107 protein-coding genes and 1 tRNA gene (2 of these 108 cut by a window edge) are annotated in these 113446 nt (G+C 66.9%); 55 read left to right on the top strand and 53 right to left on the bottom strand.

What is annotated here, in order from left to right; all coding sequences use genetic code 11:
• From AB2U09_RS17800 to thsA, 7 genes are all read left to right on the top strand, one after another.
• Positions 1-709, top strand: the 3' portion of a protein-coding gene (locus AB2U09_RS17800; RefSeq protein WP_459194073.1) for an AAA family ATPase. Its footprint begins 266 nt before the window's first position; the window shows 709 of its 975 coding nt (coding positions 267-975); its start codon lies beyond the left edge, outside the window; the stop codon is at positions 707-709.
• Between the two features lie 19 nt (positions 710-728).
• Complete coding sequence (locus AB2U09_RS17795; RefSeq protein WP_459194072.1) at positions 729-1451, top strand: YIP1 family protein; 723 nt, start codon at positions 729-731, stop codon at positions 1449-1451.
• Between the two features lie 38 nt (positions 1452-1489).
• The gene (locus AB2U09_RS17790; RefSeq protein ID WP_459194071.1) at positions 1490-2512 is read left to right on the top strand and encodes an ABC transporter permease; all 1023 of its coding nucleotides are present in this window, start codon (positions 1490-1492) and stop codon (positions 2510-2512) included.
• Positions 2513-2514: 2 nt separating this feature from the next.
• Positions 2515-3540: an ABC transporter permease gene (locus AB2U09_RS17785; RefSeq protein WP_459194070.1), complete on the top strand. Its 1026-nt coding sequence runs from the start codon at positions 2515-2517 to the stop codon at positions 3538-3540.
• Positions 3541-3576: 36 nt separating this feature from the next.
• Entirely contained in the window at positions 3577-4704 is a 1128-nt protein-coding gene (locus AB2U09_RS17780) for an ABC transporter ATP-binding protein (RefSeq protein WP_459194069.1), read from the top strand.
• Positions 4705-4707: 3 nt separating this feature from the next.
• The gene (locus tag AB2U09_RS17775; protein WP_459194068.1) at positions 4708-5892 is read left to right on the top strand and encodes an ABC transporter ATP-binding protein; all 1185 of its coding nucleotides are present in this window, start codon (positions 4708-4710) and stop codon (positions 5890-5892) included.
• A 155-nt stretch (positions 5893-6047) separates the two neighbouring features.
• Complete coding sequence (thsA, locus tag AB2U09_RS17770; protein WP_459194279.1) at positions 6048-7724, top strand: thermosome subunit alpha; 1677 nt, start codon at positions 6048-6050, stop codon at positions 7722-7724.
• Positions 7725-7959: 235 nt separating this feature from the next.
• Here thsA and AB2U09_RS17765 read toward each other — a convergent pair whose 3' ends face one another.
• Together AB2U09_RS17765 and AB2U09_RS17760 are read right to left on the bottom strand one after the other, a co-directional pair.
• A complete protein-coding gene (locus AB2U09_RS17765; RefSeq protein ID WP_459194067.1) occupies positions 7960-8721 on the bottom strand; it encodes an IclR family transcriptional regulator in 762 nt (253 codons plus the stop codon).
• Positions 8722-9177: 456 nt separating this feature from the next.
• The gene (locus AB2U09_RS17760; protein ID WP_459194066.1) at positions 9178-10419 is read right to left on the bottom strand and encodes a mandelate racemase/muconate lactonizing enzyme family protein; all 1242 of its coding nucleotides are present in this window, start codon (positions 10417-10419) and stop codon (positions 9178-9180) included.
• Between the two features lie 151 nt (positions 10420-10570).
• On the opposite strand from AB2U09_RS17760, the gene xacF reads away from it, so the two are divergent.
• Complete coding sequence (gene xacF / locus AB2U09_RS17755) at positions 10571-12022, top strand: 2,5-dioxovalerate dehydrogenase (RefSeq protein WP_459194065.1); 1452 nt, start codon at positions 10571-10573, stop codon at positions 12020-12022.
• 640 nt (positions 12023-12662) lie between these two features.
• On the opposite strand, the gene AB2U09_RS17750 is transcribed toward xacF, so the two are convergent.
• Positions 12663-13688 carry a tyrosine-type recombinase/integrase gene (locus AB2U09_RS17750; RefSeq protein WP_459194064.1) on the bottom strand — a complete coding sequence of 342 codons (1026 nt, stop codon included), beginning with the start codon at positions 13686-13688 and terminating at the stop codon, positions 12663-12665.
• Positions 13681-14115: a DUF5805 domain-containing protein gene (locus AB2U09_RS17745; protein ID WP_459194063.1), complete on the bottom strand. Its 435-nt coding sequence runs from the start codon at positions 14113-14115 to the stop codon at positions 13681-13683. Before AB2U09_RS17745 ends, AB2U09_RS17750 begins: the two co-directional genes overlap by 8 nt.
• A 768-nt stretch (positions 14116-14883) precedes the next feature.
• On the opposite strand from AB2U09_RS17745, the gene AB2U09_RS17740 reads away from it, so the two are divergent.
• The 3 genes from AB2U09_RS17740 (at position 14884) to AB2U09_RS17730 (ending at position 20480) form a co-directional block, all read left to right on the top strand.
• On the top strand, positions 14884-15738 hold the full coding sequence (locus AB2U09_RS17740; RefSeq protein ID WP_459194062.1) for a hypothetical protein: 855 nt from the start codon (positions 14884-14886) through the stop codon (positions 15736-15738).
• A 2545-nt stretch (positions 15739-18283) separates the two neighbouring features.
• Positions 18284-19237, top strand: coding sequence for an ABC transporter substrate-binding protein (locus AB2U09_RS17735; RefSeq protein WP_459194061.1), 954 nt, complete (start codon positions 18284-18286; stop codon positions 19235-19237).
• A gap of 1 nt (position 19238) precedes the next feature.
• Complete coding sequence (locus tag AB2U09_RS17730; RefSeq protein WP_459194060.1) at positions 19239-20480, top strand: ABC transporter substrate-binding protein; 1242 nt, start codon at positions 19239-19241, stop codon at positions 20478-20480.
• Between the two features lie 150 nt (positions 20481-20630).
• Here the strand turns inward: AB2U09_RS17730 and AB2U09_RS17725 are convergent, their stop codons facing one another.
• Positions 20631-22535, bottom strand: coding sequence for a PDC sensor domain-containing protein (locus tag AB2U09_RS17725; RefSeq protein ID WP_459194059.1), 1905 nt, complete (start codon positions 22533-22535; stop codon positions 20631-20633).
• Positions 22536-22853: 318 nt separating this feature from the next.
• Here AB2U09_RS17725 and kdgK1 point away from each other — a divergent pair, with 318 nt between their 5' ends.
• The 5 genes from kdgK1 (at position 22854) to AB2U09_RS17700 (ending at position 28283) form a co-directional block, all read left to right on the top strand.
• The gene (gene kdgK1, locus AB2U09_RS17720) at positions 22854-23810 is read left to right on the top strand and encodes a bifunctional 2-dehydro-3-deoxygluconokinase/2-dehydro-3-deoxygalactonokinase (protein ID WP_459194058.1); all 957 of its coding nucleotides are present in this window, start codon (positions 22854-22856) and stop codon (positions 23808-23810) included.
• Between the two features lie 67 nt (positions 23811-23877).
• A complete protein-coding gene (locus AB2U09_RS17715; protein ID WP_459194057.1) occupies positions 23878-24390 on the top strand; it encodes a hypothetical protein in 513 nt (170 codons plus the stop codon).
• 166 nt (positions 24391-24556) lie between these two features.
• On the top strand, positions 24557-26332 hold the full coding sequence (gene pyk / locus AB2U09_RS17710; RefSeq protein ID WP_459194056.1) for a pyruvate kinase: 1776 nt from the start codon (positions 24557-24559) through the stop codon (positions 26330-26332).
• A gap of 111 nt (positions 26333-26443) precedes the next feature.
• Positions 26444-27136, top strand: coding sequence for a rhamnogalacturonan acetylesterase (locus AB2U09_RS17705; protein ID WP_459194055.1), 693 nt, complete (start codon positions 26444-26446; stop codon positions 27134-27136).
• A 166-nt stretch (positions 27137-27302) separates the two neighbouring features.
• Positions 27303-28283 (top strand): ROK family protein, encoded by a 981-nt coding sequence (locus AB2U09_RS17700; protein WP_459194054.1) that lies wholly within the window; start codon positions 27303-27305, stop codon positions 28281-28283.
• A gap of 36 nt (positions 28284-28319) precedes the next feature.
• Here the strand turns inward: AB2U09_RS17700 and AB2U09_RS17695 are convergent, their stop codons facing one another.
• The 3 genes from AB2U09_RS17695 to glpK all read right to left on the bottom strand — a co-directional run bounded on the left by AB2U09_RS17695 (position 28320) and on the right by glpK (position 32226).
• On the bottom strand, positions 28320-29495 hold the full coding sequence (locus AB2U09_RS17695; protein ID WP_459194053.1) for a Cdc6/Cdc18 family protein: 1176 nt from the start codon (positions 29493-29495) through the stop codon (positions 28320-28322).
• 102 nt (positions 29496-29597) lie between these two features.
• Complete coding sequence (locus tag AB2U09_RS17690) at positions 29598-30692, bottom strand: DUF7973 family transport facilitator (protein ID WP_459194052.1); 1095 nt, start codon at positions 30690-30692, stop codon at positions 29598-29600.
• A gap of 1 nt (position 30693) precedes the next feature.
• Entirely contained in the window at positions 30694-32226 is a 1533-nt protein-coding gene (gene glpK, locus AB2U09_RS17685; RefSeq protein WP_459194051.1) for a glycerol kinase GlpK, read from the bottom strand.
• A gap of 320 nt (positions 32227-32546) precedes the next feature.
• Here glpK and glpA point away from each other — a divergent pair, with 320 nt between their 5' ends.
• The 3 genes from glpA to AB2U09_RS17670 are packed head-to-tail and all read left to right on the top strand — an operon-like array spanning position 32547 to position 36956.
• Positions 32547-34286, top strand: coding sequence for an anaerobic glycerol-3-phosphate dehydrogenase subunit GlpA (gene glpA / locus AB2U09_RS17680; RefSeq protein WP_459194050.1), 1740 nt, complete (start codon positions 32547-32549; stop codon positions 34284-34286).
• Positions 34276-35544 carry a glycerol-3-phosphate dehydrogenase subunit GlpB gene (glpB, locus tag AB2U09_RS17675; RefSeq protein ID WP_459194049.1) on the top strand — a complete coding sequence of 423 codons (1269 nt, stop codon included), beginning with the start codon at positions 34276-34278 and terminating at the stop codon, positions 35542-35544. Before glpA ends, glpB begins: the two co-directional genes overlap by 11 nt.
• A 32-nt stretch (positions 35545-35576) precedes the next feature.
• A complete protein-coding gene (locus AB2U09_RS17670; RefSeq protein ID WP_459194278.1) occupies positions 35577-36956 on the top strand; it encodes an anaerobic glycerol-3-phosphate dehydrogenase subunit C in 1380 nt (459 codons plus the stop codon).
• A 248-nt stretch (positions 36957-37204) separates the two neighbouring features.
• On the opposite strand, the gene AB2U09_RS17665 is transcribed toward AB2U09_RS17670, so the two are convergent.
• Positions 37205-38686, bottom strand: a complete 1482-nt coding sequence (locus tag AB2U09_RS17665; protein WP_459194048.1) for an amidohydrolase family protein — start codon at positions 38684-38686, stop codon at positions 37205-37207.
• Positions 38687-38793: 107 nt separating this feature from the next.
• Between AB2U09_RS17665 and AB2U09_RS17660 the strand changes: the two genes are divergently transcribed.
• Positions 38794-39465, top strand: a complete 672-nt coding sequence (locus tag AB2U09_RS17660; protein WP_459194047.1) for a helix-turn-helix domain-containing protein — start codon at positions 38794-38796, stop codon at positions 39463-39465.
• Between the two features lie 62 nt (positions 39466-39527).
• Here AB2U09_RS17660 and AB2U09_RS17655 read toward each other — a convergent pair whose 3' ends face one another.
• Together AB2U09_RS17655 and ppc are read right to left on the bottom strand one after the other, a co-directional pair.
• Positions 39528-39971 (bottom strand): universal stress protein, encoded by a 444-nt coding sequence (locus tag AB2U09_RS17655; protein ID WP_459194046.1) that lies wholly within the window; start codon positions 39969-39971, stop codon positions 39528-39530.
• Between the two features lie 104 nt (positions 39972-40075).
• Positions 40076-42772: a phosphoenolpyruvate carboxylase gene (gene ppc / locus AB2U09_RS17650; RefSeq protein ID WP_459194045.1), complete on the bottom strand. Its 2697-nt coding sequence runs from the start codon at positions 42770-42772 to the stop codon at positions 40076-40078.
• Positions 42773-43134: 362 nt separating this feature from the next.
• On the opposite strand from ppc, the gene AB2U09_RS17645 reads away from it, so the two are divergent.
• The 3 genes from AB2U09_RS17645 to gfo6 all read left to right on the top strand — a co-directional run bounded on the left by AB2U09_RS17645 (position 43135) and on the right by gfo6 (position 46669).
• Complete coding sequence (locus AB2U09_RS17645) at positions 43135-43866, top strand: alpha/beta fold hydrolase (RefSeq protein ID WP_459194044.1); 732 nt, start codon at positions 43135-43137, stop codon at positions 43864-43866.
• Positions 43859-45478 carry an AMP-binding protein gene (locus tag AB2U09_RS17640; RefSeq protein WP_459194043.1) on the top strand — a complete coding sequence of 540 codons (1620 nt, stop codon included), beginning with the start codon at positions 43859-43861 and terminating at the stop codon, positions 45476-45478. Before AB2U09_RS17645 ends, AB2U09_RS17640 begins: the two co-directional genes overlap by 8 nt.
• Positions 45479-45601: 123 nt before the next feature.
• The gene (gene gfo6, locus AB2U09_RS17635) at positions 45602-46669 is read left to right on the top strand and encodes a D-xylose 1-dehydrogenase Gfo6 (protein ID WP_459194042.1); all 1068 of its coding nucleotides are present in this window, start codon (positions 45602-45604) and stop codon (positions 46667-46669) included.
• A 59-nt stretch (positions 46670-46728) separates the two neighbouring features.
• Here gfo6 and AB2U09_RS17630 read toward each other — a convergent pair whose 3' ends face one another.
• Together AB2U09_RS17630 and AB2U09_RS17625 are read right to left on the bottom strand one after the other, a co-directional pair.
• The gene (locus AB2U09_RS17630) at positions 46729-48282 is read right to left on the bottom strand and encodes a polysaccharide deacetylase family protein (RefSeq protein WP_459194041.1); all 1554 of its coding nucleotides are present in this window, start codon (positions 48280-48282) and stop codon (positions 46729-46731) included.
• 777 nt (positions 48283-49059) lie between these two features.
• Positions 49060-49800: an HFX_2341 family transcriptional regulator domain-containing protein gene (locus tag AB2U09_RS17625; RefSeq protein WP_459194040.1), complete on the bottom strand. Its 741-nt coding sequence runs from the start codon at positions 49798-49800 to the stop codon at positions 49060-49062.
• A gap of 143 nt (positions 49801-49943) precedes the next feature.
• On the opposite strand from AB2U09_RS17625, the gene AB2U09_RS17620 reads away from it, so the two are divergent.
• Positions 49944-50510, top strand: a complete 567-nt coding sequence (locus AB2U09_RS17620) for an NUDIX hydrolase (RefSeq protein WP_459194039.1) — start codon at positions 49944-49946, stop codon at positions 50508-50510.
• 100 nt (positions 50511-50610) lie between these two features.
• On the top strand, positions 50611-51525 hold the full coding sequence (locus AB2U09_RS17615; RefSeq protein WP_459194038.1) for a hypothetical protein: 915 nt from the start codon (positions 50611-50613) through the stop codon (positions 51523-51525).
• Positions 51526-51599: 74 nt separating this feature from the next.
• Here AB2U09_RS17615 and AB2U09_RS17610 read toward each other — a convergent pair whose 3' ends face one another.
• From AB2U09_RS17610 to glmU, 3 genes are all read right to left on the bottom strand, one after another.
• Positions 51600-52841, bottom strand: a complete 1242-nt coding sequence (locus AB2U09_RS17610) for a mandelate racemase/muconate lactonizing enzyme family protein (RefSeq protein ID WP_459194037.1) — start codon at positions 52839-52841, stop codon at positions 51600-51602.
• A 336-nt stretch (positions 52842-53177) separates the two neighbouring features.
• A complete protein-coding gene (locus tag AB2U09_RS17605; RefSeq protein WP_459194036.1) occupies positions 53178-53360 on the bottom strand; it encodes a DUF7576 family protein in 183 nt (60 codons plus the stop codon).
• A gap of 134 nt (positions 53361-53494) precedes the next feature.
• Positions 53495-54679, bottom strand: a complete 1185-nt coding sequence (gene glmU, locus AB2U09_RS17600) for a bifunctional sugar-1-phosphate nucleotidylyltransferase/acetyltransferase (RefSeq protein ID WP_459194035.1) — start codon at positions 54677-54679, stop codon at positions 53495-53497.
• A gap of 211 nt (positions 54680-54890) precedes the next feature.
• On the opposite strand from glmU, the gene AB2U09_RS17595 reads away from it, so the two are divergent.
• The 5 genes from AB2U09_RS17595 to AB2U09_RS17575 all read left to right on the top strand — a co-directional run bounded on the left by AB2U09_RS17595 (position 54891) and on the right by AB2U09_RS17575 (position 57501).
• Positions 54891-55241: a DUF7344 domain-containing protein gene (locus AB2U09_RS17595; protein WP_459194034.1), complete on the top strand. Its 351-nt coding sequence runs from the start codon at positions 54891-54893 to the stop codon at positions 55239-55241.
• A 142-nt stretch (positions 55242-55383) separates the two neighbouring features.
• The gene (locus AB2U09_RS17590; RefSeq protein ID WP_459194033.1) at positions 55384-56172 is read left to right on the top strand and encodes a GTP cyclohydrolase III; all 789 of its coding nucleotides are present in this window, start codon (positions 55384-55386) and stop codon (positions 56170-56172) included.
• Positions 56173-56284: 112 nt separating this feature from the next.
• Positions 56285-56863: a CBS domain-containing protein gene (locus AB2U09_RS17585; protein ID WP_459194032.1), complete on the top strand. Its 579-nt coding sequence runs from the start codon at positions 56285-56287 to the stop codon at positions 56861-56863.
• A gap of 70 nt (positions 56864-56933) precedes the next feature.
• Complete coding sequence (locus AB2U09_RS17580) at positions 56934-57416, top strand: GNAT family N-acetyltransferase (RefSeq protein WP_459194031.1); 483 nt, start codon at positions 56934-56936, stop codon at positions 57414-57416.
• Positions 57417-57427: 11 nt separating this feature from the next.
• Positions 57428-57501: transfer RNA gene (locus AB2U09_RS17575), tRNA-Thr, on the top strand.
• Positions 57502-57559: 58 nt separating this feature from the next.
• On the opposite strand, the gene AB2U09_RS17570 is transcribed toward AB2U09_RS17575, so the two are convergent.
• Positions 57560-57748 carry an HEWD family protein gene (locus tag AB2U09_RS17570; protein ID WP_459194030.1) on the bottom strand — a complete coding sequence of 63 codons (189 nt, stop codon included), beginning with the start codon at positions 57746-57748 and terminating at the stop codon, positions 57560-57562.
• Between the two features lie 92 nt (positions 57749-57840).
• On the opposite strand from AB2U09_RS17570, the gene AB2U09_RS17565 reads away from it, so the two are divergent.
• Positions 57841-58506: a YbhB/YbcL family Raf kinase inhibitor-like protein gene (locus AB2U09_RS17565; protein ID WP_459194029.1), complete on the top strand. Its 666-nt coding sequence runs from the start codon at positions 57841-57843 to the stop codon at positions 58504-58506.
• Positions 58507-58634: 128 nt separating this feature from the next.
• Positions 58635-58778 carry a rubrerythrin-like domain-containing protein gene (locus AB2U09_RS17560; protein WP_459194028.1) on the top strand — a complete coding sequence of 48 codons (144 nt, stop codon included), beginning with the start codon at positions 58635-58637 and terminating at the stop codon, positions 58776-58778.
• A 23-nt stretch (positions 58779-58801) separates the two neighbouring features.
• Here AB2U09_RS17560 and AB2U09_RS17555 read toward each other — a convergent pair whose 3' ends face one another.
• Together AB2U09_RS17555 and AB2U09_RS17550 are read right to left on the bottom strand one after the other, a co-directional pair.
• Positions 58802-59260, bottom strand: coding sequence for a DUF7992 family protein (locus AB2U09_RS17555; protein ID WP_459194027.1), 459 nt, complete (start codon positions 59258-59260; stop codon positions 58802-58804).
• Between the two features lie 69 nt (positions 59261-59329).
• Complete coding sequence (locus tag AB2U09_RS17550; protein WP_459194026.1) at positions 59330-59782, bottom strand: acyl-CoA thioesterase; 453 nt, start codon at positions 59780-59782, stop codon at positions 59330-59332.
• Between the two features lie 130 nt (positions 59783-59912).
• On the opposite strand from AB2U09_RS17550, the gene AB2U09_RS17545 reads away from it, so the two are divergent.
• The gene (locus AB2U09_RS17545) at positions 59913-61274 is read left to right on the top strand and encodes an NAD(P)/FAD-dependent oxidoreductase (protein WP_459194025.1); all 1362 of its coding nucleotides are present in this window, start codon (positions 59913-59915) and stop codon (positions 61272-61274) included.
• Positions 61275-61301: 27 nt separating this feature from the next.
• On the opposite strand, the gene AB2U09_RS17540 is transcribed toward AB2U09_RS17545, so the two are convergent.
• Positions 61302-61580 carry a hypothetical protein gene (locus tag AB2U09_RS17540; RefSeq protein WP_459194024.1) on the bottom strand — a complete coding sequence of 93 codons (279 nt, stop codon included), beginning with the start codon at positions 61578-61580 and terminating at the stop codon, positions 61302-61304.
• A 77-nt stretch (positions 61581-61657) separates the two neighbouring features.
• Complete coding sequence (locus tag AB2U09_RS17535) at positions 61658-62434, bottom strand: fumarylacetoacetate hydrolase family protein (RefSeq protein WP_459194023.1); 777 nt, start codon at positions 62432-62434, stop codon at positions 61658-61660.
• Positions 62435-62559: 125 nt separating this feature from the next.
• On the opposite strand from AB2U09_RS17535, the gene AB2U09_RS17530 reads away from it, so the two are divergent.
• From AB2U09_RS17530 to AB2U09_RS17500, 7 genes are all read left to right on the top strand, one after another.
• A complete protein-coding gene (locus AB2U09_RS17530) occupies positions 62560-63363 on the top strand; it encodes a prephenate dehydrogenase/arogenate dehydrogenase family protein (RefSeq protein WP_459194022.1) in 804 nt (267 codons plus the stop codon).
• Positions 63360-64838, top strand: a complete 1479-nt coding sequence (locus AB2U09_RS17525) for a small ribosomal subunit Rsm22 family protein (RefSeq protein ID WP_459194021.1) — start codon at positions 63360-63362, stop codon at positions 64836-64838. The genes AB2U09_RS17530 and AB2U09_RS17525 overlap by 4 nt, the downstream gene beginning before the upstream one ends.
• A 517-nt stretch (positions 64839-65355) precedes the next feature.
• Entirely contained in the window at positions 65356-66147 is a 792-nt protein-coding gene (gene surE / locus AB2U09_RS17520; protein WP_459194020.1) for a 5'/3'-nucleotidase SurE, read from the top strand.
• An 88-nt stretch (positions 66148-66235) separates the two neighbouring features.
• Entirely contained in the window at positions 66236-67669 is a 1434-nt protein-coding gene (locus AB2U09_RS17515) for a hypothetical protein (RefSeq protein ID WP_459194019.1), read from the top strand.
• Positions 67670-67749: 80 nt separating this feature from the next.
• Complete coding sequence (locus AB2U09_RS17510; RefSeq protein ID WP_459194018.1) at positions 67750-68562, top strand: AAC(3) family N-acetyltransferase; 813 nt, start codon at positions 67750-67752, stop codon at positions 68560-68562.
• A gap of 89 nt (positions 68563-68651) precedes the next feature.
• The gene (locus tag AB2U09_RS17505; RefSeq protein WP_459194017.1) at positions 68652-69437 is read left to right on the top strand and encodes an NAD(P)H-hydrate dehydratase; all 786 of its coding nucleotides are present in this window, start codon (positions 68652-68654) and stop codon (positions 69435-69437) included.
• A gap of 100 nt (positions 69438-69537) precedes the next feature.
• Positions 69538-70218 carry a carbonic anhydrase gene (locus tag AB2U09_RS17500; protein ID WP_459194016.1) on the top strand — a complete coding sequence of 227 codons (681 nt, stop codon included), beginning with the start codon at positions 69538-69540 and terminating at the stop codon, positions 70216-70218.
• 27 nt (positions 70219-70245) lie between these two features.
• On the opposite strand, the gene AB2U09_RS17495 is transcribed toward AB2U09_RS17500, so the two are convergent.
• The 5 genes from AB2U09_RS17495 to AB2U09_RS17475 form a co-directional block, all read right to left on the bottom strand.
• Complete coding sequence (locus tag AB2U09_RS17495; RefSeq protein WP_459194015.1) at positions 70246-72663, bottom strand: DUF2309 domain-containing protein; 2418 nt, start codon at positions 72661-72663, stop codon at positions 70246-70248.
• Positions 72653-74140 carry a proton-conducting transporter transmembrane domain-containing protein gene (locus AB2U09_RS17490; RefSeq protein ID WP_459194014.1) on the bottom strand — a complete coding sequence of 496 codons (1488 nt, stop codon included), beginning with the start codon at positions 74138-74140 and terminating at the stop codon, positions 72653-72655. The genes AB2U09_RS17495 and AB2U09_RS17490 overlap by 11 nt, the downstream gene beginning before the upstream one ends.
• Positions 74141-74507: 367 nt before the next feature.
• Positions 74508-74984 carry an Lrp/AsnC family transcriptional regulator gene (locus AB2U09_RS17485; RefSeq protein ID WP_459194013.1) on the bottom strand — a complete coding sequence of 159 codons (477 nt, stop codon included), beginning with the start codon at positions 74982-74984 and terminating at the stop codon, positions 74508-74510.
• Between the two features lie 128 nt (positions 74985-75112).
• Positions 75113-75415, bottom strand: a complete 303-nt coding sequence (locus AB2U09_RS17480; RefSeq protein WP_459194012.1) for a chorismate mutase — start codon at positions 75413-75415, stop codon at positions 75113-75115.
• Entirely contained in the window at positions 75412-76266 is an 855-nt protein-coding gene (locus tag AB2U09_RS17475) for a shikimate kinase (RefSeq protein WP_459194011.1), read from the bottom strand. Before AB2U09_RS17475 ends, AB2U09_RS17480 begins: the two co-directional genes overlap by 4 nt.
• 132 nt (positions 76267-76398) lie before the next feature.
• Between AB2U09_RS17475 and AB2U09_RS17470 the strand changes: the two genes are divergently transcribed.
• Positions 76399-76827, top strand: a complete 429-nt coding sequence (locus tag AB2U09_RS17470) for a DUF5796 family protein (protein WP_459194010.1) — start codon at positions 76399-76401, stop codon at positions 76825-76827.
• Positions 76828-76877: 50 nt separating this feature from the next.
• Here AB2U09_RS17470 and AB2U09_RS17465 read toward each other — a convergent pair whose 3' ends face one another.
• Positions 76878-77012, bottom strand: coding sequence for a DUF7128 family protein (locus tag AB2U09_RS17465; protein ID WP_268895806.1), 135 nt, complete (start codon positions 77010-77012; stop codon positions 76878-76880).
• 421 nt (positions 77013-77433) lie between these two features.
• Here AB2U09_RS17465 and AB2U09_RS17460 point away from each other — a divergent pair, with 421 nt between their 5' ends.
• The 4 genes from AB2U09_RS17460 (at position 77434) to AB2U09_RS17445 (ending at position 82318) form a co-directional block, all read left to right on the top strand.
• Positions 77434-77742 (top strand): DUF7344 domain-containing protein, encoded by a 309-nt coding sequence (locus AB2U09_RS17460; RefSeq protein ID WP_459194009.1) that lies wholly within the window; start codon positions 77434-77436, stop codon positions 77740-77742.
• Between the two features lie 292 nt (positions 77743-78034).
• Positions 78035-78865, top strand: coding sequence for a TrmB family transcriptional regulator (locus tag AB2U09_RS17455; protein ID WP_459194008.1), 831 nt, complete (start codon positions 78035-78037; stop codon positions 78863-78865).
• A 170-nt stretch (positions 78866-79035) separates the two neighbouring features.
• The gene (locus AB2U09_RS17450; protein WP_459194007.1) at positions 79036-81219 is read left to right on the top strand and encodes an AAA family ATPase; all 2184 of its coding nucleotides are present in this window, start codon (positions 79036-79038) and stop codon (positions 81217-81219) included.
• Positions 81220-81457: 238 nt separating this feature from the next.
• Positions 81458-82318: a hypothetical protein gene (locus AB2U09_RS17445; RefSeq protein WP_459194006.1), complete on the top strand. Its 861-nt coding sequence runs from the start codon at positions 81458-81460 to the stop codon at positions 82316-82318.
• A 78-nt stretch (positions 82319-82396) separates the two neighbouring features.
• Here AB2U09_RS17445 and AB2U09_RS17440 read toward each other — a convergent pair whose 3' ends face one another.
• Positions 82397-83224: a hypothetical protein gene (locus AB2U09_RS17440; protein WP_459194005.1), complete on the bottom strand. Its 828-nt coding sequence runs from the start codon at positions 83222-83224 to the stop codon at positions 82397-82399.
• A 210-nt stretch (positions 83225-83434) separates the two neighbouring features.
• On the opposite strand from AB2U09_RS17440, the gene AB2U09_RS17435 reads away from it, so the two are divergent.
• Positions 83435-84967, top strand: a complete 1533-nt coding sequence (locus tag AB2U09_RS17435; protein WP_459194004.1) for an aldehyde dehydrogenase family protein — start codon at positions 83435-83437, stop codon at positions 84965-84967.
• A gap of 746 nt (positions 84968-85713) precedes the next feature.
• On the opposite strand, the gene AB2U09_RS17430 is transcribed toward AB2U09_RS17435, so the two are convergent.
• From AB2U09_RS17430 to AB2U09_RS17370, 13 genes are all read right to left on the bottom strand, one after another.
• Positions 85714-86895 (bottom strand): DUF4349 domain-containing protein, encoded by a 1182-nt coding sequence (locus AB2U09_RS17430; RefSeq protein WP_459194003.1) that lies wholly within the window; start codon positions 86893-86895, stop codon positions 85714-85716.
• Between the two features lie 59 nt (positions 86896-86954).
• Positions 86955-87764 carry a nitrilase-related carbon-nitrogen hydrolase gene (locus AB2U09_RS17425; protein WP_459194002.1) on the bottom strand — a complete coding sequence of 270 codons (810 nt, stop codon included), beginning with the start codon at positions 87762-87764 and terminating at the stop codon, positions 86955-86957.
• Positions 87761-88189, bottom strand: coding sequence for an SRPBCC family protein (locus tag AB2U09_RS17420; protein ID WP_459194001.1), 429 nt, complete (start codon positions 88187-88189; stop codon positions 87761-87763). Before AB2U09_RS17420 ends, AB2U09_RS17425 begins: the two co-directional genes overlap by 4 nt.
• A gap of 35 nt (positions 88190-88224) precedes the next feature.
• A complete protein-coding gene (locus AB2U09_RS17415; protein WP_274323849.1) occupies positions 88225-88449 on the bottom strand; it encodes a DUF7123 family protein in 225 nt (74 codons plus the stop codon).
• 36 nt (positions 88450-88485) lie between these two features.
• On the bottom strand, positions 88486-88683 hold the full coding sequence (locus AB2U09_RS17410) for a DUF7525 family protein (protein ID WP_459194000.1): 198 nt from the start codon (positions 88681-88683) through the stop codon (positions 88486-88488).
• A gap of 104 nt (positions 88684-88787) precedes the next feature.
• Complete coding sequence (locus AB2U09_RS17405; protein ID WP_459193999.1) at positions 88788-89840, bottom strand: PhoU domain-containing protein; 1053 nt, start codon at positions 89838-89840, stop codon at positions 88788-88790.
• Between the two features lie 178 nt (positions 89841-90018).
• Positions 90019-91116, bottom strand: a complete 1098-nt coding sequence (locus tag AB2U09_RS17400) for an ATP-NAD kinase family protein (protein ID WP_459193998.1) — start codon at positions 91114-91116, stop codon at positions 90019-90021.
• Positions 91117-91370: 254 nt separating this feature from the next.
• Positions 91371-92063 carry a competence/damage-inducible protein A gene (locus AB2U09_RS17395; RefSeq protein WP_459193997.1) on the bottom strand — a complete coding sequence of 231 codons (693 nt, stop codon included), beginning with the start codon at positions 92061-92063 and terminating at the stop codon, positions 91371-91373.
• 72 nt (positions 92064-92135) lie between these two features.
• Positions 92136-92927 (bottom strand): DUF5803 family protein, encoded by a 792-nt coding sequence (locus tag AB2U09_RS17390; protein ID WP_459193996.1) that lies wholly within the window; start codon positions 92925-92927, stop codon positions 92136-92138.
• Entirely contained in the window at positions 92924-93610 is a 687-nt protein-coding gene (locus tag AB2U09_RS17385; protein WP_459193995.1) for a DUF2110 family protein, read from the bottom strand. The genes AB2U09_RS17390 and AB2U09_RS17385 overlap by 4 nt, the downstream gene beginning before the upstream one ends.
• Positions 93610-94140 (bottom strand): transcription factor E, encoded by a 531-nt coding sequence (tfe, locus tag AB2U09_RS17380; protein ID WP_459193994.1) that lies wholly within the window; start codon positions 94138-94140, stop codon positions 93610-93612. Before tfe ends, AB2U09_RS17385 begins: the two co-directional genes overlap by 1 nt.
• A 127-nt stretch (positions 94141-94267) precedes the next feature.
• Positions 94268-94816 carry a tRNA (cytidine(56)-2'-O)-methyltransferase gene (locus tag AB2U09_RS17375; protein ID WP_459193993.1) on the bottom strand — a complete coding sequence of 183 codons (549 nt, stop codon included), beginning with the start codon at positions 94814-94816 and terminating at the stop codon, positions 94268-94270.
• Between the two features lie 55 nt (positions 94817-94871).
• The gene (locus tag AB2U09_RS17370; RefSeq protein ID WP_459193992.1) at positions 94872-95534 is read right to left on the bottom strand and encodes a DsbA family protein; all 663 of its coding nucleotides are present in this window, start codon (positions 95532-95534) and stop codon (positions 94872-94874) included.
• A 129-nt stretch (positions 95535-95663) separates the two neighbouring features.
• On the opposite strand from AB2U09_RS17370, the gene AB2U09_RS17365 reads away from it, so the two are divergent.
• Positions 95664-96587: an NAD-dependent epimerase/dehydratase family protein gene (locus AB2U09_RS17365; RefSeq protein ID WP_459193991.1), complete on the top strand. Its 924-nt coding sequence runs from the start codon at positions 95664-95666 to the stop codon at positions 96585-96587.
• A 30-nt stretch (positions 96588-96617) separates the two neighbouring features.
• On the opposite strand, the gene AB2U09_RS17360 is transcribed toward AB2U09_RS17365, so the two are convergent.
• Positions 96618-97079 (bottom strand): YbhB/YbcL family Raf kinase inhibitor-like protein, encoded by a 462-nt coding sequence (locus AB2U09_RS17360; protein WP_459193990.1) that lies wholly within the window; start codon positions 97077-97079, stop codon positions 96618-96620.
• A 155-nt stretch (positions 97080-97234) separates the two neighbouring features.
• Here AB2U09_RS17360 and AB2U09_RS17355 point away from each other — a divergent pair, with 155 nt between their 5' ends.
• The 4 genes from AB2U09_RS17355 to AB2U09_RS17340 all read left to right on the top strand — a co-directional run bounded on the left by AB2U09_RS17355 (position 97235) and on the right by AB2U09_RS17340 (position 99922).
• Positions 97235-97990 carry a DUF2797 domain-containing protein gene (locus AB2U09_RS17355; RefSeq protein ID WP_459193989.1) on the top strand — a complete coding sequence of 252 codons (756 nt, stop codon included), beginning with the start codon at positions 97235-97237 and terminating at the stop codon, positions 97988-97990.
• A 79-nt stretch (positions 97991-98069) separates the two neighbouring features.
• Positions 98070-99092: a DUF7490 domain-containing protein gene (locus AB2U09_RS17350; protein WP_459193988.1), complete on the top strand. Its 1023-nt coding sequence runs from the start codon at positions 98070-98072 to the stop codon at positions 99090-99092.
• On the top strand, positions 99085-99453 hold the full coding sequence (locus AB2U09_RS17345; protein ID WP_459193987.1) for a DUF8060 family membrane protein: 369 nt from the start codon (positions 99085-99087) through the stop codon (positions 99451-99453). The genes AB2U09_RS17350 and AB2U09_RS17345 overlap by 8 nt, the downstream gene beginning before the upstream one ends.
• A gap of 40 nt (positions 99454-99493) precedes the next feature.
• A complete protein-coding gene (locus AB2U09_RS17340) occupies positions 99494-99922 on the top strand; it encodes a hypothetical protein (RefSeq protein WP_459193986.1) in 429 nt (142 codons plus the stop codon).
• 9 nt (positions 99923-99931) lie between these two features.
• On the opposite strand, the gene AB2U09_RS17335 is transcribed toward AB2U09_RS17340, so the two are convergent.
• The 9 genes from AB2U09_RS17335 to AB2U09_RS17295 all read right to left on the bottom strand — a co-directional run bounded on the left by AB2U09_RS17335 (position 99932) and on the right by AB2U09_RS17295 (position 107601).
• Complete coding sequence (locus AB2U09_RS17335) at positions 99932-100408, bottom strand: protein-tyrosine phosphatase family protein (protein WP_459193985.1); 477 nt, start codon at positions 100406-100408, stop codon at positions 99932-99934.
• Positions 100409-100455: 47 nt separating this feature from the next.
• Positions 100456-100800 carry a helix-turn-helix transcriptional regulator gene (locus AB2U09_RS17330; RefSeq protein WP_459193984.1) on the bottom strand — a complete coding sequence of 115 codons (345 nt, stop codon included), beginning with the start codon at positions 100798-100800 and terminating at the stop codon, positions 100456-100458.
• Positions 100801-100826: 26 nt separating this feature from the next.
• Positions 100827-101570: an NRDE family protein gene (locus tag AB2U09_RS17325; protein WP_459193983.1), complete on the bottom strand. Its 744-nt coding sequence runs from the start codon at positions 101568-101570 to the stop codon at positions 100827-100829.
• A gap of 52 nt (positions 101571-101622) precedes the next feature.
• Positions 101623-103179: a class I adenylate-forming enzyme family protein gene (locus tag AB2U09_RS17320; RefSeq protein WP_459193982.1), complete on the bottom strand. Its 1557-nt coding sequence runs from the start codon at positions 103177-103179 to the stop codon at positions 101623-101625.
• Positions 103176-104240, bottom strand: a complete 1065-nt coding sequence (menC, locus tag AB2U09_RS17315; RefSeq protein WP_459193981.1) for an o-succinylbenzoate synthase — start codon at positions 104238-104240, stop codon at positions 103176-103178. The genes AB2U09_RS17320 and menC overlap by 4 nt, the downstream gene beginning before the upstream one ends.
• Positions 104237-105193, bottom strand: coding sequence for a 1,4-dihydroxy-2-naphthoate polyprenyltransferase (locus tag AB2U09_RS17310; protein WP_459193980.1), 957 nt, complete (start codon positions 105191-105193; stop codon positions 104237-104239). The genes menC and AB2U09_RS17310 overlap by 4 nt, the downstream gene beginning before the upstream one ends.
• A gap of 402 nt (positions 105194-105595) precedes the next feature.
• A complete protein-coding gene (locus tag AB2U09_RS17305) occupies positions 105596-106123 on the bottom strand; it encodes a hypothetical protein (RefSeq protein WP_459193979.1) in 528 nt (175 codons plus the stop codon).
• Positions 106124-106224: 101 nt separating this feature from the next.
• Positions 106225-107169 carry a 1,4-dihydroxy-2-naphthoyl-CoA synthase gene (locus AB2U09_RS17300; protein ID WP_459193978.1) on the bottom strand — a complete coding sequence of 315 codons (945 nt, stop codon included), beginning with the start codon at positions 107167-107169 and terminating at the stop codon, positions 106225-106227.
• 45 nt (positions 107170-107214) lie between these two features.
• Entirely contained in the window at positions 107215-107601 is a 387-nt protein-coding gene (locus AB2U09_RS17295; RefSeq protein WP_459193977.1) for a RidA family protein, read from the bottom strand.
• Between the two features lie 157 nt (positions 107602-107758).
• Between AB2U09_RS17295 and AB2U09_RS17290 the strand changes: the two genes are divergently transcribed.
• On the top strand, positions 107759-108982 hold the full coding sequence (locus tag AB2U09_RS17290) for a J domain-containing protein (RefSeq protein WP_459193976.1): 1224 nt from the start codon (positions 107759-107761) through the stop codon (positions 108980-108982).
• 28 nt (positions 108983-109010) lie between these two features.
• On the opposite strand, the gene menD is transcribed toward AB2U09_RS17290, so the two are convergent.
• Both menD and AB2U09_RS17280 read right to left on the bottom strand, forming a co-directional pair.
• A complete protein-coding gene (menD, locus tag AB2U09_RS17285) occupies positions 109011-110792 on the bottom strand; it encodes a 2-succinyl-5-enolpyruvyl-6-hydroxy-3-cyclohexene-1-carboxylic-acid synthase (RefSeq protein WP_459193975.1) in 1782 nt (593 codons plus the stop codon).
• A gap of 28 nt (positions 110793-110820) precedes the next feature.
• Positions 110821-112167 (bottom strand): isochorismate synthase, encoded by a 1347-nt coding sequence (locus AB2U09_RS17280; protein WP_459193974.1) that lies wholly within the window; start codon positions 112165-112167, stop codon positions 110821-110823.
• 241 nt (positions 112168-112408) lie between these two features.
• Here AB2U09_RS17280 and AB2U09_RS17275 point away from each other — a divergent pair, with 241 nt between their 5' ends.
• The 3 genes from AB2U09_RS17275 to AB2U09_RS17265 form a co-directional block, all read left to right on the top strand.
• Complete coding sequence (locus AB2U09_RS17275) at positions 112409-112624, top strand: ribbon-helix-helix domain-containing protein (protein ID WP_274323873.1); 216 nt, start codon at positions 112409-112411, stop codon at positions 112622-112624.
• A 71-nt stretch (positions 112625-112695) separates the two neighbouring features.
• The gene (locus tag AB2U09_RS17270) at positions 112696-112974 is read left to right on the top strand and encodes a UPF0058 family protein (RefSeq protein ID WP_459193973.1); all 279 of its coding nucleotides are present in this window, start codon (positions 112696-112698) and stop codon (positions 112972-112974) included.
• 154 nt (positions 112975-113128) lie between these two features.
• Positions 113129-113446 carry the 5' end (the start) of a cytochrome P450 gene (locus AB2U09_RS17265; RefSeq protein ID WP_459193972.1) on the top strand. 1032 nt of this gene lie beyond the right edge of the window, so 318 of the gene's 1350 nt are visible here — the first part of the coding sequence; the start codon lies at positions 113129-113131; its stop codon lies off the right edge, out of view.

Below are 113446 nucleotides of genomic sequence, written 5' to 3'. Positions count from 1 at the left end.
CATCTACAACGAACAGGAGGGTGAGTTCGAGTTCAACAAGGGTCCTATCTTCGCCAACATCGTCCTCGCCGACGAGATCAACCGCGCCCCGCCGAAGACGCAGGCGGCGCTGCTCGAAGCGATGGGCGAGGGGCAGGTCACCACCGAGGGCGACACCCGTCAGCTGCCCGAGCCGTTCTTCGTCATCGCGACGCAGAACCCCGTCGAGCAGGAGGGGACGTTCCCGCTGCCCGAGGCGCAGATCGACCGGTTCAACGTCAAGTCCTCCATCGGCTACCCCGACGTGGACGGGGAAGTCGAACTGCTGCGACGCCGCAACGACCGGACGTCGACGACGCCGACGGTCGGGCAGGTGCTGGACCACCAGCGCGTGATGGACCTGCAGGCGGTGCCGGACACGGTCACCGTCACCGAGGACATGCTGGAGTACATCGCGGCCGTCTCGCGGGCCACCCGCGACGACCACCGCGTCGAGACGGGGATGAGTCCCCGTGGTACCCAGCGCCTCTACGAGACCGCACGTGCGCAGGCGGTCATCGAGGGCCGCAACTACGTCACGCCCGACGACGTCAAGACCGTCTCCCAGCCGGTCATCGCCCACCGCCTGGGCCTGACCGCGGAGTCGCAGGTCAACGACGTCGACAAATCGGAGATCGTCGCGGACGTCCTCGAGGAGATCCCGGTCCCGACCATCGAGGCGCCGGCCTAAGTTACTCCGGAGGACTACAATGGGAGTTTCAAACGCAGTTCGGAACCCGGGCTCGTACCTCAGCCGAACGCTGGGGCTGTACCGGTCGCTGCTCACGGACCCGGAACGGTTCTACGACGAGTACATCGGGAGCCGGGGACTCAAGTCCGAGCTCGCGCTCGTCCTCGTCGTCGGCGTCGTCGGCGCGATCGGTAACTACCTCGTCCTGCAGGAGTTGATCCCCCAGTTCGACGGGAGCCAGGCGGTCGTCATCAACCAGGACGTCAGGTTCCAGCTCCAGCAGCGCATCCTCGAACCGCTGATCGGCGCCTTCCTGGTGTGGATCTGGTACGGCATGGGGACGTATCTGGTCGGCTGGCTGTACACGACCATCGGGACGACCTACCTCGCGATGAAGCGGGCCGCCTGGGCGCTGGTCCCGTTCCTGTTCGCGAATGTCATCCATACGGCCGCGATGGTGTACTACTCGGTCACCATGGACATCGACCCTGAATCCGTGGCGCCCTCCTCGCGGCTGGCCAACGACGTCGCCCGGGCCGTCTGGTCGCAGCCGGCTGGCGAGATGGTGGTCGTCGCAGCGACGCTGGCCGGGGTGCTGTTCGCGGTGTGGGCCGGGTACATCGCCGCTTACGCGATCAAGGACGTCCGCGACCTGACGGTCGACGAGGCGTACAAGGTCGCGGCGGTCCCGGCGGCGGGGTACGCGCTGTACGTCGTCTACAGCGCGGTCACCGCGCTCTGACGGAAGTATTAAGAGATTGTGAGACACCAACACACAGTATGAACTATTACATACGTCGGTTCGCGCAAGCGATCGTGACGTTCCTTCTGGGGATGTTCATCACGTTCGCGTTGTATCGACTCGTCCCGGGTGGGCCGGTGCAGGCCCTGATGGCCGATCGCATCCAGGAGATGCAACAGCGGGACGACCAGGTCGACCAGCAGGAAATCGCGCAGATGGCCGAGCAGCTGACGGGGATCAACCCCGACAAGCCGATCCCGGTCGCGTTCTACGAGTGGCTGCGCGACATCGTCCTGCACCAGGACTTCGGCGAGTCCATCATGTTCCAGGACCCCGTCTTCGACATCCTCTTTCGCGGGATGCCGTGGTCGATCTTCCTGAGCGTCTACGGGCTGCTGTTCGGGTTCACCGCGACCATCGCGGTCGGGGTGTTCATGGCCTGGCACGAGGGGACGAAGATCGACTCCGGACTGACCGTGTTCGTGATCGTCATGCGGTCGATCCCCTACTACGTGGCGGCGATCGTGATGCTCTCCGTACTGGCCTTCCAGTGGGGTATCTTCCCGACCGGCGGGCGCGCGCCCCCGGCGGCCGATCCCGGATTCAACCTCGAGTTCATGATCGGGGTCACCCAGCACGCCGCGTTGCCGATCCTGTCGAACTTCGTGGTCGGCTTCGCCGGCGGAGCGATCGGGATGCGAGCGCTGTCGGTCCGCGTCATCGGCGCGGACTACCTGCGGTCGGCACGCCTGCGCGGACTGAGCACGAACCGCATCCTCAGCCGCTATCTGACCCGTAACTCGATCCTCCCCATCTACACCGGCTTCATGCTCGGCATCTCCGGCATGTTCAGCTCGAGCGTCATCACCGAGCGCATCTTCCAGTACCACGGGGTGGGCTGGTTCATGCTCGAAGCAGTGACCAACCAGGACTATCCGCTCGTGATGGCCGCGTTCGTGTTCTTCTCGGGGATCACGGTCACGGCCATCCTGATCGCTGACCTGACCTACGGGCTCATCGACCCGCGGGCGGGGACCGGCGCCTCGAGGGAGAGTTACTAACGATGTCCGAGAAAACACCGAAAAGCGACGGCGGCGTGACTCAGGAGAGCATCTTCGGTACCGACGAGGAAGCCGAGCGGCGGCGGACGCCGCCGGCCGAGCGCGCCCGACGCGCGTTCGACTTCTACGTCGCGACGCCGTTCCGAGTCGCCTGGAGCGACTGGCGCACTCGCATCGGCGGCGTGGGCGTCGTCTTCTACCTGCTACTCGGGACGGTCGGCGTCTGGCTCACGCCCCAGCCCCAACTCAACGAGGGGCCGTATTACCTCAAGCCGTTCGTCGACTGGACGATGCCCCTCGGGACGGACGGCCTCGGGAAAGGCATCTTCAAGTCCATCGTCCACTCGACGCCGGCGATGATGCAGATGGCGCTCGCGGGCGTCGTCTTCTCCGTCGGCGTGGCGGTGCTGGTCGGCATGATCGCCGGCTACAAGGGCGGCGTCATCGACACGATGCTGATGACGATGGCCGACGTGTTCATCACGCTCCCCGGTCTGCCGCTCATCATCGTCCTCTCGGCCATCTTCTCGCCAGAGAACCCGTTCATCGTCGGGACGATCATCGCGATCGACCAGTGGCCGGGACTGGCGAGGCAGTTGCGGTCGCAGGTGCTCGCCCTGCGCGACGAGGACTTCGTCGAGGCGGCGCGGTCGATCGGGCTGTCGACGCCGACCATCGTCGGCCAGGAACTGGTCCCCAAGGTCGCGCCGTTCGTGCTCATCTCGGCGGCGGGCGCGGCGGTGGCGGTCATCTTCCAGTCCGTCGCGCTGTATTTCATCGGCGTCCTCCCCTTCAGCTCGCTGAACTGGGGCGTCATGATGCAGCAGGCCTACGAGCAGGGCAACGCCGTGGCCGCGCCCGGGCGGGCGGGCCACTGGCTGTTCTTCCCGCTGGTGGCGATCTCGGGAATGAGCTTCTCGCTCATCCTCTTCTCGCAGGGGCTGGACCGCGTGTTCAACCCCCGCCTGCTGGCCCGCCACTCGGAGACGGTGCCGGAAGACGAACAGGAAGACGCGGGTGGTCTCTAATGGCCGGACCCGCTCGACGGACGGAGGTGAACTGACATGGCTATCGGACAACAGAACCAGACGGCAGACGACGAGGCCGACGATGCCGACGAAGACATCGTCATGGAAGTACGGAACGCGCGAGTGCAGTTCGGTATGTCCCGCGGGCAGGCGTGGGTGCTCAACGACGTCGACATGGACGTCCGCCGGGAGGAGATCCTCGCCATCGTCGGCGAGTCCGGGTCGGGCAAGTCGATGTTCGCCGCGGCCCTGATGGACGCGGTCGAGGACCCCGGCCATCTCTCGGGCGACGTGACCTACTACCCTCGCGAGGACGACACCGACGGCACGCCGAGCACCGATCAGATCGGCGACTACGACGCCGTCGGCGACGACTCCATCGACGTGCTGGAGATGGACAGCAGCGAACTCCAGTCGTTCCGCTGGGAGGAGGTCTCGATGGTGTTCCAGGGCGCGATGAACTCGTTCAACCCCACGATGAAGATCAAGGGGCACTTCCACGAGACCATCCAGGCCCACAACGCGGTCCTCGAGGAGCGCATGGAGCACGTCTACGACCTCTTCGAGGCGCTGCACCTCGACCCCGACCGCGTGATGAACTCCTACCCCCACGAGCTGTCGGGCGGGATGAAACAGCGGGCGCTCATCGCGCTCGCGCTCGTCCTCGAACCGGAAGTGCTCGTGATGGACGAGCCGACCGCCGCGCTCGACCTGCTCATGCAGCGATCGATCATCTCGATGCTGCGCGAGCTGCGCGACGAGTTCGAGCTGACCATCGTGTTCATCACGCACGACCTGCCGCTGGTCGCCGGGCTCTCGGACCGCATCGGCGTCATGTACGCCTTCGAGTTCATCGAGGTCGGCGAGACCCGCTCGCTGCTGAAAGACGCTGCACACCCGTACACGCGCGCCTTGCTCCGGTCGGTGCCGAGCATCGACTCGGACATCGACGACATGCGACCGATCGAGGGGGCGCGGCCGGACCCGGTGAACATCCCGACCGGCTGTTCGTTCCACCCGCGGTGTCCGATCGCCGACGACCGGTGTGAGATCGAGGACCCGGGGCTCGTCTCGGTCGACGAGGACCACCAGGCGGCGTGTTTCTACACGGACCAGGCCCGGGACGAACTATCGTACACGCTCGACCACGGGACGGAGGAGTAACCTATGAGCACAGACGAACCCACGGCGGACGACATCACGCCCGACGAAGTCACGGGCGAGGACGGGACCGACGAACAGCGCGACGAACCGATCCTGTCGGTCGAGGACGTGAAGGTCCACTACAAGCCCGGCGGCGTCGTCAAGCGCGCGCTCACCGACAAGAAGGTCCGCGCGGTCGACGGCGTCAGCTTCGACCTCTACGAGAACGACATCGTCGTCCTCGTCGGCGAGTCGGGCTGCGGGAAGACGACGCTCGGCAAGACCGCGGTCGGGCTGGAAAAGCCCACCGAGGGGACCGTCTCCTACCGCGGCCAGGACATCTGGGACGCCAAGGAGAACCCCCGCGACGCGGAGGTGGAGTTCAACGAGATCCGCCGGGCGATGCAGATCATCCACCAGGACCCGGCCAACGCGCTGAACTCCTCGCGGCGGGTCAAGGCGATCCTCTCGGACCCGCTGAAGAAGTGGCGCACCGAACTCGGCCCCAAAGAGCGCGAGGACACCATCCACCGCTATCTGGAGTACGTGGACATGATGCCGCCCGAGGACTACGCCGAGCGCTACCCGCACCAGCTCTCCGGCGGCGAGCAACAGCGGGTCGCGCTCGGCCGGGCCCTGCTGATGAACCCGGACGTCATCCTCGCCGACGAGGCCATCTCCGCGCTCGACGTGAGCCTGCGGGTCGGCATGATGGACCTCATCCTCGACCTGCAGGACACCTTCGACACGTCCTACATCTTCATCAGCCACGACCTGGCGAACGCCCGCTATCTCGCCAAGCGCGCCGGCGGCCGTATCGCCATCATGTACCTCGGTGAGATCGTCGAGATCGGACCGCCCGAAGAGATCCTGAACAACCCGACCCACCCGTACACGAAGGTCCTCAAGTGGTCGACGCCGACCGTCGACCCGGATCTGGCGCGCGAGCGCATCCAGGAGGACCCGCCGATCCGCGAGGTGGACGTGCCCGACCCCGAGGACCCGCCCTCGGGCTGTAAGTTCCATACGCGCTGTCCGGAGGCCCGCGAGGTCTGCACGCGCGAGGAGCCGGGACTGTACGACACGGCCGGCGAGTCCGACGCGGCCTGCTTCCGCGCGCTCGAAACCCACGAGTACTGGAACAGCGAGGAACTGGCCGGGCCCGACGACGAGTACGGCACCGAGTCCGAATCGAGCTTCGGCGACTGACCGCGACACGTCCTTTTTGTCGACGTTCGAATCGCTCTCGGTGACCATACGGCCGCCTGTCGCTCGTGAGTCGCGCTCTGAGCGCGGCGAGGGTGCGTTCGGAAAGCAAATCTTATTTCCGCCAGACGCGGTTGTGAGCACACATGGCACGACAGATGGCCGACGGACCGATGGTGGTCCTGTCCGACGAATCGCAGCGCACGTCGGGCGAGGACGCCCGGTCGATGAACCTCGAGGCGGGCCGAGCGGTCGCGGAGACGATCCGCACGACGCTCGGGCCGCGCGGGATGGACAAGATGCTCGTCGACCAGGGCGGTAACGTCGTCGTGACGAACAACGGCGTGACGCTCCTCGAAGAGATGGACGTCGACCACCCCGCCGCCGACATGGTGATCGACGTCGCGACGACCCAGGAGGCCGAGGTCGGCGACGGAACGACCTCCGCCGTGATCCTCGCCGGTGCGCTTCTCTCGAACGCCGAGGACCTGCTCGAACAGGACATCCACCCGACCTCGATCGTCGCGGGCTACCGCCACGCGGCCGAGGCGGTCGTCGACGTGTTCGAAGACATGGCGACCGAGGTCGACCCCGACGACGAGGACGTCCTCGAACAGGTCGCCGGCACCGCGATGACGGGCAAGGGCGCCGAGTCCGCGAAGGACCTGCTCTCCTCGATGGTCGTCTCCGCGGTCCGGGCCGCGGTCCGCGACGACGGGACCGTCGACCAGGACTCGGTCGTCGTCCGCCAGTTCTACGGCGGCTCCATCGAGGACTCGGAGTTCGTCGACGGCATCCTCTTCGACATCGAGCCGGTCAGCCAGAACATGTCCCGCGAGCACGAGGACGCGAACGTCCTCGTCTACGAGGGCGCCATCGAGGTCTCGGAGACGGAGGTTGGCGCCGAGGCCAGCGTCGGCAACATGGACGAACTGCAGGGCTTCGTCGAGCGCGAGCAGTCCGAGCTGGCCGACATGGTCGACCGCATCGTCGAAGCCGGCGCGGACATCGTCGTCGCCGACGGCGGCATCGACGAGTTCGCCGCCGAGCGCCTCGCGAAGGAAGGCATCACGGCCTACCGTCGCGTCGACGACGACAAGCGCGCGCGACTCGCCGAGGCCACGGGCGCCGAGCAGGTCGGCGACCTCGACCTGCTCTCCGAGGAGCACCTCGGCTTCGCCGGCAGCGTCAGCGAGCGGGTCATCCGCGACAAGACCGTCCGCCGGCAGGCCGACCACGAGAGCACGACGGTCTTCAGCGACCTCCCCACCGAGGGCGTCGGGACCATCGTGCTCCGCGCCGGGACCGAGCACGTCCTCGACGAGGTCGAGCGCGCGGTCATCGACAGCGTCGGCGTCGTCTCGGCGGCCATCGAGGACGGCGCGGTCCTGCCCGGCGGCGGCGCACCGGAGATCGAGGCGTCGCTCGCGCTACGCGAGGAGGCCGACTCCGTCGAGGGGCGCGAGCAGCTGGCCGTCGAGGCCTTCGCCGAGGCCTTCGAGGACGGCCCGCGGACGCTCGCGGAGAACGCCGGTCACGACGCTATCGACGCGCTGGTCGACATGACCGCGCGTCACGACGGCGGCGACGTGAACGTCGGCATCGACGCGGACACGGGCGAACTCGTCGAGATGTTCGAGGACGGCGTCGTCGAACCGCTTCGCGTGAAGACGACGGCCGTCGACTCCGCCGTCGACGCGGCGACGATGATCGTCCGCATCGACGACGTCATCTCCGCCGGTGACCTCTCCGTCGGCGACGACGAGGAAGACGGCGCAGGCGGCCCGCCCGGCGGCGCCGGCGGCATGGGCGGCGGTATGGGCGGCATGATGTAAGGCCAAAAAGCCGGTCGCGTCGCGGCTCTGCGGCCGGTGAATCGCTCACCTCGGCCGATTTCTCTATTTCAGTGTCGGCGTATCTAAACCAGCAGTCAGCGGTTCGCAGTTCCAGCATCCGGCGCCACAGGCGCCGGTTCACCGAATTCGCGCCCCGCGCGAATTCGGCCTTTTTGCCCCATCTTTTTGGCGGAGGGGTGGGCGCGGTTTGCCCACCCCTCCGCCAAAAAGGTGGCTAGGAGTAATTGTGTTCGAGTTCGACGACGTTCGCAGCGCCGAGGACGGCCTGTCTGAGGTCCTCGTAGAAGCGGTCGTCGTCCACGCGGTGGACGGGACAGGAGACGCTGATAGCGGCGATAGCGCGGTCGTCGTCGTCGGTGATAGGGGCCGCGACGCAGCGCAGTCCGTTGAGTCGCTCCTCCTCGTCGACGGCGTAGCCCTGATCGTTGATATCCGCGAGTTCGTCGAAGAACGCGCCACGGTCGGTGATCGTGTGTTCCGTCTCGGCGGGCATTCCGCGCTCGTCGAGGATGTCGGTGACTTCGTCTTCCGGGCGGAAGCCGAGGATGGCTTTCCCGAGGCCGGTGCAGTGGAGGCGGACGCGCTTGCCCTCGTAGGTGTCCAGGTCGACGGCGTTCTCTCCTTGCGACTGGTAGAGGTAGATGCCCATCCCGTTTTTCTCCACGAGTAGGTTGACCAGCTCGCCCGTCTCGTCGGCGAGGTTGTCGACTTCCTTGTGCGCGGCGTCGAAGATCTCGTTGCGCTGGCGGGCGTACGCGCCGAGCCCGAGGAATGCGAGGCCGATGTGGTACTCCTCGCCCTCCTTCACGACGTACTCGCGGTTCGCGAGCGTGTTGAGGTGGTTGTGGACCGCGCTCTTGCCCACGTCGACCCGCTCGGCGATCTCCGAGACGCCCGCCCCGTCGAGTTCCTGTATTATCTCGACGATCTGCAACGTCCTGTCGACAGTCGTTACTGGGTGCTTCGGCTGTTCCATACCCGTGTATCCACAGCGGGTCACTTACCTGTTCTGTTCGATAGAACCGCCGTTCTCAATCCGGGAATCGATACCGGACTCCTCACACTGGGACGAAACCAGAATCGAGTGCCCGCCCTGTATAAGTGGAATCGGGCGCGACATCGTTTCAGATTCTGAAACGATCAGGGTCGACGCGGTTAGTTATGTAGGCCCCCGTCGTCGCGGACCGAGCGGGAATACGGACGACCGGAGATCGGTGTCGAGAGTGGCTCTGAGAGCGACACAAATTCGGACCGATTCGAAACGCTGTTCCGGGGGAGAGAATGTGGAACGGACGGCGCGACAACGCGAGAGAATCAGCAGCGCAACCACACTGGGCCTGTTCCCCGGTACGGTCGAGTGGAAAAACCGCTTCGAGTGCGGATTACGCCTCGTCGAACGAGTCGGACCGAAGGTCCGCCGGTTCGACGCGGTTCAGGGAGACGCGTCGAACAGCGTCTCGCCTTCGACCATGTTCTCTTCGACGGCGTCGAGGTCGAGGGTCAGGCCGAGGCCGGGCTCCTCGGGGATCTCCATGTACCCCTCTTCGATGAGGTCGTCCTCTTCGACCAGGTCCTCCCACCAGCCGAGTTCGTAGGAGTGGTACTCGACGGCCAGCGAGTTGGGGATGGTCGCCGCGAGCTGCGCGGACGCCATCGTCCCGATGGGCGAGGAGACGTTGTGCATTGCGACGGGGATGTAGTACATGTCCGCCATGTTGGCGATCTTCTGTCCCTCGCGCAGACCGCCGACGCGCGGGATGTCGGGGGCGATGATGTCGATGGCCTCGTTCTCGATGAGGTCGCGGTTGCCGTGGGTCCGGTAGACGTTCTCGCCGGTCGCCAGCGGCGTGGCGGTCGACTGCGTGACCTCGCGCTGGGCGTCGTGGTTCTCCGGCGGGACGACGTCTTCGAGCCACCAGACGTCGTACTCTTCGAGGCGCTTGGCGAGCCGTTTCGCGCTGCCGGTGGTGTACGACCAGTGACAGTCGAAGGCCACGTCGGCTCGGTCGCCGACGGCTTCGGTGGTCGCCTCGACGATCTCGGCCTTGTGTTCGATCTCCGGGGCGCGCATGTGGCGGTTGGCGCGGTCCTTCTCGTGACCCGAGGGGACGTCGAGGTCGAACTTGATGGCGTCGTAGCCCAGTTCCGAGACGACGCGGTCGGCTTCCTCGGCGCAGGCCTGCGGGTCGGCCTCGTCCTCGGTGTGGAGGTCGCAGTAGACGCGAACGTCGTCGCGGTACTTGCCCCCCAGCAACTGGTAGGCCGGGAGGTCGACGAGTTTGCCCGCGACGTCGTGCAGGGCGATCTCGATGCCGGAGATGGCGGAGATGACCTTCCCGGAGATGGAGCCCTCGCCGGACATCTTCTGGATCATGTGCTCGTAGAGGCGGTCGATGTCGAGGGGGTTCTCGCCGACGATGAACGGCTTCATCCGCTCGATGATGGCGGTGTCGCCGCCGCCCCAGTAGGACTCGCCGGTGCCGACGACGCCGGCGTCCGTGTAGACGCGGACGAGGATCCACGGGTAGTTGCCGTCGACCATCGTCGTCTGGACGTCGGTGATCTCGGCATCGCGGACGCCGCCACGTTCCTTCGAAACGCCCATCGTCTCCGCTGAGAGGTCCCGCATCGTATACTCAGCGTTCGGGTCGCTAATCGAGTCGAAATCGACCATGGCTACATCTCCCAACGTAACCTCTATAAAGTTTCCCACATCCTTCAGGTCGGTTCCGACGAAACGTGAACCCGGAACCGAGTCAACGAAAACGGCCCAACATCGCCTGTATGAAAACTCGTAAGTGCTCACCAGACAACCGTCTATGTGCATGACAGAGACCACGAACCTGTACATCGACGGCGAGTGGGTGTCCGCCGAAAGCGGGGACACCTTCGCAGTCGAGAATCCCGCGGATACGACAGAGACGGTCGCCGAGTACGCCAAGGGCTCCACCGCGGACGCCCAGAAGGCGATCGACGCCGCGAACGAGGCCCAGGCCGACTGGGAGGCGATGCCCGCTCCTGACCGCGGCTCGATCCTTCGCGAGACGGGGAAGCTGCTGGAGGAACAGAAAGACGAACTGACCGAACAGCTCACCCGCGAGGAAGGTAAGCCGCTTTCCTCGGCCGCGGGCGAGGTCCAGCGCGCCATCGACATCTTCTACTACTACGCCGAGAAGGCCGCGGACAACGCCGGCAAGCGCAAGGGTCCGAGCGGCGGTCGCACGTCGGTCTACACGAAGCGCGAGCCGCTCGGCGTCGCCGGGCTCGTCACGCCGTGGAACTACCCCATCGCCATCCCCGCGTGGAAGATCGCGCCCGCGCTGGCGACGGGTAACTCGATCGTCATCAAGCCCGCCTCGGCAGCCCCCGGTCCGGCCGCTAGCCTCGTCGAGGCCCTCGAAGAGGCCGGCCTTCCGGACGGCGTCATCAACTTCGTCCCCGGCTCCGGCAGCGACGTCGGCGCCGAACTGACCTCGAACGACGGTATCGACGCCGTCTCGTTCACCGGCAGCTCCGAGGTCGGCCACCACGTCTACGACGCTGCGACGGACAACATGGCCCGCGCGCAGGCCGAGATGGGCGGCAAGAACCCGGCCATCATCACGGACAGCGCGGACGTCGACGAGGCGGTCGACATCGTCGGCGCCGGCGCGTTCGGCGTGACCGGGCAGGCCTGTACCGCCTGTTCCCGCGCCATCGTCCACACGGACGTCTACGACGAGTTCGTCGAGGGCATCGTCGAGTACGCCGAGTCCCTGGACATCGGCCCCGGTCTGGAGGACCCCGGCATGGCCCCCCACGTCACCCAGAGCGAACTCGAGTCCACGCTCGAATACGTCGACGTCGCCGCGAACGAGGGCGCTACCCACAAGACGGGCGGCGAGCGCCCCGAAGGTGACGAGTACGAGAACGGCTACTACGTCACGCCCGCCGTCTTCACGGACGTCGAGCGTGACATGCGCATCTTCCAGGAGGAGGTCTTCGGTCCGGTCCTTGCCGTGACCGAAGTCGAGGACTTCGACGAGGCCATCGAGGCCGCCAACGACAGCCAGTTCGGTCTCTCCTCGTCGGTCGTGACGACCGACCTCGAAGAGGCACACGAGTTCATCGAGCAGACCGAAGCCGGCGTCGCGAAGGTCAACGAGAAGACCACCGGGCTCGAACTCCACGTGCCCTTCGGCGGCAAGAAAGACTCCTCGACCAACACCTACCGCGAGCAGGGCGACGCCGGTCTCGACTTCTTCACCGAGATCAAGACCGTCTACCTGAACACGTAACGCCCTCACCGCGAACCCCGGGAGCCCCGCTCCCGAATTGACGTCTCGTCGCGGGATTTTGTCTTTCGAACGGCTTCGTCATCTGTCCAGTATTATCGGACACTCTCGAATAGCTGTTCTCTATCGATTACTATCGACAGGCTCTCAGAGAGCCAATTTCTCGAAACCGACCCGGCCGAAAGACGGTACACCGTCCCGAATAAACAAACAATTGTTCCGAATTTTCAGGACGCCGTACGAAAGTGATCTCGCGCTGCGGCGGTTTAGCCAGTGATTTTCGCAATGATGTCCGTGTACGGGCGTCTCAATATACCCAACTATCATTCAGACATGCCGAACACAGATCTCTCGAGGGTCCATAGCGACCGGCCATGACAGTACTACTGCTGTAATCTATCAGCGAGCATCGACCCGGAGATCGGGCTGACGGCTTGACTTCACCAGGCCACTTGCGGTGCAAGCGCCGGTAGAGGGCCACAGAGCGCCGTAATGCCTCGATTCCGTCGCCAAGAGAAACGACTGCTAAACCACTAATTCTGTATAGCGGTATGTAGTTTATCAGTTCGAAGTATGACGCCCGTCACAGATCGATCGTTGACAATACTGGGAAGTCCGAGCCGAGATCCGGGCAGAACGAGGGTCAGAGAAGGCGGTAGATGTTCGCTTCGTAGACTTCGCGGACGCGGTCTCCCCAGTCGTGCGTGTACGTATCGATGACGTCCTGTGCGACATCCCCTCGCAGGTACTTGACGATCCCCCGATCGCCGGTGCGATCCCGGAGGTGTGTGGTGAAAAAGTGCCGGAAGTAATGCGGCGTGACGTTCTCCTCGGCGCCGCCGCCGTCTCGGTACCACCCCTGCTCGCGGGCATGGGTCTCAACGATGTGATGGACCATGTCCGGAGTGAGTCGCTTGCCCCACTCGTCGGTCGTACTCACGAACAGGGGGTCCGCATCGGATCGCGGATCCGGCCTGATCGCCAACCACTCGACGAGCACGGCCGTCAACTCCTCGTCGATCGGTATCGTCGTTGCGCGTTTACGCTTGTTCGATGCCGTTCGAAGCTCGTCGTTGTATACGTCGCCAGCCCTCGGTTCGTCGTCGACGTAGATCGAGTCCGGCTTCCCGTCCAGTTGCGGTCGGTGTGACGACTCGAACGGCGACTCCGCGATCGAGATGTCCCGTCGGTCGAGATTGCAGAGTTCGCCTGCTCGCATCCCGGTCTTGAGGAGCGTTACGACGACTGCCCGTTCCATCGGGTGGGTGACGTTGGAGACGAACGAACGCATCGCGGGAACGGTGATGTCACGCCGCTCCGGGTCGGTGTTGATGGACTCGTCGATCTCTTCGAGGACGAGCGCCATCGGGTTGTCGTCGAAGGCCCCAACTTCGGTCATGTAACCGTAGAACCGATGGAGATAGGAAGCGTAGGTCGCGACCGTGCTCTCCCCGACGGATCCCCGCAACCGGTGGATCCAGGCCATGCAGTCCCGGTGGTTCGCCGCCGCGAGCTCCAGACCGCGTTCCGAGAGATACGCCTCGAACTCCCGGAGTACGCGCTCGTACGCATCGCGGGTCCGCTGGCTTTTGCCCTGAAACGTAATGTCTTCGAGGAAGTAGGTCACTGGGTCTTCGGACCCGTCGCTTTCGTGGTCGGCTCTACTCATCGATCGTGTAGCCTCCATTGCGACCGCTGTAGGTAACCATCCCATCGGACTGCAGTTCCTGGAGCGCCGACTCTAGCTCCGCCTCGATGTCGTCGGCGACTTCGTCCAGCAACTCGTCCCATGAGAGATACTCGGCGGAACGGAGGACCTCTATAACCCGATCTTCCATCTCCGTCCCCTGGGGGTCGGCGTCCGAAGACGGGGTCGAAGCGGATTTCTCGGAATCGGACTGAGGACCCCCGGGTACAGTCGTCGAGCCGCCCGATTCGTCGCCGAAACCCCGACGGCCCGCTTGGACCATCGTTCGTACGAACTCACTGCGGCTCATCCCGAGTTCCTCGGCGTGTTCATCCCACTCTTCACGCTGATACGTCGGGACGTACGTCCGCACAGAAACCCGCGACGTGTCGACATCGGACTCTCCCATCGTTCACAACCACACAGTGTGGGACAATTAACCTACCGCTACATTCCCTGATCAATATTCCTCGTTCTCAGAAACACCGGTATATATCTTCTACTGGAGGATTTAGAACCCGCAGGATAGGGCTTTGAACACAAATAAGACCATTTAGTTGTGAATATGGGATATAGAGGTACGACCGACCGTTGTGGGTCTCGACTATCCAACGTGAGGGGACCCGCTGCCTACACTGATAGCTATCAATCGGAACTCACTTCGATTACTCAATTAATCCATCAGTTCGATGTCGCAGTTGTGAGTGAATCATTACGAATCGGGTAGCTCAATAATCGATGAGTGAGTGCCAGTTTGTCGGTTCGGGCCAGGGCCCAAGCTTATCGACTACGTGAAACAAAGAACGCGTACGTTGGAGAGACGCACCGCCCAGTTGCTCGTGCTCCAGTGCTTGTAGTGTCTGTTCGGAACCTTTGATTGACGGGCAAACGAAGGTACGCAATTACAGCGTATTCGCCCTCAAACCCCCATTGAGGAAGCCCTCGGCGTCGCATACCCGGGACTGGTTTTTGAGATGTCCCCCCACCAGTGCTACCAGTGAGTCAGTGGGTCGACCAAAACGAGCCGGGACAGGGGCGTGATGATCGCCAGCTGCGAAAGAGGGCCGGAGATCTACTCGACTGACCTCGGTAATAAAAAACATCTCATGTCTCACCCGTCATAATCTGAAGCCCAGAATTAACCACTAATAAGTACTATAATGCTCGTTGGCAAGTAATGGACTCTAATCCGGATATTAAGCGACGAAAGTTCATCGGTTCAGTATCGCTCCTTGGCGCAACACTTCTCTCGGGTTGTTCGAGTTCAGGAGACGACGAGGGAGACATTCAAGATTCGGACGGCGACGGTGTGATTGACAGTGAAGATTATGCCCCGAATGACCCAGATGTTCAAGAAAAAAGCGATCTCGAAGGAACTCCCACGCCGCCTGAAATTGACGGTGTAGGAACTCTCGGGGAGATAGATATAGAAGAATCGGATACCGCTACGCCCACACCGTCGAAGGATAATGGAATTGATGGGCTGGAAGAGGTCGAATTCGAGACAAAGACGCCCCGAGAAAGCCCCGTCATTGTGACGGATATTCGGAATCCGAAGCCGGAGGCAGTCTCAATCGATAACACGCATCTACAGGGGAACACGTACGATTTTACAGCAACTGTAGAGAATACCGGGACTGCAGGCGACATTGGAATGACGTTAGTTCTCCTTGAAGACCCTGCAGATGACCTCTACTCTGTAGGATCGAAGAAAGTTCGGTCTCAGAAGCGCTTCTTCTCTTCTGGAGAGCGAAGAAGTACGACAATGACAGCCGAGCTCGAAGACGGATACGAGGGGTACGGGTTCCGACTTTGGGCGGGTGAAGTCGAAGCAGATGTCAAAAATCGGAGCGACTCTAGTCAAATTTCAGTACAATTGATGAACGACAAAATGGTAGGTGATACTGGCGTGGTCATTGAAGAGAAAACCGTAGATATCAGTCGAGGTACGACGAAGACAGTACTGTTCGAGGGCGAATATGATGGATTTCTGTTTGAGGATGTGACGGTCGAAGCGCAGCCCGTTGAGTGAAGATACCGTTCTACTCTGTTGGTCCGCACTGTATGAGCATTTCTAAGAGCACATCTCAATTTAAATAGCGGGCAGACAGACCGGCCTCGAAATCCCATGGCAAGGCGTCGAGTCATCCACGAATCCATCTCGGAAAACGATTCACCGAGGGGATCCTCTGGTAAGCGACCTCGTCAAGTTCGTTCGAAGACCGAAGTACGCTGAGACCTCACCGACGAATCGAAACTTGGGGGCGCTTTAGTGCCCCAGGAAAGCGCGGACAAGTTCGCGAGCAGGAGTCAAACTCGCAGTTGTCAGCGAACACTCCGTGTTCGAGATGATTTGGGGCTCCTCGAAGGCCTACGGCCGCAGTTTCGCCAGCATAGTACCTGAGTCGTCTTGATGATTGTTCCGGTCTGGAATCCTCAACACACCGGCGGCGTCTTTCGTCATCGGCCGGATCCGGGCTGTCGAACGCACTGTCGCATTGTAAGAAGAAGCCCCAGCATTGAAGATCCGTGCTGCACTATCTACTGGTAGTCACAGTGGGCGTTGGTCGGAACCTTCCCTATATCGACATACGATTTACGAGCTACAGGCCGAGTACTGTATGCCCAACCGCGAAGACGAAAAATCCATTCGAAGAGTGCCTCAGAGAGCAGTTTCGATATTTTGGTGGTCTTCTGTCCCGAGAACTCAGGATCCGATCTGACACCGGGATCTTGATGGGATTCCTCTGTCCCAGTCAATGACCCCAAAACCCGTTGGCGTGTGGACCGAATCTAATCTAGGGGAGGATCTCTCGATAGAGAGCGAACCCGTTCACGCCCGATCGGCGACAGGCCAGGTAGGCCAGTCGCGAAGTAGTTGGGGTTCATACATTTTGGCCACGATCTTGGAGCGTCTCGTGTCGACGCAACCCCTGGGGTTAGACGATGAAAGATGGACCTCAAGAATACCCACTGCTGGGAAATATCTCGTAGAGTAGCTGCCGAAAACACGTCAACTTTGATCGGCCCCGTTCCCGAGGCTGCCAATCTCCGGGGACGGAACTCAGCTCGGTTCCTGAGTCGCTGTATCGCTGGGTCGTGTGTCCGATCTGGTGGAGCGTTACTCCTCCGTGGGCCAGATACACGGATAAAGACCCTTATTTGTGTATTGGACACTGATTTAGCGCAGTTGGTTGGAAGATTATCTGTATTTATGCATCCAGGGCCCGTCATTTCAACCATATTCACATCTAAAATCTCGAGTGGTGACTGGTTCAGCTGCAGTTGGGTCGCAGGTCCGAGTTTCCGCCTGTCTGCCCACTGCCATCAGGTCCATTCCGTCGCTACGATTATTTTGCTTCTGTCGGGGGTTGTATCTGAACGACTCGCGAATTCCGGTTGGTGATTTCGTCTGGTCAACGCGGCCGCGGAATCAGTGGCAGCACAACTTTGCTTCGAGGAGACAAACTCAAAGACCCGAGTGAACGACGAGAGACGAATTATTGCCGGACCCCCGTGGAGATCGTACTCTGCGTCGTATTATCCCTGTTATCCCGAAATTTGGGAGAGATTGTCCGTGTGTAGACTGAACAACCGCTGAACTCGCTATAGAAGGCCTCAAAGAGGGTGTGTGACTCGAATGGGCGCCATCCGCGGACAGGCCAAATACGCCATGATCGGCGATGTGAGCGGCTACTTTGTTGATCGGGCCGAACCGTACCTCGAGGCGTATTTCCGCCCCACACCAACCACGACGGTAGAAAGAGCGATCCGGTCCATTTGGACTCTGGATTGAAGGAAAGCACCCCTATCCGGCCTGAAGAAAGCGCGGGTATGTCACCGAGTATATCCCGGTCTAACGCCTCTGTCCCTCATCTCCGACCAGCACCAGCAGTCACGTACCGAGGAGACGCACTTGCTGGCGTTGTCGATCGTCCAGTTCCAGTCAGTGATCTGGTCGTCCGGGTGCTCGTATTCACCATAATGACAGATACCCATCACCACTGCCGTCCTGCTTCGTGTAGATAAATCATATACCGCTATACGAAATTCGACGCATTTCATCCGGCTTGGCGAATTCTGAACCGCGAATATATCGGCGGGCTCGACCCTCACGAGAGGAGATCGCGATACCAATGACGCATCGGCGACACTGGGTTTGAGATCCAGTCCCCCAGCCAACGGGACCAGTAATTGTTTTGGCTCGCCTAAATTCCGGAAACGATTTATGTGTTTTAGGATAGCCTAAAATAAGGTGCCGAACAGTGAGTGAGAATCCGACGCGCAGAGAATACCTGAAGTACAGTGGGATGGTCGTCGGTGGAACGGCGGCCGCCGGATGTTCGAATGCCAACGGTACTTCGACACCGTCCAGCGAAACGAGTCCCAGAACGACCGAAGCCAGTGCCCGCAGTTCGTCGAGTAGCTCACCGACGGACACCGAAATGGCGGCTCCCGATAGTACCGGCACGTCTACCCAGACAGACGGGTACTCGGTCGAGATGGCGCCGATGGGCGAAGTGGTCTTCGAGTCAGTGCCCGAGAGCGTTTATACGGGGCTTCCCCACACCGCCGACATGGCGATCGCATCGGGGCAGGCTGACGCCATCAGCGCCGTGTACTATCCCCAGTACCACGGCACGTTGATGAACCACTTCTACGATCGGCTGGAAGGCGTCTCCTTCGAGTACGAAGACCTCGCCGACTCGTGGAACCTCGGCGTGGAGGGATTCTACGAGCTTGATTGCGACGTCCACCTCACTGACCCCGCGTACGCGTCGACACTCGAGAACCTCGACGCCGACGACGTCGCCGAGATCCGCGAGCAGGTAGCCCCGTGGTTCGGAAACTACTACAGCGACCAGCGGCGCGACCCGCCCGAGCAGTGGGCGGACGAGTACCGCTACTACTCGCTATGGGAGATATACCGACGAGTCGCAGAGGTGTTTCGCGCGGGTGAGCGAGCGAGCGCGCTCGTAGAAGTCAATACGTCGATGCGCTCGACCATCGAATCCGAGCTACCGCCGGAGTCCGAACGCCCCACCGTCGCGCTCGCGTTCGAAGGCGACGGAGAGACGTTCTGGGTGTACCGGCTCAACGCCGACGGGTTCCTGACGGAGCACACGCGGCCCCTCGGTGCTCACGATGCGTTCGCCGACACCGAGTTCGACGGGCCACAGACGCAGGTCGACTACGAGGCGATGGCCGAAGCGGACCCGGACGTAATCCTCGTCCTGTTCACGATGGCCTCCAGTTACAGCATCGCCGACATCCGCTCGGGTCTGGAGGACGACCCCGTCGCCGCACAGATCACTGCTGTCGAGGACGACAACGTGTACGCACAGGGCGCGCGCTATCAGGGCCCGATCATGAACCTGTTCCAACTGGAGATGACTGCCAAGCAGTTGTACCCCGACGCCTTCGGCGAGTGGCCGGGGTACATCGACGGCGAACCCTACCCCGAAATCCCCGAGGACGAACAGCTCTTCGACCGCCAGCGAGTCGCCGACGTCGTCAACGGAGAACTCTGAGATGAGCGAGGATACCGATGAGACGGCCCGACGGGACGCATCGACGCGAAGAGACTACCTGCGCTACGGCGGCGCCGCTCTCGGCGGCGGCCTGCTCGCGGGCTGTACCGGCGACGACGGGAAGACACCGGCCACAACCGGTACCGACGGGGCGGAGACGGCCACCGAGACACCGGCGGATACGCCGACGGCAACGAGTGTCCCCTCTGACACGGAGTCGCCGACTGCGAGCGATCCGACCGGGACCGACGCTGGGTACTCGGTGACGATGGAACCGGTCGGAACCGTCGAGTTCGACGAACCACCCGAGACGTGGTTCCCGTACACAGGTGATTACGCCGATATGGGCGTCGCGCTCGGCGAGGGTAACGGGCTCTCGGCGATCGGCGTGCGCGCCCGGTTCGGCACCCACTACTACGAGGAACTGCCGGGCGTCTCCGTCGACAAGAGCGAACTCACGCAGCTCTGGCAGGACGGCACCGGCAAGGAGATCTTCTACGAACTCGACGCCGACCTCCACGTCATCGACCCGAACTTCGCGGTGAATCGGCTCCAGTGGAACCGGGAGGACGTCGCCGAGATCCGGGAAAACGTCGCGCCGTTCCTCGGGAACACTATCTTCTCGCGCGCCTACGACTGGCACGACTACGCGGAGTACTCGCTGTACGAGGCCTTCGAGAAGCTCGCGCGAGTCTTCCAGAAGCAGGACCGCTACGAGGCCTTCGAGCAGTACCACGACGAGGTTATCGCGGACGTACAGGGGCGTCTCCCGGACGAGACGCCCGACATCGCGGTGCTGTACCCGGCAGACGTGCCGCCGGAGTCGTTCTACCCGTACCTCGTCGGGTCCGGAACCCAGTCCAAACACTGGCACGACCTCCGGGTCGGCGATGCGCTCGCAGCCAACGGGATCACCGATGCGCAAGCGGGCGGGAGTACTATCGACTACGAGACGCTACTGGAGATCGACCCCGATGCCCTCGCCGTTCGGCTTCAGGGCGAGATCACCGAGGAGTACTTCCGGAGCGAGATCGTCTCACACCTGGAGGATCACGACCTGGCCAGCCAGCTTACCGCGGTCCAGAACGGCCGAGTCATCTACGGCGGACTGACCTACCAGGGGCCGATCATCCACCTGTTCCAGCTCGAGCGAGCGGCCCAGGGGCTGTACCCCGACGCGTTCGGTGACGAGCGACTGTTCGACCGCCAGCGCGTCGCCGACATCGTCAACGGCGAGTTCTGATCGGTACGGGGCGGACAGCCTGTCGAGCGATTTTACGTCGACCTGCAGTCGTCCCGAAGCGACCGCTCCGTAGCTGTGACCTACGCTGAAAAAAGCGTGAAAATCGAACCGTCGTCTCGGTGAGCGACGGGTCGTCGTCGATACGGCGAGTTACTCGGCGTCCTCGCCGTCCGGGCCGGTGGCCTCCGGGCCGCCGGCGCCGGTCTGGAAGACGAACTCGTGTTCGGCGTCCGTCTCGAAGTTGTTCAGGCCGTCACCGAGGTACTGCGCGTAGCGGACGAGTTCCTCGGCGCGCGAGGACACCTCGTTGAGTTCGGCCGCCTGCTCCTCGGCGGCGCCCGCGACGTTCTCGCTCTCGGACATGGTGTCCTCGGCGAGATCCGCGGCGTCCTCGATCAGGTCGGCCACCTCGCGGATGTTCTCGAGCGAGTCGCCGAAGTCGACGCCGGGGTTGGCGTCGGCGAACTCGTCGAGCTGTCCGGCGACGCTGTCGATGTCCTCGGAGATGCGTTCCAGGCGCTCCTTCTGGTCGTAGGCGTCGTCGGAGATGCGCTGGATGGAGTCGGCGACCTGCTCGCTGGCGTCGCGGACCGTCTCCGCGCTCTGCTGGACGGACTCCCCGCTGTCCTCGACTTCGACGGCGAAGGTCTTCAGCTGGCCGGTCGTCATCTCCAGTTCGGTCAGCATCTCGTTGAAGTCCTTGGCGATCTGGTCCATCGCCTCGTTCTCGCCTTCCGGTTCCATGCGCCGGGTGAGGTCACCGCGCGCCCCGGCCTGCATGATCTCGGAGTACTCCTCGGCTTTCTCCTGGAGGTAGTTACTCATCTCCATCGCTTCGGCCCGCGAGACTTCCGCTTCCTTGCGGGCGCGCTCGGCCTCGGAGATCTGCTCGCGGAGCGCGTCGCGCATCTCGGCGAAGCCGTCGTAGAGCTGACCGATGCTGTCGATACGGCCCGACTCGATCTCGACGTCGAGATTCCCTTCCTCCATCTCCTGAGCCTTGCCCCGGAGACGGTCGATCGACGACGAGGTGTTGTAGCCGAGCACGGCGCCGATGACCAGCATCAGCAGGACGGCGCCGGCGGTGGCGATCAGCCCGGTCTGGGACACCTGTTCGACGTCGCCGAAGAGGACGTCGCTCGGGGCGTGGACGACCACGGCCCAGTTTTCGGCGTTCCCCGGCAGGATGACCTGCGAGTACCCGACGGCGTACTCCTCGTTCATGACCTGCTGGTTCGTCTTGCTCGATTTGACGCCGCTCGGGTCGTCGGACAGCGAGAGCGCGGCGTTGACGACGCCGGCGTCGCCGTAAGTCCCGAGCGTCTCGTCGGTGTCGAAGTCGGTTTTGGCGCCCTTCTCGTCCATCTGGATCACGCCGGTCTTGTTGACCACCATCGTGAACCCGCCCTCGGCGCGCTCGGATCCCTGGAGGTCACTGGCGATGTTGGAGATCCCAACTTCGGTCAGCAGGTAGCGATTCTCGGTCCCGTTGACGGGACTGAGAAGTCCCATCACCGGGCTCCCGCTGCCGGTCGGCCGGTAGATGTTCGAGACGAACACCTCACCGGTTTCGCTGAAACTGGCCCTGGTGACCCACTGCCGGTCCGTCCCGGAGAGGGACTGGCCTTCGACGGATCCCGTGCTCGCGACGACCTTGTAGTCGCCTCCGACCTGCTGGACGAGATGCATCGAACTCACGTCGCTCGGCATCTCCTCGTTCATGCGCTCGCTGAGTTTGTCGGACATCCGCGAGCGGTCCGAGCCGGCGAAGGCGGGCGTGCTCGACGCCAGCCGCGTCGACAGCCGGTTGGTCTCGATCCACTGGCTGATCAGGTTCCCCTCCTGAGTCGCGAGTCCGCGATACTCGCTTTCGATCTGATCGTGGGTGTGGGCGCTGAACTGCTGGGTTCCGACGAACCCGACCGCGCCGATCGCGACTCCCATCACCAGCAACACGATGAGGAACTTCAGCGCGAAGCGCTTCCGGATGAAGTCCGGAACCACCGTCCGGACGATCCCCATCAGGCCACCGCCGTTGCCGCCGTCACCGCTCATCGTTCCACGCTCCGACGACTCGTCGGCCGTCGCTCTGCACTGTGATCGTCGTCCGGGAAGTCTCCCCGCGATCCCGATTCGGTCCGTTCGCGTAACCCCTGTTGCCCATAGGATTTCATGTCCGACTATCTCATATATAGCTTTGGAGAATCTTGGGCGTTCTCGCAGCCTGACAATACCGATTCGGCAACCAGTTGGTAACATCAAGAATCCAACTTTTTTCCGCAGGCCGGCGCCTCTCCCCGGTCGTCAGGCGGGGCGGGGGTGAGACGGAGCGATACCTGCGGATTTAAGCACGGTCCAGTCCCATCGAGGGACATGACTGACCTCGTCTCCTTCGGCGAGTCGATGCTCCGACTCTCGCCGCCGGGCCAGCAGCGCCTCGAAGCGATCGACAGCCTCGACGTCCACGTCGCGGGCGCGGAGAGCAACGTCGCCGTCGCCGCCGAGCGCCTCGGCCTCGACACGGTCTGGCTCTCGAAACTCCCCGACTCACCGCTCGGTCGCCGCGTGACGAGCGCGCTCGGCAACCACGGCGTCGACGCCGAAATCGTCTGGGACGACGACGCGCGCATGGGGACGTACTACGTGGAGATGGCCGGCAAACCCCGCGGGACGAACGTCATCTACGACCGCTCGGACTCGGCGGTCACGACGGCGACGACCGACGAACTCGATACCGACCGCATCGCCGAGGCCGACGCCTACTACACGTCGGGCATCACCCCGGCGCTCTCGGAGACGCTGCTGGAGACCAGCCGCGAACTGCTCGCGCTCGCGGGCGAACACGACACGACGACGGTCTTCGACGTGAACTACCGCTCGAAGCTCTGGTCGCCCGCGGAAGCGCGAGAGACGCTGGAGGGGCTGTTCGACGACATCGACGTGCTGGTCGTCGCCGAGCGCGACGCCCGGGCGGTCCTCGACCGCGAGGGCGACGCCGAAGCGATCGCCCGGAACCTCGCCGACGAGTTCGACTTCGAGTTGACCCTGATCACCCGCGGCGGCGAGGGGTCGCTCGCGCTGGAGGACGGCGAGGTGTTCGAGCAGGGCGTCTTCGAGGCCGACGAGTACGACACCGTCGGCACCGGCGACGCGTTCGTCGGTGGCTTCCTCGCCTCGTGGCTCCCGGGCGGATCCGTCCCGGACTCGCTCGAGTACGGTGCCGCGACCGCCTCCCTCAAGCGGACGATGCCCGGCGACGTCGCGCTCGTCACCCCGGACGAGGTCGAACGCGTGGTCGAACAGGGCGAACAGGGCGGCATCTCCCGCTAACGGGACCGAGAGGCGAAGTGGCGTCCTCGCCCCGAGAGTTATCTTCTCCGGTGGTGGATCACCCCCTGTGCCCTTCACGCCGTTTCACCTCGGCCCCGCGCTGCTGATCGCCCTGATCGGTCTCCGCTGGCTCGACCTCCCGACGTTCCTCGCCGCGAGCGTGCTCGTCGATGTCCGGACGACGCTGGTGTTTTTCGGCGTCCTCGACGGACCGCTGCACGGTCCGCTGCACACGCTACTGGGTGCGACAGCGCTTGCCGTCGTCCTGACGGTCGCGGCGATCCCGCTTCGTCCAGTGCTCGATCCGGTTCTCGACAGCATCGGGGTCCCACAACCGACCTCACCTGCTCGTATCGCGGCCGCGGCGGTCGTCGGTTGCTGGTCGCACGTCGCTCTCGACGCGACACTGTACACCGACGCGCGCCCGTTTGCACCGGTCTCCGCAGTGAATCCCGCTCTCGGGGCGGTCGCTCCCTCGACCGTGTACGTCGGCTGTACCGCGGCCGGAGTTGTCGGAGTCGGACTATACGCCGCATCGGTGCTCGGCGGCCGCTCGTTCTTCGATTCGAAGTGGATCTGATGAGACTCACCGACCGGGACGTCGCGGCGGCCGGTCGCGCCTAACCGGTCGCGGGCGGCGGGGTCGTGGCGTGCAGGAGCGCTGTGGAGACAAAGTCATTTATCCCTGCCGGGGGAAGCCGTTCACATGAACCGAACGCACGCTCGCGCGGAGGGAGCGATCTGAGATGCGCAGCGCGAAGATCGTCTGCACGCTCGGGCCGGCCAGCGAGTCGGAGGAGACCGTCGAGGGGCTCGCCCGGGCGGGGATGTCGGTCGCGCGGATGAACGCCAGTCACGGGACGCCCGAACACCGCCGGGAGCTGATCGACCGGATCCGGGCGGTCGACCGTCGCATCGACAGCCCGGTGGCGGCGATGCTCGACCTGCCCGGCCCGGAAGTCAGGACGGCGCCGGTCCGCGAGGAGATCACGCTCGAAGGCGGATCGTCGGTCCGCTTCGTCGAAGGCGACGAGGCGACGCCCGAGGAGATCGGCGTCTCCCACGACATCTCCGCGGTGGAACCCGGTGACACGGTCCTGCTGGACGACGGCCGCATCGAGACGACCGTCGAGTCGGTCGCCGACGGGGTCGTCACCGCGACCGTCGAGAACGGCGGGAAACTGGGCGCGCGGAAGGGCGTCAACGTCCCCGGCGTGGAACTGGGCCTGCCCGTCATCACCGAACAGGACCGGAAGGAACTGGAAGTCGCTGCGGAGAAGGAAGTCGACTTCGTCGCGGCGAGTTTCGTCCGGAACGGCGAGGACGTCTACGAGATCACGGACGCGCTGGACGAACTCGGCGCCGACATCCCGGTCATCGCGAAGATCGAGCGGGAGGTGGCGGTCGAGAACCTCGGCGGCATCATCGACGCCGCCTACGGCGTGATGGTCGCCCGCGGCGACCTCGGCGTCGAGTGCCCGCTCGAGGACGTGCCGATGATCCAGAAGCGGATCATCCGTCGGTGCCACGAGGAGGGCGTGCCCGTCATCACCGCGACGGAGATGCTCGACTCGATGGTCCACGCGCGCCGGCCCACGCGCGCGGAGGCGTCGGACGTGGCCAACGCCGTCCTCGACGGCACGGACGCGGTCATGCTCTCGGGCGAGACGGCTATCGGCGACCACCCGGTCCGGGTCGTCGAGACGATGGACCGGATCGTCCGCGACGTCGAGGAGTCGCCGGAGTACGCCGAGAACCGCGAGCAGCGCGTCCCCGCTGCCGACGAGACCCGCACGGACGCGCTCGCCCGCTCGGCGCGGTTCCTCGCCCGGGACATCGACGCCAGCGCCGTCGTCGCGGCGAGCGAGTCCGGCTACACCGCGCTCAAGGCCGCGAAGTTCCGCCCGCCGATCCCCATCGTCGCCTCGACGCCCAGCGAGGACGTCCGGCGGCGCCTCGCGCTCTCGTGGGGCATCATCCCGAAGAGCTCGCCGTACACGGCCGACGGCGCGGACGCGGTCATCAACAACGCCGTCCAGTCGGCGCTTGACACCGGCGCGGCCGAGAGCGGCGACACGGTCGTCGTCCTCTCGGGGATGATGACCGAGCTAGAGGGCGTCAACACGGCGAACATGCTGAAGGTCCACGTCGCCTCCGAGACCATCGGCTCGGGACGGTCGGTCGTCGAAGGGCTGGTCTCGGGCGAACTCCACTGGACCGAGGACGGCGACCTCTCGGAGGTGTCCGAAGACGCGATCCTCGCGGTCCCCGAGGACTTCGACGGCGAGTTCACCGGCGACGTCGAGAAGCTCGCGGGCATCATCGACCGCCACGGCGGCATGACGAGCTACGCGGCCATCGTCGCCCGCGAACTCGATCTGCCGATGATCTCGAACGCGTCGCTCCCCCGCGACGTCGACTCGGGGACGGTCGTGACGCTCGACGCCGAGCGCGGCATCGTCTACGACGAGGCGATCCAGAGCCGGGCGCGCGAGCGCACCGCGAAACGCGATTCGCTGTAACTGCCGGCGGCCCGCTCGCGACGCTGGGGTTCCTCCCGCCCCCGCCGTCGTTTTCGACCCGCTCGTGCGGTATCGACGCACATATGTCTCGGCACGTCAACTCCTCGGGAAATGCCGAGCGAGTCGATCACCGTCCACCTGATCGGTGACTCCACGATGGCCGAGAAGGACCCCGAGGAACGCCCCGAGACGGGCTGGGGAATGCCGTTTCCCGAGTACGTCGACGAGTCCGTCACGGTGCGGAACTACGCCCGTAACGGGCGCAGCACCCGCACCTTTCTGGAAGAGGACCGCTGGGAGCCGGTCGTAGAGAACCTCTCCGAGCACGATTACGTGTTCGTCCAGTTCGGGCACAACGACGAGGTTCCCTCGAAGGAACAGTACACGCCCCCGGAGGAGTTCGTCGCGAACCTCGAGAAGTTCGTCGGCGAGACGCGCGAGCACGAGGCGAACCCGGTCCTGCTCACGCCCATCGCGCGCCGGCACTTCGACGAGGACGATCAACTGGAGGACACCCACGAGGAGTACGCGGCCCTGACCCGGGACGTCGCGCGCGAGCGCGACGTTCCGCTGATCGACGCCGACGAGCGGAGCCGAGCGCTCCTGCGTGAACTCGGGCCGGAGGCGTCGAAGTCGCTGTACCTCCACCTCTCGCCGGGCGAGCACGACAACTACCCCGACGGCATCGCCGACGACACCCACTTCAGCAGGGAAGGGGCGCGCCGCATGGCCGAACTGGTCCTCGACGGGATCGGGGACCTCGGCCTCGAACTGGCCGCCCGGGTGGTGCGGGACGACGAATAGGCGGTCCGCTGCGCCGGCCCAGTTCGATTTTCGGATTCCGTGTAGTGACAGCACTTCGGCGTCGCCGATCCGCCGGTGGGCGATCGAGGCGGTCGCGACGAAACGGGTACTCGGGTGCGGGTGAATATGTGCAGTTAAGTAGCGATGGGACGACTCATCGAGTACAATGGCCACCTACGCAGGAGTCGACCTCGGCGCGACGAACATCCGCGCCGTCGTCGGCGACGAGTCGGGGGGAGTCCTCGCCTCGCGTCGGACCGAGACCCCGCAGGGACCGAACGGCATCGCGGTCACCGAGGCGGTCCTCGACGCACTCCGGGGGGCGTGCGACGAAGCCGGCGTCGAGCCGACCGCGATCGTCGCCGTCGGCGTCGGGTCCATCGGTCCGCTCGACCTCGCCGAAGGGGTGATCGACAACCCGGCGAACCTCCCCGACTCCATCGACCGGATCCCGCTGACCGGCCCGATCGGCGAACTCGTCGACAGCGACGAAGTCTACCTCCACAACGACACCACCGCCGGCGTCATCGGCGAGCGCTTCTACTCCGACCGCAACCCCGACGACATGATCTACCTGACCATCTCCAGCGGTATCGGGGCCGGCGTCTGCGTCGACGGCGAAGTCATCCAGGGGTGGGACGGCAACGCCGGCGAGGTCGGCCACATGACCGTCGACCCCAACGGCTTCATGACCTGCGGCTGCGGCGTCGACGGCCACTGGGAGGCGTACTGCTCGGGCAACAACATCTTCCGCTACGCCCAGCGCCTCCACGACGAGGACCCCGTCGAGACGTCGCTGCCGCTCGAGAGCGCCGAGTTCTCCTCGGCGGACGTCTTCGCCCACGCCAACGAGGGTGACGAGTTCGCCGAGTACGTCCTCGACCAGGTGACCCGCTGGAACGTCATCGCCATGGCCAACATGATCGACTCCTACGCGCCGCTGGTCATCTACGTCGGCGGCGCGGTGACGCTCAACAACCCCGAGCGGACGCTCGACCCGATCCGCGAGCGGCTCCCCGACGTCGTGTTCGGGAACGTCCCCGACCTGCAGCTGACGACGCTCGGCGACGACGTGGTCGTAAAAGGCGCGCTCGCCAGCGCGATGACCGGCGGCACGGGCGACCGGACGCGGCTCCGGTCGAACTGAATCCGGGTCGGACGACGCTGCCTGTCCGTTCTCTGATTACTGACGAAGGTCGTACAGCCGACGGAAGGCCGTCGGGGGGAATCGCAGTTCGACGCGACTCGGTGGCCGTCCCTTGCCGTTCGCCGCGTCCGAGCGGACGCGCTCGACGACGCCGAACTCGGCCATCTCGTAGAGGTAGCGCTTGACCGTCCCGGAGGAGAGATCGACCGACGGGTCGGCGCTGATCGCTTCGGTCGTGGCCGTGACCGACGCCCGCTCGTCTGGGTCCAGATCGACGAGTTCGCGGAGGACGAGCTGTTTGTTCGCCGGGAGCGCGAGCACGCGGGCGAGCGAGACCGACGACGGCGGGATCTCCTCGATGGCCGCCTCAACGTCGGCTTCCGAGATGCGACTACGCCCATCGCGGGTCGCCAGATCGGCGGCGACGAACAGCGCCGCGAGCGCGTCGTGGGCGTTCCCGTCGGCCCACTCGGCGATCTGCCGCGCGTGGCCGTGATCGAGCGCCTGCTGGGCCAGCCCGAGCGACGCCCTGGTCATCAGCACGTCGACCAGCGTCTCCCGGCGGTAGGGGCCGACGCGGACCGTGGTCGCGGTGTACTCGGTCAGCGCCACCTCCTCGGGCGGGTTCCTGCCGATCGCGAGCCAGCTCACGTTGCTCGGCAGGCCGGCGAAGAGGTCGACGAGCGCGTCGACGCCGAAGTCGTCTGGCTCGCAGACGTGGTCGACGGCGACGACGACGCCGGTCCGCGAGCGCCCGAGCAGGTCGTGGAGTCGCTCGCGCAGTTCCGCGGTGCTGATCCCGTGGTCGGGCACCGACTCCTCGACGAGCGCGTCGAGGACGCCGTGATAGAAGGCGAACTCGCTGCCGGTCTCGCGCATGTCGACGTAGACGAACCCCGGCGAGGTCGGCGAGTCGGCGCGCGTGCTGGTGTAGATGATCGACTGAGTCTCCGTCGACAGCTGGCTCAGGTGGGTAAACAGCGCCGTCACGACCGCCGACTTCCCCGAGCCGAACGGCCCGGAGACGTAGGCGTTCGGCGGTAGCTGGCCGTCGAAGACCGGGTCGAGGTGGTCGAGCAGGCGTTCGAGGACGGGCCCGCGGTCCGACGGCTCGTCGACGTGGGAGACCGGCGAGAGCGACTCGTAGTCCTCGACGAGTCGCGGGCCCTCCGAGCGGCGCTGTCGTCGTTTGATCCGCGCGTCGATGTCCATGTGAGATCTGGCAGTCCGTTGTGAGGGGTTCTTGCTACAGTACAAAAGAGCTACGGTGATTCGTCGGGGAAGCGGGGCCGACGCCCGCGAGTCGGGGGGCGATTAGATGTACCCCGCGTTCGGCAGGACGCCGAGGATCGCCAGGATACCCACGATGAACATGGCGACTGCGATCGCCATCGCCGGCGGGTCGACGTGCGTCCCCGAGTGGGCGTAGAACAGCCGCTGGGTGAGCTCCCCGAGGAGGCCGCTGACGGCGCCGAAGACGCCGGCCGCGAGTAGCGCGACGACGCTCCCGGCGACGGGGTCGACGACGACCGCGCCGACGGCGCCGACGAGCGTGATGTGGTGGGTCACCGGGATCTTCTCGACGCCGAGGTTGAGGAACAGCAGGCTCATCGCGGAGATGGCGTAGCCGAGGAAGACGCTCCCGGTCTGGATCCAGATGTAGCCGCCGAGGATCCCGCCGACGAGGCCGATGACCGTGACGCCGCTCCACTTGTACTGGTGGGGCAGCCACGGTTCGGTCGCGAGCCGACCCTGGTGTTCCTCGGGCACTTCGCCTCCGTCCGCGGCCATCCGCGGCTCCTCGCGCTCGAAGGGAGACATGTCGAGCAGGCTGCCGCCCGCCGATCGCCCCACGATCGGGTAGCCGAAGACGGCGCGGGCGATGAAGGCGGTCGCGACGACCGACAGCGCGATGGTGTCGGTGAGGTTGGTTCCCCCGACCGCGAGGACGGCCGCGCCGAACTGGTTGATGAGCATCCCGAGGACGCCGAAGACGGCGCCGACCGCGAGGATGTCGGGTTTCGTGCCGAAGGCGTAGAGGATGTTCTTCCCGAAGTGGTAGTCCCAGCCCTCGGGCTCCATCTCCGGGTACTTCTTGCCGGCGTAGGCCGTCGCGGCCACGCCACCGGCGAAGGCGATGTGCGGACCGGTGACCGCGCCGAACCCGATGGCACCGGTGACGCCCGCGGCGAGTTCCCCCTGTTCGATGCCAGGGATCGCTCCCCCGATCTCGCGCTGGAGGATCTTGATGCCCTCGCCGAGGAAGACGACGAAGCCGGTGAAGACGAACGACGGGAGCGCGCCGAGGGCGGCGCCGAACGCACCGCCGGCCGTGGCCGCGATCAGCAAGAGGAGGAACTGCTCGACCTCCATCTCGATGATCGGGACCTGAAGGACTGGCTCGATCATCTCACTCCTCCCGCGCCCAGTCGAGCGAGCGCTCGACGGCGTCGTCCCACCGGCCGTACATCCTGTCGGCCTCGGAAGCGTCCATCTCGGGTTCGAACTCCCGGTCGACCTGCCAGTTCGAGCGGAGTTCGTCGACGGTGTCCCAGTAGCCGACGGCGAGGCCGGCCGCGTAGGCCGACCCGAGCGCCGTGGTCTCGTCGACCTGCGGGCGGACGATCTCCGTCTGGATGATGTCGGCCTGGAGCTGACAGAGGAAGTTGTTCTTGACGGCGCCGCCGTCGACGCGGAGGTTCGTCGTCTCGATGCCGGAGTCGGCCTCCATCGCCTCTGCCACGTCGCGGGTCTGGTAGGCGATCGACTCCAGGGTGGCCCGGACGATGTGCTCCTTGCGAGTGCCGCGGGTCATCCCCACGATCGTCCCGCGTGCGCGGCCGTCCCAGTGGGGGGCGCCGAGGCCGGTGAACGCCGGGACCATGTACACGCCGTCGGTCGAGTCGACCGAGCGGGCCAGTTCCGCGGTCTGGGCGGCGTTGTTGATCAGGTCGACGTCTTCGAGCCACTCGATGGCCGCCCCGGTGATGAAGATCGACCCCTCCAGCGCGTACTGGACGGGCTCGCCGGAGAGCTGGAAGCCGATAGTCGTCAGCAGGCCGTGCTCGGAGTCGACGGCCTCCTCGCCGGTGTTCATGAGGTAGAACGAGCCGGTGCCGTAGGTGTTCTTGGCGTCGCCCTCGTCGAAGCAGGTCTGGCCGAACAGCGCGGCCTGCTGGTCGCCGAGCGCGCCCGCGACCGGGACTTCGGCGCCGAGGAACCCGTCGGGGTCGGTCGTCCCGTAGGTCCGCTCGTCCGAGGACGGGCGGACTTCCGGGAGCATCGCCTCGGGCACGTCGAACTCCTCGAGGAGTTCGGGGTCCCAGTTCATGCCCTCGATGTCGTAGAGCATCGTCCGCGAGGCGTTGGTGACGTCGGTGATGTGCTCGCCGGTCAGGTTGTAGATCAGCCACGTGTCGACCGTCCCCATCAGGAGTTCACCGTTGCGGGCCCGGTCGCGGAGGTTCTCCGACCGGGAACTCGACAGCTTCAGCGGTTCGGCGTTGTCGAGGATCCACTCGGTCTTGGTGGCCGAGAAGTAGGCGTCGGCCTCCAGCCCCGTCTTCTCGCGGATCCACCCGACCTTGTCCTCGCGTTCGAGCTCCTCGACGCGGTCGGTGGTCCGGCGGTCCTGCCAGACCAGCGCGTTGTGGATGGGTTTGCCCGTCTCACGGTCCCAGACCAGCGTCGTCTCGCGCTGGTTCGTGATGCCGAGCGCTTCGAGCTGCGTCGCGTCGAGCCCGCCCTCGGAGAGTGCGCGCGTGACGACTTCCTTCGTATTCTCCCAGATCTCGACGGGGTCGTGTTCCACCCACCCCGGCTCCGGGTAGATCTGTTCGTGCTGTTCGTAGGCGTTGGCGACGACCTGCCCGTCGTGGTCGAACACCATGAAGCGGGTCCCGGTCGTTCCCTGGTCGATCGCGCCGATGTAGGTCTCTGTCATCGTTGATCTGTGTGGCTGGAAGTTTACCCTAACTTCCGCCTTGAACGTAAACAATATAGTGAATCATTATAAATGTTATCGATGGTTGGGGCGGTTCCGGTAAACTACCCGTGAGTAATCCAGTGCTGTTCGACACGGATACGCGAATTCCGTCGCCGAAAGGTCGGAAATACAGCGGATAGGCCGCGGTTACGGGTCGGCCTGCTCATCGGCGAGTATCCGATCCGGTACCGGTGTACTACATGGACAAACATTGTATTTATCATGGGTGTGCGGGCGTCGGTGAAGTAAAGTGGGTGGCCCGCAAACCATGGGAACAGATGGCATCGACACCCCACGTCGCGGTGATCGGGGGCGGTTCGACGGGCGCGGGCGTCGCGCGCGACCTCGCGATGCGCGGGTTCGACGTGACCCTCGTCGAGCAGGGCAACCTCACCCACGGGACGACCGGTCGAATGCACGGCCTGCTCCACAGCGGGGGCCGCTACGCGGTCTCCGATCAGGCCAGCGCGACCGAGTGCATCGAGGAAAACCGGGTCCTCCGGGACGTCGCGAGCCACTGCGTCGAGCTGACCGGCGGCATGTTCGTCAAGCGCCCCGAGGACTCCGAGGAGTACTTCCAGGAGAAACTCGCGGGCTGCGAGGCCTGCGGCATCCCCGCCGAGGTGATCTCCGGGCGGGAAGCCCGCGCCCGGGAACCCCACCTCGCGGCGGACGTCGAGAAGGCGATCACCGTCCCGGACGGCGCCGTCGACCCGTTCCGGCTGGTCGTCGCCAACGCCGCCAGCGCGATGAACCACGGGGCGCGCATCGAGACCCACTCGAGAGTGACCGACCTGCTCGTCGAGGACGGCGAGATCGTCGGCCTCGAAGTCGAACACGACTCAGGCCCCGGCGTCCGCGTCCACGGCACCGAGGGCGGCCGCGAGGAGATCTACGCCGACCACGTCGTCAACGCCACCGGCGCGTGGGCCGGCCGCATCGGCGACATGGCCGGGCTGGACATCGAGGTCCGCCCCTCGAAGGGCGTGATGACGATCATGAACGTCCGGCAAGTCGACACCGTGATCAACCGCTGTCGACCGAAGGGTGACGCCGACATCGTGGTCCCCCACGAGACGACGGCGATCCTCGGGACGACCGACGAGGAGGTCGAGGACCCCGAGGACTACCCCGAGGAGCAGTGGGAGGTCGACCTGATGATCGAGACGCTCTCGGAGCTGATCCCCATGCTCGAAGACGCCCGCACCATCCGCTCGTTCTGGGGCGTCCGCCCGCTGTACGAACCCCCGGACGTGGGCAGCGAGGACCCGACGGACATCACGCGCGATTTCTTCCTGCTCGACCACGAGGTGCGCGACGACCTGCCGGGGATGACCAGCATCGTCGGCGGCAAGTTCACGACTTACCGGATGATGGCCGAGGACATCGCCGATCACGTCTGCGGCCTGTTCGGCGTGGACGCCGTCTCCCGCACCGACGTCGTCCCGCTGCCCGGCAGCGAGGACTTCTCGGTGCTGCGGGACTACATGGACGAGTTCGGCCTCACGTCGCCGGTCGGCCGCCGGAGCGTCGAGCGCCTCGGCTCCCGAGCCGAGGAAGTCCTCGACACCGACGGCCCGAACCCGACGATCTGCGGCTGCGAGGCGGTCACGCGCGCGGAGGTACAGGACGCGATCGACAAGTCCGGGTCGGACCTCAACGCCGTCCGTATCAGGACCCGCGCCTCGATGGGCAACTGCCAGGGCGGCTTCTGCGTCCACCGCCTCGCTGGCGAACTGGAAGACAGCTACGACGAACCCACCGTCCGCGAGGCGTGGGACGAACTCCTGCAGGAGCGCTGGAAGGGCCAGCGCCACGCCCTCTGGGGCGAACAGCTCTCGCAGGCGATGCTCAACTACGCGCTGCAGGCGACCACGCAGAACCGCGACCGCGACCCGGCCGACCGCGAGGAGCCCGTCGACTTCGACGCGTTCGACGACGGCCGGACGACCGACGAAGGGTACGGCGGCGGGGGCGACTCCGGCGTGGCCGCCGACGGAGGGCGCGATGGCGATTGAGTCGGAGGTCGCCGTCGTGGGCGGCGGCATGGCGGGGGTCTTCTCCGCGCTCGCGGCCGCCCGCGAGGGCGCCGACGTCCGCCTCCTCTCGTACAAGCAGAGCACGTTCGCACAGGCATCCGGCCTCGTCGACCTGCTGGGGTACGTTCCCGGGGAAGACGAGCCCGTCGCCGACCCGTACGAGGCCATCCCGGCGCTCCCCGACGAACACCCATACCGCACCGTCGGCGCGGACGGCGTCCGCGAGGCGATGGCCCTGTTCGACGAGGTGACCGACCGCTACCGCGGCGCCCACACCGACCGCAACGCCCTGCTGGCGACCCACGGTGGCACCGTCAAGCCGACCGCCCGATACCCCGCGGGCGCCGCCGCCGGCCTCGCCAGCGACGACCGCGATGCGCTGCTGGTCGGCTTCGAGACGCTCGTCGACTTCGACGCGCCGCACGCGGCCGCGCACCTGCGCAACGCCGGCGTCCCATACGACGTGCGCGGCGTCACCGTCCAGTTCCCCGGCGAGTTGAACCCCGACGCGAAGGTGACCCGCTACGCGAAACTGCTCGATGGCGACGGCGACGTGGGCGAACGCACCCGGCGCGCCCGCGCCGCGCTGGCCGACACCGTCGACCGTCACCTCGACGGTGCCGAGCGCGTCGGCTTTCCGGCGGTGCTGGGCGACGACACGCCCGGGGCCGTCCGCGAATCGCTCGAAGCCGCGCTCGGCGTTCCGGTCTTCGAGGTGCCGATGGGGCCGCCCTCGCTGCCGGGCCTCCGGCTGGAAGACGACCTCTACGCGGCGCTCGACGCGGCCGGGGTCAGCATGGAGACCGGCAACCCCGTCGTCGACTACGACGGCGAGGGGCGGATCGAGGAGGTCGTCGTCGAGCGCAACGGCGCGCGGATCCCCTTCGCCGCCGACGAGTTCGTCCTCGCGACGGGCGGGCTCGTCGGGAAGGGCATCGGCTCGGACCGCGACGGCGTCGAGGAGCCGATCTTCGGCTGTCACGTCCCCCACGCCGAGGACCGCTACGAGTGGTTCGACGGGGACGCGTTCGGCGACCACCCGTTCCCCCGCTTCGGCGTCGGGACTGACGGCGACCTCCGGCCGGTCGACGCGGACGGCGCGGCCGAGTTCGAGAACCTGCGCGCCGCGGGCTCGGTGCTGGGCGGGTACGACTTCGCCGCGGAGAAGTCCGGCAGCGGCGTCTCGATCGCGACGGGACACGCCGCGGGAACCGCGGCCGCGGAGGCGGTGCGATGAGCGACGCGGACAGGACGACCGATACGGACACGATGAGCGATACACACCACACCACGGGCGATGCGGACCAGACCAGCGAGTTCGAACCGGCGGAACCGAACGAGGAGGCGGTCGACGTCTTCGGCGAGGCCGAGGAGTTCGACCTGCGGCCCGGCGCCGACTCCTGTTACAAGTGCTCCTCCTGCGACACCAGTTGTCCGGTCGCGGAGGTCGACGACGACTTCCCCGGGCCGAAGTTCCAGGGCCCCGAGCAGTGGCGGCTCACCCAGACCGACGAGGACTTCGAGGTCGACGAGTCGGTCATGTCCTGCTCGAACTGCATGCGCTGCGACGACGCCTGCCCGTCGGGCGTCCCGCTCAGCCAGATGCACAACACGACGCGCGGGCGCTACGTCGACGAACAGATGGACAAATTCTCGGTGGAGTACTGGCGCAACCGCATCCTCGCGAACTACCGCACCTCGGCCTTTTTCGCGAGCAAGGTCCCCCGCCTCGCCAACTTCGCGATGAACTTCGGGCCGGCCCGCTGGGTCATGGAGAAGACGATGGGCATCACCAGCGAGCGCGAGTTCCCCGCGTTCGCGAAAGAGACGTTCCGCGAGTGGTGGGCCACCGAGGGAGCGGCGGCGGGGTCCCGCGAACGCGCTCGAAAGCACCGCGAACGCCGCGGCGAGGACCCGACCGCGGACAAGAAGGTCGCGTACTTCCACGGCTGCTACGCCAACTACAACACCCCGGAGGTCGGCAAGGCGATGATTCGCCTGTTCGAGCACTTCGGCTACGAGATCGTGGTCCCCGAGCAGGGGTGTTCGGGGACGCCGATGTTCGCCAACGGGATGCTCGACGACGCCCGCCGCGACGCGGAGGTCAACGTCTCCTCCCTCTCGGATCTCGTCGACCAGGGCTACGACGCCATCTGCTCGTGCACGTCGTGTTCGATGTCGCTCCGGCAGGAGTACCCCGAGCTGTTCGACTTCGAGGGGACCGCCGACGTGGCCGCTCACACCTACGAGGCCGTCGAGTACCTGCGCATCCACGAGGATCTGTCCGGCGCGGTCGCCGAGGCGGACGTGGCCGGCGAACTCGCCGCGGAGTTCGCCTACCACGCGCCGTGTCACGCCCGCAATCAGGGCCTCGACCGGCAGGCCGTCGAGCTGTTCCGCGAACTGGACGGCGTGGACGTCGAGGACGTCGGCGACTCCTGTTCGGGGATCTCCGGTACCTACGGCTGGAAGGAAGAGAAGTACGACACGTCGATGGCTATCGGCGAGGAGATGTTCGAACACATGGAGGGCGCGGAGGGCGAGACAGGGATGACCGAGTGTCCGACCTGCGCGATGCAGATGGAACACGGCACCGGCTACGAGATCCGCCACCCGCTGGAAGTGCTGGAAGCCGCGCTGGTCGAGTGAGTCCTACCGTGGGCGCTCCTCCTCGGCGGCTGGGGCCGGCGCGTCTGCCCTCGCGGGCTGTACCGTGACGCTGTCCGAGGACAAGATATCGTTCGCCCGGCCGCCGACAGGGGTTCGGTCACCGGTGGGACGGTGACGTACAAGGACGGCGGCAGCCACGTCCGACTCACGTTCGACGTGACCACGCTGGACTGACGAGCGACGCGGCCGGCCGCTGCGGTTCTGAATCGCGCCGGAGACCACGCGACTCACACGCGCAGTTTCTCCCTGGCCGCCTGCATCGCGATCCGGGCAAACATACCGAGCGGGCCGCGCTTCGGGACATCCCGGAGTACGGAGAGTGTGCTCGGGGGTTCGACACCGCCGGGTGCGAACGTCCAGCCGGTGTCTTCCTCGAACCGGTTCAATGCGGTTTCGACGCGCTCGATCACCGCTCGAGGATCCATCGTCTCGACCACACCGTCGCGCATCAGGACGGCACCGTCCACGATAACGGTCTCCACGTCAGCGGGGCCGGCCTGGTTCACCACGTGCGCGTAGACGTCGTTCACCGGCGCGAACTTCGGAGTATCCAGGTCGACCACGATCAGGTCCGCTCGCTTTCCCGGTTCGAGGCTGCCGATCTCGTCGTCGACATTGAGCGCTCTGGCCCCCTCGCGCGTGAGCATCCGAACCAGCTCCTCGGACGTGAACTGCCCCGCGCCCCGTTCGAGATTGGCCGCGAGCCGTGCCTGTCTCGCCTCGCCGAACAGGTCGTGCGAGTCGTGCCAGTAGTGATCGTCGATCCCCAGCCCGACGTCGACGCCGGCCGAACGGAGCTTCTGAACCGGCGTCCACTGCCCTCCGGGGTCCGGATTCCAGTAGCAAAACACCGACGGACAGTGGGCTACTGTGGCGTCAGCGTTCGACGCACGCCGGACGTCGTCGTCACTCGCGACGCGGAAGTGCCCGGCGACCAGGCGCTCGTCGAGCAGACCGACGTCGTCGAGCAGGTCGAGCGAGTCTCCGGCGCCGTTCGCCCGCGCCATGGTGTTGCTCTCCTCGAATTCGAGCAGGTGCGTGTGGACGAGCAAGTCGGGGTACTCCGCCGCGAAGTCAGCGGTCCGCTCCCACAGCGTTCGGGTACACGACCAGTCGTCGTGCGGACAGATCGTCGCCCGTATCCGGCCGTCGTAGGCCCCGTGATACTCCGCTACGAAGTCCCGGGCGCGTTCGAACTGTTTGTCGACCGAAACGTCCCAGAACAGATCCGAGAGGGGCGTGCCGAAGAACGCACGGAGACCGGCCCGTCCGAACGTTTCGGCGCCGAAACTCGGCCGCATGTCCATCGAATTGAGCGTGGTGACACCACCGTCGAGAAAATTCAGTGCAGCGAGTTCGTAGCCGGCTTCGATGAGGTACTCGAAGTCCCCGTCGCCGATGCGGCTGTAGATTGCCGACATGTAGCTCCAGAGTTCGAGGAATCCGAGGTCGCTGACGCCGCCGATGAGCGGCGTTAGTTCGAGGTGGGTGTGAGCGTTAACGAGCCCCGGCATGACCACCGTTCCCGCACCGTCGACGACGACGTCGGCGTCGCTGTCACCGTCGCCTGGTTCCGCCGGGCGAACCTCAGTGAGCCGCCCGTCGTCGACGACGACCGTCCCGCGGTCGATCAGACCGACATCGTCGTCAACCGTCATGACGATAGCGTCGTGGATGACGATGTCCGGGTCCGCGCATGAAACCGTCATACCTCGAGAGAGGGTCGGGGAGGTGGAGTCGCTGTCGCGGGTGATCGCCGGGGGATTTATGCCTGGCTACCGAAGTGGGACGGGGGGTAATCGGAGATGGTGAAGCGATGAAATACGTCCGAATCGCGGCCACGCTCGATCCTGACCAGATTCCGCCAGCGTACGCCGTCGCCTCCGAGTCCGGACCGGTGACCGAGTTGAGAGTCGTGGACTGGAACATGGCGGCAGAGGACGTCAGCACGCTGCTGTACGAGATCGACGGCGACGCCGACGAATTTGGGGAGGCCGCACGCGACACGCCGGGGATTGATTCCGTCGTGCTCTCGAACGTCGACGTCGATCCCGCCTACGCACTCGTCGAGGCTCGGCCGAACGCGATCGAGTTTTTCGAGACCACGATCACCGCAGTGTCCCGTGCAGGCATGATCGTTCAGCGGCCGCTCGTCTACCGAGACGGTCGTTCACGGGGCCACGTCGTGGGTGAGCCGGCGCCGTTGCAGGCGATGCTCGACGAAGTATCGGACGACATCGATTTCGAAGTGACGGAAATCGGCCGGTTCCCGTCTCCGGCGGACGATCGGTCGACTCGACTCACGGACCGTCAGCGGGAGGTCGTCGAAACGGCTCTCGCCATGGGGTATTACGAGCAACCGCGGAAGGCGACACAGCAGGGAATCGCTGCCGAACTCGAGTGCGGGCTGAGTACCGTCACCGAACACCTGCAGAAGGCGGAAGACAAGCTTGTACGGGCCGGAATCCGCGACGAAACCAGACGGTGAGGCCGCGTCCCTGCTCGCGAAACTTCGGTTCGCGGAGGAACGCGAGACGGTCCGCCTCCCGCTCACCCGCTCCGGACGAACGTCACCGGACAGGGCGCTTCGAGCAGGACGGTCTGGGCAGTCGAGCCGAACACCGCTTTCCCCGTCGGGCGTCGCTTGCGCCCGCCGACGAACACCATGTCGGCGCCTACTTCCTCGGCCAGGTCGACGATCGTCTCGCCGTGTGAACCCACGGCGCCGCGGACCTGCAGGTCGATGCCCGAACCGTCGAGCAGATCGCGGAGTTCTTTGACCGTGCGATGGCGGCGGGCGATGCTGTCGGGGTCGCCCGCGTCGTCGAAGTCCATCCGGTCGGTGTAGTTGTCGAACTCCTCACGAGTGAACACGTGCCCGAGGACGACGGTCGCGCCGGCGGGCCCGGCGACGTCCCGGACCGCGTCGGCCAGCGCCTCGATGCGGTCGTCCGCCTCCGGACCGACCGCGAGCAGGACAGTTTCGAGTGCCATGCGCTGTCGTTCGGCCGCATCCACCAAGCCGGTTTCGACGATCTATCCGGCGGCTGTGCCGCGAGGGGGGTAGGGCCGGGCTACCACGCGGCGTCGTCCCGGCGCTATCCGGTGTTTTTCATCCCGGCGGCGATTCCCTGCACCGTCAGGCGGAGCGTGCGGGTCTCCGCCTCGGTGAGATGCGACTGGGAGAGCAGTCGCACCTGCAGGAGGTTCAGCGGGTCGACGTAGGGGTTGCGCCGCGCGAGGTTCTCTTCGAGCCACTCGCGGCGCAGCAGGCTGTCGCGACCGGTGATCTCCGTGATCGCCTCGACGGCGTCCTCGTACTCCTCGCGGATGCGCGGGAAGAGGTCGTCGCGCAGGTCCCCAGGCGCGAGGTCGGCGTACTGCTCGGCGATCTCCATGTCCGAGCGCGCGAGGGCGAGCGCCGCGTTATCGAGCGTCGTCTGGAAGAACAGCCACTCGTCGTACATCTCCTGCAGGGTCTCCACGTCCCCGCCGTCGTCGAGGTACGCCTCGATCCCCGTCGCCAGCGAGTACCAGCCGGGGACGATACAGCGGGCCTGCGTCCACGAGAACACCCACGGGATGGCGCGCAGGTCGTCGACGCTGCGGTCCTCCGACCGGGAGGCCGGCCGCGACCCGAGGTTGAGGTTCTCGATGACGGTGATCGGCGTCGCCGTCTCGAAAAAGTCGACGAAGCCGTCGGTCTCAAGCAGGTCGAGGTACTCCTCGCGGGCGGCCTCGGCGGCCGTCTCCATCGCCTCGGTCCACTCCTCGGGGACCTCCTCGACCGGCTGCTCCATCGCGTTGTGCCGCGCCCGGATCTGGGCGTTGAGCATCTGTTCGAGGTTCCGCTCGGCAATCGCCCGGTTCGCGTACTTCTCGGAGATGGTCTCGCCCTGCTCGGTGAACTTGATCTGCCCGGAGACCGTCTCGTTCGGCAGTGCGAGCATCGCGTCGTTCATCGGGCCGCCGCCGCGGGAGATAGAGCCGCCGCGGCCGTGGAACAGCCGCATCTCCACGTCGTAGTCGTCGGTGATGGCTGCGAGGCGGCGCTGGTTGCGGAAGAGGCTCCAGTTCGCCGCGAGGAAGCCGTTCTCCTTGTTGGAGTCGGAGTACCCGAGCATGATCTCCTGGACGCCGCCGCGGGCTTCGAGGGCCTGCTGGTAGGCCTCGTTCTCGAAGAGCGTGCCCATGATGCGGCGGGCGCCGTCGAGGGCGTACTTCGACTCCAGCAGCGGGACGACGTCCAGCCCGCAGTAACCCGGCAGGTCGACGATGCCCGCCTGGTCGGCGAGGAAGAGGACTTCGAGGACGTGACTCGGCTCCTCGCACCAGCTAATGGCGTAGGTGTCGATGGCGTCGACGCCGTAGTCGCGCTGCCACTCGGCGGTCTTGGCGAACAGGCGGAGCACGCGCTCGGCCTCGTCGGAGTATCCCTCGCGGTCCTCGACGTCGACCACGGGCTGGTCCTGCAGGATGGCCTCTGTGAGAAAGTCGACCCGCTCGTCCTCGGACATGGCCTCGTAGTCGACGCCCTCGCGGTCGACGGCCTCGGCGATGGCGTTGGTGTGGTTCTCGCGGTGGTCGCGCAGGTCGAGGCTGGCGAGGTTGAACCCGAAGGTGTCGACGGTCCGGGCGAGCGGGTCGACGTGGGACTCGGCGACCACCTCGGCGCCGTTCGCCCGAAGGCTCTCGGCGATCGTCTCGATGTCGGCGAGGAACTCGCTCTCGTCTTCGTAGCCGCCCGAGCGCACGTCGTTGACCCGCAGGACGCTCTCGCGCATCAGCTTGAGCTTCTGGCGGTAGGGCTCGTTGGGGTAGCGCTCCTCGGTCTCGCTCGCGACGCCGGGCAGGCGCTCGCGGTGGGCCTCCAGACGCTCGTCGAAGCGCTCGCCGGTGTCGATCTGGCGGGCGTCCTGACTGAGTACCCCCGAGAGTTCCTTCAGACGGTCGCGGTACAGCGGGAGCGCCACGGACTGCTGGCGGTCGAGAGTCTCCTCGGTGACCTCGGGGGTGACGAAGGGGTTGCCGTCGCGGTCGCTGCCGGCCCACGAGCGGAACTCGTAGAGCTTCGGCACGTCGACCTCGCCGTCGAACTCCTCGTCGACCGCGCGTTCGAGCGCGTCGTAGACCTCGCTGATGACGACGAACAGGACGTTCTCGAGGTACCACTGGACGTTCAGCGCCTCGTCGGTCACCTCCGGCCGGCGGTCGCGGACCTGCGGCGTCTGCCAGAGGCTGGTCACCTCGGCCTCCAGGTCCCGTTTCACGTCGCGCTCCTCGTCAGCGGTGAGCCGGACCTCGTCGAGCGTCTCCAGCTGCTGGGAGACCGTCCGGAGCTTCGCCTTGACCGTCTTTCGCCGCGCCTCGGTCGGGTGTGCGGTGAACGTCGGCTGGATGAGTACGTCGTCCAGCACCTGCTCGACCGTCTCGGCGCTCAGGTCGCGCTCGGCGAGTTCCTGAACGGCGGCGCGCACGCTGTCTTCGAGGGTCCCCTCGTTGCTGCCCTCGCGGATCTCGCGGACCCGCTGGCGTTCCTCGGCGAGGTTGATGAGTTCGAAGTACGTCGTGAACGCACGCGCGACGACGTCCTGCTTCTCCGGGGACAGGCCGTCGAGCGTCTCGTGGATGGCCGAGCGATCGTCGGCGTCCCCGCGCCGGTAGTCGACGGCCGCCGCGCGGATACGTTCGACTATCTCGAACGACTCTTCGGAACTCTGCTCCTTGATGAGATCGCCGAGAAGTTCACCCAGCTCCCTGACGTCCTGATTCACTTCTCTGGCATGTAAATCCATACCAGTCCGTGTACGGGGCCTTCGTAAAAAATTAGCGGAATATGGAATGTATCAGGAACGAGTGTGGACGTTATCTCGCGTGTGTGGCGGCCCGCTATCGCGTCGACCCGGTCGGAGAATCGACGGAAGACGAGTTCGGTTATGACGAATGTGGTATAGCGTCCAGCTAGCGGACATTATCCGCGCGTTACGGATACATTCGTCGTGTAAATACCCCAATTCGTCGTTCGGAATATCCCGACGCGCGGTGGACGGCGGTTCAGGTTGAAGGCGGCCGGGACCGAACCCCGTCACATGGCCTACGCGACGAACGACGGGGTGCGCCTGGCCTACGAGCTGAGCGGGCCGAGGGCGCGCCCGTCGTGACCTTCGTCGAGGGGCTGAGCTACGGGACGTGGATGTGGGACCGCCAGCGGGGGGGACTGGACGACTACCGGACGCTCGTCTGGGACAACCGGGGGACGGGCGCGTCCGACGAGCCCGAGGGACCGTACACCGTCGCCGAGATGGCCGGCGACCTCCGGGCCGTGCTCGCCGACGCGGACGTCGACGGCACGCACCTCGTCGGCGCCAGTCTCGGCGGGATGATCGCCCAGGAGTACGCGCTCGAATTCGACTGCGCCGATTCGCTCGCGCTGTTCAGTACCACGTCGGGCGGCGACGAGGCCGTCCCGGTGCCCGAGGAGACGCAGGCGCGGATGCAGTCGGTCCCCGAGGGGTACGGTCCCGCCGAGACCATCCGTCACAGGATGAAACCGGCGTTCACCGACGACTTCTGGGAGCGCGAACCGGAGGTGATCGACCGCATCGTCGACCGGCGACTCGACACGGACCCCTCCGACCGTGCCTACGAGTGGCAGCTCGCGGCCGCGGCGGCCTTCGACGCGAGCGACCGACTGGGCGACCTCGATCTGCCCGCGCTGGTCGTCCACGGGGACGACGACCGCGTCCTCCCGGTCGAGAACGGCCGTCTCCTCGCGGACCTGATCCCCGGGGCGCGGCTCGTCGAGATCGATGGCGGCTCGCACCTCGTGTTCATCGAACAGCCCGAACGCGTGAACGACGAACTCCGGGAGTTCCTCGCCGATGCCTGACCGCCCGCAGGCGTGGGTCGGCGCGTGGAGTCGCAAGCGGGCCGCGCTCACACCGGACAGGATCGGGCTCGTCGACGCCGCCACCGGGCGGGAGTACGCCTATGCCGAACTCGACCGGAGAGCGAACCGCTGCGCCCGATTTCTCGCCGACCACGGCGTCTCGCTCGACGGCGCCGAGAGCGGAGAGCGCGGGGAAAGCGGGAGAAACGGCGACGGGGCCGGTGGCCGGGTCGCCGTCGTGTCCCGGAACAGACCGGCGTACGTCGATCTCTTCTTCGCGACGGCGAAGACCGGCGGCGTCCTCGCGCCGCTCTCCCACCGGCTCGCGCCGCCCGAACTGGCCGAGCTGCTCGCCACTATCGACCCCGCGCTGGTGGTCGTCGAGGAGCCGTTCGCCGAACGCATCGAAGACGCCGCCACAGCGGGCGAGTGGGAGGGGGACTGTCCGATCCTGTCGCTGCCGGTCGAGGGCGAATCGACGTGGATGTCCTACGCGTCGGCGCTCCCGGCCGACGACGGCGCGTTCGAGGGGCCGACGGTCGCGCCCGGGGACCCGCACCTGTTCCTGCACACCGGCGGGTCCACGGGGACGCCGAAGGAGACCGTCGTCTCTCACGAGGCGGTCGTTTGGAACTCCGTGAACACGATCACGGCGTGGGGACTGCGCGACGACGACGTGACGCCGATGGTGTTCCCGATGTTCCACACCGGCGGGTGGAACGTCCTCACCGTCCCCCTGTTCCACATGGGCGGGCAGGTGGTGATCGACCGCGAGTTCGACCCCGGCCAGATCCTCGGCGTCGTCGATGACCGGTCCGCGACGGTCCTCGTCGCCGTGCCCGCTGTGCTCCGAGCGATGGTCGACCACGACCGCTGGGAGCGGACCGACCTCTCCTCGCTCCGGTTCGTCAAGTCCGGCGGCGGTCCCTGCCGGCAGTCCGTCATGGAGGCGTGGTGGAACCGCGGCGTCGACCTCTCGCAGGGGTACGGACTCACGGAGTGCGGCCCCAACAACTTCGCCATGCCGGAGGGGTGGCCGCGCGAGAAGGCCCACACCGTCGGCATCGCCGCGCCCCACGTCGACACCCGCGTCGTCGATGACGACGGCCGGGAACTCTCCCACGGCGAGATCGGCGAACTGCAACTGCGCTCGCCCCACGCTGCCGATCGATACTGGCATGCCCCCGAGGAGTCTGCCGAGACGTTCGGCGAGTGGGTGTCGACTGGCGACCTCGCTCGCGTCGACGAGGACGGCTACGTCTCGATCGAGGGTCGCAAGAAGCACCTGTTCGTCAGCGGCGGCGAGAACGTCTACCCCGTCGAAGTCGAGGACGCCCTCGCCGACCATCCGGCCGTCGCCGACGCCGTCGTCGTCCCCGTCCCGGACGAGCAGTGGGGCCAGGTCGGCAAGGCCGTGATCGAAATCGCTCGCGATGCGACCGGCGGAGGTGCGACCCGGGACGCGCCGACGCTAGCGGCCCTCCGCGAGTTCCTCGACGGCCGGCTCGCCGGGTTCAAACACCCGCGACAGGTCGCCGTCGTCGACGAACTCCCCCGGAGCGGACCGTCGAAGATCGACCGCGACGCCGTCGCGGAGACGTTCGGTGAATGACGACCGAACCGGGTGTCCGAACGCGTCTCCTGATCGTCCGAATGTACCGAACGTGAGCGCATCTGGCGGTGAATTTCGCGACCGGTCGCATCACTTATGCCGGTCGCGTTCGCGCACACGCTCATGGATCTGCGCGAGTACTTCGACGAGTTCGCGGCGCGCGACTGGCCGCAGGCCGAGGAGGGGACCGTCCGGTTCGCGATGGTCGGGCTCGGCTGGTGGACCCTCGACCACGCCATCCCGGCGACGAACGAACTCGACCACCTGGAGACGACGACGGTCGTCAGTTCCTCGACGGAGAAGGCACAGGACGTGGCCGACGACCACCAGACGATCGACCACGCACTCACCTACGACGAGTTCCAGGACGGCGCGGCCACCGACGCCTACGACGCCGTCTACGTGGGGACGCCCAACGCGCTGCACCTGCCGTACGTCGAGTCGGCCGCCGAGTTCGGCAAGGACGTCCTCTGCGAGAAGCCACTTGAGGCCAACGCCGAACGCGCCGAACAACTCGTCGAGGCCGCTCAGGACATCACGCTCGGCGTCGAGTACCGGATGCACGTCCAGCCCGCGGTCCGGGCGATGCGGGAACTCGTCGCCGACGGGTTCATCGGCGACGTGACGCTCGTCCACGGGAACATGTCCCAGCCGCTGCTTGCGATGAACGACGACCCCGACCAGTGGCGGCTGAACCCCGACATGGCCGGCGGGGGCGCTTCGGTGACCGATCTGGGCGTCTACTCGATCAACACGACGCGGTTCGTGATCGACAGCGACCCCGTCGCCGTCTCCGGAGCGACGTGGTCGGGCCACGAGGCCTTCGACGACGTGCCCGACGAGCGCGCCTCGTTCACCGTCGAGTTCCCCGACGGCGTCCTCGCCTCCTGTACCGCGAGCCAGAACGCTCAGGAAGCGAGCAACCTCCGCGTGATCGGTACCGAAGGCGAACTCCTCCTCGAAGACGCCTTTCTCGGCGGCGAGCGGAAACTCACTATCACGCGCGGCGAGACGACGATCACCACGGAGTTCGACCAGATCGAGGAGACGCGGCGCTCGCTGGAGTACTTCGCCGACCACGTCCTCACCGACACGCCGATCCTCGGCGACGGCGAACACGGACTGGTCGACCAGCACGCCATCGACGCCGTGTACGAGGCGGCCGAGAGCGGCCAGCGCGTCGAGCTGTAGAACGGGCACTGCGACGGCGCCCGAATACACGTGACGGTGGAGGATCGGACCGGCTGGCGTCAGCAGGGGTAGATTTTGACGTTCTTCACGTGGACTTCGTCGGCGCTCGTCCAGATGTCGAGTTCCCACTTGGTCTTGATGTCGACTCGCCCGGTGTCGCCCCGCGGAACGCCGACGGGGCAGTACACCGTGTTCCAGTTGTGATCCACGGAGAAGCTCCGCTCGGCTCGGGGGAAGTTCTCGAAAGAGTCCGCGCGGACGGACACGGCGGCCGACCCGAGCGGGGCGCGCGCGTCGAACTGGACCATCATCGTCGTGAACTGCGGGTTTAGCTGTACGTCTCGGGCGCGCAACCCCCCGGACGGCTTCTCGCCGTGCAGTGCGCCGATACTCCAGTAGGGGTCGTCGCCGAAGTTCTCCACGGTCGCCTCGTTTCCGAAGGGATGCCAGAAACTGTCCTCGAACGACTCGAACTTCGGCGAGGACTCCTGAACGATGTCTCCCTCCGGCAGGGTCCACGGGATGAGCATCCCACCCGTCGAGGAGGCGACGTGCAGGTTGCCCGCATCTCGCTGCTCGACGATGTAGTCGAATATCTCGTCGAGGCGGGGCCAGTCCTCCACCTTGTGGCTGTGGAAGAACAGTCGCAGGCGGCCTTTCGGCCGTTTGATGAGTCGGTCGATCATCTCTTTGGCCTCCGCCGCGGTCGCCTGGTCGCTGCGCTCGATGATGGCCGAGCTCTGGCCGTGTTTGGCGATCGACGCGGTCGCCGAGTGTTTGAGTTCGTGCGTCGCCCAGCCGTGGCCCGACGCGGCGAACAGCGACCGGACCGCGTAGAACTGCGCCTCGTCGAATTCGCCGATGTTCAATCCCTGCCCCTGTCTCGGCTGGAGATGAGCTACCGGAAACCCCTTCGCCTCGAGGTCGCGCTTCTGTTCGCGGACGATTCGCAACAGGTCGTCCATCGTCTCGACCCCGTCGCTGTTGGAATTCGGTCCGATCAACCGACCGCCGTCGTCGATGTTGCCGCTCCCCGTGTAGAGGGAGACCTCACAGCCGTGTAACAGCATCTCCTTGAGCTGGTCGGTGTCGATGAGCTGCCTCACGTCTTTCTCGAGACGCGCCGGCGTCGCGCCCATCATCCAGGGGAGCCCTCGTTCGCGCATCCGCGGGTACAGCTCCTCGTACTCCTCGATGTGACTCCCCTCGCTGTGGATCATGACGACCGGCGTCTCGCGCATCGGATACGTGGCGACGTGGTTCGGCATCGCTTTCGGCCAGCTCGGCGGCGCCGGATCCATGATGCGTCCGGCCGCACGGTCGTCGAGCGCGCAACCGTGAATGAACCCGTTGCTCGAGTGAACCTGGTCGGCGTTGACCCTGTCGACACCCCTCGTCGCAGACGTCCACGAGTCCCCGTCGCCGTCGTATACGGCGCCCGTATCGGTCGCGATGAAGGTCGCGGCCTCGTGCGGCGTGTACCGGTCGCGGTTCGCTTCCTCGTCTCTCACGACCAGTCGCTCCTCGATCGTCTGCATGTCGGGCGAATGCGTCCAGTCGGTCTCGCCGGGCTCGTACTTCCGTAGGTCGTGGTTCGGTGTGCGTTCGACCATCTCGGTCACTCCTGGGGAGTCCCGTAAGCTGGCGCCCCGTATCCGGTGGCGCCGCCGGTTCGGCCGTCCGATCCGGCCGCCCCGTCGTCGGTCGCCGATTCGGTGCTACCGGCGACAGCGGTCGGCGGGGGAGCCGAACGAGCGTCTCTCGGTGAGATGCCTCCGTACCCGATCGGCCCGACACGGCTTTCGAGCCGCGCTTCAGTACTCTCGGGAACTCGACGGTGCGCCACTCCGATCGGGATCCCGGCTGCGATCTTGATCAGGGAACGTCGTTTGACACCCATTGTCCGTACCCACCGGTGATCCACCGGTTGGAGTGTTAGTTATCCGGTACATTAATCGCGTAATACGCGCTATTATGCGCACCACGACGGATTTCAGAGACGGCCGTGACGACACTCACCCGGCCTGCGCGTGGGCCGACCGATCCATCGGTTCCGCGAGACGCGGGACTACGCTCGAGGTCGTCGCGAGACGCGAACTGCGGCTCGAAATAACGGCGACCGCCGACGGGGCGGTCGCCGGATCGCGTCAGAGGCAGTGCGCTTGTCTGCTCGATACACCAGCGGCGCAGTCCGGCAACGGACGGGGGGAGGGCCGAAGCGTCGGAGGGACGGAACAGGGCTGCCACGACACCGTCCGGCTCACCGCACTGCGCGCACTAGAGCGTAGCAGTGGATAGTTTGTAACTTCTATCGAGGTACCATCTATAGTATCGATACTACTCATACTATACGTACCAGATTAACCGACGGCAGTGGTGAACACGATCCCTCAGAGTTTGTGCCGGAACGCGTGGAGGACGTTCTCGCCGGTCTCGGTCAGGCGGATCTGCTTCTGGCGGCCGACCTGCTCGACGGCGATGTACCCGTCCTCGGCGAGCGGGTCGACGACGTTGGCGTTGAGCAGGGCGAACTTCGCCTTGTCGTTTGCCGGGTCGGCGTCCGCGATGAACGAGAGGCGCTCGGACTCGGCGTACTCGATGAGGTCGGATTTCTTGGCGGTGTAGGTCTCGTCGTTGGTCGTCTCCAGATAGTCGAGGATCGCCACCTGGTCCCGCGAGACGGCCTCGATCGGGTAGGATGGAAGTACGATGTCGTCGTTCATCCCGCGCGTACGCGGGTTCGATTCGAGATTGGGGACGTGTTCGTCGACGCGGACGTAGTAGGCGGTCGCGTCGGTCGCCATGCAGGCGATGGCGCTGCCGATGGCCGCAAGCTTCCCGCCGCTGGAGACGTTGACGCGGACGACGTCGTTTTCGTGGTCGGCCGCGACCGTCGTCACGACCGCGAGCACGTCGTAGAGGTCGTCCAGATCCGTCTGCCGGTAGCGGATCGTTCGGCCGTCGCCCTCGAGTTCCTCGACGAGCGCCTGCTGGTAGGGGGTCAGCGGGGTGTGTTCGCCGTCGGGCGCGAGGAGGTAGACCACGTCCGCATCGTGCTTGCGGACCGGGCGGAGGATCCGGTCGTGCTCGTAGCCGAGCGGCACGACGTGGACTTCGTCGATGGTTCGCATGCGAGACAGCGCGGCGGCGACGGCCCTGAGCGTTTCGATGCCGGGCACGGGCGCCCGACGAAGACTATCCACCGACAGCGGACCGACCGACGGAAGCCGCGTACCCGACAGGATTTATGTACCGCACCTGCCACTGTCAGACCATGACAGGCATCAGGGACCCGGAGGCGCTCCGGGACGTCCCCGGCGTCGAGTTCCGCGAGCAGGAGCGCGTCGTCGACCGGGCCGAGTACGAGGCGGTAGCGGAAGGCGCCGAGGACCAGAGCGGCCTCGTCGTCGTCGGCGTGCGGGATCGCGACGGCAGAGTGCTGCTCGTCGACTCCGAACACGTCGACGGCTGGACGCTCCCGAACGGCCCCGTCGGCGTCGACGAGGACTGGGCCATCGCCGCCGACCGCTGGAGCGAGCAGGCGCTCGGTACGCCCATCGACGTGGGCGCGCCCGAACTCGTCATCCGAACCGTAACTCGACCGGAGTCCGGCGACGGCGAACTCGTCGGCTACTCGGTCGCGTTCGGCGCCTCGCCGCTCCGGGGCATGGAAGGCAACGAGATGGGACCGGACAACCAGAGCAGACCATCGTCCGAAGGCGGCGAGGGCGCTGCCGGTCCCGGGAACTTCGCTGAACGGTCGGACGTCGAGTGGTTCGACAAGGCCCCCGACGACGCCGCGCCCGGCTACGAGGCGCTGATACGGTTCTTCCTCGACTGAGTGGGTCTCCCCCGACCGTAGTGTCAGGCGATGCAGGCAACGGACGGGGTCCATTCGGCCCCACCCGAAAACACTTGCAGGTCTCTCCGGTACTGCCTCCATGCGGATAGAGACCTCCGGCGCCGAGCGGTTTCTCTCGTGGGTCGACGGAGACGCCTCCTTCGGGAACGTCTGGGACCACCCGGCGTACGAGGTGGTACGGGAGCACGCCGAGTTACTCGGTCGCGATCTGACTCCGGAGGCGGTTCGCCGTGCGGTCGACGGAGCGGAGACGGTGTTCTCCGGTGTCGAGAGCCTCGACGAGAACCGCGAGCGGATCCGCAAGTTGCTCGATCACGTCGAGGCGAACGAGCGGGCGTGGGTCGAGCGAGTCGGGGGAGCCCTCGAACGGGTGACTCCCGGCGAAGCCCACGACGACGTGACGGTCCACCTCGGGATCGGCTACGACTACGGAGTCGGCGGGGAAACCGGAGCCTACCTCAATTTGAACGCGCCGCTGTTCCACGACGCGCCGCGAGAGTTACTCTATACGTCGGCCCACGAGTGTTCCCACGTCCTCTACGAGCGGGTCCACCACTCGAAACGAGAGGTCGGCCCCGAGGCGTTCGAGACCCGGGACGGGCAGCGGACCGTCTTCAACACGGTCGTCCACAGCGAGGCGTTCGCGACGTACACGCCGCTCCCGCTCCGGCGGGCGGACGGGACCATCGGCGAGCGCGACCACGTCGTCGCTGCGGATTATCGGGTGATCGAGGACGACGAGCGCCTGTCCGAACTCGTGGCACGCTACGATTCGTTCCGCGACCGGCTCGGCGACGAGGCGGTGCCGCGAGATCGCCTGTTCACGATGTTGTTCGGCGGGCAGCGTCTCCCCTATCGGGTCGGAACCGCGCTCCTCGCGGGTGTCGAGCAACACTGCGGGTTGGAGGCGGTCCAGGACGCGTTCTACGCGTCCCCGACCGAGTTCACTGCCGAGTACGACTGGGTGCTCGACGAATACCGGACCGATGGGTGAGAATCCGAAGTCGAGATTTGATCGGTGTGAGATCCGTCGAATGTTGAAAATCCGGCTCCGACGAATCGATGCGGTTACGCCTCGTCGAAGAGCGTTTCGCCCTTCACCATGTGCTCCTCGACGGTGTCGAGATCGAGGGTCACGCCGAGGCCGGGTTCCTCGGGGACCGTCATGTAGCCGTCCTCGATGAGGTTGTCTTCCTGAACGAGGTCTTCCCACCAGTCGAGTTCGTAGGAGTGGTACTCGACGGCCAGCGAGTTCGGGATGGCGGCGCCGACGTGGGCGCTCGCGACGGTGCCGACCGGCGAGGAGACGTTGTGCATCGCGACGGGCACGTAGTACTGGTTGGCGACGTCGGCGATCTTCTTCGTCTCGCGCATGCCGCCGATCTTGGGCATGTCGGGCGCGATGATGTCGACGGCCTGGTCCTCGATGAGTCGGCGGTGCTCGGTGACGCGGTAGCGGTTCTCGCCGACGGTGATCGGCGTCGTCGTGTCGTCGGTGACCTTCTTCTGGACTTCGAGGTTCTCCGGCGGAACGGGGTCTTCGAGCCACCAGACGTCGTAGTCCTCGATGGCTTCGGCGAGGCGCTCGGCGGAGTTGGCCGAGAACGTCCAGTGGCAGTCGAAGGCCACGTCGGCGCGGTCCTTGACCCGCTCGGTGACCTTCTCGACGATCTCTGCCTTGTGGCGGATCTCGCCCGGGCGGAGGTGGCGGTTGGCGCGGTCCTTCTCGAAGCCGGAGGGGACGTCGAGGTCGAACTTCAGGGCGTCGTAGCCCAGTTCCTCGACGACGCGCTCGGCCTCGTCGGCGCAAGCGTCGGGGTCGGCCTCCTCCTCGGTGTGGCAGTCGCAGTAGACGCGCATCTGGTCGCGGTACTTGCCGCCCAGCAGCTGGTAGGCGGGGACCTCGATGATCTTGCCCGCAAGGTCGTGCAGCGCGACGTCGATGCCGGAGATGGCCGAGACCGTGACGCCCTCGACGGAGCCCTCGCCGGACATCTTCTGGACCAGATGCTCGTACAGCCGGTCGATGTCCAGTGGGTTTTCACCGATGAGGAACGGCGTCATCCGCTCGATGAGTTCCGGGATGCCCGCGCCCCAGTAGGCCTCGCCGGTGCCGACGATGCCGGCGTCCGTGTAGATGCGCACGAGCGTCCACGGGAAGTTGCCGTCGACCATGGTGCACTGGACGTCGGTGATCTCGACGTCGCGACCGCCGCCGCGCTTGGCCGTGGCGCCCATCGTCTCCGCGGACAGTTCGCGCATCGTGTACTCCGCGTTCGGATCGTGCAGATCCCGATAATCGCGTCCCATGCCGCCGGCTACTGCTGGCCTGTACTAAAGTGTGGAGGAAACGGAGCGACGCCGTTCGGCTCTTCGAAACGTATCCGAGATCCGTCTGGTAACGAACCGATCGACGATTTCAGCGGTATATCGACTGATAGGTTCTGAGAGTTCGAATCTCCAGTCATCGACAGCCGTCGAACGTGGCGACGATAGTGGACGAACAGTCAGATAGGAGGAACCCCAGTTCACGTTGGCCCTCGTCTCAATCCAGTCGATATCGATCGAGATCGCGATTACAAGAGTGTTTCTCCGGCGGGCGCGGTGCGTCGAGAGGAGTCCGCGAGCGGGGGAGTCGGTCGCCGGTCAGTTCGTCCACTCGTCGCGGTGAGCGTCGCTGCAGAAGTGCGTCGTTTCGACTTCGCCGTCGGCGACACGCGTGGTCACTCGGTGGTCGGGGTCCTGTACCAGCGTCTCACCGCAGACGGCGCACGTCGGCGCCTCGTCCTCGTCCACGTCCTCGTTGAGGTCGGAGGTCGGATCCACCATCGTGTCACAGTCGTAGACACGGACCTACTTAATCGCATACATCGACCGTCGTGTCGCCGCGGACGCTGGCCGGGGAGTATCGATTCGACGGACCGGAAAGACGTTCGGACGACGGTAGCGTCGGCAGGGACGGCTCAGCGGTCCCGCGTGACCGACTCGCCGGGCTCGGTGGTCGCGCCGGCGGACAGGCGCACGCCGGGGTTGAAACTGGTGTTGATGCCGGTCTTGACGCCGTCGCCGGCGACGACGCCGAACTTCCGGCGGCCCGTCGAGACGCGGTCGCCCTTGACCGTGAAGCGGACGTCCTCGCCGTCGTGGCGGAGGTTCGCGACGTTCGTGCCGGCGCCGAAGTTCACGTCGCGGCCGAGGACGCTGTCGCCGACGTACGAGAGGTGCGGGACGTGCGACCCCGCCATCACCACGCTGTTTTTGATCTCGACGCTGTTTCCGACATGGGTGTCCTCCGCGAGGAGCGTCGCGCCGCGAACGTAGGCGTTCGGGCCGACTTCGGCGCCCTCGCGGATCAGCGCCGGTCCCTCGACGACGACGCCGGCGTCGACCGTCGCGCCCTCCTCGACGACGACCGGGCCGCGGAGGTCGGCGTCCTCGTGAACGTCGCCGCGGACGTCGCGGTCGAGTTCGCCGAGTTTCCACTCGTTGGCCTCCAGCAGCTCCCACGGTCGACCGCAGCCGAGCCACCGTTCGACCTCGACGGTGGTGACCGAGCGCTCGGCGATGACTTTCGAGAGGACATCGGTGATCTCGTGTTCGCCACGCTCGCTGAGGGGGACGTCGAGCCACTCGCTGGCCTCGGCCGGGAAGCGGTAGAGGCCGACGTTGACCAGGTCGGTCGGCGGGTCGGTCGGCTTCTCGACGATACCGGTCACGACGTCGTCCTCGACCTCGAAGACGCCGTAGCTCGTGGGGTCGTCGACCCGGTAGGTACCGACTGCGGGGCCGTCGGCCGACAGCAGCGCGTCGACGCTCGCACGGTCGTAGAGGTCGTCGCCGTTGAGGACGACGAACGGGCCGTCGAGGTGCTCGCTCGCGCACTCGACGGCGTGGGCGGTGCCGAGTTGCTCCTCCTGGACGGCGTACTCGACCGGGACGCCGCGGTACTCCTCGCCGAAGTACTCCCTGACCGCCTCGGCCTCGTAGCCGACGACGAGGATCAGTTCGGAGGCGCCGGCGTCGACGGCGGCGTCGGCGCCGTGGGCGACGAGCGGTCGGTCGGCGACCGGCAGCATCGGCTTGGGCAGCGACTCCGTCAGCGGCCGCATCCGGGTCCCCTCCCCGGCGGTCAGCAGGACGACTTGCATACTGCCCGCGTCTCCCGGATAACCCAAAGAGGTACCGCAGCGGGTATTGGTGCCATACCACATATCACGGCGAGTCGTCCGGCTGTCGCCACCCAATCAGCCGAGTTCGTGTGGTATCACGACACATACTAATGCGGTTGGCCCGTAGATCGATCTCCAACGATCATGTTCGAAATCGACTGCCAGCGAGGGGCCGAGGGAGGGGTCGCTCGTGACACCTGAGGGTGAGACCGGAGCGAGCGACGGGACGGCGCTGCCGGATTCGGTGATCGCCGACCTGCGGGCGGACGACCGGCGGTGTCTCGTCCTGTCCCGGCTGGCAGAGAGCGATCGGGCGCTCCCCGTCTCCGATCTGGCGCGACACGTCGCGGCGACCGAGCGGGACGAACCGGTCGAGGAGGCACCGGACGACGCCGCAGACGCAGTCCGCCGCGAGATATTCCAGGACCACCTGCCAAAGCTCACGGCGACCGGGGTCGTCCGCTACGACTCGCTGGTCGGAACTGTCGAACTCGCCGTCGACGACGAACGGGTCGTTGGGGACGACGAACAAGGGTCGTAAGCGACGCCGAACGCCGACGGGTGAAGGCAACGCGAGCGGTTCGATCGGGTTGTCGTCGCTTGGCGTCTCGGACTCGGCAGGGGATCCGGGCAGATCCGGAACGGAAAGACCAATACAGGCAGGTGTCTAACGGGCCGGTACTGTGACGAACACGCAGGTAACGCACGTCCAGATCGACAACTACGGCCCCTGGACGGTCACGCCCGAGCCGCGGCGGGAAGTCGACCTCCAGACGCTCCAGTCTCGCCTCTACGCGGATCTGTCGCAACTTGTCGGCAACCGCGGCGGCTACGTGTTTTTCTCCCGGTTCGACAACATGGTCGCGGTGACCAACGGGCTGACTGTCGACGACCACGCCCTGATCCAGGAATCGGTGGGCAACCGCTACCCGGTGACGATGAGCCTCAGCGTCGCGACCGGCACGACCCCCGCGGAAGCGCTCGGTACCGCCACCGAACAGCTCCAGGAAGCCGGCAGCGCCCAGGACAAGTCCCGTCGAGAGATCCTCCGCGGTCGCGCCATCGAGGAGGAGTACCGGACGGACGACGACCTGCAGATCGCCCACTTCGACGTCGTCGACGCGACCGGCAAGTACACAGACGAACTCAACGAGTTCGACACCTTCATCCAGATCGAACAGGGCTACGCCGAGCTGATGCGCTACATGCGCGAGGCGTACGACTCTCTTTCCTTTTTCGTCGGCGGCGACAACATCATCGCCGTCTGCTCGGAGATGGACCCCACTGACTACCGGGACGCCGTCGCGCACGTCCGTGAGGCCGTCGACGTCGAACTGAAGGTCGGCGTCGGCCGCGGCGCAGTCGCCCAGGAGGCCGGCATGGCCGCCAAACACGCGCTCGAAGAGTGCCGCGCAACGGGCGAGGAGGTCCACGTCGACTGGTCGACGACCGACGCCGAATCGACCGTCTGATCGGCGATGGTTTCGGGTTCGGACGGCCGCGCTGAGGCCCCAGATCTACGCCGTCCGGCGCCTTAAGGGTGGTGCAGGTAGCTTTTAGACGCAGTGTGTGAAACGTCCCCACATGGAACGAGACGTGAGCGTCCAGGAGGTGATGGACCGGGAGTTCGTCGGGGTCAGCGAGTCGGACGACCTCCGGGAGACGGCCGCATTGTTGCTGGAAGAGGAAGTCGACAGCGCCGTCGTCCTGCGCGGGTCCGAGCCGATCGGGGTCGTCACCGAACGGGACGCGCTGGAAGCGTTCGTCGGCGCCGAGGGGGAGCGGCCCGACGTGTCCGATGCGATGACCGACGCCGTGCCGACAGTGGCTCCGGGGATGACCATCGGGGAGGCGGCCGACGAGATGTCCGCGCTCGCGACCCAGCACGTGCTCGTCTCCGACGGGTCGGACCTCCTCGGCGTCCTCTCGGAGCACGACCTGATGTCTGCCTCGCCGTTCGCACCGACCGCCAACGGCCCGACCGCAGACACCCGCGATCGCGCCGTCGCGGGCGTCTCTGCCGGGCGGGGGGAAGCAGCCACTGAGGCCGGCGGCGAGGGACGGTTCACCGATCAGTCGCTCTGTGAGGCCTGCGGCGCGCTCTCCCGCGACCTATCGCCGTTCAACGGGCAACTGCTCTGTTCGGACTGTCGGGACATCTGAACGGCTCCGGTTCCAACTGGCGTCCGCCCGGCCGAAGAGATTTGGTCGTCGGCGGTGTTCGACTTCCCAGATGGAGATCCAGTTCGCGACGGTGGAGCAGGCGGAGGCCGTCACCGACCTGTGGGCCGAACTCGCCGACGAGCAGACCCAGTACGACTCGCACGTCCTCGCCGAGCGAAACCGGAGCGCCGTCGCCGACGAACTGGCGCGCCACGCGGTGACCGAGCGGCTTCTCGTCGCCGTCGAAGACGGCGAGACCGTCGGCTTCGTCATGTTCACGCTCGACCGCGGCAGCTACGAGATGGAAGTGACCCAGGGCGTCGTCGAGAACCTCTACGTCCGCCCCGGCCACCGGGGCGAGGGCGTCGGCAGCGAGCTACTGACCACGGCGGAGCGGCGACTCGACGAACTCGGCGCCGATACGGTCGCGCTCGAAGCGATGGCGACCAACCGCGACGCCCGGCGATTCTACCGTCGGCACGGCTACGACGTCCACCGAGTGCAACTGGAAAAATCGCTGGAAACCGATACCCACTCAAAGGAGGGGGAGTAAGGAGCAACTGCGCCAGGGGAGCTTGGGCGGTTCAAGCACTCGACTTGTAATCGAGACTCCCGGGGTTCAAATCCCTGCCCTGGCTCTCACCGTTCTGCGACGACTCGCCGACGGACCGCGGAGAATTCTCGAGAGATTCGGATTCAGGCGCCTTTTTCGAGCGGATTGTACGTCCCGTTGATGTCCCACTCGTGGAGACAGAAGGGGTCGCCGGCGAGGCGGTCGCCGTCGTCGTCGGTCACGACGCGCCAGGTGCCGGCATCGTCGTCCCAGACGTCCGTTCGGCCGCAGCGTTCGCACTCTCGTTCTCGCGGGGGGACGATGGTTGTCATACTGCACCATCTGTGACCGGGGGTAATTAATTTCGCGCACTCGCCGTCGGCGGACCCGCAGGCTGAAAGGACGACCGGTCGTACCGTCGAGCATGCTCTCCAGACGACGACTGCTGTGTGTGACCGGAACGCTCGCCCTCGCCGGCTGTTCGTCCGACCCCGGCGAATCGACGGCCACCGACGACGATTCCGCGTCCCCGACTGACGGCGATTCCGAGTCCCCCGCCGAGACGGACGGCGGGACATCCGACGACTCGGAAACGGCCGGTACTGACGCCGGGACCGTTGGCTCTGATCCGCTGGTCGTCTCGCCCGCGGCCTTCGAGGCGGGCGGAGCCATCCCGGAGAAGTACACCGGCGTCGGCGAGGACGTGTCGCCGCCGCTGACCGTCGAATCGGTACCGTCGAGCGCGGAGACTTTGGCGCTCGTCCTCGACGACCCGGACGCGAACGAGTACGACCACTGGATTGTCTGGAACATTCCGGCTGACACGACGGAAATTCCCGAGGGAATCCCGCAGGAGGAGACCGTCGACGCGCTCGACGGCGCGCGACAGGGGACCAACAACTTCGGCGAGATCGGCTACCGCGGCCCGCTACCGCCGACCGACGACGGCGCCCACACCTACCGGTTCACGACCTACGCCGTCGACACGACCCTCGACGTCGAGGCGGGCGCCGGTCGCGGGAAACTCGAATCCGCGCTGGACGGTCACGTTCTCGACCGCCACCGGTTCACGGGCGAGTTCGAACGCTGACCGGGGTTCGAGTCTGGATTCGCAACCGGGACCGAGACAAGGTGGACGTTTGGTGTGGTTTATCGGAGTTATACACCTAGTATTGCCTTGAAGGAACGCTTTTGCTGACGCATGTCAATATTTATCGCATGCTCAGCGAAGATCCGTACACGGCGAAGAAATCGCGTTACGAATGCAGGGACTGCCTGAACAGGGTGACGACCGACGGGACGATCAGTTCCTGTCCGGATTGCGGCGGACGGATGCGTAACGTGGCCGTTCCGCGGGAGTAAGCGTCGCTTCGGAACCGGGTCGCTCAGTCGAAATCAGGGAGATCGTCGGGGGCTTCGTACTCGGTCTCCCACTCGATGTACTCGTCTTTGAGCACGTCGCACACTTCCTGCCCGAGTTCTGTCAGCCCGGCGTTGATGGCGGAGACGGTGCCCCACGAGTCGAGGTCGGGGTGGATGTCCCGGTGTTTCCAGTCCTCGGGGAGTCCCGGGGCGTGGTAGCCGACCCGTTCGGCGTAGGAGTCCCAGAAGAAGTCGAATCGCTCGATCAGGTCGAGGTCGGCCACGATGGCGAAGGTGGTCTCGTCCATGTCGGTGCCGTCGGCCCACCGCTGGAACGCCCGGTCCCACGCGCCGTCGCGGAGGTACTCCTCTAGCTCCTCGCGGCGGTAGTCCGTGTCGTCGACGACCTGCGCGTCGTCGTACTCGTTCGGGTCGATCGTCTCCAGTTCCGGTGGGTCCGGCGGGTCGACGTCCAGCGTCATGCGTCGGGCTACGCCGGGTCGGGGGAAAAGTCCACGCACACGCGAGACATCGTCTCCGGGCTGGTACCGCTACGCCGTGCTCTCCTTGTTGTCCCCGTTGAGGGCTTCCTCGCGCAGCCGCTCACCCTCCTCGGTGTCGACGGTGAGTTCCGGGACCGGGACGGGATCGCGGTCGTCGTCGATGGCGACGTAGACGCAGTACGATTCGGTGGTGAGTTCGCGCTCGCCGGAGCGGGGGTTCTCGCGGAAGACGCGCAGGCGGACGCGGACGCTGGTGCGGCCGGTCTCGTAGACGTAGGCCTCGACGAGGGCGGTCTCGCCGACGGGGATGGGCTGGAGGAAGTCGACCTGGTCCATCCGGGCGGTGACGCAGTCGCGGCCGGCGAAGCGCATCGCGGACATCGCGCCCACCTCGTCCATCCACTTGAGCACGTTCCCGCCGTGGGTGGTTCCGAGGGAGTTGGCGTGGTTGGGCTGGACCATCCAGCGGTTCTTCAGAAACGTCTCCATCAGGTCTGGCATCGCCGGCGATTGGACGAGGGGAGTGATAGGGCTGACCGTTCGGCCGCTCGACGGTGCGAGCGGCCCCCTCGACCGGGAGCGCGGAGGAATGAGATGGGGATTTATACTCCGCCGAAGCAGGGGTAGGGGTATGGACCGCGTAGACGTAGCGATCGTGGGCGGGGGCCCCGCCGGCACCTCCGCGGCGTGGGCGGCCGCCCGGGAGGGCGCCGACGCCCTCGTCGTGGAGAAGGGCGTCCCCCGCGCCGACCGCGACCGGATCGGCCCCGACTCGACGGACGCCGCCGGCATGCTCGACTACTGGGTCGACATCATGGGGATCCCCGTCGAGGAGATCCCCGACGACGTCATCCTGAGCGTTCTCGACGGCGCCGAGTTCATCGGCCCGACGGAATCGGTCACGCTCGAAGAGACAGGCATCGACTCCTCGTACGACCACTTCGGGTTCGCCTTCCACCGCGCGAAGTTCGACGACTGGCTCCGCGACCGCGCCGAGGAGGCAGGCGGCACCTACCGCGTCGGCGCGAGCGTCACCGACGTCGAGACCGATCTGTCCGGCGACCCCCGACACACGCTCTCGCTCGCGGACGGCGAGGAGATCGGCGCCGAGTACCTGATCCTCGCCGACGGGCCCCAGCGAACGGTCACGACCGGCGTGCTCGACCAGTTCCTGCCGGGCAGGCGGAGCGTCTCGGAGTACCTCGGGCCGAAGGAAGCCAACCACATCGCCTACCAGGAACACCGCCGCATCCCCGAGGAGCTGTTCGACCCCGCCCACATCAAGTTCTGGTGGGGCCTCATCCCCGGCCACACCGCGTATCCGTGGATCTTCCCGAACGACGACAACGTCGCCCGCGTCGGGTTGACGATGCCGATGGACCTGGAACTGGCCGACGTGGCGAACCCCGAGGACTACGCCCTCCTCGACCCCGAGGACGAGCAGATCCCCGCCGGCGCCGTCTACCTCCGCCGCCTGCTCGAACGCGAGTATCCCGGCTACGATCTGGACGACTTCCCGCTGGTCGAGGACCGGGGCAAATCGGGCGGGACGGAAGCCTATCCCATCTCCTCGACGCAGCCGATCGACTCGCCCACCGCGGCGGGTATCGCAGTCGTCGGCGGCGCGATGGGCACCACGTCGGCGTTCCACGAGGGGGGCGACCACGTCGCCGTCCGGACGGGCAAGATCGCCGGCGAACTCGCCGCCAACGACCGGCTCATGGCCTACAACGGCCGCTGGAAGAAGGCGATCGGCGACGAGATCGTCCGGAACGTCACGTTCGCGGAGGTCGTCCGCGGCTGGGAGCCCGACGACTGGGACCGCGTGTTCGCGGCGACACGGGCGATGAAAAACCGGGGCGGCTACGACTGGTTCGGTGCCGTCCGGTCCGGGCGGACTGCGCTGCAGATCCTCGCCGACTACAGGTGGACCAAGCGGGGCTTCCGCGACGGGAAGTACGTGCAGATCCGGCAGGACGAGTACGTCGTCTGAGCGCCTGCACCGCCGGCCCGACCCAGTTCAGCAGGGCGTTATTTCGTCGCCGCTCACTCGCGTCTCGTTCTCGGCGGTGACGCGGTAGACGGCCTCCGAGGCGTCGTCGGCCTCGTCGGTTTCGGTCCCGTAGGAGTACGGATGTTTGACTTCCACGTAGGTCCCGTCGCCGGTCCGATTGATGATCGAAGTCTCTTCCTCGACGACCGGACTGTACGTGTCCCAGCTCTCGACGCACGAGGCGTTCTCGAACTGCGCGGTGAGGTACGCCTCCTCGGCGTCGAGCGCCCGCTTTTCGGCGTTCATATTCGACAGACAACCGGCTGTCGAGGCGAGCAGCAGACAAGCGCAGAGAAGTATCACCGACCTGTGCCGACCGGTCATTACTCGGGGACTCGGACCGAGTGTCGCAGCGTCCCGACGTCTTCGATCTCGATCTCTACTTCGTCGCCGTCGGAGAGCGGGCCGACCCCTTCAGGCGTCCCGGTGGCGATGACGTCGCCCGGTTCGAGGGTCATGTAGCTCGTGATCTCCTCGATGAGTTCCGGGATGGAGAAGATCATCCGGTCGATGGTCGACGACTGGCGGGTCTCGCCGTTGACGCGGGCCTCGATAGTCGCGTCGTCGGCGAGGTGCTCGGGCGTGGCGATGACGGGGCCGATCGGCGCGGCGCTGTCGAAGGCTTTGCCGCGGACCCAGTTCTGCTCGACGTCCTGATCGTCGCGGTTCGAGAGGTCGTTGAAGCAGGTGTAGCCGGCGATGACGTCCTCGGCGGTGACGGCGGGGACGTTCCGGCACTGCTCGCCGATGACGACGCCGAGTTCGGCCTCGTACTCGACGCGCTCCTTGCCCGCCGGGAGCGTGACGGTGCTGCCGTGGGTCGCGACGGTGTTGGGCGTCTTGATGAACAGCAGGGGGCGGTCGGGGACCTCCTCGTCGCGTTCGTCGGCGTGGTCGGCGTAGTTGCGGCCCACGCAGATGATCTTCGTCGGTTCGCAGGGCGCGAGGATGTCGACCTCCTCGGGGTCGAACGTTTCGTCGCCGAACGCGATGCGCCCGTACGGACCCGCGGCTGCGGTCACGACGTCCTCCCCGTCTCTGGTCGTCCACCGACCCCCGCGTACGTTGCCGGCGGAATCGCGAAAGCGGACGCGTCTCATGGGTCGGACATCTCGGGGCCGACTGATAAGCGTTTTCAGACTGCGAAGGATTGGCACACCGCCGGACCCGGCGGGGACAGCGGTGACCGAACGGCTTTTGGAAGGCGGCACAGTAGCCTCGCCGCATGAACCTGCTCGTGGTCGGCGCCGGTGAGATGGGGCGCTGGTTCGCCCGCACGCTCGCCGCTGGAACGCCCGACCCGCCGTCGATCGCCTTCACCGACGCCGACCCGAGCGTCGCCCGCGAGGCGGCTGACTCCGTCGAGGATTTCTCGGCCCGGGCAGTCCCGACGGACACCGACGAGACGTTCGACGCGGTCGCCATCGCCGTGCCGATCCCCGCCGTCGAGTCGGCGGTCGAGAGCTACGCCGACCGGGCCGACCGCGCGCTGGTGGACGTGACCGGTGTCATGCGGCAAGCCGTCGACGCGATGGAAGCGGCCGGGCCCGACCTCGAACGGGTGAGTTTCCACCCGCTGTTCGCCGCCGCGAACGCTCCCGGGAACGTCGCGGTCGTCGCCGACGCACCGGGGCCGATCACCGACGAGATCCGGGCGGCGCTGGCCGAGGCCGGGAACGACTGCTTCGAGACGACGGCGCGCGAGCACGACCGCGCGATGGAGACCGTACAGGCCCGCGCCCACGCGGCCGTGCTGGCGTTCGGCCTCGCTGCCGAGCCGGTCGCCGACGAGTTCCAGACGCCGGTCTCCGCGGCGCTGTTCGACGTGCTGGAGACGGTGACCGGCAACGACGCCGGCGTCTACGCCGACGTGCAGGCCGCCTTCGACGGTGCCGAGAGCGTCGCCGCGGCGGCGCGGGAGATCGCCGACGCCGACAGCGAGCGCTTCGCGGAACTGTATCGAGACGCCGACGTGGAAGCTCCGCCGGCGATGGACGACGCGCCCGACTCGCCAGAGGAGTCCCAATGAACGGCGACCAGCGCGAACAGGTGCGCTCGAACGCGAAGTACCTCCGGGAAGTCCGGCCGATCGACCCCGACGAGATCCACGAGTACGTCGACGGCCAGCCCCATCCCGCGGCAGTCAAGCAGGTGCTCCGGGAGTCCGCCGTCGGCCTCGGCCTCGTCGAGCGCGAGGACGGTACCTTCGAACCCGTCGACGAGGAGCCGCTCTCGACGGTGTTCCACGGCGTCGAGTCGTTCCCGACCGAGTACGGCCGCGTGCTCGAAGACCTCCTCGTCGAGCGCTACGGTGCGGGCTGGCCCGACGGCGACTCCGGTGACCGCCTGCGCGAGCGGATCCGCGCGATCAAGGACGACTACTACCACCAGCGCGACGTCGAGTACGACGGCGAGACGGCGCTCGCCTACGGGGTCTACCACCTGCCGGACTACTACGCCGTCGCCCAGTACGTCCTCGCGGAGTTGATCGCCGACGGGCTCGTCCCGAAGCGACTCCGCGTGCTCGACGTGGGTGCCGGCGTCGGCGGCCCGGCGCTCGGGCTGTCCGACCTCGTCCCCGAGGACGCGCTGGTGGACTACCACGCCGTCGAGCCGAGCGACGCCGCCCACGTGCTGGAGGCGATGCTCGACGGGAGCGGCCGGAACTTCCACACGACGACCCACCGTGAGACCGCCGAGTCGTTCGACCCCACAGCGTGGATTGCGGGGGAAGGGGAAGCCGGCAGCAACGAAGATGAGCGGGCGGGCTTCGACCTGATCCTCTTCTCGAACGTGCTGAGCGAACTCGGCGACCCCGAGGCAGTCGTCAGGCGATACGCCGACGCGCTCGCTCCCGAGGGGACCATCGTCGGGCTGGCGCCGGCGGACCGAAACACCGCCATCGGCCTCCGCGAGGTCGAACGGGCGGTCGCCGACCGCGGACCGCTCACTATCTACGGACCCACCGTCCGGCTCTGGCCGGGCGTGACGCCCGACGACGACTGCTGGTCGTTCGACGTGAAGCCCGACGTCGAGGTCCCCCCCTTCCAGCGTCGCCTCGATGAGGGCGACCCCGGCGAATCGGGGCTCGACGGCCCCGAGCGCCGGGACGGCGAGTTCGTCAACGTCGACGTGCAGTACGCCTACACGTTCCTCCGGCGCGACGGTCGCAGACGGGTGGACTTCACACCGGACGACTCTCGCGTCGCCCGCCTCGCCGACAGCGACGACCACGTTACTGACCGGATGAACTACTACGCCGCGAAGCTCAGCCACGACCTCTCCGAGGGGGGCAACGACCTGTTCCGGATCGGCGACGGCAGCCAGCAGGTCGACCACTTCGCGGTGCTGACCGAGGAGTCGATGCTCAACGCCGACCTGCGCACCGCCGACTACGGCGACGTACTCTCCTTCGAGAACGTCCTCGTCCTCTGGAACGACGACGAGCAAGCCTACAACCTCGTCGTCGACGGCGAGACCGTGGTCGACCGCGTCCCGTTCTGAGACTGGTCGACTAACCGAGATGGCGCGCTGTCGCGAGTCTTGTCTTCCTCGTGAGCGACGCGAACGAGGGTCAGCGAGAGCTTCGCTTTCGCCAGACGCGACGGCATCGTGCGAGGGATGACTGAGCGAGCACTGCGAGCGAAGGAATCGGCTGGGGAGGCGTGTGGCCGTCTGCGGTGGCTGTTCGGGGTGGTCGCTGTTACGGTCGTAGTTCCTGGCGGACTGGAAGGGCGAGGCGGGCTCGCGCCGGTAGTCGCCTGAGCGGGCACTATCCGCGCGGGCGGTGCCGAGAGCGCGGATATCCCGCCTCAGCGACCGCGAGCCCGCCGAGGGCTTTCATCGCCTGCTGGTCCCTGCGGTCGCGGTCTCAGTTACTGCTAGCGAGTGTGCCGAGAACGTTCTACCCTCAGCGGACACTGCAGTAGCGATTCCGAATACTACTAGCAAGGAGACTCCAACAGAAACATCTACTTTCGAGGGTCGGTGCGCTTTTGCCCGTACCGGCGACAGGAGGGGTATGGACGAGCCGTCGATCCTCCTGACGAACGACGACGGGATCGAGAGCGCGGGCTTGCGCGCGCTCTACGACACGCTCACGGACCTCGGCGACGTGACGGTGGTCGCCCCTGCTGAGGACCAGAGCGCCGTCGGGCGGTCGCTCTCGCACGACGTGACCGTCCGCGAGCACGACCTCGGGTACGCCATCGAGGGGACGCCCGCGGACTGCACCGTCGCCGGGCTGGGGACGCTCGCGCCCGACACGGACATCGTGGTCGCCGGGTGCAACCAGGGAGCTAATCTCGGGTCGTACGTCCTCGGCCGGTCGGGGACCGTCTCCGCCGCCGTCGAGGCGACGTTCTTCGACGTGCCCGCTATCTCGGTCTCGATGTACATTCCGGTCCGCGACGACGCGGCCTACGAGGACGTGCAGGTCGACCCCGACAGCTACGCGGAGGCGGCGCGCGCGACGGAGTTCCTCGTCGAGCACACACCGGAGACGGGCGTCTTCGACGAGGCGGACTACCTCAACGTCAACGCGCCGGTCGCCGAGTGGGGGCCGGCGGGGATGCAGGTCACCGTCCCGTCCGACGTCTACCAGATGACCGCGACCCGCGACGAGAGCGCGATCCAGTTGCACGACCGCATCTGGGAGCAGATGGCGGAGGGCGACATCCCCGACCCCGAGGGCAGCGACCGCCGGGCGGTCGTCGACGGCGACGTGAGCGTCTCGCCGCTGACCGCGCCGCACACCACCGAACACCACGAGGAACTCGACGCGCTGGCCGAGGCGTTCGAGGACGGCGCCTGAGGCCGTCGGCGGCCGTCTCGATCGACCGTAACGCCTACCTTCCGTGCAGGAGACACCCGAGACGAACCGCCCTCCAGCGGTCTCCACGATGAAACGGACAGTAGCCACCGTCGGCGTCGCCGCCCTCCTCCTGCTGGCCGGCTGCGGAAGCCTCCTCGGCGGGCAGGACACGGCGACGCCGGCACAGACCGACGTATCAACCGACGAACCGACAGCGACGAGCGACGAAGCGACCGACGCGGGCGAGACTGCTACCGACTCGCCCACGCCGACGGCGACCCCCACCGAGACGGCGTCGCCGACCGCGAGTCCGACGCCGACCGAGACACCGACAGACACGGCGACGGCGACTGACACGGCAACCAGCACGCCGACCGAAACGCCGACGGCGACCGCGACGCAGACGCCGACGGCGAGCCCCAACGACTCCGAGGCGCCGGACGTGGCCCTCCGCGGTGGGAACCTCTCCGTCGACGAGGACGCCGTCTACGCGAACGTGCAGGAGTTGCTCGGCACGGACGTCGAGCCGCCGACGGTGTACGTCCGCGAGGAGATGCCGGGCCTCGAACGCTACAACGACCAGCTCGCCGCCCAGCCGTTCTACCAGACGTTCGGGTACGGCTCGGAGTTCGTGAACACGAGCGTCTACCACGGGAAGACCAGCCGGAACGGGGTCGTTGTGATGCCGAAGAACGCGAGCGAGCGCCAGCTCGAGACGATGCTGGCCCACGAGTACGTCCACTGGATGCAGTTCCACAGCGACGTGGCCGACACCACCGGCTTCGACGAGTTCGTCGACGACACCGACTCCAATCAGGTCGCCGCCGGCCTCGTCGAGGGCGCCTCCGTCTACGTCACCGACGAGTACGTCGACCAGTACATGAACACCTCGTGGAACCAGACCCAGGAGCTGCGCGAGCAGTACAAGGAGGGGCCGGCCGGTCGCCGGCTGTTCCGCGCGCGATACCTCTACGGCTCCCAGTACATCCACTCGCAGGTCGACAGCCCGCGGAACGTCTCCTGGCTCTACGACGAGTCGACGCCGACGCCGGTCACGTCCGAACAGCTGATCCACGGGTACACGCCCAGCGAGGAACCGGAACGGAACCTCACGCTCGCGGTCAACACGAGCGAGACGTGGACTGACATCTCGAACCACTACGACACGCAAGGCGAGGTCGTCGTCCGGACGATGCTGCGCGCGGAGCTGAACCGCTCGATGGCGTCGACCGCCGCGCAAGGCTGGGGCAGCGACCACATCGCGCGCCTGCAACACGCCGACAACCAGAGCAAACGCGGCTTCGCGTGGGCACTTCGATGGGACAACTCCAGCGAAGCCGACGAGTTCGCGGCCGCCTTCGAAGACTGGCAGGCCGAGCAACCGACGAGCGGCGAGACGGCCTACCGGCTCGTCCGCGTCGACTCCCAGACCGTCGCGGTCTTCGCCGGGGACGAGGCATTCGTCGGGAACGCGACCGCGTCGGGATCGAACACAGCGGTGCAGGTCGCGACCGCCGGCTGACCGGCGAGTTTCGACGTTTCTCCGCGTTCTCGTCACCGTCGTCGCGCAACACTCAACTTCGCGCTGCCCGAAGGCGGGCCATGGGCGAACACGCAGCCGTCGACAGCGTCGACGAGCCGGTGACGGTGTCGTCGATGGTCGACGACCTCCGCGACCTGGGCGTCGAGGCCGGCGACACGCTGCTGGTCCACTCCTCGCTGAGCGCCCTCGGGTGGGTCTGCGGCGACGCGCAGGCGGTCGTCGACGCGCTCCGCGAGGCCGTGACCGAGCGCGGAACCCTCGTCGTCCCGACGCACACCGGCCAGTACACCGACCCGCGGCTGTGGTCGAACCCCCCGGTCCCCGAGGGCTGGATAGAGACGATCCACGAGGAGCGGCCGCCGTACCGACCGGAGAGCACCCCTTCGCGGGCAGTGGGCGTGATCCCCGAGTGCTTCCGCGGCTATCCGGACACGGTCAGGAGCCGCCACCCGACGTTCTCGTTCGCGGCGTGGGGCGCCGACGCCGAGGCGATCGTCGCCGACCACCACTACGACTACGGGCTGGGCGAGCGCTCGCCGCTCGCGCGCATCTACGAGCGCGACGGTGACGTGTTGATGCTCGGGACGGGGTACGGCACGAACACCTCGTTGCACCTCGCCGAGTACCGCGGCGAGTTCCCGAAAGACACCGTCAGGAACGACGCGCCGGTGGTCGAGAACGGTGAGACCGTCCGCATCGAATACGAGGACTTCGCGACCGACACTTCCGACTTCGAGGACGTCGGCGCCGCCTTCGAGACCGAACGCGAGGACGCCGTCGAGCGCGGGACCGTCGGCGCCGCCGACTCGCGGCTGGTCAGCCAGCCGGCGCTCGTGGACTTCGCCGTCGAGTGGTTCGACGCCAACCGCTGAGGGCGAGAGCGCCACTGAGGCGGGAGATTTCTCGGGCCGCGCTCGTCTGCCGGCCGTGCACTGTTGAGTGCGCGGATCCAACCGGGTGCATGGATCAGCTCCTGGCGAAGCTCGACAGCGGTCCGGACGCCGACAAGGGAGACAGCGGGCGCCTCGGCATCGTCGGGGGGAGCATCGAGTTCGCCGGCCCGCCGGCGCTCGCCGGGCTGGCGTCGCTCAGGACCGGGACGGACGTGACGAAGGTCCTCACCTCCGAGGCCGCTATCGAGGTCGTCGCGGGCTTCTCGCCGAACGTGCTCACGAACCGGTTCACCGGCGACGTGCTCACCGCCGACTCCGTCAGCAAGGTGCTGACGCTCGCCGAGTGGAGCGACGCGCTCGTGGTCGGCCCCGGACTGGAGTCGCCCCACCCGGACGCGATCCGGGAGATTGTCGATCAGACCGACGTGCCGACCGTGGTCGACGCGACGGCGATCGAGCAGGCGCTGGGCGCGGACTTCGATGGGACGGTCCTCACGCCCGACTCCGCGGAAGTCGACCGCATCGAGGACGAACACGGCTCGCTCGACGAGTTCGTCCAGTCGACGGGGGCCGTCGTCGTCTCGAAGGGCGCCGAGGACGTCATCTACGACGGCGAGGACCGCTTCGTCAACGACGAGGGGACGCCCGCGATGACCGTCGCCGGGACCGGCGACACGCTGGCCGGCGTCGTGGGCTCGCTGCTCGGACAGGGCCTCGGTCTGGTCGAGGCCGCGCGGCTCGCCCCGTGGATCGTCGGCCGTGCCGGCGAGCTCGCGGCCGACGAGTACGGGACGGGCATCGTCGCGACCGACCTGATCGAGCGGATCCCCGCGGCCGTCGACAGCGGTCGGTGACGGCGACAGGGACAGCCACAGGGCTCTATCGGTACCCCGTCTCCGAGCGGATACCGGGCCCAGCGAAGAAGTGAACAGTGCCGGCTGTGACCACACGAGTATGAACGAGACGGTCGTCGAACTCCTCGACGGGAACGCCGCCCACGCGGAGGCGTTCGCGGACCGCTTCGACGACGTCCAGGAGACCCAGCGGCCGGCGGCGGTCACGGTGTGCTGTTCGGACTCGCGGGTGCTCCAGGACCAGATGTGGGGAAACGAACAGCCGGGGCACCTGTTCACCGTCGGCAACATCGGCAATCGCGTCGTCCAGCGGGCCGCGGCCGGCGAACAGGTCTCCGACGACGTGCTCTATCCGATCGCCCACGCCGGCACCGAGACGGCCGTCGTCGTCGGCCACACCGGCTGCGGCGCCGTGACTGGGACGTATCAGGCGCTGAGCGACGAGCGCTCGGAACCCCCGGGGATCGAACACTCCCTGAGCCTGCTGAAACCGCACCTCGGCCCGGGCGTCGACGCGCTTCCCGACGGGATCGACGACGAAGAGGCCGTCAACCGCCTCGTCGAGTACAACGTCGACCGGCAGATCGAACTGCTGGTCGAGAGCGAACGCGTCCCCGAATCGGTCGATCTGGTCGGTGCGATCTACGACTTTCAGGACGTCTACGACGGCAAGCGCGGCGAGATCCACGTGGTCAACGTCGACGGGGAGCGGCGCGTCGACACGCTCCGCGAGGCCCACCCCGAGGTCGCCTCGCGGATCGACCGCCTGTGGGAGTATTGACTTCGGTCGGGAAATTTCGCGGCCCGGTCAGTGAGTGACAGGCGCCGCGAGTCGCGGCTCCCACTCCAGGTCGCCCTGGTAGTGGAATACCTCGTTGTCCCGATCCGGAGCCACCACGGCGAGCGACAGCCAGCCGTTGTCGAACAGTTTCCGGACCTCCTCGTGCTCGCTGAGGATTTCGGTGACCCGCTCGACCGGCGCGTGGATCACCGCCGTGAGCCGGAGCGGCTGGTGGTACGGCCGTTCGCTGTCTACCTTGAGGGACTGGAGCGGGAGCCCGGTCATCAGGTCGCCGCCGTTGCCCTGGACGACGCCGACGTTCCCGCGGGGATTCTGCGTGACCTTCGAGCCGCTGCCGTAGACGGCGTTGTCGACGGTCGCGAAGTAGTACTGGCTGTTGATCCACTGGGTGACCACGAGCGGACCGGTCATGATCGCCTCTAAGGCCTCCCCGTCGGAGTCGGCCGTCCAGTCGTATGAGTGCAGGAACGCCCGCCCGTCCAGATCCTGCTCCGCCGTCAACTCGCGGGGACCGATGACGAACGAGGCGTTGCCCGCCAGCCCCCACTCCGGCCGGGTCTCGGCCCAGTCGGCCGTCCGGCGCTCGGTCTCGCGGACGCCGTCGGCGGGGTCGCTGCCGGGCAGTGACTCGGCGCGTTCAGACGCGGCGCGCTCGCGAGCCTCGGCGAGGTCCTCGCGGAGGCGTTCGAGGTCGTCCCGGGGGCTCTCCGGGACGTGACCGTCGAACAGCGTGATCTCGTCGGTGGTCGTGTTGTGCTCCCCGGCGAGGAATACGGTGTCTTCGGGGACGTCGAACCCGCGGTCACGGAGGACCGCTCGGACGTCCTCGTCGTTGCAGATAGTCGCGAGCACGCGGGCGTTCGGGCCGCCGGGGTTGCCGGCGCAGGCGCCGCAGTCGAGGCTCGAATCGAACGGGTTGTTCGCCGTCTCGCTCGCGTGGCCGGTGAAGACGACCAACCGGGCGAACTCCTCCCAGCCCATGAGTTCGAAGGCCGTCTCGGCGTACTCGACCTTCGCTTCGAGGGTCATCCCCTGCGGGAGGTCGCCGTCGGCGTCGGCCGCGTCGCGGCGGTCGACGGTGGGCGTGCAGAACGCCCCGGGCGAGGGGACGCGGTCGTCGACGGCGTTCGAGAGGTCGGAGACGGCCGACGGGGCCAGCGTCCGCGCCGCCATCGCCGCGCCGTAGGCGCTCCCGCCGCCCTCGACGAACGTGAACGCCGCGGCGACGTTGGTCTTCAGTTCCTTGAGGTGTTTGCGGCCAGCGGAGACCAGCGTCCGCCAGCTATCGTGGGTCTCCCTGTGGTCGTGACAGTCAGACTGGGGGCGATCGGCGACGCGGTGTTGCGGGTCGACGATCGGGGGGCAGGCGTCGACGGCGACGTCGCTGTCGTACGTCTGGTAGCGCACGGGGACGCCGAAGAAGCCCGCGTAGCCGTGGGTTTCGTACGGGCCGACGGCCTCGACGTGCCGGCGGATGACCTCCGAGCGGGTGTCGATGCAGAAGACGAGCTGTGCGGCCGGCCGCTCGTCGTCGCCCGCTTCGGCGGGATCCGTGACGGTCCGGTCGATATCGTCGAGGAGGCGAGCGCGGTAGCTCTTCTCCCACGCGGTCAGCCAGATCTCGGGCAGCGGGACGTCGTCGATCGCGCCGGACTGCTGGTTGCCCCCGGTGTCGACGTCCTCATCGGGTTCGACGGGCGCGTCGAACAGGTCGGCCAGCGTCAGGCGCACGGCGAGGAACTCCAGCAGCGTGATCGGGTACTCGTCCTGCCACGGGTCGGCGTCGGCGCCCGCCCGCTGCTTGACGAAGCCGGTCCATCCGGGGAGGGCGGCGAGGTGGTGCTCGAAGATGTCCTCCCAGCGCCCCTGCGGGTACTCCGAGAGGGCCGCTTCGATCGCCGCGACCGGCTTCTCCGGCAGGTCGGACGGGTCCTCGCAGCCGGGAATCTCGTCGTCGTAGGGCGCGAGGTCGCGCCAGGCGGCGTAGAAGCCCTGATCGCGGCCGGGCATCGACCACTCGGACTGTCCCTGGTCGAGGAACGCGGCGAGCCACTTCGAGAGGACGCGGTCGACGGTCTCCGCGGCGTCGTCGGTCTCCGTGTCGTCCTCGCGCGCCGCCTCGGCCGCCTCCATCTCGTCGAGGAGGGTCTCGGGGTCGTCGGAGACGCCGTGGGCGTCGAGTTCGGCGGCCAGCACGTCGGGGTCGATCTGGCCGCGCTCCCAGGCGCGGCGGAAGACCGACGGGTGCGGGTAGCCGCGGCCGTCGAACAGTCGCTCGGCGTCCTCCACGGCGCGGTGGAACGGTTCGTCCTCGAACCCCGCGAGGGGGTTGGCCGTGACGAACGAGTGCAGCGGCCAGACCGAACCGACGGTCTCGGCCGCGCGGTCGATGCTGTCGGCGATGGTGTCCCGTTCAAGCGTCATCGTAGTCCTCCGTGCTGGTGAGGATCGTGTCCGGATGCGGCTGCGAGGCGTTCAGCAGCGCGACGTAGAGCCGCTTGCTGGCGCGGTGCCAGCCGAACTCCGTCGCGGCGTACGCGAGGACGAACAGGGCGACGACCCCGAGGTGGACGACGGTCAGGTCGGTCGGCGCCGCGGTCATCGGAACGTCCGCCAGCGCCGCGGAGATCGCCTCGAACACCGCGGCGTAGGTCCCGATCGCGGTCAGGGCGACGAGCGGAAGGCCGAGCAGTCTGAGCGGGGCCGAGAGGGACGAGCGGCGGACGACGTCGCGGGTCGCGTGCATCGTCGTCAGGACGACGACGGCGGTGAGGACGAGTCCGCTGTCGGGTTTCGTCCCCTTCCCGGTGAGGACGGCGAACAGAACGCCCCCGGCGAGTGCGGTGAGCAGGCCGACGGCGATGCCCGCGGGGGTCGGCGACGAGTGCTTCGAACTATCGGGTGCCGTCTGTTCGACGGCGCTGCCGGACGAGAGGAACAGGTAGGCCTTGTAGAAGCCGTGCAGGACGAGGTGCGTGACGGCCGCGGCGAAGAAGCCGAGCCCGCACTGGAGGATCATAAAGCCCATCTGGGCGACCGTCGAGGCGCCGAGTTCCCGCTTGACGTCGGTCTGAATGAGTATGAGCGCCTGTCCGAACAGGGCGCTCACCGCGCCGACGACGACGATTCCCAGCATGACGGCCGTCTCGCTGGTGACCAGCGGCGCGAAGCGGGTCAGCAGGATGCCGCCCGCGTTGACGAAGCCGGCGTGCATCAGCGCCGAGGCCGGCGTCGGCGCCGTCATCGACGACAGCAGCCAGCGATGGAAGGGGACGAGCGCCGACTGGATCACCGCCGCAAGGACGAGACAACTGACGGCGGCGAGTGCCGTCGTCTGCGGGACGGTCTCGACCTGGTCGAGGATTCCCGAGATGGACGTCGACCCGGTACTCCAGACGAGGACGGCGAGGCCGACGGTGAGCAGGGTAGCGCTCGCGAGGAAGTACCGACGAGCGCATCTGGCGGCGGCCTGGGCCTGATCCCAGCCGCGGACGTGGCCGACGAGCGAGGCCATGACGAGCCCCATCGCCAGCCACGCCGCGGCCAACAGCGCGACGTGGTCTGCCGCGGTCATCGCCATGACGGCGAGGGTGAATCCGAAGATACGGACGAAGAAGCCGTCGAGATGGCTATCGCCGGCCATGTAGCGCCGGGAGTAGCTGTGGATGATACCGCTGAAGAAGGTGACCACGACCCAGGCGACCGCGGTCAGTCCGTCGACGACGAACACTCCGGCGACTCCCCGCTCTCCGCCGCCCGCTACTGAGAGCCCGAGGACCCCCACTGCGAGGAGAAAGAGAGCCCAGACCGTCGCTGTCGACGCTCGCGGAATGGTCGAGTCGGAGGACGTCGCGATATCCGAGAGCTGTACGCCGTCGTTCGGTCTGGTGTGGTCAGTCATCGTCGTTCCTGCGACCGGATTGTTCGTCGCCCCCGCGTCGACGTCCGCGACGGGCGACGCACGTATCGGTCGCCTTCACGCCACTTTAGAACGAAGTGATTATTATATCCTTTGGATTGAACAAAGCGTTCGATTAACTCGTATGAAAGAACATTATGGTTATGGCCAGTGCGGGAGAGTGACGATCGCACTTTGACGAGCCGGTTTCCGCCAGTGACCGGTCGAGAACACCTGTCGCCCGTTATCTGCCTGAGATAGTCCGCCGCAGAACCCTATCTCGGCCACAACGATGACCGCCGGCGCCTACTACATGGCATCCCCTTCGCGAACAGTTCGGTATCAAACGCGCCGATAGGGAACAGAACGGTTATTTCTCGTCCGAGTGAGCGGTGAAGTCGTCGAACGTCGTCGACTCGTGGCTGCGGACGAGTACCTCGTCGGCGACGGTCAGTCCCATGTCGAGCAGTTCCTGTGCGACCGGCGTGATGTCGTCGTCCGCCTCGCCGACGGCCGTCACGAGGAGGTTCTGTTCACCGGTGACTAGCTCCTGAACGGAGACGACGCCGGAGATCTCCAGAATCTCGTCGATGAGGTTCCCCCGTTCCGGGATCGGGGCCGTACAGAACAGCAGCATCCGGAGCGGATAGCCGGACTTCTGGTAGTCGACCTCGGCGCTGTATCCCTTGATGATCCCCTCCGATTCCAGTCGCTGAATGCGCTTGCGCACCGTGCTCGACGAGGCGTCCGTCCGGTCGGCGATCTCGCCGGATGAGAGGTTGCGCGCGTCCTCCTGGAGGGCCGCGAGGATCTCCCGGTCGACGTCGTCGAGTTCGTACTCCACCATACCCCCCGATCCCCCCGGAGAACATAAGGAACTTCGGCCATTCGACGCGGACCACCACCGCGTCGTACGTAGTTGACGGGGCGGCGCCGACGAGCGGGATCGTCGGCTCAGCGTCTCGGCGCGATCGATTATCTGTTCTCCCGCTGCTCAACCTTGTTCAACTCGATGAGCAGGCGGAAGATCGCTTTGACGAGGTTGGAATCGACGTCGAACTGCTCGGCGTTCTCGCCGGCGCGGTCCATCACGGCCTGTTCCTGCTCCTCGTCGGTCGTGGGGAGGCCGCGTTCGTCTTTGACTTGCGCGATGGTGTCGGCGACGTAGGTGCGCTGGGCGATCAACTCGACGATCTCGCGGTCGATCGACCGGATCTCGTCGCGCAGTTCGTCGAGGCTCATCTCTTCGGCGTACTCTGTGGATTCGTCGTCGCTCATAGGATTCGTGTGCCCTCCGTTTGAGTCGTCGTCAGCCAGGTCCGTCCCTCCCGCTCGCCCCACTGCTCGCGGAGCGCCTCCAGCGCGTCGCGCTCGCCCACCGCCGTGAAGCTCGGACCGGTCCCCGACAGCGAGACGCCGTGGACGGTCGGCATCGCCTCGACGATGGGGTCGGTCGGGAACTCGAGCGCGGCGCAGAAGGCGAGCCCGTTGACGGTCATCGCGCGGCCGAACTCGCCGTCGAGGGCGAGGTCGGCGACCAGATCGGCCATCTGCCCGACGCGACGGCAACGCTCGACGTCGGCGTCAGCGGAAAAGGAACGCTCGGGCGGCGTCCAGACGAGGACCGCCCAGTCGCGCTCCTCGCGGGCGAGCAGTTCGTCTGCGTCGTTGTCGGTGACGGTGACGCCGCCGAGCATGCTCGCGCTGGCGTCGTCGAACGCACCGGTCACCGTGACGCCGGCGTCGCGGGCGGCCTGCACGCCGATGCGACAGGCGTCCTCGCGCGATATCTCGTCGGCGGCGTCGAGCGCGTCGAGCGTCGCAAGCACGGTCGCGTTGGCGGCGGCGCTCGAACTCTTCAGGCCCGAGGCCATCGGCACGTCGCTTTCGGTGCGGACGCGGCCGCCCTCACCGTCGCCGAAGCGGTCGGTGACGGCGGCGACGCACTGCTCGATCAGCGTCGTGTCGGCGTCGTCGGCTTCCGCGACACGGCCGGTAACCTCGTCGGCGTCGGCGTCGAGTTCCACCGTCGCGGTCGTGTACTCGTCGATGGCGAACGCCGACCCGGTGCCCGTCGCGAGCGCGTTCAACACCGTCCCCGCCGCGGGGGCGACAGCCTGTCCTTCCATCGTGCGTCTGTCTTCCCGGGCGGTATTTACCTCTGTGGGATTTCCGTCGGAGACCACTGAAGCGGACGATCACGGGTACCGTCGCGGGAGGGGAACGCGACGCTTTTGGGGCGCTGGCCGGAACCCACGGGTATGAGCGCACGCAACGACGTGCCGCCGGACACGCTGGGGGTCGAGTTGACCGAGGACGGCATCGTCGTCGAGTACCACGACGGTCGGGAGGCCTTCTACCGCGGCGTGCCGACAGCCGTCGAGGAGAGCGTCCGCACCGGTCCGGGCAAGGAGGTCCACGTGCTGGTCACCGACGAGACTGGAACCCAGGGCATCATGCTCTACATCAACGACCTGAACACCCACGACGACATCCTCGAGGAGACCGGCGTCGGCCGCGTCATGATCGCGGACGGCGAGGAGGAGACGCTGTTCGCGGGCGTGACCGCCCGGGCCGATGCCCACCGGGTCGAGGTCGAGGCGGACCTGTCGGTCGCCGACGGGCGTGTGTTCGTCTTCGCCGAGGACGAGCTGAGCGAGCGCAGTTACGAAATCGTCGAGAAGGCATAGCAGGCACGCCTGGTGGTCACTCCGTCGTCACGGATCTGCCCCCTTTGGACTCACTGGATGTACGACGGCTCTTCGGCGTCGCAGTTCTCCTCGTGCTGTCGCGCGTCGGACTGGTCGTCGAACATCAACCCGCAAGCTTCGCACTTGTACCAGGTCATCTCGTCGCGCTCGGTAGTCACGACCATGGTAGAGTGTGTGTCGGCAACCGGTAAAGGCGTTTCTCCGAGCTCACGGGGATATTCGGTCAGTGTGCGGACGAAAGAATGACTCCGCCCGATCAGTTGACGATGCCGACACCGACACCGGCCGCCCTCGCTCACGAGCGGACAACTCTTGCACCAGCGAACGCGTCGACACTCGAACTAGTGGCACCTGTCAGCAACTATCGGTGAAAATGTCCAGGGACTGGTAGCTGGATCCCAACAGGTACCGACCTTCCATTCGTCATCTGGATCCCATCCGGCAGATGCCTTTGTGGCCTCAGAAGGGCCCACTGCTACGACCACCCGTTACGCATCGTCTGTTCACTCAGATCCTCAAACGTCGTCTAAACTGGAAAGACTCTGGAAGTTATCTGTCGCCACACAAATATACTGTATGAGAAATATGGGCGAGACGTTCTCGTTCGATGACGCAGCAGACGTATTGGCTGCGGCTCCACGCCGCGGCCTACTGCTCGACCTATTGAAGCGCGATCCACAGACTCAGCCGTCGATCGACAGCACCGACCCAGAGAACGATACCGAACGAGCTGTCGCTCTATACCACGTCCACCTGCCGAAACTGGCCAGCTACGGCCTCATCGACTGGGACAGGGAGAGCGGATCAGTTAAACAGGGTGAGAATTTTTCCGAGATCAGGCCGCTGCTGGAGGAGTTAGACGACGACGTAAATGGCCTTCCCGCTGACTGGTGAGTGACACCTCTGTGGCGGCAGTAGCTGTGGGGACGTAGTAGTGCAACGGGCTGGACAAGTTCGAAACTCCTCTCTCGTGATGTCACTCGCGAAGCTGTGCTGAAAGGGCGCGCAGCCACAGAGAGGTTGGGACCCATTCTGACGCTGCGCGCCGCTACCTCGTAGTTGTCCATCCCCCATAATTCTATTGTGATTATCTGAGTGAACGGTGTTCAAGGAGTAACAACACCTTTCCCGGGCGATACTCTATTTAACTGCAGGCTGTCGATTGGCAGCAGAACGGTTGGGACCCATGGATGACCTTGCAAATCAGGACCGGGCAGTAGAATTGCTCCAGCAACTCGGGCTCAAAGAGTACGAGGCGAAATCGTTCGTGGCGCTTTCGCGACTACCGGCGGGAACGGCGAAAGACATCAGCGACGTTTCGGAAGTCCCTCGCACGCGCGTCTACGACGCGGCCCGGGTGTTAGAAACGAAAGGGCTCGTCGAGGTGCAGCACTCGAACCCCCAGCGATTCCGCGCCGTGTCCGTCGACGAGGCGGTGATGATCCTCCAGAACGAGTACGAAGACCGGACTGAATCGCTCCGGGAAACACTGCAGGACCTCGATCAGGCGGTGGGGACCGAAGAGACGGAGGTTACTCACGACGTCTGGGCGCTAACAGGTGACACGGCGATCACGAGTCGTACTCAGCAGCTGATCGACGAGGCCGACGAAGAGATCATCCTCGTAATCGGCCACGAAAGCGTCTTCACCGAAGAGCTCGCCGAGCGACTCGAAGCGGCTCAGCAGCGCGGGCTCAGCGTTATCATCGGGACGGTTACCGAGACGCTCCGCGAACGGATTCAGGATGCCCTTCCCGACACCGAAGTGTTCGTCTCGGAGTTGTCGTGGCTGAGTCAGTCGACACTAGCGGACGACACCACGGAGATCAGCCGATTACTACTGGTCGATCGGGAAGCGATCTTGGTGAGCACGTACCACGAAACGAATCGAGGTGGCCAGGAACACGAGCAAGCCGTGTTCGGCCGAGGCTTCCACAACGGTATCGTGGCGATTACGCGACGGATGCTGGCGACCGGACTGATTGCATCGGTCGACCCACGCGCCGAAGACCAGTAACAGGCTCCCGGCGCGGCGGACTGGAGATGGCTTTTTCTGCCCACCGTCTGTATCAGGCCGCCGTCACAGACGGCATCCTCCATTGAACGAGCGGATTCCCTGTATCGAACAACCGCTGAGCGAAAAAGGCGGTGGGGAACGGTAAAGAACGTCGGGGGGCAAGCCGGCGTATGGGAAGCGGCGACGCCATCGAAGTCTCCGTCGAGGGTGCGAACAAACGGGATGCCGGCCGCGGGATCGCGAGAGTGCCCGAGGCCGTCCGGTCCCGGCTGGGGGTACTGAGCGGCGACCCGCTCGTCATCGAGGGCGAGCGCGCGACGGTCGCAAAGGCCTGGCCCGAGAGCGGCGACGGCGCGTACATCCGCATCGACGCCGACACGCGGGCCAACGCCGGCGTGAACATCGGCGACACAGTCACTGTCCAGCAAACCTCGGTCCGTGAGGCCGACAGTCTCACCGTCCGACTCGCACAGACGGTGGGCCTCGACGACAGACAGCAGGAGGCGGCGGTCCGTCGGGCGCTGCTCGACCGGCCGCTCCGCGAGGGCGAGCAGGTCCACATCGACGGCGTCGGCGCGTTCGCCGTCTCGGGAACCGACCCCGCCGGCGCGGTGCGAGTCACCGACGAGACGGACATCACCGTGTTGCCGCCGATAAGCGGCGGGACCACGGGATCCGGCACGACGGCCGACACCGGAAGCACTACCGGAACGGGCAAACCCGGAACAAGCGGCGGGTCCGCCGGATCTGCGGGAGAGAGCGGGTCCGGGTCGACTCCCGACGAGTCGGCCTCCCGGACCGGCGTCTCCTACGAGGACATCGGCGGACTCGACGACGAACTCGATCAGGTCCGGGAGATGATCGAACTCCCCCTCTCGGAGCCCGAACTGTTTACCCGGCTCGGCATCTCGCCGCCGCGCGGCGTCCTCCTGCACGGGCCGCCCGGGACGGGGAAGACGCTCATCGCACGCGCAGTCGCCAACGAGGTCGACGCCTACTTCGACGTGATCTCCGGGCCGGAGGTCGTCTCGAAGTACAAGGGCGAGAGCGAGGAACGGCTGCGCGAGGCGTTCGCCCGCGCCGAGGAGAACGCCCCAGCCATCGTCTTCATCGACGAGATCGACGCCATCGCCGGCGAACGCGACGACGACTCGGACATGGAAAATCGCGTGGTCGCGCAACTGCTCACGCTGCTCGACGGCCTCGAAGAGCGCGGGCAGGTCATCGTCATCGGCGCGACCAACCGCGTCGACAGCATCGACCCCGCCCTCCGCAGGGGCGGCCGCTTCGACCGCGAGATCGAGATCGGCGTCCCCGACGAGACGGGGCGCCGGGAGATTCTGGACGTTCACACCCGCGGGATGCCGCTGGGCGACGACGTGGAACTCGACCGCGTGGCCGGGCGGACGCACGGGTTCGTCGGCGCCGACCTCCACACCCTGACGACCGAGGCCGCGATGCACGCGCTACGGCGGACTCGCGACGAGCCGCAGGTCACCCGGGAGGACTTCGAGGCGGCGATGCGGGCGGTCGAGCCCTCGGCGATGCGCGAGTACGTCGCCGAATCGCCGACGGTCACCTTCGAGGACGTCGGCGGCCTGGCGGAGGCGAAGTCGGCGCTCGAACAGGCCGTCGAGTGGCCGCTGGCGTACGGGCCGCTGTTCGCCGCGACCAACACCGACCCGCCCTCCGGCGTGTTGCTCCACGGCCCGCCGGGGACGGGGAAGACGCTGCTCGCCCGCGCGGCGGCGGGCGAGAGCGGCGTCAACTTCATCCGCGTCGCGGGACCGGAACTGATGGACCGCTACGTCGGCGAGAGCGAGAAGGCGGTCCGCGAGGTGTTCGACCGCGCCCGCCAGACCGCGCCGGCCATCGTCTTCTTCGACGAGATCGACGGCATCGCCGGCGGCCGGATGGACGGCAACGAGGTGACCGAGCGCGTCGTCTCGCAACTGCTGACCGAGATGGACAGCGCCGCCGAGAACCCCAACATCGTCGTCCTCGCGGCGACGAATCGACGCGACGTGCTCGACGACGCGCTCCTGCGGCCGGGCCGACTCGAACAGCACGTCGAGGTGCCGAACCCGGACGAGCACGGCCGACGCGAGATCCTCGACGTTCACGTGGAGGGCAAGCCGCTCGGCGACGACGTCGACCTCGACGAACTCGCCGCCGAGACCGCGGAACTGTCGGGCGCGCAGATCGAGTCGCTCGTCCGCGCGGCGTCGATGCGGGCCATCAGTGAGGTGGCCGCCGGCGTCGACCCCGAGGAAGCCAACGAGCGGGCGGACGACGTCGTCATCGGCGCGGACGACTTCGAGGCCGCGCTCGAACGGATCGAGTCCGCGTCGTAGCGACGAGGTGAGTCGGCCGACTTACCGACGGCGAGCGACACGATGTCGTAGAGACCAGCCGTTCTTCGTCGGCACTGGTCCGCTTCTTCAATGCTAAAGAGTCGAGTGTCGCGCTTCGAGATGGTGAGTCTCGTCTGTCCCCGCAACCAACCTCGTCGAGAAGGACGACGGGCGGGAAGATCGACCGAAATCGAATCCGGAACGGTTTCCAGTCAACTGTTTTACAAACTTATCACGAATGTCCCTCCAGAGCCGGATCAGAGCGGAACTCACGCGGCTGCCGGTAGCGGCTTTCGCCGTCGTTTCGACGGTGTATATCCTCGTGATCTCGCAGACTCGGAGCTCGTCCGTTCCGGACCGAGTGGTCGGGCTTATCGGTCCAGATATCGCCGTGCTGTACGCGGTGCGGGATCTCGCGCTGGTGATCCTCATCGGCGGGTTCCTGGTCGGTTGGTGGCGGACGACCACAACCCGGCGAGACGCCGCGTCACAGACTCCCTGGCAGACGTACGCCGACGTCGCACTCGCGGGAATCGTCGTCTCGGAATGGCTCGTCTTCCTCGCAGTTGTCCCACAGGTCCCCGAATACGCCGTTCCATCGCTGCTCCCTTCAGTCGCGTTCCTGCTGGTGGTGCCGGTCTACGCGGCGACGTGTGTCGGGGTCGGTGTCGCCACGGGGATCGTCACCTCTCGGTCGATCCGGGGGCGAGTCGCGACGCTACTCGTTCTGTTTGCGGTACTGTTCTTCCAGGCGATCGTGAACGTAGGGTACGATATCGTCACCGAAACGCCGGTGAGCACGTTCCAACCGCCGGCCGCCCCGCTGTACTTTCTGTTGCATCGCCTGAGCCCGTTTCGACTGTTGATCGCCGGGACGAACTGGATCTACGGGGTCGGTAGTTCGAGCAGTGGAGTGGCCATCACGACTCAGCAGCTCCAGCCCGACCCGGAACTGAACGAGTTTATCACGAACGCGTTCGTCGCCGAGCACACCTTCGAGACCGTCCCCTGGTTCCTCACCGGCTGGGCCGCACTGGTCGCTCTGTGTCTGTGGCTCGGTGTCTCCGTGGCCGTGATCGCGTCAGAAGCTGACGGATGATCCAGATCTAGCGGCAGCAGCCACTGGACATCGAAGACCGGTACAGCAACGGCTGCGAGGGCAACGACACAGCACGGTTCACCGGCGGCGGGCGACCTGCTGGTTCGCCGGATCGGACATCTCGAAGAGAGTTCCGCAGTCGGTACACTCCCAGACGAACGCGCCGAGCCGACGGTACCCTGCCGGGGAGCCGTCAGCGGCGACGTTCCAGTCACGACCGCAGGAACGACAGCTGTCGGGCCGGTACTTGCCGCTGGTCGGCGGTTCCCGCTCGGCTTCCCGGCGCTCGTACTCCGGCGGTGCAATGTCGTGGAGGACCGACCGCACTTCGTCGGCGGTGAGTCGCTTCTGGAGGGTCTTGATACCCGCCGCGAGGTCCGAGAGTCGCGCCTCGATCCGCTCGTCGTCGGCCGACGGAGGCTCCGACGACCGCCTGTACTCCCGGGACGCCAGACGGAGTGAGAGTTCGTAGTACTCGGTGAGCAGCCGACCGTAGGACGCCATGCTGAGTTGCCGGCTGACGACCGTTCGAAGCGACTCGCGGTCGACGGGCTCGCAGAGACAGGCGTCTTCGTCGAGGACCGGATCGGACACCGGGGAGTGGTCGGCCGTTGTCACGACGACCCTGACCTGGCCGGACACACCGTCGATCATCGTCGCGATGGCCGCGCGCTTCGATTCGGGCAACTCGTGGCGGACCAGCGCCACCCCGGTCGACTCGTCGACGGCGCGCCCGGCCTCTTCGAGCGACCGAACTGACTCGACCCGGATGGCGTCGGGGAGCCACCGTCGATACAGCGCCGAGCGCGTCGAGTCGTCGAACACGAGCACTGCCGGGAACGAACCGCCGTCGTCACCGTCAGTGTCGGGTACGTCGACTGCCGGACTGTCGGTTGATGCGGCCATCGTCTGTCACAATATCGGATTTATACCGATCTATTATTAATTTACTCGGCCGAGTATCACGGTTGATAACATATTACAAGTAGCGTGAAACCGGGACGGTTATCAGTCGAAACGGAGCGACTGAGAGACAGTCGAGGGGGATCGGACGGTCTGACCACCGACAGCGAACCGCGGGGGGAATTTTTCACCGTCGGTGACGTTTGTTCGGGCATGAGTCAGGACCGATCCGACCCGTACCGGCACTACGTCGACGGCGAGTGGACGGCGGGCGAGAGCGAGGAGACCTTCGAGAGCGAAAACCCGGCGACGGGCGAGACGCTCGGCGAGTTCTATCGCGGGACCCCTGCGGACGTCGAACGCGCGGTGGCGGCCGCCGAGGACGCATTCGAGGAGTGGCGCGCCCTCTCGTACATAGACCGCGCGGAGGTGCTGTGGGACGTCTACCACGAACTCCGCGACCGCACGGACGAACTCGGCGAGATCGTCACCCGGGAGTGCGGCAAGGAGATCAGCGAGGGCCGGGCTGACGTGGTCGAGGCCGCCCACATGGTCGAGTGGGCCGCCGGCAACGCGCGCCACCCACACGGCGACGTAGTCCCCTCGGAAATCGCCGCGAAGGACGCCTACATGCGCCGCAAGCCCCGCGGCGTCGTCGGCTGTATCACCCCGTGGAACTTCCCGGTCGCCATCCCGTTCTGGCACATGGCCGTCGCGCTGGTCGAGGGCAACACCGTCGTCTGGAAACCCGCCGAGCAGACGCCCTGGTGCGGCCAGATCGTCGCCGAGATGATGGTCGACGCGGGCGTCCCCGACGGCGTGTTCAACGTCGTCCAGGGCTTCGGCGACACCGGCAACGCCATCGTCGAAGACGAGCGCGTCAGCACCGTCCTCTTCACCGGCTCCGCCGAGGTCGGCCACAAGATCGACGAGAAACTCGGCGGCGTTCCCGGCCGCGACGCGGCCCTGGAGATGGGCGGCAAGAACGGCATCGTGATCACCGAGAACGCCGATCTGGACATCGCGCTGCACTCCGCGGTCATGTCCTCGTTCAAGACGACGGGCCAGCGCTGCGTCTCCAGCGAGCGCCTCATCGTCCACGAGGAGGTCTACGACGAGTTCAAGGAGCGCTTCGTCGACCTCGCCGAGGACGTGGCCGTCGGCGACCCGCTCGACGAAGACACGTTCATGGGCCCGGTCGTCAGCGACGCGCAGGTCGAGAAGTTCCACCAGTACAACGACCTCGCCCGCGAGGAGGGCGCCACCGTCCTCGTCGACCGCGCCGACCTCGACGACGAGGAGATCCCCGAGGGTCACGAAGACGGCTACTGGGTCGGCCCGTTCGTCTACGAGGTCGACTACGACCCCGACCTGCGCTGTATCCACGAGGAGGTCTTCGGCCCTCACGTCGCGCTCGTGGAGTACTCCGGCGACATCGAGCGTGCCGTCGAGATCCACAACGACACCCAGTACGGCCTCGCTGGCGCCGTCATCTCCGAGGACTACCGCGAGATCAACTACTACCGCGACCACGCCGAGGTCGGCCTCGCCTACGGGAACCTCCCCTCTATCGGCGCCGAAGTCCAGCTCCCCTTCGGCGGCGTGAAGAAATCCGGGAAGGGGTCCCCGAGCGCCCGCGAGGTCATCGAGGCCGTCACCGAGCGAACGGCCTGGACGCTCAACAACTCAAAGGACATCCAGATGGCGCAGGGCCTCTCCGCCGACATCAAGACCGAAGAGGACTGAGCACCCCGTTTCGGCCTCCGGACATTCGTTCTGGCGCGCGCTGTCGCGAGTCTCGTCTCGCGACAGAGTCGTGCGAGGGATGAGTAGCGCAGGAGCGTTGCGACGAGCAGCGAGGGACCGAAGGTCCCTCGGGCCGTGCGGGCGACGCTCGGGTCGCCCGCAGACAACGCAATCGGCTGGGGAGGCGTGTGGCTGTCTACGGTGCTGGGCGGTACGGTTGCGGTGCTGTTTCCTGGCGGACTGAAAGGGCGAGGCGCGCTCGCGTTCACTTTAGTCGCCCGAGCGGGCTCTATCCGCGCGGGCGGTGCGGAGAGCGCGGATATCCCGCGCAGCGACCGCGAGCGTGCCGAGGGCTTTCACCGCCTGCTGTCTCCTGCGGTAGCGGTTCCAAGTACTGCTACCGAGCGCGCCGAGGGCTTTCACCGCCTGCTGATTCTCGTGGTCGACCCGACAGCTAGGTACGGCTGACCCAGTAGAACGGTTCTCCGAACGAGACAGAGAACTCTCGGTCACAACCACACCGTCAGAATGGCGAAAGGCGAGAGGAGGCGGGCCGTGGACGAGGAGGCGGGCCGCGGATGACCTGTCCGGACAGGTGCCGCGGCCGGTCGACGTGGCCTGGCCGAGCGCGGTTGTAGTGCCGGGTACGACGTGAAAAGCGTCTCACCGGCACCTATCTGTAGCGAGGCCACAGGTATAAACTTCGTGTCTCGGCGGGGTCGGAGCCCACGCGGAGGCCCTGTCCATCAGGCGTCTGAGGAATCGCCGACGGACGCCTCGTCGTCGGATCCCGACTCGCTGAGTTCGTCGTCGCTCTGGCCCGCCGAATCCGAGTCGTCCTCCGCGGACTCTGGCTCCACGGCATCGGACTCGGCCTCTGTGGTATCTGATTCGGACGGCGACCGGCTGACCCCGGCATCCTCGGGAGCCGGGAACTCAGGAGACCGTTCCCGACCGCCGACGATCGGGAGTCTCGAGTTGCGACCGAAGCGCCGACCGGCCTGAACAGCGAGGACCGCCGGCACGCCGAGTCCGACGACCCACGGGAGCGCGGCGACCCCGGCGATGAACGCGGTGCGGGCGAAGCGGACCAGCCCGGCGACCGAACTGAGGAACACGGCGACGGGCGACTGCTCGTGGAACGGCGTTCGCTCGCCCGTCGGCGGCGACTCGGGTTCGGGCTCAGGCTCGTCCAACTCGACCGTGAGCGTCGAGAACGCCACCCGGTCTTCGAGCGAGCGCTTCTGGGCTTCGAGGCGCTCGATCTCTTGCTGGACCGAGGAGAGCTGCTCCTGGACGTGCAAGAGGTCCTCGGTCGTGTTCGCCGACTCGTACAGCGAGCGGAGGCGGTCGCGCTGGGATCGCAAGTTCTCCAGTCGAGCGTTCAGGTCGACGAGCTTGTCGGTCACGTCCTTCGTGTTCGAGTCGGCCGACAGCACGGTCCCCTGCCCGCGGGAGGCGTCGAACATCGCCGTGAAGTTCGACGAGGGGACGCGCACCTCGACGTAACCCGTCCGCCAGGTTTCGTTGTCGGTGCGGTGGAGCGTCGACTCCGACGCGGAGACGTACCCGCCGAGTTCGGCCGCCCGGGACTCCACCGCGGACTCGGCGACGGAGTAATTGTCAACCTCGACCTCGACGGTGCCCGTCTTGATGAGCGCGCGGTCGACGCTGGCGGCCGCGTCGCCGCCGTTGCCGCTGTCGTCGGCGCTGAATTCCTTCTTCGCCTCACTGCTGTCGCCGCCTGGGCCGCCGTCACCGGCGCTCCCGTCGCCGCCTCCGGCGGCCCCGTTTGCGCCCCCGGCACCGTCGCCGCCGTCCTTCGCTACCTCCAAGTCGGCGTTTTCGCCGCCGTCGCCTCCCCCCATTCCGGAGCAGCCCGCCAGAACGACGAGGACGACGACCAGTACCGCTGATTTCCGAACCATACGGGGGAGATCCGTCGCTGCTTGTAAAGGAATACCGTGCCATCAAAGAGCCGCTTGAGCTATCGGCGCCGGTCGTCCAGCGCGGGAAAATCGCCCCTGACTTCCTCGACCCGGTCGCGGTCGACCTCGGCGGTGACGACGGCCTCCTCGTCGCCCGAGCCGGCGAGGGTCGTCCCCCACGGGTCGTAGACCGCCGAGCGGCCGAGTAGCGTCGACCCGTCGGAGTCCCCGACGCCGTTGACCGCGCCGACGTAACAGAGGTTCTCGACGGCGCGCGTCCGCGGGAAGAGCTGCCAGTGCTCGACGCGGGGGTAGGGCCACGCGCTCGGGACGAGCACGAGCGTCGTCCCGGCGTCGACGAGATCCCGGTACAGCGACGGAAATCGCAGGTCGTAGCAGGTCGTCATCCCGACGACGTGGTCCTCGAACTCGACGGTGGGCAGGGACTCGCCGGGGACCAGCAGTTCCTGCTCGGCCGAGCCGTAGCCGAAAAGGTGGTGTTTCCGGTAGACGGCGCGCCGTTCACCGTCGCGATCCAGGAAGACCGAGGCGTTCGCGAGGCCCTCAGGCGCGGGCGTCTCGACGCCGGCCTCGCGCGAAGCCGAAAGATCCTCGACGATGCTGCCGGCGAGGATACCGATGCCGTGCTCGCGGGCGCTCTCGGCGAGCGCGGAGACGGTCGGACCGGTGACGCTCTCGGCGCGGCGCTCGTAGAGGTCGAACGCGAAGTAGCCGACGTTGAATATCTCCGGGAGCGCAACGAGGTCCGCGCCCGCCGCGGCGGCGTCTGCGACCGCCTCGCGCGCCCTGTCGACGTTGGCCGACACCGCGCCGGGTTCGACCCGGATCTGCGCCAGTGCGAGTCTCACACTTCGACCCCGAGGTCCTCGGCGAGGGCGGCTTCGAGGTTGTCGAGTTCGTCGTCGAGATTGCGCTTGAAGAAGCGCTCGACGCCAGGCAGCGACCCGTCGACGACGAACCGGTTCGTCAGTTTCGTCCCCGTCTCGGTCTCGGCGAGTTCGTGTTCGCCGACGACGTTCATCACCTTCGAGCGACCGACGAAGCGGACGTAGTCGGGGTCGCGGCGCTCCTCGTCCTCGGTCTCGATGGCGATGGTCCTGTCGATCACGGGGATCGGCAGCCGGATGTGCCACGTCGCGCTGCCGTCGTCGTGGACCGTGTAGTCTTTGACGACGCTGATAGCGCTGGCGCGTTTCCCGGGATCGGCGATGAACTCCCAGACACGGCGGCGGTCGACGGGTAACTCGAACGACCGCTCCACCCGGACAGTCATGCCCTCACTTCGGACTGCGAGACGTAAAAAGCCCGTTAACTGAGCGTGACGCGCCAGGTCGTCGAGCGCGCGCGCCCCCACTTCTCGATCTCGACTTCGTCCGACTCCTCGTCGAGTTTCGGCAGTCGCGCCCCGACCTGCTTGGAGGAGAGGCCGATGTGGTCCGCGATGTTCTTGGCTCTGAAATAGCTCTGCCCGCGCGAGACGCTATCGCGCAGGTAGTCCAGAATCTCTCTGTCCTCCTCGCCGAGTTCGCTCATGGCTGTTCGTAGGTCTCGAACGCCCTTAACAATTCCTTACGCGTCCCGATGCCCGTAGAGATGGATGCCCGCGATCGAGAGCACGCCGGCGATCATCGCCAGCGCGAAACTCCCGCCCGCGACGAGATGATCGTGGTACCCGACGAGCATCCCCAGGGCGCCGATGACCGCGAGGACTGCGAACGCCAGGCCCAGCCCGATGCTCATGTCAGATCCGGTAGCTGCCTCTGCCATACCCTGTAGTTCCGTCACTCAGTACTTAATTCACCGGGATCCGGACGAACGCCGAAACGGCGAAAAATTGGTCGGCGATGCGCAGGCCGATTAGCGGCGCGGAGTCACTCGGCGGTCGAATCCGACTGGATGGTCGTGTGCTCGGACTCCTCGTTGAGCGCGAGGTTCGTCGCGATTTCGGCGTTTCGGACCGCGTACTGTGCGGTCTGCTGGAGGCTCACGAGCACCTCGCGGACCTGGAGGACGTCCTCGTTGGTCATCTCGTCCAGATCCGAGAGGATCTCCGCCTCGCGGTCGCCGATCTGGGCGAACATCTCCTTGACCTCGATGGCGATGTCGTAGTCGCGCTCGACGGCCGCCTCGACGGCCAGTTCGGTGAGGTCGTTGACCTGGTCGGTGAACTCCCGGATGCGCCGCATCGTCGCGGAGTCGACGTTCAGCGAGTGGCCCTCGGTCTCCAGCGCGATCTCGGCGATGTCTTCGGCGTTGTCGGCGGTCAGCTCCAGGTTCTTCGCGATCGAGCGGTAGCCGATGAGCGGGAAGCCGTCGTTCAGTCCGACCGCCCGCGCGAGGTTCGGGTTCTGGTAGGAGGTGAAGATCAGCCGCAGCAGCAGGACGAAGATCTTGTTGGCCTGGCGCTCCCGGTTCAGCGCCCGCTGGGCGAGGTCGGGGTTGCCGTGTGCGAGCGCCTTGACGGCCTCGTTCCGCATCGTCGAGCCCGTGCTCTCCAGGCGTTCGAGCAAGTTGTTGAGGGTGAAGTCCTCGGGGTCGACCGAACAGCGGATGGCGATCCGCTCGGGCGTCTCCTCGACGACGCCGAGGCCCATGAGCTGGGTCTCCGCGTTGTAGACCGCGTTGATGTGCGAACTCTCCAGCGTCCCGTTCTCGCCGGCGTCGACGTGGATGATGCGCCGCCCCAGTACGTACTGCGAGAGGATGGCCCGTTCGAGGGCGTCAGCGTTGAGATCCTCGGAGTGGATGATCGCCTCCGACTCCTCGCCCTGGACCGACTCGGGCATGACGGTGAGCGTCCCCTTGCCGCCCATCCGCAGCGATACCTCGTCGCCCTTCTCCACGTTGTGCTCCTTGGCCCACTTCGCAGGCAAGGTCATCGCCAGCGTCGACGGACCCAGCCGCTGAACTTTCCGTGTTTCCATACCCTTACTTATCTTCTCGTGACCTTAATTGTATCCATACACGGTATAATATACCTCCGAATACTATTACGCTTGGTGGACGATCGGTCAGAAATCGGTGAAGCCGCGCTGAAGGAATAACATACTAGCGCCTCCCCATCGACTCGAAGCGGATCAGAACCGATTCGCGCCCACGCCGTCACTCGACTTTCACGAGGCGGCGCTCGTAGCGTCCGACCCTGACCCGGTGCCAGCCGCGGAGGTCGGCATCGAGGTCCGGGTCACCGGTGTCGACGCGGAGCACGTCGAGGCCGTCGAGCTTGGCGCGGGTCGCGACGACCTCGATCTCCGAGCGGCGGATCACCGCGGGCGAGATCTGCTGGTTGCCTCGACCGAAGACGAACCCCTGCCCCCCGATCGGCGAGACGACGATTACGTTGCGGTCGCCGAGTGCCGACTCGATTTCTGCGGCGCCCACGTCGCGGACGACCACCTCGCCATCGCGGTAGACGTCGACGCCCAGCGGCGTCCCCTCGAATCCCAGCTTCGACTTGATGGCGCCCACCGTCCCGCCGGGGCCGAGCACGTAGGTCACGCCGGCGTCGACCTCCTCGGCGACGCCCTCGGCGAGCGTCTCGACCGTCCCGCCGCCGGTCTGCTTGCTGGCCTGTCGCTCGTCGGCCACCGGCGTCTTCGCGATGGCGCGCAGTTCCGTCGAGACCTCCTGTGCGCGGTACTCGTCCTCGTCCACGTCGTTGACTTCGCCCGTCTCCACGTCGGTGAACGACCCCGCGACGATGCCCGCCTCTCGCGGCCGCACCGCGAACACCGAGGAATAGATCTTGACACCAGCGGGGACACCGAGAATCGGAATCTCGCTGCCGAGTTCGTCCAGCGTCTCGGCCACGTCGACCGCCGTGCCGTCGCCGCCGACGAACAGGATCAGGTCCACGTCGTTCTCGACGAACGCCCGGACGGCCGCGCGGGTGTCGGCCGCGGTGGTCACCGGCGGGTCGGCTTCGTCGCCGCTCGCCGCTCCGGCTTCCGCCTCACCGACGACGACGGGGTCGAAGCCCGCGTCGCGGGCGGCGTCCGCGCCCATGACTCCGGCGAACGCGAAAACTTCGACCTCAGAGTTGGTCTCAGCCAGCGCGTCCAGTGCGGCCCGCGCTCGCTCGGGGGCGCGCGGCTCGGCGCCGCGCTCGCGCGCCTCGTCGACTTTCCCGTCGGTGCCCTTCAGCCCGACGCGCCCGCCCATGCCGGCGATCGGGTTGACGACCACGCCGATCCGTCGCATTGCCAGTGCTAGACGAGGACCGGACAAAAGCAGTCCGCATCGGTCCTCGCCGCTGCGGGCGGCGGAAATCGGGCGGTTTTACATCGCAGCGTGCGAACGTGGCAGGTATGTACATCCCACTGCAGGAAGGCGTGCAGGGCGGGCTGATCAACCTCGCCGGATCCGTGATGCTGCTCGGCGGACTCCTCCTGACGGCGATCTGGTGGAAGGTCCTCTACCGCTAGAATCGACCGGACTCACGCCCACGGCGCGACTCACTCCATCTCTGCCAACTTGACCCGGTCGCGCAGCCACGCTTCGGCCTCCGCAACTTCGTCCTCGGCCCCCTGTATCTTGATCCGGACGGAGTCGCCGGGGTAGCTCCCGACGGTCACGTCGAACGCCTCGCGCAGGCCCTCGATGCGGTCGAGCAGCGCGCTCTCCGGTTCGTCGGCGACGACCGTCGCGACGTGCTGGATCTCGCCCGCGAAGTCGTCGGCGACCGTCTCGAACATCGCTTTCATCTCCGCGGGGACGCCCGGGAACACGTAGACGCTGTCGAGTACGCACCCGGGTGCGACGCCCTCGGGATTTTCGAGCAGTCTGGCGCCGCGCGGGAGGTCGGCGGTTCCCTCGGCGAGGTCGGACGCCGCGTACCCGCCCGCGGCTTCCAGCCAGTCGAGTACCTCCTGGCTCTCGACGACTTCGCGGCCGAACGCGGCGGCGACGCCGTCCATCGTCAGGTCGTCGTGGGTCGGCCCGACGCCGCCGGTGACGATCACCGCGTCGTACTCGGCGCGGTACTCGTTGACGACGCGGGCGATGTCGGCGACGCGGTCGGGCAGCGTCGTCACCCGTTCGACGTCGACGCCGCGCTCGTGCAGTCGCTCCCCCAGCCAGGCGGCGTTGGTGTTCACGGTGTCGCCGACGAGCAACTCGTCGCCCACCGTGACGATGGCCACGCGCATACCCGGCGTAAGTGTCCTGTCCCTAAAAGGTCGCCCGCTTCCGGTCGCCCCGTGGCCGACGGAACCCGCCGGTCAGCGCATCCCCGGCGGCGGGTCGTCGTCGTCGAACTCGTCGGTCTCGGTCTCTACGTCCAGCCCGATCTCCTCGCGCCTGCGTTCGAGGACGCGGATCTGCCGCAGGTAGTAGAGCGCGCCGCCGATGCCGACCAGCGTCAGGACGCCGCCGACACCGCCGAACAGCAGCAGGTCGCGCGCGAGGTAGTACCGCACGAGTATCGGGCCGCGCTCGATCTCGCTCCACCGGACGGTCATCCGGTCGGACCCCTTCGGGACGTCTGTCGTCGTCCCTCCCGGCGACACCTTCGAGAGCAGCGGCACGCCGACCCGGGCCTGCGGCGGGAGCGTCACCTCGACCGAATGCGGCGACTCGAGGAACATCGGGACCGAGAACCGCTTGGCGTTCGGCCGCTCGGCGGTGAACGCCACCTGCCCGCCCGCCTGCGGGAGCGTCACGTTGGCGCGCGACTGGCCGTGTTCCACGCCGAGGTTCGACCGATTCGCCGGCGCGACGACGGTCCCGTTCGGGAAGCGGAACCGCAGCGAAGCGATGTCCAGCGGCTCCTCGGTCCCGAGTTCGTCGCGCTGGTAGAGTTCGATGTGCGACTCGTTCTCGACGGTGATGATACCGGCGAACTGCCCCTTGGAGACGTTGTACGTGGTCGTCGCGTTCGTGTTCCAGTCGTAGCTGGCGTTCCGGTTGAGTTCGGTCTGGTCCGGTCCGCCGCCGCCGAACGGGGAGGCACAGCCGGCGAGGGCGACCAGCAGCACGAGCAACGCGAGGGCGGGAACCAGTCGACGCCTCATGGCACGACGCAGAGCAGTTCGGAGGGCATATACTGGCCGATGCTCGCGAGGAGCCCCGGCGGGTCGGTCTCCTCGCCGCAGACGATGCTCTGTTCGAGCAGCCCCAGGCGCTCGACGGTGACGATGTCCTGAGCGTGGCCCGCGCGGTTGACCGTCGCGCGCGCCTCGGCCCGCGTCGCCGAGTTGACGTTCACGCGACCGGCCCCGCGGGTCCACTCGTAGAGGCGGTCGCGCTCGGCGTCGGCGAGCCGGGCCGGCTCACCCTCGTCGGGGTCGGCGGCGACGAACCGCATCGGGAGGTGCTGGACGAGGCCGAACCGCGTCCGGATCTGCTGAGGGGTCCCCTGCCCCAGACCGATCTCGTCGGCGGGGATCCGGACGTCGTTGCCGAAGCCGACGTCGAGGACGAACCCCTCGTCGTCCCAGGATTCGAGCGTCCCGACGTACTCCTCGCCGGGCTCGAACTCCGGCGTCAGTTCGCCCCACTCCTCGGCGAGGGCGTTGCGGGCGACCGTCGCGTCCTCGCCCTCGACGGTGACGCTCGGGAAGTCGTCATCGCGGAGGCCGATCTCGACCGACACGTCGAGGTCGCCGACGGTGTTGCCCACCAGCGAGCGCAGCGAGTCCAGCGACCGCTCGCGGGCGTCGCCCTCGACGTAGACTTTGGTTGCGAGTACGACCATCAGGCCTCGGTCTCGCGGTCGACGTTCAGTTCGTCCCGCAGTTCCTCGATGCGCTCCTCCATCGCGTCGACGAGCCGGGTGTTCTCCATCGCCTCGACGGGGTTGCCACACTCGGGGCACTCGAAGCCGAACTCCATGGCCTCGCCGAACTCGAATCGGATGCCGCAGGTCTCACAGAGGTAGAACTCGTTGTCCTTCTCGTAGTCCTCGCGTTCCTCGAGGGCATCGAGCAGCCGGTACATCTCCGATTCGAGCTGCTCGGGGATCTTCTCGTACTCGAAGGTCCAGAGGTAGGTGAGCCACCCCGAGTCCTCGTCTCGCAGGCGGCGATAGCTCGCCAGATCGTTCTCGTAGAGGATGAACAGGGCGCGGCGCACGTCGTTGAGCTCCAGGCCCAGTTCCTCGGCGAGTTCCTCGTCGGTCACCTCGCCGTCCGGCGGCGCCGCCGCCACCGGCATCCCTTTCGGACCGACCAGCTCGTGCAGATACTTCTGAATAACGGGGTCCTCCAGAAGGTCGTCAAACGCCATTGCGGTGATCTCAGTGCGTGAGGCGTTTAAAAGCACCGGACCGGTGGGACGAGGGGGCCGAGCGTGCGTTCAACGGTCTGTTCGGCTCGTCGGACCACTGCGCCACCGACCACGAAGACCGACCCGCTCACCGCTCGTCGCTCGTGTCCTCGACTTTCTTCCCGGTCTCCTTCGGAATGACCGTCCGGTCGGCATCGGTCCACTCGCGGTCGAGTTCACGCCCGTCGAACAGCCGGTCGAGCGTGACGGCGAGCGACGCCACCTCGGAGTGGGGCTGGTTCGTGACGGCGACGTTGTAGTCGGCGCGCTCGTACACGTCGAAGGAGACCTTCTCGGCGCCGACGACGAACAGGACCGCCGTGCGGTCGTCGAGCGCCTCCCGCAGGTCGCCCTCTACGTCCTGGACCGGCAGCCCGTACATCGTGAGGTGGACGACCACGCCCTCAAACTCGCGGATGACCGCCTTCGGCGAGTCCGTGACCTCGATGTCGAAGGGGCCGCCGAAGCGGTCGGTGATGTCCCGCACCGTGTCGGCCGACCCGGACGCTTTCGGGCCGAAGACAACGCGGTCGGCACCCAACGCCCGCGCCGTCAGTCCGACGTGGGTCGTCATCCGGTCGTCGCGGCCCGGCCGGTGGCCCAGCCGCAACACGGCGACTTCGGGTTCGTCGTTCATGCTCCGCGGCTACGCGAGCCCCGTTTAGGAGCCTTCCGAAGGCGTGCCGTCGGGATCAGCCGCCGTCCGGGCGCGCGCTCTCGATCGCCGACCGGACGCGCTCCCAGCCGAACCCGTCGAGCATCGTCCCGTCGACGAAGACGGTCGGAGTGCCGGGGATATCCGCGTCGGCCCCCTGCTGTTTGTCCTCTTGGATCACGTTTCTGAAGGTCCGCCCCTCGGCCGCCGTCCGGACCGACTCGCCGTCGACGCCCTCGTCGTTGGCCAGATCCGCGTACGTCGCCGACCCCAGATCGGACTGGTTCTCGAACAGCCGGTCGGCGTACGAGAAGAAGGTGTCCTCGTCGGCGGCGTGCTGGACCGCCCGCGCGGCATTCGCCGCCGTGTACGACTCCGGTTTGTGCATGTCGAGCGGGAAATCGTAGTGTTCGAACTGGATCACGCCCGTTTCGACGTACTCGCTGACGAGGTTCGGCTTGATCTGTGCGTTGAACTCACGGCAGACGGGACATGCGAAGTCCTTGTAGACGCCGACGGTCACGGGCGCGTCGTCGCTGCCCAGCGTCGGCGTCGGGAGCGATACGTCCCGCGCAGTCGCCGTCTCGGCTCCCGGCTGCGAGACGAGACCGCTACAGCCTGCCAAACCCGCGACGACGCCCGTCGCCGCGCCGGCGAGAAACCGCCGTCTGCTCTCCGTTCCATTCCCCAGATCTTGCATACGCCCCCGTACTCTCGCTCGTTTGTTACGGCTATCGGTTACACGTTCGGGTGGCTCGTGTTCCGGGATGGGAGTGCGAGTTACCCCGATGACCGGAACGCACATGTCGGCGGTGGACGATGTCGGCGTATGGACCTCTCCGGCAAGCGACTTGTCGTGACCGGCGGGGCGGGCTTCGTCGGCTCGCACCTCTGTGAGCGACTCGTCGCGGACAACGAGGTAGTGGCGGTCGACGACTTCTCGAACGGCGAGCGCGAGTGGCTCCCCGACGGCGTCGAGGTCGTCGAGGGCGACCTGACAGACCCCGACATCGCCGCCGAGGCGATCACCGAAGACGTCGACGGTGTCTTCCACTTCGCGGCGAACAAGAACGCCGCCGCCGACGACGTCGACCAGTACCGCTTCAACAACCGCCTCACCGAGACGGTCATCGAGCGCATGGACGAGGTCGGCGTCGACAACATCGCCTTCACCTCCTCCTCGACGGTCTACGGCGAGGCGCCGCGGCCGACCCCCGAGGACTACGCGCCGCTCGAGCCGATCAGCATCTACGGCGCGAGCAAACTCGGCGAGGAGAGCCTGCTGTCGGTGTACGCCCACAGCCACGACTTCACCGTCTGGGTGTACCGCTTCGCGAACATCGTCGGCCCGCGCCTGCAACTCGGTGCCGTCATCCCCGACTTTATCGACAAGCTCGAAGACGACCCCGAGTCACTGACTATCCTCGGCGACGGCCGACAGGAGAAATCCTACATGCACGTCGACGAGTGCGTCGGCGCGATGTGCCACGTCGTCGAGCACGCGACCGACGACTTCAACGTCTACAACCTCGGGACGCGGACGACCACCTCGGTGACCACCATCGCCGACATCGTCAGCGACGAGATGGGCCTCGATCCGGACTACGAGTACACCGGCGGCGACCGCGGGTGGGTCGGCGACGTGCCGCGGATGCGACTGTCCATCGAGAAGCTCTCGGCGCTCGGCTGGGAGCCCGAACAGTCCAGCGACGACGCCGTGCGGCGGGCGACGCGCGAACTTCTTGCCGACTGAGACGGAAGCCCCGCTACAGAACAATCCCGCTCAGGGCGCGTACGTGCCTTCTATCCGCGCTTTGTCGACGACGTTGCCCTCCGCGGCGTCGTAGACGTCGTCTTTCGACGCATTGTTCGGCAGGTCGAGTTCGTCGTCCAGCGCGTACAGCAGGAACCGGTAGGTGTGCTCGCGGTCCGGCGGGTTCGGCCCGCCCCAGCCGGTCTCGCCGTAGTCGTTCTCGCCCGCGGTGGCGCCGTCGGTCTCGGGGTCCCAGCCCTCGGGGATGGACTCCGTGTCACCGTCGACGTTCCAGACGACCCAGTGGTCCCAGATCTGGCCCGCGGGCTCGCGCGCGTCGGGGTCGTCGACGACGATCAGAAACGACACGGTGCTGGATGGGGCGTTCTCGATTTCGAGCGGCGGATTCACGTTGTCCTCGGTGTACCCGTACTTCTCGGGGATCCGGGCGCCGTCCTCGAACGCCGGGCTGGTGAGCTGTAGGTCCGCCATGGTGTCCTCTATCACGGGACGTGGAGGGCCCGACTCATAAAGCCGCCCCACTGTTCGTCCCGTTCACAGGATCCACAACCGGGGGACCGGACGGGGATTTCCGGCCGCGAGCGGCGAGCGCCACGCCTATATCCGGGCACCGCCAACCCGCGAGCGTGCAAGTCGTGGGGTACGAGGCGGGCGTCGACGGCCCGCCGGCGCTTCTGGTCGCGCGCGACGGTGCCGTCACTGCCGAGTCGCTGGCTCCCGGGACCGAACTGGCCTACTCCCTCGCCGACCGCCACTGCGCCGGCGTGATCGACGACGGGTCGCACACGCCGTGTGCGAACCCGGACGCGCCGTACTGTGACGAACACACTTACCGGTGGCCCTGCGCTCGCTGCACCGGCGAGTGCTCGCTCCCGCTGGAGTCCTGCCGCGAGGAACACGCCATCTACCTCGCCGCCTTCGCCCCCGATACGTTCAAAGTGGGCGTCACGCGCTCGTGGCGCCTCGACACCCGCCTGCGCGAGCAGGGCGCAGATCGGGCCGCTCACCTCCGCACGGTCGCCGACGGCCGCGTCGCCCGGCAGATCGAGGCCGAGATCGCGGCCGACGTGGGTGATCGGGTGCGCGTCCCGACGAAGGTCCGCGGCATCCACGAACGCGTCGACGAGGACGCCTGGGGGGCGCTGCTCGCCGACTTCGATCCGATCGAGACGTTCGACTTCGACTACGGGTTCGACCTCGCGGACCGGCCCGTCTCCGAGACGCTCGCTTCGGGGACTGTCAGGGGCGCGCAAGGTAGGGTCCTGTTACTCGACAACGGGGGAAGCACCTACGCCGTCGACATGCGCGACCTCGTGGGGTACGACCTCGAACCGGGCGAGAGCGACCGGAACCTCCAGTCGAGTCTCGGCGCGTTCGGCTGACCCCCCGGCGTCCAGTCCCCGCGCCGCGGCAGTGGTGTCGGGCACAAGACATTTACCGGATCGGTGAGCCCGGACGAACGTGAATCGAGAAGCGTGGCTCGGCGCGCTCGCCCTCCTCCTCGTCGCGGCCGCAGCGGCGGTCGTCGTCTTCGCTCCCGGCGCGGTCGCGGAGCGGACCGACGAGGACGTCCGCCCGAGCAGACTGGCCCTCCAGGAGCCGCGAGTCGCGGCCGGCGACGTCGGGGGCGAGCACGCGGAGTTGTCGCTCGACGTGCGGCTGGACCACCGCGGCGGCGACGCCGAGAACGTCACCGTCGAGGTTCAGGCGATCGATACGGACACTGGCCTCGTGGCAACGACGGTCCGGAGGGATCTGGGCACCGTCAGCGGGGAGCGGGAAATCCGGACTCGGATGAACGTCACCGTCGAACGCCAGGGTGGCTACCGCCTCGACATCCGGGTGTACGAGGACGGCCGGCGCGTCGAGACCGGGAGCACGCGCGTCTCCGGCGTCGATTCGCTGACGCCGGACTACGCCGAGACCAGCGTCGGCTTCGAGCGGTACGGCGGCCAACCGACGAGCCCGCCAGTCATCTCGGCGCAGGTCCTCGCCGAGCGGAACAACCTGACGACGCTGCGGACCGCGACGGCGCTGACGAACCGGGGGAGCGAACCCGCCGGCGGGCTGAAACTCGTCGTCGTCGCTCGACAGGTCGAGTCGAACGTCGTCGCCGACCGCGCGTCGGTCCAGGTCGGCGACATCGGCCCCGGCCGGACGGTCAACGAGACCGTCGACCTGAGGGTCCCGTCGAACTACAACTACTATCTCGACGGGTTCCTCTACCGCAACGGGGTCCTCGTCGAGACGGTGACCGACTCGGCCATGCTCGACCCGTCCCGGCCCGTCCCGGAGAACACGACCCGCGAAGAGGTCGACTTCCAGGCCGGCGACTTCGCCGGGACGCCCGAGCCCGGCCCGGGGATGGAAGAAGACACGCCGGAGCCGACCCCCAGTAGCAGCGGTCCCGGTTTCGGCGCCGTCGGCGCCCTCGCTGCGCTGCTCGCTACCGCCGCGCTCGCGGCACGGAGGAACCATGACTGACGACACCGACGACGCGACCGGACAGCGGACCGAGCCGACGACCGACCGGCCGCGGGGCGAACCGGTGGACGACTCGGCCGACCCCGCTGACGGGACGGCCGACCGCTCGACGGGCGACGGGGCGGCGACCGCCTCGACCGAGGGAGGGCGCGACCTCGTGGCCTACGTCGAGTGGGCGGCGTTCGCGATCCTCTGCCTGCTCGCGCTCGTAGCGACGTTCAGGTTCTACTTCGCCGCCTCGGAGGCGATCCGCGTGTGGTTCAGCGCCGATTTCGTGCCGGTGTTCCAGGCGCTTTTCAACCTGCTCGTGCTCGTCGCGTCGGCGGCCGGCATCTCGGTGTTGGTCCGTCGTATCGCCTGAGTACGACAACCCTTTAGGGACGCCGCGGCCAAGCGAGACCATGGCAGACGATACTCCCGAAGACAGCGAATCGGCGGCCGAGGAGTCGGCCGACGGCGAAGCGGAAAGCGACGACGGAGAGTCGAAGTCCTTCCGCGAGCGCGTCGAGGAGATCCGCCAGCAGCGCGCCGAAGAAGGCGAAGAAGGCGAGGGCAAGAGCCGCGAGGAGCGCATGGAAGAGATGATGGGCGGCGGCGGCCCGCCGGGCATGGGCGGTGGCGGCGGCGGCAACCCGTTCGCGCAGATGATGGGCGGCATGATGGGCGGTGGCGGCGGCCCCGGCGGCCCGCCGGGCATGGGCGGCGGCCGCGGCCGCGAGGAGGAGTCCGGCGGCGACGAGGAACTCACCCGAGAGGTCCGGAAGCTCCGCGACGAGGTCCACGACTGCCGGCGCGAACTCGAACGGATCGCCGACGCGCTCGAAGACTGAACTCACGGTTCAGTCGCTCTTCTCCGCGATATAGACAACGCTCAACTCGTGTAGCGCCGGGTGCGGTTGTGCAGGGGGTCGCGCCGACTGGACGGCTGCCAGCGCCTCCCTGAAGGTCCGCTCCTCGGAAACCGCCAGCGCGACGGCCGCCAGTGCGGCGCTCCGCGAGATGCCGTGCGAGCAGTGTATCAGTAGTGACCCGTCATCGACGAGCCGGCAGGCGACGTCGGCCGCGGCCTCGAACGCTCGCCAGTCGGTCTCCGGGCCGTCGGCGAGCGGTCGGTGATGAGTCGTCAGCGGTTGCGGTTCGCGCGTCGCCGACAGCACGGCGTCGAACGCCCGATCGTGTCGCCCGGGGTCGGCCGCGTGGACGTTCCCGAGGAACAGGTCGCGCTCGCCCACGCGGGCGAGGATCGGTTCGTCGTGACGGTAATTGAAGGGACGAACGACGGCAGTCCCGTCTCGCCACCAGTCGGGTCCATGCATCGCTGTTCGGCGACGGGTTCGAACGGGTAACGGATCGGGGCGGGACGTTACTCCTCGTAGGCGAGGTTCATCACGAACTGCGAGAAGGTGTCGCTGTGGGCGTTGACCTCGTCGTCGCCGACGAACGGCGATAGCATGTCGCCGGCCATCAGCAGCGAGAACTCCAGGTCGCGGGCCGCCGGCTCCAGATAGTAGGTGTTGTGGCCGTTATAGACGGTCTCCTCGCGCTGGATGAGGTCCTGCTCGGCCAGCGAGTCCGCGATGCGGCTGCCCTTGCGGGACCCCACGTCCAGTTCCTTCCAGAAGTCGCTCTGGTGGATACCTCCCGTCTCCCGGATGAGTTCCAGTCCCGCTCGCTCGTCCTCGTTGAGGTCGGCTTCGGCAGCGGCCATACCAGTACCGTCCGTGCCTGCGCCGTTTAAATTTGGCTGTCGACGCCTCGATACGCGGTCTCGCACGGCGGCCCGTCGGCATAGCGGTAGCGAGACCCCTCGCGACCGATCTCGACCAGCGACGACGACCGCGTACCGAAGCGGTCCTGGTGGACGCAGACGCCGTATTCGTGGTCGGAAACCACGTCGGCCGCGCGGTCGAGCCACCCGGTGGACCGCTCGCCCGGTTCGACCTGCAGCGCCGTCGCTACCTTCCCGGCGTTGTTCGCCTGCGCCTCGCCGGCCTCCGCGCGCGATTCGGGGATCGCGTAGTCGCCGTCGGCGCCGACGTTGACGACGACGTGGACGCCCGGGTCGAAGTTCCGAACCCGACGGCTGTCCCCGTCCCACTCGACGAGCAGCGCCGCGTTGGCGTCGGCGAGGACGAGGTTGAACCCGTCGTAGGCGCGCTCGTCGAGTTCTCGCTCGACCAGTCGAGCGGCGTCCTCGGCCGAGGGCTGCCGGAGCGCGTCCCGGACGAGCAAGCCGCGCGAGCGTTCAGCCGCTATCGTTTCCCCGGTCCATCGATTCGTGATCGCGACGAAGACGCCGCGTTCGTTGTAGCCGATCCACGTGCCGCCGGCCTCCTCGTCCCGTGGCGCGAGGACGCGCGGCGACTCCTCGATGATCGCGGGGGGAGTCGAGGGGCGACCGAGTGCTTCGTCGCGGTTAGCCGCCGCGACGACCGGCGCGTCGGTGAAGACCTGCCAGGCGAAGACGAGCGTGCACACGACTCGGCGTACGCGCGGAACGCGATTAAACGTCGCGGCAGGCCGCGACGATTCAGTCGGTCCCTTCGGCAATCAACCGCTCCCGAACGGCGTCGCGGTCGACGGTCCCCGAGTGAGTCCGGGGAAGCGCGTCGGCGAAGGCGACGGTCTTCGGGACGGCGAACGACGCGAGTCGATCGCGGGCGGCGTCGCGGACTCGGTCCGCGGTGAGCCCGTTCGGTCCGGCCGCGTCGCCCTCGGGGACGACCAGCGCCGTGACGCGCTCGCCCCACTCCTCGTCGGGGAGACCGACGACCGCTGCGTCGGCGACGCCGTCGGCTTCCCGGAGCGCGTCGGCGACGCGCGCGGGATGGACGTTCTCGCCACCGGTGACGATGGCGTCGTCGACGCGCCCGACAATCCAGAGGCGCCCGTCCTCGTCGGCGTAGCCCAGGTCGCCAGTGTGGAAGCCGCGGTCGTCGAACGCCGCGGCGGTCTGCTCGTCGTCGAGATAGCCGGGCGTGACCGTCGGGCCGTCGACCACAAGTTCGCCGGTTTCACCGGCATCCACCTCGTCGCCCTGTCCGAGTACGGTGACGGTCGTCCCGCGGAGAGGCCGGCCCACGGTTCCTGGGTGCTCGCGGAATTCGGCGGGCGTCGCGGTCGCCACCTGCGAGGCGGTCTCGGTCATCCCGTAGGTCGGATACGCGGGGACGCCGCGCTCCGCACAGCGCTCGATCAGCTCGCGCGAGGCGGGCGCGCCGCCGAGGAGGACGAACCGCAGGGAGTCGCTCGGGGTCCAGCCGGCGTCGAGGAGCCTCGTGAGCATCGTCGGGACGAGCGAGACGCCCGTGATGTCGTACTCGTCGAGCACACGCGCCGTCGCGTCGGCGTCGAACTCGCGCTGGAGGACCGTCGTCGTGCCGTAGAGCGTCGACCGGACCAGCGGGGCGAGTCCACCCATGTGGTACATCGGGAGACAGACCAGCCAGCGGTCGCCCAGATAGACACCGAGGCGGTGGGCCGACCCGACGGCGCTCGCGACGAGGTTGCCGCGCGTGAGTCGCACGCCCTTCGGATCGCCCGAGGTGCCCGAGGTGAACATGACGACCCGTTCCGCGTCGAGCGGCGTTTCCACGGGCTCCCGCCGGACTGCTTCGTCGTGTTTGAGGGACGCGACAGCGTCCGATTCAGGCGCGTCTACCGAAGCCACTGGCACGTCACCCGGGGCTATCTCCCCCGCCAGCGACTCCGTGGAGTGGGCGCAGACGATCAGATCGATATCCGCCCGCGTAGCCTGCGACCGGAGGCGATCCGGGGGGAGTTCGACGTTGAGCGGGACGGCACTCACGCCGAGCCGACCGATCGCGAAGTACAGTTCGGCGAACGCGACGCGCGTCCCGAACAGGACCCCGACGCGGCCGCCCTCGATATCGAACCGGTCAGCGAGGTGGCCGGCGAGCGCAGTCGCCCGGTCGTCGAACTCACGATAGGTCCACGCCGTCCCGGTGTCGGTGTCGAGAATTGCGGTCCGCTCGGGCGTCGACGCGGCGCGTTCGTGGAGGAGGTCAGCGGACGGGTCCGCGACGGGATCGGCGACCGGCCAGTCCGGAGGCAGCGGGAGGGTCACGGTTCCACCTCCGAATGAGCGATACCGAGACCCGAGTCCTGCGGAACGGAAATCCCGCCCTCGGAGACGGGAGCGGGATCCGACGCGAGGTCGTCGGCGAGCAACTCCCCCGTCGCGAGGCCGCAGTGTGCCACGTCCGGGATCGCCGCGGCGACGTGGACCGCTGCGGTCCGCGCGACGACGCCGTCGACGGTAGTCGTCACGACGGGCTCGACTCCCTCGTCGCGGGCACGCATCGCGAGTGTATGGGCATTTCCGGGGCCGCCGAGGACCATCGGTTTGAGTATCACCACGTCGGCCGCGTCGGCGTCGAACACGTCGGCCATCGAGCGCTCCGCGAGCGTCTCGTCGGCGGCGATGCCGACGCCGTCGCTCCGCTTCCGGAGCGCCGCGAGTCCGGACAGATCGTCCGCCGGGAGCGGCTGTTCGACGTAGGCCACGTCGTACTCCGCAACGCGCTCGATGGCCCGCTCGGCTTCCTCGCGGGACCAGACACCGTTGGCGTCGAGTCGGAGGATCACGTCGTCACCGACCGCCTCGCGCACGGTCCGGACGCGCGCCACGTCGGCGTTCACGGAGCGCGAACCGACCTTGAGTTTGAGACAGTCGAAGCCGCGCTCGACAGCCGCTTCGGCGCGCTCGACGGTCGGCTTCCGGTCGGCGTCGCCGACGGTCGCGTTCACGGGGACGCTGTCGACGCGCCGCGAGTCGTCGAACCAGCGATAGAGCGGGACGCCGTCGGCCTTCGCGTCCGCGTCGAGCAGCGCCGTCGCGAACCCGTGGCGTGCGGCGGGAACTTCGTCGGCGTCGAGTTCCAGCAGCGCCGCGCTGTGGTCGCCGTCGCTGCCAGCGCCGAGTGCTCGGTCGAGTCCGCGTTCACAGTCCTCCAGCGATTCGGTCCACCCCGGCAGCGGCGTCGCCTCGCCGAGGCCCGTCTCGCCGCCGTGGTCGTACCGGACGACGAAGCCGGAGCGCTCGTCGATGTCGCCCGCGGCCGTCGAGAGCGGTGAGTCCAGCGGTAGCGAGAACCGTTGGACGGAGGATGATCCGTCGCCGCTCATAGCAGTGCGGGCGCGGCGAGTCCGACCGCGAAGAGAATCGAGTGGACGAACAGCGTCTGTCCGACCCGTTCGAGCGCCGGATTGAGCGCCTCGCCGTCGGTGCGTTCGAGGACCGTCTTCGATACCATCGCCGCGAGCGGAAGCGAGAGGAGCGGGGCGAGCGCCGGGAGGCCATAAGCCGGGTCGAGCGCGAACACCACCGGCACGACGTAGGCCATCCCGACGAGCGCCAGGAACTCGACGCGGCTCCAGCGGTAACCGAACTTCACGGCGAGGGTCCGTTTGCCCGCGGCGGCGTCGCTCTCCTTGTCACGGATGTTGTTCACGACGAGGATCGCCGTCGAGAGCGCGGCGGCGGGGAGACTGGCGACGACGGCCGCTACCGGGACCGTCTCCGGGGGGATCCCGGTCGGGAACAGACCGACCGGCGCGTACGTGACCGCCTGGACGTAGTAGGTGCCCGTGACGGCGACGACGCCGAAGTAGATGAACACGAAGAAGTCGCCGAGCCCGCGGTAGCCGTAGGGGAACGGGCCGCCGGTGTAGAGGACGCCCGCAGCGATGCCAGAGAGACCCACGACGACGATGGGGACGCCGCCGATGGCGACGAGCGGGATCCCGACGACGACGGCCAGCGCGTAGGTTGCGACCATCGCCCACTTGACCCGGCCCGCCGGGATGAGTCCGCCGGCGGTGACGCGGGTGAACCCCTCGCGATCGTCGGTGTCGGCGCCGTTGACGGCGTCGTAGTAGTCGTTGGCGAAGTTGGTGCCAACCTGGATGAGCAGGGCGCCAACGAGCGCCGCGAGCCAGGTCTCTGGGGTGAACACCCCATCGTGGAAAGCCAGCCCCGCGCCGACGACGACCGGCGCCGACCCCGCCGGGAGCGTCTGCGGCCGCGCGGCCATCAGCCACGCCCGCCGCTTCGATATCTGCGCGTCTGCGGTCGACATTAGCGGCAACTCGGGGTCACGGGAGTGTCAAAGTTCTCATCCGGTCGGCAGCTCACCGCGACTGACGTGCGTGAGGAAACTACCGGGCCGCGACCGGCGACGGCCCGCCGGCGGCGGTTCGTGGAGCCGAACCGCTATCGACGGCTCGGCGAGCGCCCTCAGCCGGGCGTCGGGTCGCTATCGCCGAGGATCCGGTCGATGATGCTCTGTCGATCCGGTGCCTCCTCGTCGTCGGGAGTCGGGAAGTCCGGGATCCGTGGCATATCGACGAACTCACTCCGTGATGTGCTAGCACGGCTGTCCGGTTACGGCTGGTCGCTGCACCCGCGCGGCACCCGGGCAATCGGCGCGCGGTACGGTGATATGCGGGGCGTCGATCGGTAACGCGTCGGTTCCCGGTAGTCACACGACGCGCGCCCTGGCGAGTCGCTTTCGGACGCGGCGGCCGAGGTGTTCGACCTTTCGGCGGACGACCGACTCTTCGACGCACTCGACGTCGACTTCGCGGAGGATCGACCGCATCCGGTCGGCCCCCACTTCGCGGTCGAGGTCTTCCTCCGCAGCGTGCCTGAGCGGATGCCGGAGCCAGCTGTACTCCTCGTGCGCGTAGACGTCGACGCGCTCGGGACCGGTTTTGACGAGGACCGCGTGGAGCTGTCGATCCGCGAGCAGCGAATTTCGGAGGACCCAGCTCCCGTTCGTCCGGTTGCCGAGTTCCGTGTAGTGGAACATGCTCAGCGGGTTCCACCGGAAGCCGTATCCCGAGAGCAGCGACTCCAGGTCTTCGACCGGACACCGTACCGTCGCCGCGTACTCGGTCGGGTAGACCCGTTCGGTCTCGTCGACGAAGGTCCGGACGACGCGGTTGAGCGACGGTCCCACCTCCCTCCGGATCCGATAGCCGAGCCGTCGGCGTGCGGTTCCGAACACGACGTCTGGTTGGTGCTCGACGGACGAGAGGGTTGTGCCGCCCGGATTCCACGCAGCGCGCCCCCGGCGCGCGAGGAAACCCGGTCGGGAAAAGATGGCTCCTAGTAATACCACTCGTAGTCGTCGAAGTCGGGGTCGCGACCCTCGTTGAAGGCGTCGCGGCCCTCCTTGGCTTCGTCGGTCATGTAGCCGAGTCGAGTGGCCTCACCGGCGAAGACCTGCTGGCCGACCATGCCGTCGTCGGCCGCGTTGAACCCGTACTTGAGCATGCGGATGGCCATCGGCGACTTATTCGTAATGCGGTCGGCCCAGTCGAGCGCGGTCGCTTCGAGTTCCTCGTGCGGGACGGCTTCGTTGACCATCCCCATGTCCGCGGCTTCCTCGGCGTCGTAGGTCTTGCCGAGGAAGAAGATCTCGCGGGCCTTCTTCTGGCCGACCTGTCGGGCGAGGTAGGCCGAGCCGAAACCGGCGTCGAAGGAGGCGACGTCGGGGTCGGTCTGGAGGAACTTCGCGTGGTCGTCGCTGGCGAGCGTGAGGTCGCAGACGACGTGCAGGGAGTGGCCACCGCCGACCGCCCACCCGGGGACGACGCAGACGACGGGTTTGGGGATGTGGCGGATGAGCCGCTGGACTTCGAGGATGTGGAGGCGCCCGGCCTCGGCGGCGTCTTTTGACTCGCCGTCTCTCGGCTCGCCGCTCGACCGTTCCGAGGCGCTCCCCGCCTCGCTGTCCTCGCCGCGGTACTCGTAGCCCTCGTCGCCGCGGACGGACTGGTCGCCGCCCGCGCAGAAGGCCCAGCCGCCGTCCTTCGGCGAGGGGCCGTTCCCCGTCAGGAGGACGCAGCCGATATCGGACTGTCGTTTGGCGTGGTCGAGCGCGGTGTAAAGTTCGTCGACCGTGCCGGGGCGGAAGGCGTTGCGGACCTCGGGGCGGTCGAAGGCGATGCGAACGGCGTCGACGTCGGTCCCGCGGTGGTAGGTGATATCGCGGAAGTCGAAGGCGTCGACCGGCTCCCATCGGTCGGGGTCGAAAATCTCGGAAACCATGGCCGGTGGTCGGGCCGGACCGCGCAAAAAGATTCCTCGTCGGGGTCAGTCGGCCACGACCGCGGTAGCCTCGATCTCCACGCAAAAATCTTCGTCGACGAGACGGCTCACCTCGACCATCGTCGACGCGGGGCGGACGTCTGCGAACACCTCGCCGTGAGCGCGGCCGATCGCCTCGTAATCCTCGATGTTGGTCACGTACAGACGCGTCCGGACGACGTCGTCGATCGACGCACCGGCCTCTTCCAGCGCGCCCTCGATGATCTCCAGCGCCGCAAGGGTCTGCTCGTACGGCCCGTCACCGAGCACCTCGCCGTCGTCGCCGACAGGGGTCGTGCCGGAGACGTGAACCTGCCCGTCGACGGCGACCGCGCGCGAGTAGCCGACGTGCGATTCCCACTCGGTGCCGCTCGAAACGGTCTGTCGGGACATGTGAACTGGCTGATTCGGGTCGCCCCTCGGTCTTCCGGTCGACGAGCGTGAAGTGAGGGCGACTGAACACGGGTTCTACCGACTATCTCGTTCGATACTCGGCCGCAGGCGTTTTGGTACCGGCCTTCGAAATCCGGGTACTTCACCAGCGCTCGCCATGACAGAGACGTTCTACGACCTCCTCGGCGTCGCCGACGACGCGAACACCGAGGAGATCGAATCGGCCTACCGCGAGGCCATCAAGCAGGTCCACCCCGACGTGAGTGACGACGTGGACGCCGGCGAGCGCACCAAGCGACTCAACAAGGCGAAACGGGTCCTCACCGACGAGGACGAACGCGCCCGGTACGACCGACTCGGCCACGAGGCGTACACCGGCGACGGTCCCCGAGGCCCCAGCAGGAACTCGACGGACTCGAGGAGTACCACGGGTTCCGAACAGAAGTCCCAGTCTGACGAGGCGGGACCAGAGAGTCCAGACTCCGAAGCATCCGGAACCAGCGGTCCCCAGTGGGGTGAAACGAGCGATACAGGGTTCGGCGGCGGCTGGCGGAGTTCGTCCGTGAGCGGAACGAACCGGAGCGAGCGCGACCGTTCGTCGGGAGAGAGCACGTGGCGCGGCTCCCAGCAACGGGGGCGACGCTCGGGCCGCCGGGAGAAACACCGTGCTGGTCGCCGGCCGGGAGAGGGGTTCGACGTCGGAAGGTCGTCCGACAGCGGGACCGCAAGTTCCGACACAGATAGTCCAGGCGCCGATACCGGTGCCGGCGGGGTGTCCGGGAACGGTCGAAACCGATCGCCAGGGGACGGAACGACCCGCTCTCGCGGTGACTCGACCGGGCCGGCGTGGCAGTCGAGCAGTGTGACCGCGAGCGGTGCGTCCAGCGACAGTGGTACTGCCGGGAGTTCAGGCGGCTCCCCCTCGGCACAGCGGCAGGCCGCGGCGGGGGCGACCGACGGCCCGAACGTCGACTGGTCGTGGAACGCCTGGCAGGAGAGCGGCGCGTGGGCCGTCCGGCAGGGCACCGACGGTGCACGGCGACTCCGACCGAGTCGCCTCTTCCCGAAGGGGCAGTCGCTCGTCATCCTCGGCTCGATATTCTTCCTCCATCCATTCTTCGTCGCGAGCATGCTCTACCCGCGGTTCCCGCTCCCCGCGCAACTGACCATCGCCGTCTGCACGCTGCTGACGTTCGCCTATCTCCTCTCGATCCCGAAGGCCGCGATCGCGATCTACGGACTCTGGAGCGTCCTCGTGCCGCTCGGGCTGCTCGCCGCACCGGGCGTGAGCCTCTTCTCGCTGTTCGGCGTCATCGGGCTGACGGCGACGTGGCTCCCGCTCGGCCTCTCGGTGTTGACGTACTCGCTGGTCAGACCGTAGAGACCGGGGAAACGCGAACAGCCGACGGTCAGTCGCCGGAGGCGACGCGGTCGCGGACGCGCTCCTGAAGCGTCTCGCGGAAGCGGTGACTGGCCTCGCCGTCGACGGTGACTTCGACGACCTGCGTGCCGTCGCTCGCCAGCGAGTCGCGGTAGGCCTCCACGAAGCTCTCCCGGTCGTCCACGCGCCGGAACTCCAGCCCGTAGAGGTCGGCCGAGGGCTCGAAGTCGAGTCCATGAGGGGTCTTGAACTGGTCGGTGAACGGGGGGTCGAACGACTCGATGGGGAGGAGGTGGAAGATGCCGCCGCCGTCGTTGTTCACGAGGACGATAGTCGCGTCGACGCCGCAGCGCGCGACCGAGAGGAGGCCGTTCATGTCGTGGTAGTAGGCCAGGTCGCCGGTGACGAGCACCAGCGGGTCGTCGGTGGCGCTGCCGGCGCCGAGCGCCGAACTCGTGATGCCGTCGATGCCGCTGGCGCCGCGGTTGCCGAGCACCGTCAGGCCGGCCGCGTGGGGCCGTCCGAACCGGTCGCAGTCGCGGACCGGCATGCTGTTCGAGACGAACACCGTCGCCGGGTCGGGCGCCTCGGCCACGACGTCGGCGAGGATCGCGCCCTCGAAGAACCGTTCGTCGGCGCCCGACGTTACGACGTCCCAGTGGTCGCGCTCGGCGCGCTCGAAGCGGTCGCGCCACGCTGTGAGGGACGAGTTCGAACCCGGAACCGCGCTGTCGTCGAGTCGCTCGGCGAGCGCCGAGGCGACCGCCGTCGGGTCGGCCTCGACGTAGTCCGTGGCCGTGAACTCCGCCTCGGGCCAGTCGCCCGCCGGGTCCACGACGAACTGCCTGGCGTCGGCGTCGGCCAGGAACCGCCGGAGGACCTTCGAGGTGGGCGACGCGCCGATGCGGACGACTGTATCCGGGTCGGGCCAACCCTCTGCGTCGAGGTAGGAGTCGTACCCGCCGCAGACGAGGTGATCGTCGACGAGCGGACCGTAGCGGAGCCCCGACAGCGGATCGGCCAGCAGCGGCCAGCCGGTCGCGTCGAGCAGGGCGTCGATCGCTTCCGGGTCGCAGACGCCAGGGTTCAGCGGGCCGGCGACGACCAGTCCGCGCTCGGCGGATTCAACGGCGGCCGCCAGACCCTCGATAGTCCGGTCGTCCGGGGTGAGCGTGCCGCCGGAAGTCTCGACGAACGGTCCGTCCCGACCGTCGCTTCCGAGCGGCGCGGTCTCGGCGAGCGAGTCGGGTACGTCGTCCGCTCGTTCGACCGGTTCGAGCGGTTTCGCCACGGGGACGTTGAGGTGGACGGGGCCGGGGTTCGCGCCGGTCGTCTTCGCGACGGCGCGGTCGGCGGCGACCCGGAGCGAGCGGAGCCGGCGCGCCTCCGGAGCGGGTTCGGGGAGTTCGCGGTACCACCGGACGGCGTCGCCGTAGAGCTTCGTCTGGTCGACCGTCTGGTTGGCGCCGCTGTCGGAGAGTTCCGCGGGGCGGTCGGCGGTCAGCACGAGCAGGGGGACCCGCGACTGGGAGGCCTCGATGACCGCCGGGTGGTAGTTCGCCGCGGCGGTCCCGGACGTACAGACCAGCGCCGTCGCCTCGCCGGTGCGGCGGCCGCGGCCGAGCGCGAAGAAGCCCGCAGAGCGCTCGTCGAGCACCGAGTACACCTCGATATCCGGGTGTTCGGCGAACGCGACCGTCAGCGGCGTCGAGCGGCTCCCCGGCGAGATGCAGGCGGCGGTGACGCCGCTCGCTGCGAGTTCGTCGGCGAGCGTCCGCCCCCAGAGCGTGGCTCGGTTCGGCGCGGTCATCGCGTGCTCACCCGCTCGCTAGTCCCCGTCATTCGAGCGCGTCGAGGACCGGGCGGTACTTCAATTGCACCTCGTCCCACTCCCGATCCGGGTCGCTGTCGCCGACGATGCCGTTGCCTGCGAACAGCGTCGCCTGCCGGCCCGTCGCGACCGCGGACCGGAGCGCGACGGCGAAGGTCCCGTCGCCCTCGGCGTCGAACCACCCGACCGGGGAGGCGTACCAGCCGCGTTCGAAGGTCTCTGTCGCCGTGATCGTCTCCAGCGCCTCGTCCGGGGGCAAGCCGCCGACGGCGGGCGTCGGGTGCAGCGCCTCGACCAGCGAGAGGACGTGGTCGTCCTCCGCGAGTTCGGCGGTGATCGGCGTCTGGAGGTGCTGGACCGTCGCCAGTCGGCGCACCGTGCGGTCGCCCGTCGAGATCGAGGTCGCGAACGGGTCGAGTTGCGACTTGATCGCCTCGACGACGAGTTCGTGTTCGTGGCTGTCCTTCGCGCTCTCCTGGAGTTCGCGCGCGAGCCACTCGTCTTCCTCGGGGGTGTCGCCCCGGCCGGTCGAACCCGCGAGCGCCTCGGTCGTGACCGTCCGACCGTCGCGGGAGACCAGCCGCTCGGGCGTGGCCCCGAAGAACTGGCCGCCTCCCTCGGGCGCGACGAGGAAGCGGAAACAGTCCGGGTAGGTCTCCGTCAGGCGCTCGTAGACGGCCGGAACCGACAGCGCCTCGCGCAACTCGACCGTCAGCGACTGGGCGAGGACGACCTTGCGGAGCGTCCCCTGCTCGATGCGGTCGACGGCCGCCCCGATCTGCTGGCGCCAGCCCGCGTCATCGGGCGTGTACGTCCGCTGTTCGATCCCGGGTCCACCGGTCGGCAGGTCGTCGTCCAGCGATCCGACGCGGTCGGCCCACTCGTCGAGCAGGTCGTCGGCGGTCGAGGCCGCGGAGGGGCCGGTCGCGGTCGCCACGACCCACGTCGAGCCGTCGGCGTCCGTCACGACCTGGACAGCGGGGAGGACGAACTGCGCGTCGGGGAAGCCCCTCCACGGGGAGTCTTCGTCGTCTTTGTCGTCGTCGTGGAAGGCGAAGCCGCCGAACAGGCGCGGCCGCGCGGCCCGCGGCAGGTCCGTCGCGACCGTCCGGCCGGCGAACAGCGCCTCGCCCGCCCGTCGGACGGTCTCGAAGCGCTCGGCGCCGTCGGCAGTGATCGTCGCCGCGGCCCCACCCGCAGCGACCTGCTGGCCCGCCTCCGACCAGGCGATCGTCGGTCGAGGGAGTTCACGCAGGACGGCCCCGAGCGGGACGGGACCGATCTCGCGACCGCGCGCCGCGATGGTCGTCTCGTCGGGGTCGACCGACGACTCGTCACCACGCAGAGGTTCCATCTCCAGTCGCTTTGCACTGGTAGCCTTTCAGCCTAACTACTTCGCCCCGACCGAATCGACGCGGCTTCACCACCCGGTGTCTACCCCGTCGACTCCGAGTACGACCCGATAGAACACCCGTTAGAGCGATCTCCGAGCGCCCCGGCACGACCGGGCGAAAATCGCAGGATACGGCCCGTCCGGGCCGGATATAACCCCCGCCAGACTTAAATACCCCCTCACCGAAGAGTCGACCGATCCGATGCCCAAGGTTGATCTCACGATCCCCGAACACCTCGAAATGCGCATCACCCAGCTCGTCGAGCAGGGTGAGTTTCTCAACCGGGAGGAAGCCATCGAGGACCTGCTGTCGACGGGGTTGAAGGCGTACAAGACGAGCGGACCGATGGACGACGACGAGGACGCGGGGTACGAGGACGACGGGATGATGGGCCACGAAGACGAGTACGTCTTCTGAACGCGTACGTGGGCGGCCGTGTGACCTCCTGACGGACAATTCTTAAACCGGCGGTTACCGTACTGGCCCGCATGCACAAGGACGAACTGCTGGAACTGCACGCCCAGATGGTGATGATCAAGGACTACTTCGCCAATCTGGAGGACGTCGACGCCACGCTGTTCGACCCCTACGAGGAACTCGACGTCACGCCCGACGACGTCCACAAGTCCAAAAGCGAACACAAACACGCGGTGTTCGTCCTCGGCAACGCCCTCGCCACCGCCATGAGCGAAGACGAGTTCTCCGACGCCGGCCGCGTCGGCAAGCGCATGAAGGAACTCGCCGAGGACGCCGAGAAGAAGCTGTAATCGGCGACGCGAACCACGACAGTTCGTCCCCCTGGGCTGGGAACCGGGACGTGGGACGGGAACGGGTCGGCCCTTCGCTGTCGAGACTGACACGCCGAGCCAGCAGTCGGTTTCTCGACCGAGCGATTATCCCGTCGAGACCCCTATCGCGACCATGGCGAGCGAAGCCTCCCCTGACTCGGAACTCGTCCGCCCGCCGGGACCCAGCGGCCGCCCGGTAATCGGAAATCTCGTCGAGGTCGTCCGCGACCGATACGCCTTCTGGGAGCGCTGTGCCCGGGAGTACGGCGACGTCGCGTACTACGAGGTGCTCGGGACGCCCTTCTATCAGCTGAACAGCCCCGAGGGAATCGAGCACGTCCTCGTCCACAACAACCAGAACTACGTCAAGGGCGAGCTGTTCCAGGAGTCGCTCGGGCCGGTGCTGGGCAATGGACTGCTCAACAGCGAGGGAGAGTTCTGGCGGCGCCAG

The sequence above is a fragment of the Halosimplex yunnanense genome, assembly GCF_054504345.1.
Note: the sequence above shows the minus strand (reverse complement) of the source record. Positions and strands in the feature narration are given on the sequence as shown.

Bases quoted from the DNA above. Each gene is read 5' to 3' on its own strand.
- AB2U09_RS17780 (WP_459194069.1), top strand. From the start codon at position 3,577: ATGGCTATCGGACAACAGAACCAGACGGCAGACGACGAGGCCGACGAT.
- AB2U09_RS17340 (WP_459193986.1), top strand. From the start codon at position 99,494: ATGGCAGACGATACTCCCGAAGACAGCGAATCGGCGGCCGAGGAGTCG.
- AB2U09_RS17730 (WP_459194060.1), top strand. From the start codon at position 19,239: ATGAGCGAGGATACCGATGAGACGGCCCGACGGGACGCATCGACGCGA.
- AB2U09_RS17450 (WP_459194007.1), top strand. From the start codon at position 79,036: ATGGGAAGCGGCGACGCCATCGAAGTCTCCGTCGAGGGTGCGAACAAA.
- menC (WP_459193981.1), bottom strand. From the start codon at position 104,240: ATGAGCGGCGACGGATCATCCTCCGTCCAACGGTTCTCGCTACCGCTG.
- menD (WP_459193975.1), bottom strand. From the start codon at position 110,792: ATGACCGCGCCGAACCGAGCCACGCTCTGGGGGCGGACGCTCGCCGAC.
- AB2U09_RS17385 (WP_459193995.1), bottom strand. From the start codon at position 93,610: ATGGTCGTACTCGCAACCAAAGTCTACGTCGAGGGCGACGCCCGCGAG.
- AB2U09_RS17655 (WP_459194046.1), bottom strand. From the start codon at position 39,971: ATGGCACTCGAAACTGTCCTGCTCGCGGTCGGTCCGGAGGCGGACGAC.
- glmU (WP_459194035.1), bottom strand. From the start codon at position 54,679: ATGCAAGTCGTCCTGCTGACCGCCGGGGAGGGGACCCGGATGCGGCCG.
- AB2U09_RS17280 (WP_459193974.1), bottom strand. From the start codon at position 112,167: ATGGAACCTCTGCGTGGTGACGAGTCGTCGGTCGACCCCGACGAGACG.
- AB2U09_RS17445 (WP_459194006.1), top strand. From the start codon at position 81,458: ATGTCCCTCCAGAGCCGGATCAGAGCGGAACTCACGCGGCTGCCGGTA.
- AB2U09_RS17500 (WP_459194016.1), top strand. From the start codon at position 69,538: ATGAACGAGACGGTCGTCGAACTCCTCGACGGGAACGCCGCCCACGCG.
- gfo6 (WP_459194042.1), top strand. From the start codon at position 45,602: ATGGATCTGCGCGAGTACTTCGACGAGTTCGCGGCGCGCGACTGGCCG.
- AB2U09_RS17775 (WP_459194068.1), top strand. From the start codon at position 4,708: ATGAGCACAGACGAACCCACGGCGGACGACATCACGCCCGACGAAGTC.
- AB2U09_RS17735 (WP_459194061.1), top strand. From the start codon at position 18,284: ATGGCGATCGCATCGGGGCAGGCTGACGCCATCAGCGCCGTGTACTAT.
- AB2U09_RS17630 (WP_459194041.1), bottom strand. From the start codon at position 48,282: ATGGTCGAACGCACACCGAACCACGACCTACGGAAGTACGAGCCCGGC.
- AB2U09_RS17360 (WP_459193990.1), bottom strand. From the start codon at position 97,079: ATGGCGGACCTACAGCTCACCAGCCCGGCGTTCGAGGACGGCGCCCGG.
- pyk (WP_459194056.1), top strand. From the start codon at position 24,557: ATGCGCAGCGCGAAGATCGTCTGCACGCTCGGGCCGGCCAGCGAGTCG.
- AB2U09_RS17765 (WP_459194067.1), bottom strand. From the start codon at position 8,721: ATGGAACAGCCGAAGCACCCAGTAACGACTGTCGACAGGACGTTGCAG.
- AB2U09_RS17410 (WP_459194000.1), bottom strand. From the start codon at position 88,683: ATGGCAGAGGCAGCTACCGGATCTGACATGAGCATCGGGCTGGGCCTG.
- AB2U09_RS17365 (WP_459193991.1), top strand. From the start codon at position 95,664: ATGGACCTCTCCGGCAAGCGACTTGTCGTGACCGGCGGGGCGGGCTTC.
- AB2U09_RS17545 (WP_459194025.1), top strand. From the start codon at position 59,913: ATGGACCGCGTAGACGTAGCGATCGTGGGCGGGGGCCCCGCCGGCACC.
- AB2U09_RS17725 (WP_459194059.1), bottom strand. From the start codon at position 22,535: ATGAGCGGTGACGGCGGCAACGGCGGTGGCCTGATGGGGATCGTCCGG.
- AB2U09_RS17510 (WP_459194018.1), top strand. From the start codon at position 67,750: ATGGGCGAACACGCAGCCGTCGACAGCGTCGACGAGCCGGTGACGGTG.
- AB2U09_RS17695 (WP_459194053.1), bottom strand. From the start codon at position 29,495: ATGGACATCGACGCGCGGATCAAACGACGACAGCGCCGCTCGGAGGGC.
- glpK (WP_459194051.1), bottom strand. From the start codon at position 32,226: ATGACAGAGACCTACATCGGCGCGATCGACCAGGGAACGACCGGGACC.
- AB2U09_RS17490 (WP_459194014.1), bottom strand. From the start codon at position 74,140: ATGACTGACCACACCAGACCGAACGACGGCGTACAGCTCTCGGATATC.
- AB2U09_RS17470 (WP_459194010.1), top strand. From the start codon at position 76,399: ATGAGCGCACGCAACGACGTGCCGCCGGACACGCTGGGGGTCGAGTTG.
- AB2U09_RS17640 (WP_459194043.1), top strand. From the start codon at position 43,859: ATGCCTGACCGCCCGCAGGCGTGGGTCGGCGCGTGGAGTCGCAAGCGG.
- AB2U09_RS17660 (WP_459194047.1), top strand. From the start codon at position 38,794: ATGAAATACGTCCGAATCGCGGCCACGCTCGATCCTGACCAGATTCCG.
- AB2U09_RS17525 (WP_459194021.1), top strand. From the start codon at position 63,360: ATGAACGGCGACCAGCGCGAACAGGTGCGCTCGAACGCGAAGTACCTC.
- thsA (WP_459194279.1), top strand. From the start codon at position 6,048: ATGGCCGACGGACCGATGGTGGTCCTGTCCGACGAATCGCAGCGCACG.
- AB2U09_RS17670 (WP_459194278.1), top strand. From the start codon at position 35,577: ATGAGCGATACACACCACACCACGGGCGATGCGGACCAGACCAGCGAG.
- AB2U09_RS17565 (WP_459194029.1), top strand. From the start codon at position 57,841: ATGCTCTCCAGACGACGACTGCTGTGTGTGACCGGAACGCTCGCCCTC.
- ppc (WP_459194045.1), bottom strand. From the start codon at position 42,772: ATGGATTTACATGCCAGAGAAGTGAATCAGGACGTCAGGGAGCTGGGT.
- AB2U09_RS17795 (WP_459194072.1), top strand. From the start codon at position 729: ATGGGAGTTTCAAACGCAGTTCGGAACCCGGGCTCGTACCTCAGCCGA.
- AB2U09_RS17295 (WP_459193977.1), bottom strand. From the start codon at position 107,601: ATGTCCCGACAGACCGTTTCGAGCGGCACCGAGTGGGAATCGCACGTC.
- AB2U09_RS17390 (WP_459193996.1), bottom strand. From the start codon at position 92,927: ATGAGGCGTCGACTGGTTCCCGCCCTCGCGTTGCTCGTGCTGCTGGTC.
- AB2U09_RS17540 (WP_459194024.1), bottom strand. From the start codon at position 61,580: ATGAACGCCGAAAAGCGGGCGCTCGACGCCGAGGAGGCGTACCTCACC.
- AB2U09_RS17700 (WP_459194054.1), top strand. From the start codon at position 27,303: ATGGCCACCTACGCAGGAGTCGACCTCGGCGCGACGAACATCCGCGCC.
- glpA (WP_459194050.1), top strand. From the start codon at position 32,547: ATGGCATCGACACCCCACGTCGCGGTGATCGGGGGCGGTTCGACGGGC.
- AB2U09_RS17750 (WP_459194064.1), bottom strand. From the start codon at position 13,688: ATGAGTAGAGCCGACCACGAAAGCGACGGGTCCGAAGACCCAGTGACC.
- AB2U09_RS17370 (WP_459193992.1), bottom strand. From the start codon at position 95,534: ATGCAAGATCTGGGGAATGGAACGGAGAGCAGACGGCGGTTTCTCGCC.
- AB2U09_RS17580 (WP_459194031.1), top strand. From the start codon at position 56,934: ATGGAGATCCAGTTCGCGACGGTGGAGCAGGCGGAGGCCGTCACCGAC.
- AB2U09_RS17665 (WP_459194048.1), bottom strand. From the start codon at position 38,686: ATGACGGTTTCATGCGCGGACCCGGACATCGTCATCCACGACGCTATC.
- AB2U09_RS17415 (WP_274323849.1), bottom strand. From the start codon at position 88,449: ATGAGCGAACTCGGCGAGGAGGACAGAGAGATTCTGGACTACCTGCGC.
- AB2U09_RS17620 (WP_459194039.1), top strand. From the start codon at position 49,944: ATGACAGGCATCAGGGACCCGGAGGCGCTCCGGGACGTCCCCGGCGTC.
- AB2U09_RS17705 (WP_459194055.1), top strand. From the start codon at position 26,444: ATGCCGAGCGAGTCGATCACCGTCCACCTGATCGGTGACTCCACGATG.
- AB2U09_RS17395 (WP_459193997.1), bottom strand. From the start codon at position 92,063: ATGCGCGTGGCCATCGTCACGGTGGGCGACGAGTTGCTCGTCGGCGAC.
- AB2U09_RS17420 (WP_459194001.1), bottom strand. From the start codon at position 88,189: ATGACTGTCCGGGTGGAGCGGTCGTTCGAGTTACCCGTCGACCGCCGC.
- AB2U09_RS17460 (WP_459194009.1), top strand. From the start codon at position 77,434: ATGGGCGAGACGTTCTCGTTCGATGACGCAGCAGACGTATTGGCTGCG.
- AB2U09_RS17625 (WP_459194040.1), bottom strand. From the start codon at position 49,800: ATGCGAACCATCGACGAAGTCCACGTCGTGCCGCTCGGCTACGAGCAC.
- AB2U09_RS17570 (WP_459194030.1), bottom strand. From the start codon at position 57,748: ATGACAACCATCGTCCCCCCGCGAGAACGAGAGTGCGAACGCTGCGGC.
- AB2U09_RS17435 (WP_459194004.1), top strand. From the start codon at position 83,435: ATGAGTCAGGACCGATCCGACCCGTACCGGCACTACGTCGACGGCGAG.
- AB2U09_RS17310 (WP_459193980.1), bottom strand. From the start codon at position 105,193: ATGTCGACCGCAGACGCGCAGATATCGAAGCGGCGGGCGTGGCTGATG.
- AB2U09_RS17555 (WP_459194027.1), bottom strand. From the start codon at position 59,260: ATGACGCTGGACGTCGACCCGCCGGACCCACCGGAACTGGAGACGATC.
- AB2U09_RS17605 (WP_459194036.1), bottom strand. From the start codon at position 53,360: ATGGTGGATCCGACCTCCGACCTCAACGAGGACGTGGACGAGGACGAG.
- AB2U09_RS17485 (WP_459194013.1), bottom strand. From the start codon at position 74,984: ATGGTGGAGTACGAACTCGACGACGTCGACCGGGAGATCCTCGCGGCC.
- AB2U09_RS17785 (WP_459194070.1), top strand. From the start codon at position 2,515: ATGTCCGAGAAAACACCGAAAAGCGACGGCGGCGTGACTCAGGAGAGC.
- AB2U09_RS17330 (WP_459193984.1), bottom strand. From the start codon at position 100,800: ATGGCCGCTGCCGAAGCCGACCTCAACGAGGACGAGCGAGCGGGACTG.
- AB2U09_RS17550 (WP_459194026.1), bottom strand. From the start codon at position 59,782: ATGCCAGACCTGATGGAGACGTTTCTGAAGAACCGCTGGATGGTCCAG.
- AB2U09_RS17375 (WP_459193993.1), bottom strand. From the start codon at position 94,816: ATGAACGACGAACCCGAAGTCGCCGTGTTGCGGCTGGGCCACCGGCCG.
- AB2U09_RS17560 (WP_459194028.1), top strand. From the start codon at position 58,635: ATGCTCAGCGAAGATCCGTACACGGCGAAGAAATCGCGTTACGAATGC.
- AB2U09_RS17740 (WP_459194062.1), top strand. From the start codon at position 14,884: ATGGACTCTAATCCGGATATTAAGCGACGAAAGTTCATCGGTTCAGTA.
- AB2U09_RS17505 (WP_459194017.1), top strand. From the start codon at position 68,652: ATGGATCAGCTCCTGGCGAAGCTCGACAGCGGTCCGGACGCCGACAAG.
- AB2U09_RS17475 (WP_459194011.1), bottom strand. From the start codon at position 76,266: ATGGAAGGACAGGCTGTCGCCCCCGCGGCGGGGACGGTGTTGAACGCG.
- kdgK1 (WP_459194058.1), top strand. From the start codon at position 22,854: ATGACTGACCTCGTCTCCTTCGGCGAGTCGATGCTCCGACTCTCGCCG.
- AB2U09_RS17690 (WP_459194052.1), bottom strand. From the start codon at position 30,692: ATGATCGAGCCAGTCCTTCAGGTCCCGATCATCGAGATGGAGGTCGAG.
- AB2U09_RS17790 (WP_459194071.1), top strand. From the start codon at position 1,490: ATGAACTATTACATACGTCGGTTCGCGCAAGCGATCGTGACGTTCCTT.
- AB2U09_RS17465 (WP_268895806.1), bottom strand. From the start codon at position 77,012: ATGGTCGTGACTACCGAGCGCGACGAGATGACCTGGTACAAGTGCGAA.
- xacF (WP_459194065.1), top strand. From the start codon at position 10,571: ATGACAGAGACCACGAACCTGTACATCGACGGCGAGTGGGTGTCCGCC.
- surE (WP_459194020.1), top strand. From the start codon at position 65,356: ATGGACGAGCCGTCGATCCTCCTGACGAACGACGACGGGATCGAGAGC.
- AB2U09_RS17405 (WP_459193999.1), bottom strand. From the start codon at position 89,840: ATGGAAACACGGAAAGTTCAGCGGCTGGGTCCGTCGACGCTGGCGATG.
- AB2U09_RS17455 (WP_459194008.1), top strand. From the start codon at position 78,035: ATGGATGACCTTGCAAATCAGGACCGGGCAGTAGAATTGCTCCAGCAA.
- AB2U09_RS17430 (WP_459194003.1), bottom strand. From the start codon at position 86,895: ATGGTTCGGAAATCAGCGGTACTGGTCGTCGTCCTCGTCGTTCTGGCG.
- AB2U09_RS17345 (WP_459193987.1), top strand. From the start codon at position 99,085: ATGACTGACGACACCGACGACGCGACCGGACAGCGGACCGAGCCGACG.
- AB2U09_RS17335 (WP_459193985.1), bottom strand. From the start codon at position 100,408: ATGCATGGACCCGACTGGTGGCGAGACGGGACTGCCGTCGTTCGTCCC.
- AB2U09_RS17270 (WP_459193973.1), top strand. From the start codon at position 112,696: ATGCACAAGGACGAACTGCTGGAACTGCACGCCCAGATGGTGATGATC.
- AB2U09_RS17400 (WP_459193998.1), bottom strand. From the start codon at position 91,116: ATGCGACGGATCGGCGTGGTCGTCAACCCGATCGCCGGCATGGGCGGG.
- AB2U09_RS17615 (WP_459194038.1), top strand. From the start codon at position 50,611: ATGCGGATAGAGACCTCCGGCGCCGAGCGGTTTCTCTCGTGGGTCGAC.
- AB2U09_RS17530 (WP_459194022.1), top strand. From the start codon at position 62,560: ATGAACCTGCTCGTGGTCGGCGCCGGTGAGATGGGGCGCTGGTTCGCC.
- AB2U09_RS17515 (WP_459194019.1), top strand. From the start codon at position 66,236: ATGAAACGGACAGTAGCCACCGTCGGCGTCGCCGCCCTCCTCCTGCTG.
- AB2U09_RS17495 (WP_459194015.1), bottom strand. From the start codon at position 72,663: ATGACGCTTGAACGGGACACCATCGCCGACAGCATCGACCGCGCGGCC.
- glpB (WP_459194049.1), top strand. From the start codon at position 34,276: ATGGCGATTGAGTCGGAGGTCGCCGTCGTGGGCGGCGGCATGGCGGGG.
- AB2U09_RS17480 (WP_459194012.1), bottom strand. From the start codon at position 75,415: ATGAGCGACGACGAATCCACAGAGTACGCCGAAGAGATGAGCCTCGAC.
- tfe (WP_459193994.1), bottom strand. From the start codon at position 94,140: ATGGCGTTTGACGACCTTCTGGAGGACCCCGTTATTCAGAAGTATCTG.
- AB2U09_RS17585 (WP_459194032.1), top strand. From the start codon at position 56,285: ATGGAACGAGACGTGAGCGTCCAGGAGGTGATGGACCGGGAGTTCGTC.
- AB2U09_RS17535 (WP_459194023.1), bottom strand. From the start codon at position 62,434: ATGAGACGCGTCCGCTTTCGCGATTCCGCCGGCAACGTACGCGGGGGT.
- AB2U09_RS17610 (WP_459194037.1), bottom strand. From the start codon at position 52,841: ATGGGACGCGATTATCGGGATCTGCACGATCCGAACGCGGAGTACACG.
- AB2U09_RS17745 (WP_459194063.1), bottom strand. From the start codon at position 14,115: ATGGGAGAGTCCGATGTCGACACGTCGCGGGTTTCTGTGCGGACGTAC.
- AB2U09_RS17300 (WP_459193978.1), bottom strand. From the start codon at position 107,169: ATGGTTTCCGAGATTTTCGACCCCGACCGATGGGAGCCGGTCGACGCC.
- AB2U09_RS17760 (WP_459194066.1), bottom strand. From the start codon at position 10,419: ATGGTCGATTTCGACTCGATTAGCGACCCGAACGCTGAGTATACGATG.
- AB2U09_RS17290 (WP_459193976.1), top strand. From the start codon at position 107,759: ATGACAGAGACGTTCTACGACCTCCTCGGCGTCGCCGACGACGCGAAC.
- AB2U09_RS17275 (WP_274323873.1), top strand. From the start codon at position 112,409: ATGCCCAAGGTTGATCTCACGATCCCCGAACACCTCGAAATGCGCATC.
- AB2U09_RS17440 (WP_459194005.1), bottom strand. From the start codon at position 83,224: ATGGCCGCATCAACCGACAGTCCGGCAGTCGACGTACCCGACACTGAC.